This is a genomic window from Thalassotalea sp. 273M-4 (genome assembly GCF_041410465.1).
Classification (GTDB): Bacteria; Pseudomonadota; Gammaproteobacteria; order Enterobacterales; family Alteromonadaceae; genus Thalassotalea_A; species Thalassotalea_A aquiviva.
Genome location: NZ_CP166961.1, coordinates 2,652,890 through 2,768,232, shown reverse-complemented (window position 1 = coordinate 2,768,232; position 115,343 = coordinate 2,652,890). Strand labels below are relative to the sequence as shown.

At 41.6% G+C, this 115,343-nt stretch carries 100 protein-coding genes, 3 rRNA genes and 1 pseudogene (2 of these 104 running past the window's edge); 69 read left to right on the top strand and 35 right to left on the bottom strand.

The features are described from left to right. The 4 genes from glnG to glnA all read right to left on the bottom strand — a co-directional run. Window positions 1-248 carry the start of a nitrogen regulation protein NR(I) gene (gene glnG / locus ACAY00_RS12355; protein ID WP_371374146.1) on the bottom strand. The gene continues 1,156 nt to the left of window position 1, outside the view, so the window shows 248 of its 1,404 coding nt (coding positions 1-248); its start codon is at window positions 246-248; its stop codon lies beyond the left edge, outside the window. Next, entirely contained in the window at window positions 248-1,330 is a 1,083-nt protein-coding gene (glnL, locus tag ACAY00_RS12350) for a nitrogen regulation protein NR(II) (protein ID WP_371374143.1), read from the bottom strand. The genes glnG and glnL overlap by 1 nt, the downstream gene beginning before the upstream one ends. Window positions 1,331-1,418: 88 nt before the next feature. After that, complete coding sequence (locus ACAY00_RS12345) at window positions 1,419-1,943, bottom strand: DUF4124 domain-containing protein (RefSeq protein ID WP_371374139.1); 525 nt, start codon at window positions 1,941-1,943, stop codon at window positions 1,419-1,421. A gap of 268 nt (window positions 1,944-2,211) precedes the next feature. Beyond that, window positions 2,212-3,618 (bottom strand): glutamate--ammonia ligase, encoded by a 1,407-nt coding sequence (gene glnA, locus ACAY00_RS12340; protein WP_371374136.1) that lies wholly within the window; start codon window positions 3,616-3,618, stop codon window positions 2,212-2,214. Between the two features lie 444 nt (window positions 3,619-4,062). Here glnA and typA point away from each other — a divergent pair, with 444 nt between their 5' ends. Further along, entirely contained in the window at window positions 4,063-5,880 is a 1,818-nt protein-coding gene (gene typA / locus ACAY00_RS12335) for a translational GTPase TypA (protein ID WP_371374133.1), read from the top strand. Between the two features lie 126 nt (window positions 5,881-6,006). On the opposite strand, the gene ACAY00_RS12330 is transcribed toward typA, so the two are convergent. Continuing rightward, window positions 6,007-6,591 (bottom strand): Fe-Mn family superoxide dismutase, encoded by a 585-nt coding sequence (locus ACAY00_RS12330; RefSeq protein WP_371374131.1) that lies wholly within the window; start codon window positions 6,589-6,591, stop codon window positions 6,007-6,009. Between the two features lie 274 nt (window positions 6,592-6,865). Between ACAY00_RS12330 and ACAY00_RS12325 the strand changes: the two genes are divergently transcribed. Continuing rightward, window positions 6,866-7,501 carry a urate hydroxylase PuuD gene (locus tag ACAY00_RS12325; protein ID WP_371374128.1) on the top strand — a complete coding sequence of 212 codons (636 nt, stop codon included), beginning with the start codon at window positions 6,866-6,868 and terminating at the stop codon, window positions 7,499-7,501. Between the two features lie 85 nt (window positions 7,502-7,586). Here ACAY00_RS12325 and ACAY00_RS12320 read toward each other — a convergent pair whose 3' ends face one another. After that, window positions 7,587-7,811, bottom strand: coding sequence for a hypothetical protein (locus ACAY00_RS12320; protein ID WP_371374125.1), 225 nt, complete (start codon window positions 7,809-7,811; stop codon window positions 7,587-7,589). A gap of 245 nt (window positions 7,812-8,056) precedes the next feature. Here ACAY00_RS12320 and ACAY00_RS12315 point away from each other — a divergent pair, with 245 nt between their 5' ends. The 5 genes from ACAY00_RS12315 to ACAY00_RS12295 all read left to right on the top strand — a co-directional run bounded on the left by ACAY00_RS12315 (window position 8,057) and on the right by ACAY00_RS12295 (window position 12,404). Continuing rightward, entirely contained in the window at window positions 8,057-8,953 is an 897-nt protein-coding gene (locus tag ACAY00_RS12315; RefSeq protein ID WP_371374121.1) for a virulence factor BrkB family protein, read from the top strand. Beyond that, window positions 8,953-9,918: a prolyl aminopeptidase gene (gene pip / locus ACAY00_RS12310; RefSeq protein WP_371374119.1), complete on the top strand. Its 966-nt coding sequence runs from the start codon at window positions 8,953-8,955 to the stop codon at window positions 9,916-9,918. The genes ACAY00_RS12315 and pip overlap by 1 nt, the downstream gene beginning before the upstream one ends. Before the next feature lie 3 nt (window positions 9,919-9,921). Then, on the top strand, window positions 9,922-10,359 hold the full coding sequence (gene dtd / locus ACAY00_RS12305) for a D-aminoacyl-tRNA deacylase (protein WP_371374115.1): 438 nt from the start codon (window positions 9,922-9,924) through the stop codon (window positions 10,357-10,359). A 5-nt stretch (window positions 10,360-10,364) separates the two neighbouring features. Next, window positions 10,365-11,675: a GNAT family N-acetyltransferase gene (locus tag ACAY00_RS12300; protein WP_371374112.1), complete on the top strand. Its 1,311-nt coding sequence runs from the start codon at window positions 10,365-10,367 to the stop codon at window positions 11,673-11,675. A 240-nt stretch (window positions 11,676-11,915) separates the two neighbouring features. After that, window positions 11,916-12,404 (top strand): YcxB family protein, encoded by a 489-nt coding sequence (locus ACAY00_RS12295; RefSeq protein WP_371374110.1) that lies wholly within the window; start codon window positions 11,916-11,918, stop codon window positions 12,402-12,404. A gap of 210 nt (window positions 12,405-12,614) precedes the next feature. Here the strand turns inward: ACAY00_RS12295 and ACAY00_RS12290 are convergent, their stop codons facing one another. The 6 genes from ACAY00_RS12290 to hutC all read right to left on the bottom strand — a co-directional run bounded on the left by ACAY00_RS12290 (window position 12,615) and on the right by hutC (window position 19,737). Further along, a complete protein-coding gene (locus ACAY00_RS12290) occupies window positions 12,615-13,556 on the bottom strand; it encodes an SPFH domain-containing protein (protein WP_371374107.1) in 942 nt (313 codons plus the stop codon). After that, entirely contained in the window at window positions 13,556-14,473 is a 918-nt protein-coding gene (locus ACAY00_RS12285) for an SPFH domain-containing protein (RefSeq protein ID WP_371374103.1), read from the bottom strand. Before ACAY00_RS12285 ends, ACAY00_RS12290 begins: the two co-directional genes overlap by 1 nt. Window positions 14,474-14,550: 77 nt before the next feature. Next, window positions 14,551-15,021: an NfeD family protein gene (locus tag ACAY00_RS12280; RefSeq protein ID WP_371374099.1), complete on the bottom strand. Its 471-nt coding sequence runs from the start codon at window positions 15,019-15,021 to the stop codon at window positions 14,551-14,553. A gap of 465 nt (window positions 15,022-15,486) precedes the next feature. Then, window positions 15,487-17,499, bottom strand: a complete 2,013-nt coding sequence (locus ACAY00_RS12275; RefSeq protein WP_371374096.1) for a urocanate hydratase — start codon at window positions 17,497-17,499, stop codon at window positions 15,487-15,489. A 16-nt stretch (window positions 17,500-17,515) separates the two neighbouring features. Then, window positions 17,516-19,018 carry a histidine ammonia-lyase gene (gene hutH / locus ACAY00_RS12270; RefSeq protein ID WP_371374094.1) on the bottom strand — a complete coding sequence of 501 codons (1,503 nt, stop codon included), beginning with the start codon at window positions 19,016-19,018 and terminating at the stop codon, window positions 17,516-17,518. Window positions 19,019-19,035: 17 nt separating this feature from the next. Then, entirely contained in the window at window positions 19,036-19,737 is a 702-nt protein-coding gene (hutC, locus tag ACAY00_RS12265) for a histidine utilization repressor (protein WP_371374092.1), read from the bottom strand. Between the two features lie 371 nt (window positions 19,738-20,108). Between hutC and bglX the strand changes: the two genes are divergently transcribed. Further along, entirely contained in the window at window positions 20,109-22,331 is a 2,223-nt protein-coding gene (gene bglX, locus ACAY00_RS12260) for a beta-glucosidase BglX (protein WP_371374088.1), read from the top strand. A gap of 93 nt (window positions 22,332-22,424) precedes the next feature. On the opposite strand, the gene ACAY00_RS12255 is transcribed toward bglX, so the two are convergent. After that, window positions 22,425-22,922 carry a potassium channel family protein gene (locus tag ACAY00_RS12255; RefSeq protein WP_371374085.1) on the bottom strand — a complete coding sequence of 166 codons (498 nt, stop codon included), beginning with the start codon at window positions 22,920-22,922 and terminating at the stop codon, window positions 22,425-22,427. 238 nt (window positions 22,923-23,160) lie between these two features. Here ACAY00_RS12255 and hutI point away from each other — a divergent pair, with 238 nt between their 5' ends. Further along, window positions 23,161-24,396, top strand: a complete 1,236-nt coding sequence (hutI, locus tag ACAY00_RS12250; protein WP_371374082.1) for an imidazolonepropionase — start codon at window positions 23,161-23,163, stop codon at window positions 24,394-24,396. 72 nt (window positions 24,397-24,468) lie between these two features. Here the strand turns inward: hutI and rraA are convergent, their stop codons facing one another. After that, a complete protein-coding gene (gene rraA / locus ACAY00_RS12245) occupies window positions 24,469-24,954 on the bottom strand; it encodes a ribonuclease E activity regulator RraA (protein ID WP_371374080.1) in 486 nt (161 codons plus the stop codon). Window positions 24,955-25,348: 394 nt separating this feature from the next. Here rraA and ACAY00_RS12240 point away from each other — a divergent pair, with 394 nt between their 5' ends. The 4 genes from ACAY00_RS12240 (at window position 25,349) to ACAY00_RS12225 (ending at window position 33,727) form a co-directional block, all read left to right on the top strand. Further along, window positions 25,349-26,470, top strand: a complete 1,122-nt coding sequence (locus ACAY00_RS12240) for a sensor histidine kinase (RefSeq protein WP_371374077.1) — start codon at window positions 25,349-25,351, stop codon at window positions 26,468-26,470. Next, complete coding sequence (locus tag ACAY00_RS12235) at window positions 26,457-27,293, top strand: LytR/AlgR family response regulator transcription factor (protein ID WP_371374074.1); 837 nt, start codon at window positions 26,457-26,459, stop codon at window positions 27,291-27,293. The genes ACAY00_RS12240 and ACAY00_RS12235 overlap by 14 nt, the downstream gene beginning before the upstream one ends. A gap of 669 nt (window positions 27,294-27,962) precedes the next feature. After that, window positions 27,963-30,638, top strand: coding sequence for a family 16 glycosylhydrolase (locus tag ACAY00_RS12230; protein WP_371374071.1), 2,676 nt, complete (start codon window positions 27,963-27,965; stop codon window positions 30,636-30,638). 89 nt (window positions 30,639-30,727) lie between these two features. After that, window positions 30,728-33,727, top strand: coding sequence for a TonB-dependent receptor (locus ACAY00_RS12225; protein WP_371374069.1), 3,000 nt, complete (start codon window positions 30,728-30,730; stop codon window positions 33,725-33,727). 129 nt (window positions 33,728-33,856) lie between these two features. On the opposite strand, the gene ACAY00_RS12220 is transcribed toward ACAY00_RS12225, so the two are convergent. Then, a protein-coding gene (locus tag ACAY00_RS12220) for an IS3 family transposase (protein ID WP_371374066.1) occupies window positions 33,857-34,959 on the bottom strand; the annotation gives its coding sequence in 2 pieces (ribosomal slippage) (window positions 33,857-34,695 and window positions 34,695-34,959; 1,104 coding nt in all). A gap of 394 nt (window positions 34,960-35,353) precedes the next feature. Between ACAY00_RS12220 and ACAY00_RS12215 the strand changes: the two genes are divergently transcribed. Together ACAY00_RS12215 and ACAY00_RS12210 are read left to right on the top strand one after the other, a co-directional pair. After that, window positions 35,354-35,791, top strand: coding sequence for a TonB-dependent receptor plug domain-containing protein (locus ACAY00_RS12215; protein ID WP_371374064.1), 438 nt, complete (start codon window positions 35,354-35,356; stop codon window positions 35,789-35,791). Then, the gene (locus tag ACAY00_RS12210; protein ID WP_371374061.1) at window positions 35,703-38,303 is read left to right on the top strand and encodes a TonB-dependent receptor; all 2,601 of its coding nucleotides are present in this window, start codon (window positions 35,703-35,705) and stop codon (window positions 38,301-38,303) included. Before ACAY00_RS12215 ends, ACAY00_RS12210 begins: the two co-directional genes overlap by 89 nt. Before the next feature lie 226 nt (window positions 38,304-38,529). On the opposite strand, the gene rpmE is transcribed toward ACAY00_RS12210, so the two are convergent. Next, window positions 38,530-38,742: a 50S ribosomal protein L31 gene (gene rpmE / locus ACAY00_RS12205; RefSeq protein ID WP_371374058.1), complete on the bottom strand. Its 213-nt coding sequence runs from the start codon at window positions 38,740-38,742 to the stop codon at window positions 38,530-38,532. Window positions 38,743-38,958: 216 nt separating this feature from the next. On the opposite strand from rpmE, the gene priA reads away from it, so the two are divergent. The 13 genes from priA (at window position 38,959) to ACAY00_RS12140 (ending at window position 50,581) form a co-directional block, all read left to right on the top strand. Next, window positions 38,959-41,190 (top strand): primosomal protein N', encoded by a 2,232-nt coding sequence (priA, locus tag ACAY00_RS12200; RefSeq protein WP_371374056.1) that lies wholly within the window; start codon window positions 38,959-38,961, stop codon window positions 41,188-41,190. A 139-nt stretch (window positions 41,191-41,329) separates the two neighbouring features. Beyond that, on the top strand, window positions 41,330-41,905 hold the full coding sequence (locus ACAY00_RS12195) for an SPOR domain-containing protein (protein ID WP_371374053.1): 576 nt from the start codon (window positions 41,330-41,332) through the stop codon (window positions 41,903-41,905). 109 nt (window positions 41,906-42,014) lie between these two features. After that, window positions 42,015-42,533, top strand: a complete 519-nt coding sequence (gene hslV, locus ACAY00_RS12190) for an ATP-dependent protease subunit HslV (protein WP_371374050.1) — start codon at window positions 42,015-42,017, stop codon at window positions 42,531-42,533. 62 nt (window positions 42,534-42,595) lie between these two features. Continuing rightward, the gene (hslU, locus tag ACAY00_RS12185; RefSeq protein ID WP_371374047.1) at window positions 42,596-43,924 is read left to right on the top strand and encodes an ATP-dependent protease ATPase subunit HslU; all 1,329 of its coding nucleotides are present in this window, start codon (window positions 42,596-42,598) and stop codon (window positions 43,922-43,924) included. Between the two features lie 21 nt (window positions 43,925-43,945). Then, window positions 43,946-44,311 carry a gamma-butyrobetaine hydroxylase-like domain-containing protein gene (locus ACAY00_RS12180; RefSeq protein WP_371374045.1) on the top strand — a complete coding sequence of 122 codons (366 nt, stop codon included), beginning with the start codon at window positions 43,946-43,948 and terminating at the stop codon, window positions 44,309-44,311. 3 nt (window positions 44,312-44,314) lie between these two features. Continuing rightward, on the top strand, window positions 44,315-44,806 hold the full coding sequence (locus ACAY00_RS12175) for a DUF1456 family protein (RefSeq protein WP_371374043.1): 492 nt from the start codon (window positions 44,315-44,317) through the stop codon (window positions 44,804-44,806). Window positions 44,807-44,920: 114 nt separating this feature from the next. Continuing rightward, entirely contained in the window at window positions 44,921-45,223 is a 303-nt protein-coding gene (locus ACAY00_RS12170; protein ID WP_371374040.1) for a YbaN family protein, read from the top strand. Window positions 45,224-45,321: 98 nt separating this feature from the next. After that, window positions 45,322-45,900, top strand: coding sequence for an RNA polymerase sigma factor (locus tag ACAY00_RS12165; protein WP_371374037.1), 579 nt, complete (start codon window positions 45,322-45,324; stop codon window positions 45,898-45,900). Continuing rightward, window positions 45,893-46,432, top strand: coding sequence for a hypothetical protein (locus ACAY00_RS12160; RefSeq protein WP_371374034.1), 540 nt, complete (start codon window positions 45,893-45,895; stop codon window positions 46,430-46,432). Before ACAY00_RS12165 ends, ACAY00_RS12160 begins: the two co-directional genes overlap by 8 nt. Before the next feature lie 6 nt (window positions 46,433-46,438). Then, a complete protein-coding gene (locus tag ACAY00_RS12155; RefSeq protein ID WP_371374032.1) occupies window positions 46,439-47,395 on the top strand; it encodes a DUF4097 domain-containing protein in 957 nt (318 codons plus the stop codon). Between the two features lie 345 nt (window positions 47,396-47,740). Next, window positions 47,741-49,159, top strand: coding sequence for a replicative DNA helicase (gene dnaB / locus ACAY00_RS12150; RefSeq protein WP_371374030.1), 1,419 nt, complete (start codon window positions 47,741-47,743; stop codon window positions 49,157-49,159). A gap of 8 nt (window positions 49,160-49,167) precedes the next feature. Further along, a complete protein-coding gene (gene alr, locus ACAY00_RS12145) occupies window positions 49,168-50,259 on the top strand; it encodes an alanine racemase (RefSeq protein ID WP_371374027.1) in 1,092 nt (363 codons plus the stop codon). Window positions 50,260-50,374: 115 nt separating this feature from the next. Beyond that, window positions 50,375-50,581 carry a DUF2375 family protein gene (locus ACAY00_RS12140; protein ID WP_371374025.1) on the top strand — a complete coding sequence of 69 codons (207 nt, stop codon included), beginning with the start codon at window positions 50,375-50,377 and terminating at the stop codon, window positions 50,579-50,581. A gap of 19 nt (window positions 50,582-50,600) precedes the next feature. Here the strand turns inward: ACAY00_RS12140 and ACAY00_RS12135 are convergent, their stop codons facing one another. Beyond that, window positions 50,601-51,041: a transcriptional repressor gene (locus ACAY00_RS12135; RefSeq protein ID WP_371374023.1), complete on the bottom strand. Its 441-nt coding sequence runs from the start codon at window positions 51,039-51,041 to the stop codon at window positions 50,601-50,603. Between the two features lie 213 nt (window positions 51,042-51,254). On the opposite strand from ACAY00_RS12135, the gene ACAY00_RS12130 reads away from it, so the two are divergent. From ACAY00_RS12130 to ACAY00_RS12090, 9 genes are all read left to right on the top strand, one after another. Continuing rightward, window positions 51,255-52,454, top strand: a complete 1,200-nt coding sequence (locus ACAY00_RS12130) for an NnrS family protein (RefSeq protein WP_371374020.1) — start codon at window positions 51,255-51,257, stop codon at window positions 52,452-52,454. 297 nt (window positions 52,455-52,751) lie between these two features. Continuing rightward, window positions 52,752-53,699 carry a tRNA dihydrouridine(20/20a) synthase DusA gene (gene dusA, locus ACAY00_RS12125; RefSeq protein WP_371379729.1) on the top strand — a complete coding sequence of 316 codons (948 nt, stop codon included), beginning with the start codon at window positions 52,752-52,754 and terminating at the stop codon, window positions 53,697-53,699. Between the two features lie 590 nt (window positions 53,700-54,289). Continuing rightward, a complete protein-coding gene (locus ACAY00_RS12120; RefSeq protein ID WP_371374017.1) occupies window positions 54,290-54,604 on the top strand; it encodes a hypothetical protein in 315 nt (104 codons plus the stop codon). 39 nt (window positions 54,605-54,643) lie between these two features. Continuing rightward, window positions 54,644-55,306, top strand: a complete 663-nt coding sequence (gene pspA, locus ACAY00_RS12115; RefSeq protein WP_371374014.1) for a phage shock protein PspA — start codon at window positions 54,644-54,646, stop codon at window positions 55,304-55,306. Window positions 55,307-55,510: 204 nt separating this feature from the next. After that, window positions 55,511-55,720, top strand: coding sequence for a PspC domain-containing protein (locus ACAY00_RS12110; protein WP_371374012.1), 210 nt, complete (start codon window positions 55,511-55,513; stop codon window positions 55,718-55,720). Window positions 55,721-55,765: 45 nt separating this feature from the next. Next, window positions 55,766-56,104, top strand: a complete 339-nt coding sequence (locus tag ACAY00_RS12105; RefSeq protein ID WP_371374009.1) for a hypothetical protein — start codon at window positions 55,766-55,768, stop codon at window positions 56,102-56,104. Window positions 56,105-56,209: 105 nt separating this feature from the next. Then, the gene (locus tag ACAY00_RS12100) at window positions 56,210-56,653 is read left to right on the top strand and encodes a copper chaperone PCu(A)C (protein ID WP_371374006.1); all 444 of its coding nucleotides are present in this window, start codon (window positions 56,210-56,212) and stop codon (window positions 56,651-56,653) included. Between the two features lie 13 nt (window positions 56,654-56,666). Continuing rightward, window positions 56,667-57,659 carry a DUF2333 family protein gene (locus tag ACAY00_RS12095; RefSeq protein ID WP_371374004.1) on the top strand — a complete coding sequence of 331 codons (993 nt, stop codon included), beginning with the start codon at window positions 56,667-56,669 and terminating at the stop codon, window positions 57,657-57,659. 3 nt (window positions 57,660-57,662) lie between these two features. Continuing rightward, window positions 57,663-58,376, top strand: coding sequence for a TIGR04219 family outer membrane beta-barrel protein (locus tag ACAY00_RS12090; protein ID WP_371374000.1), 714 nt, complete (start codon window positions 57,663-57,665; stop codon window positions 58,374-58,376). Window positions 58,377-58,629: 253 nt separating this feature from the next. Here ACAY00_RS12090 and ACAY00_RS12085 read toward each other — a convergent pair whose 3' ends face one another. Beyond that, on the bottom strand, window positions 58,630-59,892 hold the full coding sequence (locus ACAY00_RS12085) for an OmpP1/FadL family transporter (protein ID WP_371373997.1): 1,263 nt from the start codon (window positions 59,890-59,892) through the stop codon (window positions 58,630-58,632). A gap of 389 nt (window positions 59,893-60,281) precedes the next feature. On the opposite strand from ACAY00_RS12085, the gene ACAY00_RS12080 reads away from it, so the two are divergent. From ACAY00_RS12080 to ACAY00_RS12065, 4 genes are all read left to right on the top strand, one after another. Further along, on the top strand, window positions 60,282-60,941 hold the full coding sequence (locus ACAY00_RS12080; protein WP_371373995.1) for a PEP-CTERM sorting domain-containing protein: 660 nt from the start codon (window positions 60,282-60,284) through the stop codon (window positions 60,939-60,941). 345 nt (window positions 60,942-61,286) lie between these two features. After that, window positions 61,287-63,089, top strand: coding sequence for an assimilatory sulfite reductase (NADPH) flavoprotein subunit (locus ACAY00_RS12075; protein ID WP_371373992.1), 1,803 nt, complete (start codon window positions 61,287-61,289; stop codon window positions 63,087-63,089). Beyond that, window positions 63,089-64,831: an assimilatory sulfite reductase (NADPH) hemoprotein subunit gene (gene cysI, locus ACAY00_RS12070; RefSeq protein ID WP_371373989.1), complete on the top strand. Its 1,743-nt coding sequence runs from the start codon at window positions 63,089-63,091 to the stop codon at window positions 64,829-64,831. The genes ACAY00_RS12075 and cysI overlap by 1 nt, the downstream gene beginning before the upstream one ends. Beyond that, a complete protein-coding gene (locus ACAY00_RS12065) occupies window positions 64,824-65,564 on the top strand; it encodes a phosphoadenylyl-sulfate reductase (RefSeq protein ID WP_371373986.1) in 741 nt (246 codons plus the stop codon). Before cysI ends, ACAY00_RS12065 begins: the two co-directional genes overlap by 8 nt. An 87-nt stretch (window positions 65,565-65,651) precedes the next feature. On the opposite strand, the gene ACAY00_RS12060 is transcribed toward ACAY00_RS12065, so the two are convergent. Continuing rightward, the gene (locus ACAY00_RS12060) at window positions 65,652-67,646 is read right to left on the bottom strand and encodes a sodium-translocating pyrophosphatase (protein ID WP_371373984.1); all 1,995 of its coding nucleotides are present in this window, start codon (window positions 67,644-67,646) and stop codon (window positions 65,652-65,654) included. A 365-nt stretch (window positions 67,647-68,011) separates the two neighbouring features. Here ACAY00_RS12060 and ppa point away from each other — a divergent pair, with 365 nt between their 5' ends. The 3 genes from ppa (at window position 68,012) to fadA (ending at window position 72,164) form a co-directional block, all read left to right on the top strand. Further along, window positions 68,012-68,560, top strand: coding sequence for an inorganic diphosphatase (gene ppa, locus ACAY00_RS12055; RefSeq protein ID WP_371373981.1), 549 nt, complete (start codon window positions 68,012-68,014; stop codon window positions 68,558-68,560). Window positions 68,561-68,811: 251 nt separating this feature from the next. Further along, window positions 68,812-70,983 (top strand): fatty acid oxidation complex subunit alpha FadB, encoded by a 2,172-nt coding sequence (gene fadB / locus ACAY00_RS12050; protein WP_371373978.1) that lies wholly within the window; start codon window positions 68,812-68,814, stop codon window positions 70,981-70,983. A gap of 17 nt (window positions 70,984-71,000) precedes the next feature. After that, window positions 71,001-72,164 (top strand): acetyl-CoA C-acyltransferase FadA, encoded by a 1,164-nt coding sequence (gene fadA, locus ACAY00_RS12045; RefSeq protein ID WP_371373976.1) that lies wholly within the window; start codon window positions 71,001-71,003, stop codon window positions 72,162-72,164. A 123-nt stretch (window positions 72,165-72,287) separates the two neighbouring features. Here fadA and ACAY00_RS12040 read toward each other — a convergent pair whose 3' ends face one another. Further along, window positions 72,288-73,031, bottom strand: coding sequence for a hypothetical protein (locus tag ACAY00_RS12040; RefSeq protein ID WP_371373974.1), 744 nt, complete (start codon window positions 73,029-73,031; stop codon window positions 72,288-72,290). A gap of 678 nt (window positions 73,032-73,709) precedes the next feature. On the opposite strand from ACAY00_RS12040, the gene ACAY00_RS12035 reads away from it, so the two are divergent. The 3 genes from ACAY00_RS12035 to rrf all read left to right on the top strand — a co-directional run bounded on the left by ACAY00_RS12035 (window position 73,710) and on the right by rrf (window position 78,942). Next, window positions 73,710-75,249, top strand: a 16S ribosomal RNA gene (locus tag ACAY00_RS12035). 586 nt (window positions 75,250-75,835) lie between these two features. Continuing rightward, a 23S ribosomal RNA gene (locus ACAY00_RS12030) occupies window positions 75,836-78,725 on the top strand. Between the two features lie 102 nt (window positions 78,726-78,827). Beyond that, a 5S ribosomal RNA gene (gene rrf / locus ACAY00_RS12025) occupies window positions 78,828-78,942 on the top strand. Together the 16S, 23S and 5S rRNA genes form the textbook arrangement of a ribosomal RNA operon. Window positions 78,943-79,466: 524 nt before the next feature. Here the strand turns inward: rrf and ACAY00_RS12020 are convergent. Then, window positions 79,467-79,678, bottom strand: a pseudogene (locus tag ACAY00_RS12020) (transposase); the annotation flags it as partial. Window positions 79,679-80,100: 422 nt separating this feature from the next. Beyond that, window positions 80,101-80,373: a hypothetical protein gene (locus tag ACAY00_RS12015; protein ID WP_371373972.1), complete on the bottom strand. Its 273-nt coding sequence runs from the start codon at window positions 80,371-80,373 to the stop codon at window positions 80,101-80,103. A gap of 532 nt (window positions 80,374-80,905) precedes the next feature. Between ACAY00_RS12015 and pssA the strand changes: the two genes are divergently transcribed. After that, window positions 80,906-82,249 carry a CDP-diacylglycerol--serine O-phosphatidyltransferase gene (gene pssA, locus ACAY00_RS12010; RefSeq protein WP_371373969.1) on the top strand — a complete coding sequence of 448 codons (1,344 nt, stop codon included), beginning with the start codon at window positions 80,906-80,908 and terminating at the stop codon, window positions 82,247-82,249. A gap of 137 nt (window positions 82,250-82,386) precedes the next feature. Here the strand turns inward: pssA and ACAY00_RS12005 are convergent, their stop codons facing one another. Beyond that, a complete protein-coding gene (locus ACAY00_RS12005) occupies window positions 82,387-84,225 on the bottom strand; it encodes a M14 family metallopeptidase (RefSeq protein WP_371373966.1) in 1,839 nt (612 codons plus the stop codon). A 106-nt stretch (window positions 84,226-84,331) separates the two neighbouring features. Here ACAY00_RS12005 and ACAY00_RS12000 point away from each other — a divergent pair, with 106 nt between their 5' ends. Together ACAY00_RS12000 and ACAY00_RS11995 are read left to right on the top strand one after the other, a co-directional pair. After that, window positions 84,332-84,724: an acyl-CoA thioesterase gene (locus ACAY00_RS12000; RefSeq protein WP_371373964.1), complete on the top strand. Its 393-nt coding sequence runs from the start codon at window positions 84,332-84,334 to the stop codon at window positions 84,722-84,724. Between the two features lie 104 nt (window positions 84,725-84,828). Continuing rightward, entirely contained in the window at window positions 84,829-86,193 is a 1,365-nt protein-coding gene (locus tag ACAY00_RS11995) for an MFS transporter (RefSeq protein WP_371379726.1), read from the top strand. 46 nt (window positions 86,194-86,239) lie between these two features. On the opposite strand, the gene ACAY00_RS11990 is transcribed toward ACAY00_RS11995, so the two are convergent. Continuing rightward, the gene (locus tag ACAY00_RS11990; RefSeq protein WP_371373961.1) at window positions 86,240-86,728 is read right to left on the bottom strand and encodes a hypothetical protein; all 489 of its coding nucleotides are present in this window, start codon (window positions 86,726-86,728) and stop codon (window positions 86,240-86,242) included. A 179-nt stretch (window positions 86,729-86,907) separates the two neighbouring features. Between ACAY00_RS11990 and ACAY00_RS11985 the strand changes: the two genes are divergently transcribed. The 4 genes from ACAY00_RS11985 to panP all read left to right on the top strand — a co-directional run bounded on the left by ACAY00_RS11985 (window position 86,908) and on the right by panP (window position 91,096). Next, window positions 86,908-87,846, top strand: coding sequence for an ABC transporter ATP-binding protein (locus ACAY00_RS11985; protein WP_371373958.1), 939 nt, complete (start codon window positions 86,908-86,910; stop codon window positions 87,844-87,846). A gap of 1 nt (window position 87,847) precedes the next feature. Continuing rightward, window positions 87,848-88,621: an ABC transporter permease gene (locus ACAY00_RS11980; protein ID WP_371373955.1), complete on the top strand. Its 774-nt coding sequence runs from the start codon at window positions 87,848-87,850 to the stop codon at window positions 88,619-88,621. After that, window positions 88,621-89,280, top strand: coding sequence for a tRNA (guanosine(46)-N(7))-methyltransferase TrmB (locus tag ACAY00_RS11975; protein ID WP_371373952.1), 660 nt, complete (start codon window positions 88,621-88,623; stop codon window positions 89,278-89,280). Before ACAY00_RS11980 ends, ACAY00_RS11975 begins: the two co-directional genes overlap by 1 nt. Before the next feature lie 160 nt (window positions 89,281-89,440). Beyond that, window positions 89,441-91,096, top strand: coding sequence for a pyridoxal-dependent aspartate 1-decarboxylase PanP (gene panP, locus ACAY00_RS11970; protein ID WP_371373949.1), 1,656 nt, complete (start codon window positions 89,441-89,443; stop codon window positions 91,094-91,096). A 351-nt stretch (window positions 91,097-91,447) separates the two neighbouring features. Here the strand turns inward: panP and ACAY00_RS11965 are convergent, their stop codons facing one another. After that, entirely contained in the window at window positions 91,448-94,315 is a 2,868-nt protein-coding gene (locus tag ACAY00_RS11965; RefSeq protein ID WP_371373946.1) for an alpha/beta hydrolase family protein, read from the bottom strand. Between the two features lie 174 nt (window positions 94,316-94,489). Between ACAY00_RS11965 and ACAY00_RS11960 the strand changes: the two genes are divergently transcribed. From ACAY00_RS11960 to ACAY00_RS11910, 11 genes are all read left to right on the top strand, one after another. Next, window positions 94,490-94,864, top strand: a complete 375-nt coding sequence (locus ACAY00_RS11960) for a hypothetical protein (RefSeq protein ID WP_371373943.1) — start codon at window positions 94,490-94,492, stop codon at window positions 94,862-94,864. A gap of 56 nt (window positions 94,865-94,920) precedes the next feature. After that, window positions 94,921-95,265, top strand: coding sequence for a ribonuclease E inhibitor RraB (locus ACAY00_RS11955; protein WP_371373940.1), 345 nt, complete (start codon window positions 94,921-94,923; stop codon window positions 95,263-95,265). Between the two features lie 31 nt (window positions 95,266-95,296). Further along, window positions 95,297-95,506: a hypothetical protein gene (locus ACAY00_RS11950; RefSeq protein ID WP_371373937.1), complete on the top strand. Its 210-nt coding sequence runs from the start codon at window positions 95,297-95,299 to the stop codon at window positions 95,504-95,506. A 36-nt stretch (window positions 95,507-95,542) separates the two neighbouring features. Further along, entirely contained in the window at window positions 95,543-96,130 is a 588-nt protein-coding gene (locus ACAY00_RS11945) for an ACP phosphodiesterase (RefSeq protein WP_371373934.1), read from the top strand. Window positions 96,131-96,287: 157 nt separating this feature from the next. Then, window positions 96,288-96,956 (top strand): peptidylprolyl isomerase, encoded by a 669-nt coding sequence (locus ACAY00_RS11940; RefSeq protein WP_371373932.1) that lies wholly within the window; start codon window positions 96,288-96,290, stop codon window positions 96,954-96,956. A 467-nt stretch (window positions 96,957-97,423) separates the two neighbouring features. Next, the gene (locus ACAY00_RS11935) at window positions 97,424-97,639 is read left to right on the top strand and encodes a hypothetical protein (RefSeq protein WP_371373929.1); all 216 of its coding nucleotides are present in this window, start codon (window positions 97,424-97,426) and stop codon (window positions 97,637-97,639) included. Window positions 97,640-97,764: 125 nt separating this feature from the next. Next, on the top strand, window positions 97,765-98,130 hold the full coding sequence (locus ACAY00_RS11930) for a hypothetical protein (protein WP_371373927.1): 366 nt from the start codon (window positions 97,765-97,767) through the stop codon (window positions 98,128-98,130). Window positions 98,131-98,228: 98 nt separating this feature from the next. Further along, window positions 98,229-98,678: a DUF4265 domain-containing protein gene (locus tag ACAY00_RS11925; protein ID WP_371373924.1), complete on the top strand. Its 450-nt coding sequence runs from the start codon at window positions 98,229-98,231 to the stop codon at window positions 98,676-98,678. Window positions 98,679-98,799: 121 nt separating this feature from the next. Further along, on the top strand, window positions 98,800-99,045 hold the full coding sequence (locus ACAY00_RS11920; RefSeq protein ID WP_371373922.1) for a hypothetical protein: 246 nt from the start codon (window positions 98,800-98,802) through the stop codon (window positions 99,043-99,045). A 127-nt stretch (window positions 99,046-99,172) separates the two neighbouring features. Then, on the top strand, window positions 99,173-99,595 hold the full coding sequence (locus tag ACAY00_RS11915; protein ID WP_371373919.1) for a hypothetical protein: 423 nt from the start codon (window positions 99,173-99,175) through the stop codon (window positions 99,593-99,595). A gap of 130 nt (window positions 99,596-99,725) precedes the next feature. Continuing rightward, on the top strand, window positions 99,726-100,739 hold the full coding sequence (locus ACAY00_RS11910) for a hypothetical protein (RefSeq protein ID WP_371373916.1): 1,014 nt from the start codon (window positions 99,726-99,728) through the stop codon (window positions 100,737-100,739). A gap of 241 nt (window positions 100,740-100,980) precedes the next feature. Here ACAY00_RS11910 and ACAY00_RS11905 read toward each other — a convergent pair whose 3' ends face one another. Further along, window positions 100,981-101,655: a nitroreductase family protein gene (locus ACAY00_RS11905; RefSeq protein ID WP_371373913.1), complete on the bottom strand. Its 675-nt coding sequence runs from the start codon at window positions 101,653-101,655 to the stop codon at window positions 100,981-100,983. 261 nt (window positions 101,656-101,916) lie between these two features. Here ACAY00_RS11905 and ACAY00_RS11900 point away from each other — a divergent pair, with 261 nt between their 5' ends. Continuing rightward, on the top strand, window positions 101,917-103,065 hold the full coding sequence (locus tag ACAY00_RS11900; RefSeq protein ID WP_371379724.1) for an MFS transporter: 1,149 nt from the start codon (window positions 101,917-101,919) through the stop codon (window positions 103,063-103,065). On the opposite strand, the gene ACAY00_RS11895 is transcribed toward ACAY00_RS11900, so the two are convergent. Together ACAY00_RS11895 and purL are read right to left on the bottom strand one after the other, a co-directional pair. Continuing rightward, entirely contained in the window at window positions 103,031-103,651 is a 621-nt protein-coding gene (locus ACAY00_RS11895; RefSeq protein WP_371373910.1) for a LysE family translocator, read from the bottom strand. The genes ACAY00_RS11900 and ACAY00_RS11895 overlap by 35 nt on opposite strands. A gap of 142 nt (window positions 103,652-103,793) precedes the next feature. Further along, window positions 103,794-107,699, bottom strand: coding sequence for a phosphoribosylformylglycinamidine synthase (purL, locus tag ACAY00_RS11890; RefSeq protein ID WP_371373907.1), 3,906 nt, complete (start codon window positions 107,697-107,699; stop codon window positions 103,794-103,796). Between the two features lie 219 nt (window positions 107,700-107,918). On the opposite strand from purL, the gene mltF reads away from it, so the two are divergent. After that, window positions 107,919-109,304, top strand: coding sequence for a membrane-bound lytic murein transglycosylase MltF (mltF, locus tag ACAY00_RS11885; protein ID WP_371373904.1), 1,386 nt, complete (start codon window positions 107,919-107,921; stop codon window positions 109,302-109,304). Window positions 109,305-109,380: 76 nt separating this feature from the next. Beyond that, window positions 109,381-109,521, top strand: a complete 141-nt coding sequence (locus tag ACAY00_RS11880) for a hypothetical protein (protein ID WP_371373901.1) — start codon at window positions 109,381-109,383, stop codon at window positions 109,519-109,521. A gap of 8 nt (window positions 109,522-109,529) precedes the next feature. On the opposite strand, the gene tadA is transcribed toward ACAY00_RS11880, so the two are convergent. The 7 genes from tadA to ACAY00_RS11845 form a co-directional block, all read right to left on the bottom strand. Further along, a complete protein-coding gene (tadA, locus tag ACAY00_RS11875; RefSeq protein ID WP_371373899.1) occupies window positions 109,530-110,042 on the bottom strand; it encodes a tRNA adenosine(34) deaminase TadA in 513 nt (170 codons plus the stop codon). Window positions 110,043-110,184: 142 nt separating this feature from the next. Next, window positions 110,185-111,333 carry a radical SAM family heme chaperone HemW gene (gene hemW / locus ACAY00_RS11870; RefSeq protein ID WP_371379721.1) on the bottom strand — a complete coding sequence of 383 codons (1,149 nt, stop codon included), beginning with the start codon at window positions 111,331-111,333 and terminating at the stop codon, window positions 110,185-110,187. A 10-nt stretch (window positions 111,334-111,343) separates the two neighbouring features. Beyond that, window positions 111,344-111,937, bottom strand: a complete 594-nt coding sequence (locus tag ACAY00_RS11865; protein ID WP_371373896.1) for an XTP/dITP diphosphatase — start codon at window positions 111,935-111,937, stop codon at window positions 111,344-111,346. 79 nt (window positions 111,938-112,016) lie between these two features. Next, complete coding sequence (locus ACAY00_RS11860) at window positions 112,017-112,382, bottom strand: DUF4426 domain-containing protein (protein WP_371373893.1); 366 nt, start codon at window positions 112,380-112,382, stop codon at window positions 112,017-112,019. 163 nt (window positions 112,383-112,545) lie between these two features. Beyond that, window positions 112,546-113,094, bottom strand: a complete 549-nt coding sequence (locus tag ACAY00_RS11855) for a YggT family protein (RefSeq protein WP_371373890.1) — start codon at window positions 113,092-113,094, stop codon at window positions 112,546-112,548. Between the two features lie 73 nt (window positions 113,095-113,167). After that, window positions 113,168-113,986, bottom strand: a complete 819-nt coding sequence (gene proC, locus ACAY00_RS11850) for a pyrroline-5-carboxylate reductase (RefSeq protein WP_371373888.1) — start codon at window positions 113,984-113,986, stop codon at window positions 113,168-113,170. 61 nt (window positions 113,987-114,047) lie between these two features. After that, window positions 114,048-114,731, bottom strand: a complete 684-nt coding sequence (locus ACAY00_RS11845) for a YggS family pyridoxal phosphate-dependent enzyme (protein WP_371373885.1) — start codon at window positions 114,729-114,731, stop codon at window positions 114,048-114,050. A gap of 35 nt (window positions 114,732-114,766) precedes the next feature. Here ACAY00_RS11845 and ACAY00_RS11840 point away from each other — a divergent pair, with 35 nt between their 5' ends. Continuing rightward, window positions 114,767-115,343, top strand: partial view of a type IV pilus twitching motility protein PilT gene (locus tag ACAY00_RS11840; protein ID WP_371373883.1) — the 5' portion only. 467 nt of this gene lie beyond the right edge of the window; only the first 577 of its 1,044 coding nucleotides appear in the window; it begins with the start codon at window positions 114,767-114,769; its stop codon lies off the right edge, out of view.

The window sequence follows — 115,343 nt, the reverse complement described above, 5'->3', positions numbered from 1 at the left end:
GCGGTCATTATAATGACCGGTAACTCTGGGTACTTGCTGGCGATAATCCCCAAAAGAGTCATGCCATCCATTTTGGGCATGCGAATATCCGAAATAATAACGCTAGGTTGAGCAATATCCAGTGCGGCCAGTAAATCATCTGCGTTGCTAAAAGAGGCACAACTGATGTTTTCTCCCTGCATTGCTCTTTCTAACACCCAGCGAATAGAGCTGTCATCGTCAACTATCCATACTTGTTCACAATTCATTAGGAGGTTCTCTTAGGTAAAGGTAATAAAATAGAAAATTCTGTTCGACCGGACTCACTGTGACATGCCAGTTTACCATGATGTTGATGGATCAAAGTCTGAGCGATTGACAAGCCCAAGCCTGTGCCACCTTCTCGGCCGGAAACCATAGGGTAAAATAAAGTATCTTGTATGTGTTTAGGGATCCCTGGCCCATTATCAATCACCGAAATTTGGATTGCTGAACGACATGTCGTGCCGTTAATGGTTTGGTGATTGGCAATACGGGTACGCAGGGTTATTTCGCCACCCTCTGGCAATATTTGAATCGCATTTTTAATGATGTTTAGTAAGACTTGCTGCATTTGCTCACTATCAAACTGATTATCAGGAATCGATGGATCATAATCGCGTTGAAACTTGATGTTTTTGGCGTTATCCATACTCACCAATTGAAAAACTTTTTCAATGGCTTGATGAATATTGCCGATCTCCATCTGCGGTAATTGATTTGGTCCTAACAGTCTATCGACTAAGTTTGTTAACCGATCGGCTTGTTCAATAATTAATGAGGTAAATTCTTGCTGATCACTTGTCAGTTCTTTGTCTAACAATTGCGCAGCCCCTCTTAGCCCACCTAATGGGTTTTTAATTTCATGGGCGAGTCCTCTAATTAAATCTCGGGCCGCTACCCATTGTTGTTCTTGAAAGGCTTCAGCGCTAATTTGTTTTTTATTATCTATCTGCTTGCACTCTAATAAAATGCATTGTTGGTTGTTTATTAATACCACCGAAGCGGTTACTTCCAGAGTGATGTGATGTTGATCGATAAACTTAAAGACCACCTCTGAGTCGGTAAACTCTTGGAAATTGTTTAATACATTTTGTAAGCGATTAAATGAGATACTGCTTTCTATAAACAAGTCGAGAAATGGTTGTTGATATAGACGGTTTAAGCTCTTACTAAAAAGTGCTTCTGCTGAAGAGTTTAAAAATTGAATACATAAGTTCCTATCCAGCACCACAATGGCGGTGACCAGTTGTGATGAAAGCTGTTTGGCGTACTCTTCTTTTAAGTTGGTGATGTTTAGGGTCGAAAGCAAGGTTATCTCCACTGCACTGAAATGGTGCGATGTGATTTTAGTTTAGAAAATCACAGCCTCATTTGCACCTATAAAGAGATAATTTTTGTTAGTTTACTCTAGCACGGTGCAAATAAATGGTTCTTTCTTCGGAGGATGCAATTACCTTGCCTTTATTGTTTAAAAGCTCTAATTTTATTTTGTGTTCACCCCGGTCAACGTCTCTAAGAATAAACACTGAACGAGTTTGGGGTTCGGAATGTTGTTTGCCGTCTAGTAGCAGGCGAACTTTATGGCCTTGTTTAAAAACTGGCGCGACGCGACCAGAAATATAAATTGAGCCTGAATTATCACGAATGGTGGAGTGGTCTTCGGGTTGGGTAATTTCAACATGGTATTCTTCTGACATGACTCTAGGGGTTATATCTAAGATAGAGGTATCGACAGAAGACATGATGGTCTGTTTGTTTTTAATAATAATTTCTTCAGAGATCTCTTCTGCTCCCGGCTTAGGGCTATCAGAAAACACTAAGTCTCCAGCTGCGTTGCGCCAGACGTAAATTTTTTCAGAAGCGGTAACGACAGGTGCCAGTAACGATATGAAAACCAGAGCTAATACTACAAACCGAGCCATGTCTGTTAAGTCCTTTGTTTTGGAAATTATTATTATTCAATTCAGATAAAGTTCGACAATGTGTTTCTGCTCTAGGTTTGCTTTAAAGCCATTGAGTAGAAAGAATAGTCTACTTTTTAAACTGCATCTCTTACAGTTAAGTCCATAAGGTTTTGTTATGCAAGTTTTGGACAATAAAAAAGTATAAATTATTTATTAATAACCTATTGAATAGATATAAAAAAACCCGCCTAAGCGGGTTTTCATTCAGATTGACTTTTAGCCGTGATTACACGCTGTAGTACATGTCAAATTCAACAGGGTGTGTTGTTGAGTTTAATGTTTCAACTTCTGCACGTTTAAGTTCGATGTAGGCATTGATCATGTCTAAATCCATAACACCACCGGCTGTTAAGAAGTCGTTATCCGCTGCAAGTGCATCAAGAGCTTCTTCTAGTGATGAAGCAACTTGAGGAATTGCCAACGCTTCTTCTGCAGGAAGGTCGTATAAATCTTTATCCATAGCATCGCCAGGGTGGATCTTGTTTTTGATACCGTCAAGACCTGCCATCATTAGAGCAGAGAATGCTAAGTATGGGTTTGCTGTTGGATCAGGGAAACGTACTTCGATACGAGCTGCTTTTGGTGAAGGTACTACTGGGATACGAATAGAGGCAGAACGGTTACGAGCTGAGTAAGCTAACATAACTGGTGCTTCGAAACCTGGCACAAGACGCTTGTATGAGTTAGTTGAAGCATTGGTGAATGCGTTCAACGCTTTAGCGTGCTTGATGATACCACCGATGTAGTAAAGAGCTGTTTCAGAAAGACCGCCGTAAAGGTCACCAGAGAATAGGTTAACACCGTCTTTGCTTAGAGATTGGTGAACGTGCATACCAGTACCGTTGTCGCCTACAAGTGGCTTAGGCATAAATGTGGCTGTTTTGCCGTATGCATGAGCTACGTTGTGAACAACGTACTTGTAAATTTGAACTTCATCAGCTTTGTTAACCATGGTGTTGAAACGACAAGCGATTTCGTTTTGACCCGCAGTTGCAACTTCGTGGTGATGCGCTTCAACAACTAAGCCCATTTCTTCCATTACTAGACACATTGCAGAACGTAAATCTTGAGAAGAATCTACTGGAGCAACTGGGAAGTAACCGCCTTTAACACCTGGACGGTGACCGTGGTTACCTTCTTCGTAGCTCGTACCTGAGTTCCATTTAGCTTCTTTGTCGTCGATTTTGTAGAAAGAACCACTCATATCTGTGTGGAATTTAACATCATCAAATACGAAGAACTCTGGCTCTGGACCAATAAGCACAGTGTCAGCGATACCTGTAGAACGTAAGTATTCTTCAGCGCGCTTAGCTACAGAGCGAGGGTCACGGCTGTAACCTTGCATAGTAGAAGGCTCTAGAATGTCACAACGTAAGTTAAGAGTTACTTCTTCAGTAAATGGGTCTAAAACAGCCGTTGCTGGATCAGGCATTAATACCATGTCTGATTCGTTAATGCCTTTCCAACCAGAAATTGAAGAACCATCAAACATTTTACCGTTTTCAAAAAAGTCTTCATCAACTTGGTGATGAGGAATTGAAACGTGTTGTTCTTTACCTTTTGAATCGGTAAAACGTAAATCAACAAACTTAACGTCGTTATCTTGGATTAAATCTAAAACTGCTTGTGACATGAAGGTCTCCGAAATATCTGCAGGTTATTATTAAAATGTATAATTTTTTTCTTATTGGCTCTTAAGCTAAAACCATGCCAACTTTGTAAGTGTTGAATAATATGGATTTTTTTTGTTGCACCCAACATGTTTTGCACTATTTCGGTGCTTAGGTGTTTTTTGTTGGTGCAACCTGGTTGAGTGAACCCATATTAAGCCAAAGTTAGTGCATAGGATTATTAACTATTTTGCTGTTGGCATCCAGTTTACTATGTCTATTGTTAAATATCTGCCATGATTTAACGACTTTCGCAAAATTATAAACAGACCCGTCATGACATCGACGAGGGATAGTTCGAACAACAAATATTTCGGTTTATTTGTTCGAATTAGTTTATAATACGCGCGATCAAAATTTTATACTCAATTTTACAGCTCTATTAGGGGCTGAGAAGGGCTAGAAACGTGTTAGATAAATTACGTAACATCGCTATCATTGCGCATGTTGACCACGGTAAAACAACTCTTGTAGACAAACTATTACAACAATCAGGTACGTTAGATGCTCGCACTGACATCGATGATCGTGTAATGGATTCTAACGATATTGAAAAAGAACGTGGAATTACCATCCTGGCAAAGAATACTGCCATCAACTGGAATGACTACCGAGTAAACATCGTAGACACCCCAGGTCACGCCGATTTTGGTGGTGAAGTTGAGCGTGTTATGTCAATGGTTGACAGTGTACTTCTTATTGTTGATGCACAAGAAGGTCCAATGCCGCAAACGCGTTTCGTGACCAAAAAAGCTTTTGCTCAAGGCTTAAAACCAATTGTTGTTATCAATAAAATCGACAAGCCAGGTGCTCGCCCTGAGTGGGTTATGGATCAGGTTTTCGACTTATTCGACAACTTAGGTGCAACCGACGATCAATTGGATTTCCAAGTTGTTTATGCCTCTGCTATTAACGGTTGGGCGTCATTAGATGCAGAAACCGAAGGTAGCGACATGACGCCATTGTTTGAAACCATCATTGAGCAAGTACCATCACCAGATGCAGATGTTGACGGCTCATTTCAAATGCAGGTGTCTCAATTAGATTACAGCTCATACCTTGGTGTTATCGGTGTTGGCCGTATTACACGTGGTCAAGTTAAGCCTAATCAGCAAGTAACCGTTGAAGCGGCAAATGGTAAAATCCATAACGCCAAAGTTGGTAAAGTATTTGGTTACCTTGGTTTAGAGCGTCATGAAGTTGAAGAAGCACAAGCGGGTGACATCATTGCGATCACAGGTCTTGGCGAGCTAAAAATTTCAGACACCATTTGTTGTCCAAACGAAGTAGAAGCATTACCACCGCTTTCTGTAGACGAACCAACTATTAACATGACTTTCCAAGTGAACACGTCGCCGTTTGCAGGTCAAGAAGGTAAGTATGTTACTTCGCGTAACATCAAAGAACGTCTTGATAAAGAATTGGTTCACAACGTGGCACTTCGTGTTGAGCAATTAGACGATCCTGATAAATTTAAAGTTTCAGGTCGTGGTGAATTGCATTTAGGTATCTTAATTGAAAACATGCGTCGTGAAGGTTACGAATTAGCGGTTTCTCGCCCTGAAGTAATTATGCGCGAAGTCGATGGTCAGTTAGAAGAACCATACGAAACTGTCACCATTGATGTTGAAGAAGAACATCAAGGTGCGATCATGGAAAAGATGGGTCTTCGCAAAGCTGAATTAACCGATATGGCACCTGACGGTAAAGGTCGAATTCGTATGGACTTTATTATGCCAAGCCGTGGCTTAATTGGTTTCCAAACAGAATTCATGACTTTAACTTCTGGTTCTGGTCTAATTTACCACACATTCTTACAGTATGGTCCACACAAAGGTGGCGAAATTGGTCAACGTATCAATGGTGTAATGATTGCCAATGCAACGGGTAAAGCATTAACCAACGCTTTATTTAACCTACAAGATCGTGGTCGTTTAATGATTGGTCATGGTGTTGAAGTATACGAAGGTATGGTTGTTGGTATTCACAGCCGTGATAACGATTTAACTGTAAACGTACTTAAAGGTAAGCAGTTAACCAACGTTCGTGCTTCTGGTACAGATGACGCGCAGGTTCTTACACCAGCAATCAAGATGACTCTAGAGCAGGCTTTAGAATTTATTGATGACGACGAATTGGTAGAAATCACTCCAGAAAGTATTCGTATTCGTAAGAAGTACCTAAAAGAGTCGGATCGTAAGCGTGAATCACGCAACAAAAAGTAATTAAAACCTTACTTTGACTCTGAAAAAAATGCCAGCTCCACGCTGGCATTTTTATTTTAAAATTGCAGTGAAAACGAGCCAAAAAAAAGCGACCGTAAGGTCGCTTTTAGGTAACTGTTTCGGCGATTACGCTGTGAAGTTAGCGTTCGCAAATTCCCAGTTAGCTAATGCGTAAAATGCTTCCATGTAGTTTGGACGCAAGTTACGGTAATCGATGTAGTACGCGTGTTCCCACAAATCAACAGTGATAAGAGGCGTAACACCTTCTTCTGTTAATGGCGTTGCTGCATTAGAAGTGTTAACAATAGCTAGGCTACCGTCGGCATTTTTTACTAACCAAGTCCAGCTAGAACCAAAGTTGTTTACCGCGCTATCAGTGAATTTCGCTTTGAACTCTGCAAAAGAACCAAATTGGGCATCAATAGCCGCAGCAAGCTCACCAACAGGTGCGCCAGTACCGTTTGGTGTTAAAGAGTTCCAGTAAAATGTGTGGTTCCAGATTTGAGCAGCATTGTTGAAAACACCGCCTGAAGAGTTTTTAACGATGTCTTCTAAAGAAGCGTCAGCAAAATCAGTACCTTCAATTAAACCGTTTAACTTAACTACGTATGTGTTGTGGTGCTTACCGTAGTGGTATTCTAATGTTTCTTGTGAAATATGCGGCGCTAATGCGTCCATTGCATATGGTAATGCAGGTAAAGAAATAGCCATGTTTTTCTCCGAGATAAAGAATGGTTTATTTATTTGTCATTATAATGCACATACAACAAGTATGTACTTAAAAATTAGGGCTGTATTTTACTGGATTTTCAAAACATATCTAGTTTATTTAGTTATTGAATATATACAGAAAATACGCAGAAAGTTTGACCAACAAATGTTGCTTATTTATGCCAATGCCGTTAGTTTAGTGCATGCACAATTAAATACACATTATTGGCTTAGTTAAACCAATAAAAATAACAATAAACAATAAGGGATAAATATGGAAATTCTAGCTATTTTAAGTCGCTGGGGGCATTTACTGTTTGGTATTACCTGGATCGGCTTGTTGTATTACTTTAATTTCGTTCAAGGTGGCTATTTTAAGAAGGCGACGCCAGAAGCTTTAGCCGATGCAAAAAAACATTTAGCACCAGAGGCGCTATGGTGGTTCCGTTGGGCTGCAATGCTAACTTTTATAACCGGTCTTATTTTATTGGTGGGTTTAGTTAAACTCGGTACGATGAATGCGTCAATCGTATTAGGCGCTACCTTAGGAACCGTGATGTTCTTGAATGTTTGGTTAATCATTTGGCCAAACCAAAAAATTGCTTTAGGCATGACACAAGGTGATGCGCCAAAGGCTGCTGGTAAAGCACTGCTGGCATCTCGTACCAACACCTTATTCTCTGGCCCGATGGCGTTTTTTATGTTGGCAGGACCACATTTTTCATCGGTCGGTCTTGGCTGGGGGATGGGGTTAAACTCGGTCGCTATGTGGGTAGGCTTAGGTATTATTGCGTTACTTGAAATAAATGCCATTGTGGGCAAACAAGGCCCGATGACCAGCGTTAAAGGCGTTATCCATTGCAGTTTATTACTTACTGCCGTGTTAGTTGCTGTGTTAAAGCTGGTGTAAAATCTCAATTTAACAACAATAAAAAAACGAGCTTCTGGCTCGTTTTTTTGTTTAAATTCGGCGTCGTTTTGGCCTATGTGATCGGTTAATCACTGCCTTTAAATTTGGCTGCATCGATAATACACCAGATGTATACAATCGGAACAAATATCCAACCAATGAGGACGACGGTTAACCCCCAAGAAATGGCCATGGCAATAAAAAATAAAATGGCGGCTAAAAATCGACCTTGAACGAGTTGGCCGAGTCCTGGGATAAAAAAACTGCATATTGCGGCCAGTACGTTCCCACCGGAACCTTGTCCTGCCATAATCACTCTCCTTTAAATTTGGGCTAGTTTAAGTTTGAACCTATATAGGATAGATTCAACACTCGTATTATTTAGTTATACTCTATAAACTATTGACGATACAAGAAAGCGTTAAATTGTAAGAAAAATTAAGTCATTAGCATTTTATACAACAATTTTTCGCCCAAGCTCAGGCCATCGCCTACTAAGCACAATGGCGCTGGGCAGTTAAATGGAACAGATTAAAACAAAAATTAAGCGAAAAGATGAATATTTATCAATGGGTTAAAAGCCAAACATACACAAAAACAGCGTTGGAATTTGCTGAGTATTTCGCTCATCGTTGTAAACAAGATCAAATACAAGTGTCTGCGGGCTATTTATCTTACGTCACCTTGATGTCATTGGTCCCCCTTATCATGGTGATGTTCTCAATCGTTTCTGCTTTTCCTATTTTTGGCGAAGTACAGCAAGATATTGAAAATTTCATCTTTAATAACTTTGTCCCAGCGGCTTCGCAATCAATACAACAACACCTTGATGGTTTTGTTGCCAACGCCTCGAAAATGTCGGGGACAGCCATTGTCATTTTATTTTTATTGGCTTTGCTTTTGATCTCTGCCGTTGATACGTCGCTCAATCGTATTTGGCGCATTCATCAACGCCGCAGAGCAGTAACCTCGTTTGCGGTGTATTGGATGATATTAACCCTAGGGCCTGTGCTAGTTGGCGTGAGTATTGCCGCAACATCCTACTTTATCTCGCTGGTGTCTTTTTCAGGAATGGCGATCACAACAATAAATGAACTGCTGTTGTATTTATTACCCATGTTAGCTTCATTTGCAGCCTTTTTGGTGCTTTACATGTTGGTGCCTAATACCAATGTAAAGTTACGATATGCTGTTTCTGGTGCGGTACTTGCCACCTTATTATTTGAACTGGCTAAAAAAGGGTTTGCAGCCTACGTTACTCATTTACCCTCCTATGAGGCCATTTACGGTGCATTGGCAACCATACCGATATTATTTGTTTGGGTTTATTTGTCTTGGCTTGTGGTATTTATTGGTGCGGAGTTTACGGCTTGCTTAAAAGAATTTTATGATTTTAAAAACAAAACCGCTAATATTACAGACAAAGATGGACACTCAACTGAGGGCCAATAATGCAACCTTTATACCCTAAAATAAGCCCTAATAGTACCGCCTTTATTGAACGAGATGGGCATCAAATTTACGTTGAAGAAAGTGGTAACCCCCATGGGATTGCGGTCATCTATTTGCATGGTGGTCCTGGCGGGGGCAGTAGTGAAGATCATCGTCGTTATTTTGACCCACAAAAATATCGCATTATTGTGTTCGATCAACGAGGCTGTGGTAAATCAACCCCGCATGCTAGTGTCGAAAATAATTCAACTTGGGATTTGGTTGAAGACATTGAAGAAATTCGTGAGCATTTTGCTATTTCACATTGGCTTGTTGCGGGTGGCTCTTGGGGCACCACGTTAGCTTTAGCCTATGGCATTCGCTATCCTCATCATGTCTTAGGCTTTATTTTACGAGGCATATTTTTAGGCACACAAGAAGAAATAGACTGGTTATACGGTCCGCAAGGCGCTGCCGGTGTTTTTCCGGAATACTATCAAGAATTTTTACACCCTTTAAACGACAAATCGTTCTTAGATATTGTTCCTGCATATCATCATTTGTTGTTTGGTCATAATGAAATAGCTCGGGTGGCGGCAGCTAAAGCTTGGTCATTGTGGGAGTCGAAAATCTCAGCGTTGCATGTTAAAGATATGTCTTTAGAGTCAAAGGATGATACTCATCAAGCGATCGCAATGGCGTGCTTAGAAAATCATTATTTTAGTCATCAGTGCTTTTTAGAGCCTAACTATCTGATTGATAACCTGACCAAAATATCTCACTTGCCGGCCTACATAGTGCATGGTCGATATGATATGGTGTGTCAGTTAAAACAGGCATGGTTGTTAGCAAAAAACTGGGACAATGCGCAATTACAAATCATTCCTAAAGCCGGTCACTCTGGCTTTGAAGCAGGGATTATTGACGCCATGTGTAAAGCCGCAGATAAGATGGCTGACTTTATTATTTCAAAACAAAAACAGTAAATTATGATCGCGTTAATGCAAAGAGTAAGCTCGGCATCCGTGACTGTCGACGGGCAAGTAACAGGCAGTATTGAACAAGGTATTTTAGTACTTTTGGCGGTTGAACCCGAGGATAACGAAGCCAAAGCTAAACGTTTAGCGCAACGAGTTGCGGGCTATCGAATGTTTAGTGATGAGCAAGGGAAAATGAACTTAAATGTTGGCCAAGCAGGCGGTGACATCTTAGTGGTTTCTCAATTTACTCTCGCCGCCGATACAACCCGAGGCATGCGTCCGAGTTTTTCTCGCTCTGCCGACCCCGAGCTTGGTAATTCGTTATATCAATATTTTACCGAACAATTAAGAGCGCTAGGGTTTAGCGCGCCAACGGGAATTTTTGGCGCAGATATGAACGTTACTCTGACCAATGATGGTCCCGTTACTTTTCGTTTAAAGATTTAATCCAGATGTCTTTATCAAACTTTACCTTAACCAGCCCGAAAACCTCGGCAGAATTTGAGCAGTATTATCAACTCAGATACCAAGTCCTTCGTAAGCCTTGGCAACAGCCCAAAGACAGTGAACGTGACGAACTAGAAAACGACGCTATTCATAAAATGATTTACAATGAAAAAGGCGACGTTGTCGCGGTCGCTCGCTTGCATAAAATGCAGCAAAATGTTGGGCAAGTGCGGTATATGGCTGTAGATCCTGATTATCAGGGATTGGGGCTAGGTCAAATGCTATTGCAAGCGCTAGAGCAAAATGCCATCGACCTTGGCTTGAGTAAAATGGAGCTTAATGCCAGAGAAATCGCTTTGCCTTTTTATCAAAAGCAAGGGTATCAATTGATCAGAGCGTCACATACCCTCTTTGATGAGGTTAAACACTTTTTGATGAGTAAGCCTTTATTAAAAAGCACGCGTCTAGCGATTATTGGCGCAGGGTGGGTTGGTAAAGCATTAGCGCAGGCGTTACCACGACAGCAATTTTCATTGCTATTAACCGCGACCACATCAGCAGGCAAAGCGCAATTGCAAGCGCAGGGTTTTCAAGCCTGCCAATTTAAATTACCCGATGATGTGCTCAATGAAAATATAAATGTCGATACAGTCGCTAAGCTCAAACAAAATGACAGTGTGGTTATTTGTATTCCACCCAAGCTTAAGCAAGGGCAGAGTGACTATGCGCTAAAAATAAAACACCTGGTCGATATTTTTTCCCAAGCCGACAGCCAAATTAAACACGTCATTTTGTTAAGTTCCACCGCGGTCTACAATGGCTTGCAAGGGGATGTTGATGAATCAACTGAATTAAATGTTAATGCAAGCAAGGTCAAGCATTTGCAACAAGCAGAGCAAACCCTGTTAACTTCGAATATCGATACAAAAGTTGTATTACGCTTGGGTGGGTTGATTGGGTATAACCGTCATCCAGGGCGTTTTTTCAGTTCGGGACGGCCTGTTCCAAACCCAGAATCAGTGGTTAATTTTATTCATCGTGACGATGTGGTTGGGGTCATCACTAAGATCTTAGCGCTAAGCCAAGCTCAGCAATTACCGTCAAAGTGTCAAATTATTAATGCGGTTTGTCCAGATCATCCTAAACGCCGAGACTTTTATCAAGCCGCCATGGCTTCGTTACAAGCCCCTGCAGCGGAATTTTCAGCACAACAAGAGCAACAGGGGAAATGTGTGCAAGCGCCTATTCTAAAGGCGCTTGGTTATTCGTTTCTTTACCCCAATTTAAGCCAGTGGTTGAGTCATTATGAGCAATAAAAAACAACGAGGTATGAACTTAACACTAAGCAAAGCCGGTATTTTGTTTCTGCTTTTATGGCTCCATATTACGGTTCTGGATTTATTCATTGTGGTGCGAGATGGGCCGAGGTTTTTCTTTTCACAGAGCCTGCAATTTGAGACTATATTGACCCATATGATCATTGCCGCTTTTTCGGTTGTGTGTTTTTATTTGATCAATCAGATCATACGTTACCTTGATAAGCAGAATTAAATCTAATGCCAGTATATGAAACATCGTTTAAACTTGATAAACCGCATTTTCAAGAATGCTTTGACCAGTCTAAAAATCAGCAAAGCAATTTCAAAAGCTGGTTAAAACCACTGATTTTTATTGTTATCGGGGTGGTTATTCACCAAATAAGTGCCGATCGAATGCTCACTTATTTAGCCAACTTTTTTATATTTCTTTCGTTAATTGAAGTGTTAAGCATTATCTTTGCTCGCTCTTGGTGGGTAACGCGACAAATGCTTTCGCGGGTTTCTAACTCAATGATTGAGTTGCGTATTGATGATGAAGGCATTTTGATTAAATCGCCATATTCTCAAAACCAATTATTGTGGCACCAAATCAGCGATGTTGAATCAACCGAAAAAGGCTTGTTACTGCATTTAGACAATAAAGGTCGGCAATACTTGTCTAAATCGTGTTTGTCCGAACAAGCGTATGACTTTATTCGACAACAAAGCGCAAAAGAAGGTTCGTAAAACCCTCGCTTGGTTAAAACTTAGAGATAAAAAAAGCAGATTGATTTAATCAATCTGCTTTTTATTATTGGCCAATTTAATACCAATCCCACTAAGTTTTGCGCACTTAGCAAGAAATAAAAGTTTTTAGGCAAGTTATTGATTGCAGGTAATGGTCATTCCCTAATCAAAATGAGTATAATCACCATTAACCCGCTTTTTTGTACCAGCCTATTTGTTTGTAGTTAAGCCAAGGTTGTTCATCCATTGTTGATAGTCGAGCAAGTTAGCGGGCAATATGATTTTGCGATCTTTTTTACTCAAGCCTTTGAGTTGTTTTAAATATTGCTCAGAAAGTTGCATATTTAACGCTTCTTTACCACCGTCTTGATTAATCACATCTGCAACTTTAATGATCGAATCAGAAGTCGCTTTCGCCAAAGATAAAATTTCGGCAGCTTTACCTTCAGCGGCATTAATACGACGCTGCTTTTCACCTTCTGAAATATTAATCATCTCGCGCTTTAAACCTTCACTGCGGTTAATAACACTTTGCTTATCGCCTTCACTTTTCGCCATAATTGCTCGGCGCTCACGCTCGGCATTTACCTGCATTTCCATCGCTAACCTGACAGTTTGCGGTGGGGTGATGTTCTTGATTTCATAACGATGTACTCTAATCCCCCATGCTTCTCCGGCTTTATCTAATACTTCCACTACTTTGGCGCTGATCAAATCACGCTCTTCAAATGTTCGATCTAAATCCAAAGTGCCAATAACTGAGCGGGTGGTGGTTTGAGCCAGTTGCATCGCCGCAAAACGATAATTTACTATGCCATAGCTGGCTCGAATGGGTTCGGTCACCGAGATATAGATAACCCCATCAACTTCTACGTTGACTTCGTCTTTTGAAAAACATTCTTGTGGTGGTACATCAATGGTTTCTTCTTTTAAATCTTGTACATAAGCAACTCGGTCGATAAATGGGAAGAGGGCATGAAAACCAGCATCGAGGGTTTTATGATATTTGCCCAACCGTTCAACGACATAAGCCGACTTGGTTGGAACCAAACAAATAGACTGAAATAGCTTGGTAATAAAAATTAAAAATATGCTCCCCCATACAAAGAAGACAAAAAGATCCATAGGGTTATATTGATTTAAAAAGTCCATTATTTTGCTCCCTGTACACTGCTGGTAACTTTATCCATGCCGTCAAAAAATCCTTCAAGCTTGGCGATTTCGCTCGGTAGCACCGACACATCGGCTTTATCAATAACCTCACCGGCTTGTTGGATAAATTCATTCATTAAGCGCATTCTAATGGCGTCATCGCCACAAGGCTTTTTGGCCGCATCAGCAATCAGTTTCATCCCTTGAGCGGTAGCCTCAGCAATAATTTCAATTTCCTTTGCACGACCTTCGGCTTCATTGATTTGCCGTTGTTTATCACCTTCCGACAAGTTAATTGCTTCTTGGCGTTCACCCTCGGATAAATTAATCATCGAATCACGAGCGGCGTTGGCTAGGGTAATTTCAGCTCTTTTTTGGCGCTCAGCCTCCATTTGCTTTTCTAAGGTATGAATAACTTCGACCGATGGCGTGATATTTTTGACTTCGTATCGAAGTACTTTAATGCCCCAAGGGTCGGAGGCTTTGTCAATCTCTCGAACGATGGTTTCATTAAGCGCGTCGCGCTCTGAAAATGTTTGGCTTAAGTCGAGTTTACCAATTTCAGAACGCATGGTGGTTTGTGCTAAGTTAACGCTGGCACGACGATAATCTTCAATACCGTAACTGGCTTTAGCGCCGTCCATTACTTTAATGTAAACCAAGCCATCAACATCTATTTGAATATTATCCTTAGAGATACAGCTTTGAGCTGGAATATCTAACACCTGCTCTCGCGTATCATGGCGATATGCAACGCGATCAAAAAATGGGATCAAAAAATGAAACCCAGGTTCCATCACGGCACGAAATTTTCCTAGTCGTTCAATGACGCACACCTCACGCATTTCGACAATTAAAATTAATTTATAGACAATAAATAATATGCCTAAAATAATAATGGTTAATACGGCTAACACATGACTCTCCTTAGTAACGCTAAATGCTTTGTAGATTAATAAATATTTTTATTTGGCCAAGCCTCAACACCCTTTACCTAATCGGGCGTTGGAGGAGATATTTTTTCAACAACATAAGAAATGTTATCTCGACAAACAATTTGTACCGTGCTGCCTTTTTCCAGCACATTACCATCTCCTAGTGCTGTCCATTCTGTGCCTTGAAAGCGGATCCGGCCCTTTTTATTGCCAGGGCCTATGGTCTCAATAACTTCAACCTGTTGACCAAAGACGTCGAGTTCTTCGTCGGTATTATCAATGTGGCTGTCACCACCTACCATCTGCTGGCCAAGTTTTCGAAACATTAACAATAAAATAAGCGAGCTGATAAAAAATAACGAAAAGGCATTTATTTGACTGTCAATTAAGCCAAGCTGCAAGGCGCCTGCAACGAGTAATGCTGATATACCTAAGAACACCACTATACCGCCAGGAATTAATAATTCGGCGAGCATTAAAAATACCCCTACAGAAGCCCAAACTAATGGTGCATTGCTAAAAAACTCCATAATCTAACTCCTAATAATGGTGGCGATTGCTGCGATAAGGGCTGAGCCAAACTAGGGCAACACAATGTGGTTATTGTCATTGTTTAAATAATCATCATTCACCGTAGCAAACAAGACATAATATGTCAAAGCAAAAATCCACCTTTATTTTGGCTAAAAAGCTAAATAATTCAGTTGATTAATGGGAGGCTGGTTTTTGTTGACCTTAAAGGCTTGGCCCTAAAGTGCAGATGAATACGGGGTTTATTAAGGTTTTAGCGAAGTAAAAAAGCCTACTACTGTCACCTGTGGGCGTCAGTGGCGGGTCTTGTTGATAAAAATGTTGGTAAAGATCACAATAAGAGATGGCAACAGATTTTTTAAAATAAAAAACTCTAAGTGAAAACACTTAGAGTTTTAATTTTTAAAGCGGCTTGCGTGCTACGCCCAACCGCTAGTTAAGATCTAGCAAAACAGCGAGTTTCGTTATAATGACAGTTTGTTAAGCAACTCGTTATCGACTAAGTTGGCTAAAGTCACCTTCAGTTTTGGGGTTCTTTGCATTTCCCGCTTAATCGCAAAGTTAGCTTCTTCATTACGGGCCCAACTGCGACGAGCAATACCGTTATTAACATCAAATAAGAGCATAGATTGCAGTCGGCGCTGGGCATCAGCACTACCGTCAAGCACCATGCCAAAGCCACCATTGGTGACTTCACCCCAACCAACACCACCACCGTTATGAATCGATACCCATGTCGCTCCGCGGAAGCTGTCACCAATCACATTATGAATGGCCATGTCTGAGGTAAAGCGACTGCCATCGTAGATGTTTGAGGTTTCACGAAATGGTGAATCGGTACCACTTACATCATGATGGTCACGACCTAAAACGACAGGCCCAATGTCGCCACGGTTAATAGCATCGTTAAATGCTTTGGCAATTTCCATACGGCCTTGCGCGTCAGCATAAAGAATACGCGCTTGTGAACCAACCACCAATTTGTTTTGTTTGGCATCTAAAATCCAAGTAATGTTGTCTTGCATTTGCTGTTGGATTTCAGCCGGAGATTCCGCCATGATTTGTTTAAGTACCTCGGCAGCTATCGCATCGGTTTTATCCAAATCTTCTGGTTTGCCCGATGTACATACCCAACGAAATGGGCCAAAGCCATAGTCAAAGCACATAGGTCCAAGAATATCTTGCACGTATGATGGGTATTTAAAATCAATACCGTTTTCTGCCATTACCTCACCGCCTGCGCGAGATGCTTCGAGTAAAAAGGCGTTACCGTAATCAAAGAAATACGTGCCTTTGGCCGTATGTCTATTCACCGCTGCCGCGTGGCGCCTTAAGGTTTGCTGAACTTTGTCTTTAAACACTTCGGGTTGTTCGCGAATCAAACGATTTGATTCTTCATAACTGATCCCTACAGGGTAGTAACCGCCTGACCATGGGTTGTGTAATGAGGTTTGATCTGAGCCCAAATGTACAAAAATATTCTGTTCATCAAAAGACTCCCAGACATCAACAATGTTACCAATATAAGCAATCGATACGACTTCTTCATTTGCGATCGCGGCTTTTACTCGGGCAACCAAAGTTTCCATGTTATCAATCAATTCGTCTACCCAACCTTGCTGGTGACGTTTGGTTGCTGCTTTTGGGTTAACCTCTGCACATACGGTAATACAGTTGGCAATATTACCTGCTTTAGGTTGTGCACCACTCATGCCACCTAGACCCGCGGTAAGAAAGACTTTGCCTTTTGGTGTTTCACCTTTGTTTAACACTTTACGAAATGCATTCATTACTGTAATAGTGGTGCCATGGACGATACCTTGTGGACCGATATACATAAATGAGCCGGCGGTCATTTGACCGTATTGGGTAACACCTAAGGCATTAAACTTTTCCCAATCATCCGGTTTTGAGTAGTTCGGGATCATCATACCGTTGGTGACCACAACGCGCGGGGCATCTTTAGAGGATGGGAACAAGCCCATTGGGTGACCCGAATATAAGTGTAGGGTTTGATCTTCTTCCATCTCACTTAAATATTTCATGGTCAGTAAATATTGTGCCCAATTTTGAAAGACAGCCCCATTACCACCGTAAGTGATAAGCTCTTCTGGATGCTGGGCGACAGCTGGGTCAAGGTTATTGTCAATCATCAGCATAATGGCCGCCGCTTGTTGGCATTTTGCTGGGTAGTCCGCTATCGAACGTGCTTTTAAGGCATAGCTCGGCTTAAAACGGTACATGTAAATGCGACCAAAATCTTTAAGCTCTTGAGCAAATTCTGGCGCTAATTCTTCATGCCATTCTTTAGGGAAGTAACGTAAAGCATTGCGAATGGCCAATTGTTTTTCTTCTGAGCTCAGGATGTCTTTGCGCTTTGGGGCACGATTTGCATCGGCTGGATATGGCTTAGCCAAAGGCAGTTGAGTTGGGATACCTTGGATAATTTGTTGTTGAAAATCGCTTATAGTGGTCATTATTGTCACTCCTTGATTAATGCTCAAAACTTACGGTGAACGCCTGTGATTTAACCAAATCAATCATTGCATCAATGTCTGGTTTTAACAGTCTGTCTTCTTCAAGTTTGGCCACACGGGTTCTGATCAAAGCAAAGTTTTGCTCAATTAAATCAGAACAGGTGTTTGGACGTCGAAACTCCAGCGCTTGGGCTGCGTACATAAGCTCAATGGCAAAAATCTTATCTAAGTTACCTAAGATTTGGTTTAACTTACGACCAGAAATACTGCCCATTGAAACATGATCTTCTTGTCCCATAGACGTCGGCACACTGTCGGCAGACGGTGGAAAACACAGAGATTTGTTTTCAGTAACCAAAGCGGCGGTTGCGTATTGTGGGATCATCATACCGGAATTTAAGCCACCTGAAGTGGTTAACAAACGCGGTAAACCATGCATACCTTCTAATAATAAATAGCAACGTCTATCGGCAATGTTACCTAACTCAGCGGCGGCAATAGACGCATAATCTAAGACCATGGCTAACGGTTGACCGTGAAAGCTACCGCCAGAGATTGCTTCTTCGCTACTAATGATAATAGGGTTGTCAGTGACCGAGTTCATCTCGATTTCAACCAACTCAAGTAAGTGATAATACGCATTACGTGAGGCACCATGCACTTGTGGAATACAACGCAACGAATATGGGTCTTGAACACGATCACATTCTTCATGATCGCTCATATTCTGTGAGTCTTTAAACAAGCGGCGCATTCTAGATGCGACTTCTAAGTTACCAACAAAGGCTCGAGTGTTGTGTAATTCTTGACGAAATGGTGATTGGCTACCTTGCATCCCTTCGATACTCATCGCACCAGCAACATCAGCAAGGTCAAGCAAGTAACGCATCTTCGTTAATGCGGTGATCGCATGAGACAAAATGAACTGAGTACCATTAATTAAGGCCAAACCTTCTTTCGCATGCAGTTCAAGTGGCGGTAAACCATGTTGGCTTAGCGCCGTGGCGGCAGCAATTTTATCGTCACCATGCCAAAATTCACCTTCACCAATAAGCGGTAAAAACAAGTGTGACAATGGTGCTAAATCGCCTGATGCGCCAACCGAACCTTGTTCAGGTACCACGGGAATTAAGTCGAGCTCAATAAAGGTCAGCATACGCTCGATAACCTCTAAGCGAATGCCTGAAAAGCCCTGACTAAGTGCATGAACTTTGGTGATTAACATCAGCTTTGAAATGGCTTTGGCAATAGGCTCACCTACACCAACAGCATGCGTTATGAGTAAGTTCTTTTGTAATAAATGGGTTTCTGCCGGTGAAATTTGGGTGTCACACAAAGGGCCAAAGCCGGTATTTATGCCATAAACGGCTTTATTGGAATTTGCCATTTTCTCGACATTTTGTCGGCTTGTGTTGATTTTATCTAAAGCTTGCTGACAAAGTTCGGTTTTAATACTACCGTCGGCGATGCCGTTTACAATATCAAGATTGAGACGATCAATACCATATTTAAACGTCACACTGTTCTCCTAACTTTTTAAAATTTTAAATGGCTGCCCAAGCGATAGCGATCGCCTGGTGCCGTTAATATGGCAAAACTGACAACCCCAGCTCGTGACCAGGTATGTCTTTTTACTCGTAAACACGGTTGACCGGCGTCTATCGCCAGTAACTGTTGAATGGTGTCGTCAACCATAATCGCCTCAACCTGATGCTTTGCTTCTGTAAGCGGCGCTTCTTCGGTTAAGTATTCGTGTGGCGTTATCGTTGAAAAGTCTTGTTCAATATACAAGGGCACTAGATGAGGATTAACGTAGCGTTGCTCGAGTTGAATGGGCAGATGATTTTGAAAATGCAACACCTCAGATAAAAACACTGTGCTTCCGGGATCTTGTTCAAGCTGGGCGGCGATAACCGAGTCTGCTACCTCTTCACTTAGTCGAAGTTGCTTGGCCGAATACTGATGGCCGGCTTGCTCAACTTCCTCTTTAATGTTTCTGATCTCTAATAAGGATGATTGAGATTTAAAGTTTGCGACAAAGGTACCCGAACCTTGTGAGCGGTTTAAAACCCCTTCGTCCGTTAACTCTTGTAATGCGCGTCTTGCGGTCATTCTAGAAACGTCGAACTCACTAGCAAGCTCGTTTTCTGACGGCACTTTATGATTTTCAAGCCAATGCCCCAATTCTATTTGAGCGCGAATATGCTGTTTGATTTGGTTGAATTTAGGTTGTGCCATAAAGCCTCAAAAAATGAGCGAGAGATGATTAAAAAGCGCGTCATCAACTTGTATATACAATTTGGATTTATTTTACCTGTATATACAAGCTTTGCAACTTTTTAGTCTTAGCTGTGTTTGGGCTCGAATGAACCAATGTTTGTGGTATATTTTATCTGATTCGATTATTAAAGGGTAAAAGTTGGCCTAAGGGCATGGCATTGCACAGGGAATCAAATTCATAAATTGACAAAAACCGATTCCATTTTATCGCAAATTTTACCGCATCAAACGTAATCTCCTAGCATAATTTATCGCCTTCTTAGAAGATGGCTGTCGTTATGCAACAATGTATTACAGCATTAAAATCAAAAAATTTATAAGGAACCAATATGATTGGTAAATCGGTCAAGAAGCTTGCCTTATCGGCATTGATAACCGTGTCTTGTAGCCAAGGCGTACACGCTGATGATGGGGCAGCACAAATCGAAGCGATTTTAAGTAAATTAACCTTAGAGCAAAAAGCAGGGCAACTTAACCTGGTCGACTTTGGTGGTGAGATCACCGAAGAGCACTATGAGCAAATAAGACAAGGTAAAATCGGCAGTGTTTTAAAATCAAATGGTGCTGCACAAAACCTTAAATTACAACAAATCGCGGTTGAACAGTCATCATCTGGCTTACCTATTTTATTCCAAGAAGATGTGATTCATGGCTATCGCACCATTGCCCCAATTCCATTAGCCGAAGCGGCAAGTTGGGACTTAAAAGCCATTCGAAATTCTGCTGCCATTGCCGCTCGTGAAGCCGCCGCTGGTGGTATTCAGTTAACCTATGCACCTATGGTAGATATGAGTCGGGATCCGCGTTGGGGACGTATTTTAGAAGCCGCAGGTGAAGATCCGTATTTAGGTGGTTTGGTTGCTGCTGCAAGGGTAAAGGGCTTTCAACAATCGGGTAGTGAAAAACAAAACATTTTAAGTACGGTGAAGCACTTTGCCGGTTATGGGGCGGCATTAGGTGGGCGCGACTATAACATTATTGATGTCAGTGAACGTGAGTTAAGAGAGGTCCATTTACCACCGTTTAAAGCGGCTGTCGATGCCGATGTTGCAGCGGTCATGGTCGCTTATACCGCACACGATGGGGTGCCCTTAACGGCGAATGAATACCTTGTACAAGATGTACTGCAAAAAGAGCTTGGTTTTAAAGGCCTGATCATGACGGATTGGGAAACCATTCCGAATATGACCGAAATTGGGGTGACCGCAAGCGATGAAGAAGCAACCGTTGTTGCCATTAACAACGACATTCATATGGACATGCAGTCTAAAAATTATGTTGAATTGCTACCTAAATTAGTTCGTGAAGGTAAGCTGTCAGAGCAGGTTGTGGATGACGCTGTACGTCAAGTATTGCGACTAAAACAAAAAGCGGGTCTGTTAGATGATCCGTTTGGTCGATTTGACCCTAAGCTTGAACAACAAGAACTGTTGTCTGAGCAAAATATCGCAGCAACGAAAGACATTGCACTAAAAAGTATGGTGCTATTAAAAAATCAACAACAATTGTTGCCACTGCAAGTAGAAGGCAAGAAAGTAGCGGTTATTGGGCCTTTTGTTAAAGCCGATCGTGACTTAATTGGTTGGTGGCCTGGTCTTGGTCGTGCCGAAGAAGTTGTGACCATTTGGGATGGCTTACAAGCAGAGTTTGGTGACAAAGCCGAATTAAGTTTTGCCGAAGGTGTAAGTATCGAACGGTTTAAAAAAGTGGGCGCTGATCTTATACCATCAGCTGTCAAAGCGGCCGAACAAGCCGATGTTGTGGTGATGGTGTTAGGCGAGCAATATTGGATGAGTGGTGAAGGTGGTGGTACCGCTTCTTTACACTTACCAGGTTTACAAGAAGAGTTATTAGCTGCCGTGGCAGCAAGCGGTAAACCTATTGTGACCGTGATTGTTGCGGGGCGCCCTTATGTGTTAACCGAGGTTGAAAAACACTCGGATGCGATGCTAATGGCTTGGATGCCTGGTACAACGGGTGGTACAGCCGTAGCTGAAATATTATCAGGTAAGTTTAATCCACAGGGTAAGTTACCGGTAACCTTTCCTTATCACCAAGGCCAGGTGCCTATTTTCTATAGCTATAAGAAAACCAGTCACCCATTTATTTCGGGGGTGACTGAAGATAGATACTCAACAACGTACAGAGACGTACAGCATGAGCCATTATACCCATTTGGCTATGGTTTAAGTTATACCAATTACCAATACTCTGATATTCGTTTAAGCAGCAATACCATGGCGATGGACGCTAGTATAACGGCAAGCATTGACGTGACCAATACGGGAAAAGTTGCGGGACGTGAAGTGGTTCAAATGTACTTGCATGACAAGGTTGCTTCAGTAACTCAACCGGTTAAGTTACTGAAAGATTTTACGATTGTTGAGCTAGAGCCAGGTGAGCGAAAAACCGTCAGCTTTACCATCACCAAAGACAAGCTAAGCTTTATTGGTCGTGATTATAAAGAAACCGTCGAAGTGGGAGAGTTTGAATTGTTTATCGGTGCAAGCTCGGAACAAGTAAAAAAATCAGGGTTTAGCTTAATCCGCTAACCTCGTGTTTAAGAGCTTAATTTAAGGTGTTAAATTAAGCAATAACTTAAACACGTAGTACGAAAAAGGAGCGAGTTAAAGCGAGCTCCTTTTTTATTCTTTGTCTATGGACTGCTGTTTTAGCGACTGCTCTTGCTCATGCTCGGTCTGAGTCGCATTAAGCCTTTTTTCTAACTCAATTAACTTGTGGTAAATGTCATTATTTTGTTTTCTTAGCTCACGGTTTTTAATGTTGGTATCAGCAAAGCCAAATATCTTGTTGGCAAATACGGCACCAACCCCACCAAGAATCCCGACCCCTAGCACAAACATCGTAAACACTAAAATACGACCCGCTCTGGTAATAGGGTAGACATCACCAAATCCAATGGTGGTGGACGACATAACCATTAACCATACGCCATCTTCGTAGCTTTGCACTGGGGAGCCAGTGACGCTGGTTTCAGCTAAAAAAGTAAAATATCCAAGACTTAAATTTAATACGGCATAAATCATAAAGGAAAAGAGCGCCAAGACCCCATAGTTATAATTTTTAACACCGTATTTGTCGATTTGATATAAACGACTTCTTTCCATCGTTTTTTGTAACACAACCACTGCAGTCCTCCATTTGATTGAGTAAAATCTAATAGAATGTAATCTATATTGGTTTCGCTGTCATCACTGCTTGCTCAAAACCTGATCATAATGATGGAAAAAGGGCAGATAAATCATTACCCATAAAAGCGAATAAGAGCTGTTTTGACAAGCCATTATGCCAATATATGGCTTTATTGACAGGGGAACTTCATCTAAAATACCGCCAAATAAGTCATAATCGGAAACTCAGATGGATCAGAACCCTGCTCATTGGCAACGTGTCTTTATTAATGCCAATATCGCGACCATGACACAAGGTGGTACTTCTTATGCGGCCATTGAAGATGGTGCCCTAGCTATTAGTGGCGGCAAAATCGCTTGGATAGGCAATCAACAAACCTTACCTGATTTTTGTCAACAAAGTGTCGAGGTCATTGATTGTAAAGGCCAATGGTTAACCCCTGGTTTTATCGATTGTCATACCCATTTGGTTTATGGCTCTCATCGTGCTACAGAATTTGAAATGCGCCTAGAGGGCGCGAGCTATGAAGACATTGCGGCGCAAGGTGGTGGCATTGTGTCGTCGGTTAAAGCGACAAGAGCAGCGTCCGAAGATAGCCTTTTGGCCAGTGCCAAGCCAAGACTTAATGCCCTCATAAATGAAGGGGTAACCAGTATCGAGATTAAATCAGGTTATGGTCTTGATTTAGATAGCGAAATTAAGATGCTAAAGGTCGCACGAAAGCTCAATGAGTGTTCAGGGATTGATGTCTATAACACCTTTTTAGGCGCGCACGCTTTACCGCCAGAATACAAAGACCGAGCCGATGACTATATTTCTTTGGTTTGCGAAAAAATGATCCCGGCGATAAAAGACGCGAATTTAGCGGATGCCGTCGATGTCTTTTGTGAAAACATTGGTTTTACCTTAGACCAAACTGAACGTGTTTTTGCCGCCGCCAAAGCGCATCAACTGCCAGTGAAAGTCCATGCTGAGCAATTGTCGGATTTAGGCGCCAGTGCATTAGCTGCGAACTACCAAGCGTTATCGAGCGATCACCTTGAATACCTGTCTGAACAGGGGATTAAAGCGATGCAAGCTACGGGCATGGTTGCGGTTTTGTTACCCGGTGCTTTTTATTTTCTTCGAGAGACCAAGCTACCACCAATCCAACAATTGCGTGACCATAATGTGCGTATGGCAATCGCCACGGATGCAAATCCCGGTACGTCACCCATTCACTCAATTCAGCTGATGCTTAATATGGCGTGTACACTCTTTCGATTAACACCTACAGAAGCGATAGCTGGCGTCACATGTCATGCCGCAAGGGCTTTGGGTATTGAGCATAAAGTAGGCGAGCTAGCGGTAGGAATGGACGCCGATATTGCCTTGTGGAATATTGAGCAACCGGCCCAACTTTGTTACCAATTTGGTGCCAACCCGTTACGTGCTTTGTATAAAAAAGGTGAGGTTATTCGATAAAACGTCGTTAACAGACGTTTGCTGGAAACGGGGTTTAAAAGCGCAAATTAATCGAATTTGCGCTTTTACGTTTTAGTCGATATCTAATGGGTCGGCGGATAAAATAACCCCAGTGTTATCGGCATAAATATGATCATCGGGTAAAATGGTAACACCAGCAAAATTAATCGCCACATCGATTTCACCCACATCGGTGTCATCAGCGCCAACAGGAATTGATACTAAAGCTTGAATACCAAGCTCAAGATCTTCAAGCGCATCCACATCTCGTACACTGCCATAACAGATAATACCTTCCCAATTATTCTTTAGTGCCGTTTCTGCAATGTAAATATCTATTAACGCACGACGGCTAGAACCCCCGCCATCAACGACCAACACTTTTCCTGTACCATCTTTTTCAACCATTTCGCTTATAAGGCCATTAGACTCGAAACATTTGATCGTAACAACGCTACCACCAAAAGAGCTACGACCACCGTAGTTGCTGAGCATTGGTTCTAACACATCGACTGAATCTGCATATAAGTTACAAAGTTCTGAAGTGTTGTATTCCATGAGGTATCTCCACTATGACTGCAATTTATAGTAAACAGGTGTTTACTATAAGCACTTGATTTCAAATCCAAGTATAACCCGACTTTAGTTGGCGACAAGATAAAAATTTTCATCTTTCTGATGTCGGTCAAATTATGCCACTAGGAAAATTTTCATCAAGGAGACCGTTGTTGTCACGGTATGGTTACAAAGTTGACCTCAAAAATTTTAAAAATTGGCAGTTAAGACGTTTGCAAGCTGCGTTTTCTTGGGTAATATGGCAAACACACAAAAAGATTATGGCTTAATTAAAGCAAAACAACCTCTCGTCGGGTCTTGGCTTTTACCGTAAAACAAAAGGCGAAAATAAATTAAAACGAAACACGTCAGGTTAATGGCCACTTAGGTTTACCAAATGGATACTTTTTTAAACCCAGATACGCTTGAGCTGGAGAGTAATCAATTTTCCAATCAATCACAGCAATTTTGGACATTACAGTTTGTTGGGTGGATAGGGTATTCACTCGTGGTATTTTTTGCCATTATTCACCCACAATTTGAAACGCCTGGCTTTAACCTCGGTGGACAAATTTTAAACTTGATTGCCGAAGCACTCTGTGGTTTTGGTTTGTCCTATATACAATGGCAAGTCATTGGCAAAGTTGTTCATTTACCGTTAAAGAAAACGCTGGCCATTAGTTTCTTTTCGGCGGCACTGCTTGGCTTTATTTACAATATTTTTAAGCTCAGTTTTTACAAGGTTCTTGTATACAATCAACAGTGGAATCAGGCTTGGGATCTCTTAGAATTTGGTGGTTGGTTAATGTTTTCCATAACCACTATGTTTGTCTGGACCTCGATTTACTTTATTATGTTATATAACAGCAAGTTACAAAAAGGTCATGAAATGCTGTTGTTGGCCCAAAATGCGGTTAAAGATGCGCAATTACAAATGTTGCGCTACCAATTAAATCCGCACTTTATGTTTAACACGATGAACGCAATTTCAACCCTTATTTATAAGAACGAAAATGAAAAAGCCAATGAAATGCTTGATCAAATGTGTGAGTTTTTTCGTTATTCTTTAGATAAAAAGACACATCCTTATACAACATTAAATAACGAAGTCGCCTTATTGGACTTGTATCTGTCGATTGAAAAAGTTCGATTTGGAGACAAGTTAAATGTCGTTATGGACATTGAACCAGGGGTAAAGCATGCGATGATCCCAACCATGCTATTACAACCCTTGGTCGAAAACGCGGTGAAGTACGCAATTGAGCCCAAAAAAACAGCCGGGGTTATAGCTATCTCTGCGTTTAAACAACACAACCGCCTCCATCTTATCGTAGATGACGATGGCGCTCAGGGTAAAAATCAAACTAGAAAAGGCTTTGGCATAGGTATTAGTAATACCAAGGAGCGACTAAAAACCATGTTCAATGGTGATTTTGAGGTTAATATTGGCGACAGCCCAAACAACGGCAGTCGAGTTCACATATCTACGCCAATGGAGTTTAATCATGTCGAGAAATGAACCACCTATTACAGCCATCATTGTAGATGATGAGCCTTTAGCGCTAGAGGGGCTGAAGTTACGACTTGAGAAAATACCTCAAGTTACGGTTATCGGTGAAGCCAGTGATGGCGATGAAGCAATTAAACTTTGTCAAGAACTGTCACCGACCGTATTATTTCTTGACCTACAGTTGCCTGGAATCAATGGGCTTGAGGTGATTCAGGCGTTACAGTCAGATATTTTACCTATGGTGGTATTTGTCAGTGCTTATAGCGAATACGCCATTGATGCTTTTGAGCTAAATGCGATAGATTATATTTTAAAACCCGCAAATTTAGGTCGATTGCAAAAAACCATTGATCGTATTAATGAACGCCGTAGCCCTAAACAATCAGAAAACGAGAAATATCGATTGTTGTCTGCCTTAGGTGAAACCTCTGGTTTAGATATTTCGGAATTAGAAGATTGGCTAGAAACCGATTTACCCTTACCTGCGCCATTTCGACAAGAGTTTGTCATTAAAACCAATGAGCATGAGCGCATTGTGTTAAATGTCAATGATATACGTTGGATTGATGCGGCTGGCGATTACATGTGTATCCATACCAAAACCGAAACCCATGTGGTGCGTATCACGATGAAAAAATTACAGGCTGAACTCGACAGCCGAATGTTTTGTCGTGTGCACAAATCAACCCTCGTTAATTTGCACTGCATTAAAGGTATTCAAACCTTAAAAAACAACGAAGCCATTCTGGATTTGGGCGAAGATGTACAGGTCAAGGTCAGTCGAAATTACAGCTCTACGATTCAACAGTTAATTAAAGATAAGCATCTTTAATTTACCTTTTTATACCTATAAAAGGTTACGTTTGTTTATTAATTGGGCTGCCGTAAGTTGCAATAAGGTTAAAAAATCTTTGGATTTTAACCTGATAAGCTTTCATCTTATCGCTCGATAAAAAGGCTGAAAATTGAAAGCAATCAATCTCGACCAAATGAGTTTAAATCTGTAAAAAGTTTCAAATATCGTAATTAAATTACAAAACGGCTGGGTTAATCTTTTTTGTTCAGTTTTTTGCTGTTATTGGCTCTAACGCTTGAATTTATTGGTTTTTATTGGGTTTTTTGAGGCTTTTGAAGGTGCTTTTATTGATTTGTATTAATAAATTGATGAATTTATTTTGATGTAAATCAACTTTGGAAACACTGTTTTTGTAGTTAACTTTCATGATGTGTTTACCTCTAATTTTATAAACATCTTGTCGTGCTTTTGTTTCGTTTTGTCGCGTTTTAACCCTAATGCTAAAGATTACCGCAAACAACTTTCCTTATATCGAGTTTAGATTGTAACTAATCGTAATAAACTTCATCATCGCAAATGATAAATGCTATTCCTGTCTTATTCATGTGTAATAGCAGGAAATCAACCATCTTCGTAGTTCGTTAATTGATTCAAATAATAAGAATGATTTAACAGACATAAGAATAGTCAGAACGGAAAATAAAAATGAAGTTTGCAGCAAAGAAAATAACCAAATTAATGGCATGCGCTACCGCAGCCACTTTAGTTGGGTGTGGTGGAGGTGCAGAAACCTCAACTAATCCTGATGTTATTGACCCGTCTGTACCAGTTAGCGATTGGCAACTGGTATGGGCAGATGAGTTTGATGGCGATGCTATCGATACTCAAAAATGGAATCACGAAGTTAACTGTGATGGTGGTGGAAACCAAGAAAAGCAATGTTACACAGACAGCGAAGAAAACTCTTTCGTATCTGATGGCACACTAAAAATTGTTGCTAAACCATCTTTAGAAGCAGCATTACCATACACGTCTGCTCGTATGACAACACAAAATAAAGGTGATTTTAAATACGGTCGTATTGAAGCTCGTATGAAATTACCAAAAGGTCAAGGTGCATGGCCTGCATTTTGGATGATGCCAAGTGACGAAGTATACGGTGAGTGGCCAAAATCTGGTGAAATCGATATCGTTGAAGCGGTTAACCTAGGTGAAGCGACTGAAGACGGTTCAGCAGAAAATCGTGTATACGGCACCTTACATTACGGCCGTGCATGGAATGACAAATCTGAACCTGGTCGTCCATATTCGGTAGATTCCAACCCAGGCGATGAGTTTCACACATACGCCATTGAGTGGGAAGAGGGAGAGATTCGTTGGTATGTCGATAACTACTTATACTCAACCCAACGAAAAGCAAAACCCCTTTTAAATGCCGATGGTGTTCCAGTTGGTTTAGAGCATAAAGGTTGGTACTCAGAAAACTATGACCCAATCACAGGTGAATTAACAACCTACTGGGGCAATGCGCCTTTTGATCAAGACTTTCACTTAATTCTGAACTTTGCTGTTGGTGGCAACTGGGCAGAAAATAAAAACAGCCTTGGTATTGACGCTGCGGCCTTTGAAGGTGGCAACACCATGGAAGTTGACTACGTTCGTGTATATGAATGTGCTTCTAACCCAGAAACTGGTAAAGGCTGTTCTACACTGCGCACGAATTACGATAAAGTTTATGAAGAAGGTGTAACACCTGAAGATTATGCTTTGTTGATAGATGAAAAAGCACCAATCCCTAAATTACCGCCAATTGAAACATTATCTATTTTTGCTAATGGTGAGATAAACCCAGACTGGCCAGCATGGGATTGTTGTGGGGGGACTACTCCAACAATCGTAGATGGCGCGGTTGAGTTTGAAATTGGTGAAACAGCCACTGTAGTAGGTTTCGATTCTCGTGGTGTCTCAGAGCCATTTGATGCATCACCTCTTGCAGCCATTGATGGCTTTGTGACTTTCGATATGAAAGTGCTTCAGGCGCCAACTAATCCTGCTTCGACTTGGATGTTTAAGATTGAGAGCGCAAGTGCAGGTCGTACTCCTGTTGAACTTCCTTTAACCGATAGCGTTGAAGGTGTTGAGCCAGTAGTAGGTCAAACCCAAACATACACCTTCCTAATTTCGGATTTGGTTGCTAAAGGATTAGATGCAAGCGCAATCGACGTTGTGATGATCTTCCCTGCATGGGACACTGGTAAAGGTGCAAAATTCCAAATTTCTAATATGGCAATTGAAGCAGAAACTGCATCACCTAGTGTAAGCATTTTCGCTGATGAAGAAACTGAGTGGGAATTATGGGATTGTTGTGGTGGCACAACACCTATGGTGGTTGAAGATGACCAAGCACACGGCAATGTTGCCGAGTTTAATATTGTCCCTGGTGAATGGGGTGGGACAGTAGTTGGTTTCTTTGCAAGAGATACACAAGCAGCTTTTGATGCGAGCACCATAACTGAAAACGGTGTGATTGAGTTTGAAATGAAAGTAGTGTCTCAGCCTGACTCTGCAGCTGAACCAGGTATCTGGTTATTAAAAGTTGAAGCAGGTAATGACCAATCTTTTGTTGAAGTACCGCTAAACACCAGCATGGAAGGTGCTGATCCTGTTGTTGGTGAGTGGCAAACATTTACCTTTAAACTAGCCGATTTGATTTCTGCTGGCCAAAATTTCAACCCTAGTGAAATCGATATCATTATGGTACACCCTAGTTGGGGAGCTGGAAATGGTGCGTTTGTTCGTGTTGATAATGTTAAAATTTATGATCCGACAGCGATTAATGGCACAGTTTTATTCATTGACCAAGCTTTAGAAGGCTGGAAAATATGGGATTGCTGTGGTGGCACAACGCCTGAAGTAGTTGCAGATGAAGATGCCTCTCGTGCTGATGTTGCAGAGTATACAATCGTTCCTGGTGAATGGGGCGGTACCGTAGTAGGTCTGTATGGTAGAGAAGATGCCAACGTAGGCACCGCAGGAAACCCTATTGATGCTACAGGCATTCTTGCTAACGGTGTACTTGAGTTTGATTTGAAAGTTGTTTCTCAGCCTGATTCGGCAGCGGCACCAGGTATCTGGTTACTAAAACTTGAGTCTGGTAATGATCAACGTTATGTTGAAGTACCACTAAATACCAGTTTAGAAGGCGTTGATCCAGTAGTTGGTGAATGGCAAACATATACCTTTAAACTAGAAGATTTAGCAAGTACTAATACTCTTGATTTAAGTCAGATTGATATTTTTATGGTTCACCCAAGTTGGGGGGCCGGAAATGGCGCTGTGATTCGACTAGATAATGTTAAAATTTACGAGCCGGTACAGTAATCTGACGCGTAATAGAAAAAAACAAAGTTGGGCGACTTAGGCCAATCCAAAGTCGCCATTAACAAAATATTTTAAGATGTAGGATTAATATGAAAAATACAAAATTCCTAAAAAAACCTATTGCTATGTATGTCTCTGCTATTATTGCATCAGGATTTACTGGCCAGGCTTTTGCAGAAGAACAAGCTGCAATCGACGAAAATGAAATAGAAGTGATTGAGGTTACAGGTATTCGTAGCGCGTTAATTCGCTCAATGGACCTTAAGCGTTCACAAGATGGTGTCGTAGATGTAATTTCGGCTGAAGATATGGGTAAATTCCCAGACACTAACTTAGCAGAATCTCTACAACGTATTACTGGTGTAACCGTTAGCCGTAGTAACGGTGAAGGTAGCCAAATTACCGTTCGTGGTTGGGGTCCTCAGTTTAACCTTATCACCTTAAATGGCCGTCAAATGCCAGGTACTGGTTATTCTCGTGCTTATTCATTAGAAAACTTATCTTCTGATGCGGTAAGTGCGCTAGAAGTACACAAAACCGCAAAAGCGGACAACCCTTCAGGTGGTCTAGGTGCTACAGTCAACATTGTAACTGTTAAGCCGCTACAAAGCCCTGGTCTAAAATATTCTTTATCAGGTAAAGGTATATACGACGAATCAAACGTTAAAAATGACGACATTACACCAGAATATTCAGCTCTTTACAGCAATACTTTTGCTGATGATTCAATCGGTGTGGCTGTTGCGTTTTCTCATCAAGAGCGTGATTTCCAAAGTCAAAGTAGCAATATTTATGGTTGGCAGTTTGTTCCACAGAGTGACCTTGACGCTTTAGACGCCTCTATGATCAGAGACAATCGCCCTGAAAATAGTCCATTTAATCATGAAGGGGTGTTTTTACCAAGAGATCTGAACTACGGTATAGCTGATATAGAACGTGAGCGTACTAATGCCAATGTTACCTTTCAATATGCACCCGTTGATGATGTAATCTTAACCTTAGATTACACTATGGGTGAAGCTACTACAGGTTCGAATACCTTAGGTTGGGGGCAATGGATCAATGCTGGCAGCAACCTTGGCGCTATCTTGGACTTAGAAGTCGATGAAAATGGTACTGCCGTTTTTGTTGAAACAAAAGATGAAGATGGTTCTTGGACCAGAGGTCGCAGAACGGATGAAGTTGAAGAAAAGTCAATCGGTTTTAACATTGACTGGCAAGCAACCGAAGAGCTAAAACTTGCTTTCGATTACCACAATTCAGAAAGTAAAACAAACAACGGCGGCGATGATGGCTTAGGTAGTACAGCAAATATGATCTTTGGTTCAAAGAACCTAGATAGTAAGGTGTATGAATTCCGTGATGGCGATCTACCGCAAATGTACATTAACTGGGCAAATGGCACAACTGTAGGCTCTCCTAGTGATATTCTTTTAAACTTTGGTCAATTTTTTCATGACCAAGCTAAGAACGAAGTTGAGCAGTTTCAATTTGATGGTGTTTGGGAAAATCCTTACGATATTCCATTAATGCATGTTAAATTTGGATTGGCACACACAACACAAGCAGTTACAGGTGAAAGCGCAGGTAACGCTGCTTCACAAACAGGTCAAACTAGCCTTAGCCCGTTATATGTTGGTGTATTCCCTGACTCCATGTTTGAATACAATAGCACGAGCGGTTTCTTAGATGAATTTTCTAATGGTGGTAATAATCTTCTTACTAACTACTATTATGATTATGACCTTGATGAGGCTATTGCTCGTTCACAAGCTTACTTTCCAGCGTTTAACCCGAATCCATATCAAGAAGGTGCTATGGGTACAGGGGATGAAGTTGAAGAGCAAACAAGTAGTATTTATGTTAGCTCATTATGGGATTTTGAAGTCGCAGAGATGCCTGTTAAAGTTAACTTAGGCATGCGTTACGAGCAAACAGACGTTAATACAGCTGTTCTACAATCAGTCCCGACTGAAGTGATTTGGCAACCAGGTGGTGAGTGGAAAACCCTTATTGACGAGAATGAACAAGAATATTCGGAGTTTGAAGGTGAGCATGATGTTTTCTTACCAAACCTTGATATTGCCGTTGATATTACCGATGATTTAGTTGGTCGTTTCTCTTGGGGTAAAAGTATTACTCGCTCAAATCTTAGCGATTTAGCAGGTACATTATCTGTCAGTGAGTTTCCAAAACCAGGCCAACGTACTGGTGGTAATGGTAATGCCAACCTTCAACCGTTTGAGTCCACTAACCTTGATATCGCACTTGAGTGGTACTACGACGAAGGCAGTTATGCCGCTGTTGGTTACTACCGAAAAGATGTTAAGAACTTCTTAGCTACCGGCTCATCTAAGGTAAAACTTGACGGTTTATACGACCCTTACAATGGTCAGCGTGCAGCTGAAGCTCGTGCTGCTTTAGGTGGAAATCCATCTGAATCAGAGATCTTTGATTGGATTGCAGCTAATTACACTGGTGATTTAGGTCTTGTTGAAGTCGGTGGTGTTGGTGTTATTAAAGGCGATCCTGCAACGGATCCTGAAATCATCTGGGATATTACCTCAGCATTTAACGTAAAAGACGATAAAGTGGTTGATGGTTGGGAATTTGCTTTACAGCACCTTATTGGTGATACAGGCTTTGGTTTTGGTGTAAATGCAACCATCGTTGATGGTGATGTTGAGTACGATACTTATAATATCGCCTATGATCCAAATCCTGACGATGATATAGGTGTAACTCCACAAACGCCATTAGTTGGTCTTTCAGATTCTGCTAATTTTCAAGCGTTTTACGATAAAGACGGTTTATCAGTAAAGGTAACTTACGCATGGCGTGACTCTTACCTGATTGGTGTAGGCCAAGGTGGCGCTTCAAATGATGCACCACCACAATATGCAAAAGAGTTTGCAACTTGGGATATGAGTGTGAACTATGACGTAGATGAGAACTTAACTGTGTTCTTTGAAGGCATTAATATGAATAACGAAACGGAAGAAATTTACGGCCGTTTTGAAGAGCAGTTCTTAAGAGCGGCTCAATTCGGTTCGCGTTACACCCTTGGTGCTCGTTACAGCTTTAAATAAGCATTAATTAGCATAAATAACTAAACAAATTAAAAAATCCGCTAACTTGGTAGCGGATTTTTTTTGCCTGTAATTTAGCTAAGTTACAAATATTTACTGAAAAGGCTATGTAATCCCCCCTTTTTTAGATCAGATCCCGATAGAGTTTTCCTTTAATCGCTGCTCGTAAATCTTGGGTGGTAAATCATTGAGCGATTCATGTGGTCGCTCATAATTGTATTCATCAATCCAACTATCGGTCATTTCTCGAACCTGCGTCAAGGATTCAAACAAATAACAGTCTAATATTTCATTTCGATAAGTACGATTAAATCGCTCTATGAAAGCATTTTGCGTTGGCTTTCCTGGTTTAATGAAATCAAGCTTAACACCATGCTCTTCTGCCCAGAACTCAAGATTTTGAGATACAAATTCCGGCCCGTTATCAATACGCACTCGCTTTGGGTAGCCTCGATATGCAGCAATTCGCTCAAGTACACGAACAACATGTGCTGAAGGTAAACTATGACCAATCTCAATGGCCAGCGCTTCACGTTGGAAATCATCAATCACATTGAAGGTTCGAAATGTTCTGCCTTGATACAAAGCATCATGCATGAAGTCCATCGACCAACAATCATTAATACTAGTAGGTACCGCTAGCGACTCAGGGTTACGAGACGGGATCCGCTTTTTAGTCTTGCGTCGAAGGTTTAACTTTAGGCCACAATAGATGCGATAAACACGCTTGTGATTCCACAAAAAAACCAAATTCCTGAACCGGGTAAACAGCTTATGAAACCCATAACGAGGGTGCTTTTCTGCTAATGAAACCAACTCATTTATGATGTCCGAGTCATCTTGTTTTTTGGGTTTATAATAATATGTACAACGGCTGATGCTTAAGGCATTACACGCCAACACAACACCTAGACCAAGCTGCAATACGGCATACTTGGCTAACTGCTTTCGTTCTGATGGCTTTATAGCTTTTTTTCGATCATATCTTTGAGCGCCATATTTTGCAGGCTGACATCAGCAAATAATTTCTTCAGCTTCTTGTTTTCGTCCTCTAGCGCTTTGAGTTTGGCTAGCTCAGAGCGTTCCATACCGCCATATTTTGATTTCCATTTGTAATAGGTACTTTGACCAAGACCATGCTTACGGCAAAGTTCTGGCACGATCATCGCGCCTGTTTCACCTTCTTTTAAAATGGCAAAGATCTGTGCTTCGCTGAATTTTTGATTTTTCATTGTTGTTCTCCGTTTAGTTAACAGTAAACGGAAAACTCTATAAAAGCGATTCTGATTTTAAGGGAGGGTTACAGCTATATTTTTAATAAAATATCAGTACAATGACGCCGCCTAGCAGAAATTTGAGTTGTGCTGTGAAAGCTTTCCTTTTCACTTTCAAAAAATTGACCAACCTCAAACTAAGGTTTGAATTCTGTTTTTCCCTAGGTTTTATCATATTAACAATGGCTTGAGCTTTGTTAATATGAACCCGCTTTCCATAACCCCTGTTATGAAAGTCATAATAAAAAATAAAACATATAAACAATACAAATAAAACAAAAGAGACCTGCATTTATCAATTATTGGTTCCGTTCCCAATAGTTCCTGAATACAACTCCCTTGAGGCGATATTATGCAAAATTACAAATTCAAGAAATCCTCTATAGCGACAAGCTTAGCCCTTATTTTAGGTACATCAGCATTTTCTTCAGTGGCTACTGCTAATGAAGAGGTTGCTCAAGATATTGAAATTATTGAAGTTACAGGTATTCGTGGCAGTTTAATTAAATCTATGGATGTTAAACGCAGCGCCAATGGTGTTGTCGATGCGATTACATCTGAAGACATTGGTAAATTCCCTGATAGCAACTTAGCCGAGTCGTTACAACGTATTACCGGTGTATCAATTGATCGCACCAACTCTGAAGGCAGTAAGGTTACCGTTCGTGGTTTTGGCCCTGAATTTAACCTAGTGACTTTAAATGGTCGTCAAATGCCAACTGTTGGTGGCCGTTCTTACGACTTTGGCTACCGAAGGTGTAAGTGGGGTGGAAGTTTACAAAACGTCTAAAGCAAATCAAGCCTCTGGTGGTATTGGTGCAACCATTAACATGCTTACGGCGAAGCCATTAAGTTCGCCTGGTTTACACACTTCGTTTGGTGCAAAATCAGTGTATGACACCAGCACTGAAGAAGGTAGTAGCATTACCCCTGAATTGTCTGGTTTATACAGCAATACCTTTGCCGATGATACATTTGGTGTGTTAGTGTCTGCTTCTTATCAAGAGCGTAACAACCGTGAACAAAGCTCAGCAGTTAATAACTGGAAACCAAACGCAGATATCTCTGCTTCACCTAATCTTGACTTGATTGATAACAACCAACGTGCCGATGGTGCAACTTGGTACCCGCAAGATATCAACTACTTTATTAACGATCACCAACGTGACCGTACTAATGCGCAAGTGGTTTTCCAATACCAACCAAATGACAGATTAGAAGCAAGCCTAGACTACACTTACTCAAAACTTGATACCGGCTACGACAGAAACGGTATGGGGATCTGGTTTAACCAAGGTGGTAACGTTGCAAGTGCACAAATCAATGAAAACGGTACTTACGTTGCGGTTGAAGAAGTTGGTGGTGACTATGCGACCAACGTTGCTAATGGCCAAACAGAAAATGAAAACAAGTCTTTAGGCTTTAACATTAAGTGGCAAGCAACCGACAATTTAGAATTAGAATTTGATGGGCATAATTCAACCGCTAGCTCAGACATTAACAGTCGCTTCTTAATTATCGGTAATACATCTTGTAACTGGTGTGTTGCTTCAGGTCCAGAATTTGGTCCAAATACAGCAACAGCGATCAGTAAATCTGCTGACTACACCACTGAATTACCTATCTTTGACATGGTGTTAGTTGATGGTAATGGCAACCCACAAGATGAATTAACGGGCGCTGATATGGGCTCGTTATTTGGTCAAGCTGACTACACCTATCATGAAAACGAAATGAACGAGTACAAAATTGATGGTACTTGGGTAAACGATGGTGACGGTGCCTTAGCTAAGATTGAGTTTGGTATTGGTCGTACCGAAATTGACTTCAGATCGACTCGTTCATTCTCTGAAAACTTGCCAGCTGGTTGGTGGACGTGGTCAGCGGTTCACTTTGACGACAATATGTTCGAGCGTGTAGACACCTCAGATTTATTAAGCGGTTTTCAAGGCGGTGGTTCAGATAAAGCCATCAACTACTACATGACAGCGGACTTTGACGAACTGTTGTACCATTGGGAAAACATCGATGACACCATCGCTCCTGGCATCTACAACCCAGGTTGGCCGGCAGAGCTTGGTGGTAAATTCCAAGCGGGTCCATTAGACGATGATAACCGTGTAAATGAATCAACGACTTCAGCTTACACTCAGTTTGTATTTAACGACGAATTTAACAATATGCCTATTAATATTGTTGCAGGTCTTCGTTATGAAGAAACCGAAGTTAAATCAAACTCTTTAGAGCGCCCTGCCGTTAATATGCAATGGACCAATGGTAACGAATGGCAATACATTTACGCCGATGAGAAGTCTTTCTCTGAAGGTAACGGTACAACCAAGCAGTTCTTACCTAATCTAGACATTGACATTGAACCAATGGAAGATGTGATTGCACGTTTCTCATACTACCGTTCAATGGCTCGTCCAGCAATTGGTGCATTACGTTCAAACACGAGCTTTGATGGCAACCCATTAGTTGGTAATCGTAAAGTGAGCAAAGGCGATCCTAGCCTTAAACCTTACATCGCTGATAACGTTGATTTATCTTTAGAGTACTACTACGACGAAGGTAGCTACATGTCTGCTGGTTACTTTAAAAAGCGTGTAGAAAACTTCTTAGTAAACACCACAGTGGTTGAAACCATCGATGGTTTACGTGATGTATACTCAGGCCCTCGTGCTGAAGAAGCGCGTCAGCAGTTAATCGATGAAAATAAACAGCCTACTGACCAAGCGATTCATGATCGCATTAACGAAAACCAAGGCACGCCATTAAATACGCCTATCTTGCCAAACGAAGATGATCCAATCACTGAGTTTTTTGTCTCTCGTGATGAGAACAAAGAAACTGCAAACATGTATGGTTGGGAGCTTGCCGCTCAACACATGATTGGTAACACGGGTTTTGGTTTCCAAGCTAATGCAACCTTTGTACACGGTGATGTAGAAGCCGATCGTGATGCGATTGACCAAGAGTTCGCTCTACCTGGCCTATCAGACTCAGCTAACTTCTCTGCCATCTACGATAAAGACGGTTTATCGGCGCGTTTATCATACAACTGGCGTGATGAGTTCTTATCTGGCTTTGATCAACATTCTTCGCCTATTTTCACTGAAGCCTACGCTCAATTAGACTTAAATGTGAATTACGCGGTAAATGAAGACTTAACCATCTTTGTTGAAGGTTTAAACATTACCGAAGAAACCCAACGTACTTACGTTCGTTACGAAGAGCAAATGTTACGTCTTGCTGAATACGGTGCACGCTACAACTTAGGTGTTCGTTACAGCTTTAACTAATGTAACAGCTAACGCTGATATTTTCGGCGCATAATCAAGGTGTGTGATGGTTAACCATTACACACCTTTTTTTATCTTTGCTTTATTTGGCGAGATGTTTTTAACGTGAGGGTAAATAGGTCAAGGTTAGATGATTTTAAATTTGGAAAATTTAGGCATAAAAAAACCAGTCAAACGACTGGTTTTTTTATGCCCTAAAGGACTTTGCGTTACGCTGACAAGAAGATTACTTCTTACCCAACATACCGAAACGTTTGTTGAACTTGTCAACACGACCACCAGTTTCAGCAGCTTTTTGCTTACCAGTGTAGAATGGGTGACATTCTGAACATACGTCCAAGTAAATGTCTTTACCAAGTGTTGAACGAGTTTCGATTACGTTGCCACAAGAACAAGTTGCTTTGATTGCAACGTACTTAGGGTGGATACCTTCTTTCATGGGGATTACCTCTATTAGGCCGTATCGCCATCTGATCTTTTGCCAGATACCATACGAGTTTCAATTTAAGGTGTCGGATAATACGGGATCGCGGTCCGTTATTCAATATAAATTTGTTAAAAAATAGACAATAATTTGAATATTTATCAAGTTTGGGCTTTGGCTTGGCAAATAGCTGTCAAATAGGCAATATATAGCAAGGAAACCCTGATATTGATGATAAAAATGAGTACCTCTGAGATCTACCTAAATGTGGCGTTACCTGTGCCAATGCGACAAACCTTTACCTATTTGGTGCCGAGTTCTCTTACTCAACAAACCTTTGAGCCTGGTACTCGGGTTTTGGTCCCTTTTGGTAGTCGCAAATTGATAGGCATTGTGCTGAGCCAAAGCGCTGCATGTGATCTTGACCGTCATAAAGTTAAAACCATCAGTCAAAGGTTATCTGATCAATCAAGATTAAGCCAAGAACAGATTGATTTTTTGCGCCTTTGCGCCCGATATTATCATCATCCGCTTGGGGATGTGATAACCCAAGCACTGCCGGTGGCTCTAAGACAAGCCAAGGCTGTCGATATCTCGTTGCAACCATGCTGGCAACGTCATCCTGACTTAAGCGCAGAGCAATTTCAAAATGCCATTGATAATCTTGCTAAGTCCGCGGCTAAGCAAAAAGCGTTAGCGCAATATTTGAGTAAAACCCCAAATGCAACATGGCCGCAAATTAGAATGGCCGGTTATAACAAACAACAATTAACCGCTTTAATGAACAAAAAGTTGATTGTTGAAGAAGTCCTCACACCGCAGCAATTTCGCTTTCAAGAAGCCTGCGTTAATCACCAAGATAAACCTGTTTTATCTCTAGAACAATCGGTTATTGTGTCGGCGGTTAATAACTTGCTCGATCAGTACGGTTGCCATTTAATTGATGGCATTACTGGCAGTGGTAAAACCGAAGTTTATTTACAAATCATTGAACAGGTACTGAAAAGCCATAAACAAGTGTTGGTTTTAGTACCGGAGATCGGTTTAACCCCACAGACCTTATCGCGTTTTGAAACACGGTTTAACGTGCCGGTTATGTTGCATCACTCCGGCCTTAATGATAGTGAGCGCTTGCAGACTTGGCAGGCAACAAAACAAGGTGAGGCGGCGATTATTATTGCCACTCGTTCTGGGGTCTTTGCGCCGTTAAAAAATCCTGGATTGATCGTTGTTGATGAAGAACATGACGGCTCGCTCAAGCAGCAAGAAGGTTTTCGTTATCATGCCCGAGACTTAGCCATCTTAAGAGCTCGAAAGCTCAATATTCCCATTGTTTTAGGCAGTGCCACCCCATCTTTAGAAAGTTTGCAAAATGCCTTAAGTGGTAAGTATCAATATCACCAACTCACTAAGCGTGCAGGCAAAAGCAGTATTTCCAGTATTGAGCTTATCGATATGGCGCAACAACAGGTTGAGTTTGGCCTGTCAGGAAGTTTAAAAAAAGCCATTGAGCAAACCCTACAACGTGGTGAACAAGTGCTAATCTTTTTAAATCGACGCGGCTATTCTCCGGCGATTTCCTGTCAAGAGTGTCAATGGATAGCCGAATGTCAGCGTTGTAATAAGCCTTATACATTGCACCAAGGTCAAGGCCTACTGGTGTGCCATCATTGTAGTAGCCAGAAAAGGATCGTGCGCCAATGTGGTCAATGTGGCAGTGTGCGGATTAAACCCTTGGGGCAGGGCACTGAGCAACTTGAGCAGAGGCTGTCAGAATTATTTCCGCAATACAGTGCGGTTCGAATTGATCGAGACAGTACGCGGCGAAAAGGCGAGCTTGCAAAGCTGCTAAATGAGGTTGCAAACAAAGAGCATCAACTGCTTATTGGGACTCAAATGTTAGCCAAAGGGCATCACTTTCCAGATGTCACCTTAGTGGCGGTTATGGGGGTTGATGGCGCCTTATTTAGCTTTGACTTTCGAGCGCCCGAACACATGGCGCAGTTATTAGTGCAAGTCGCAGGGCGTGCCGGACGAGAAAGCAAACCGGGTAAAGTGTTGATTCAAACTCAATACCCTGAACATCCTTTATTGCAAGATTTGGTCAATAATGGTTATGAGCATTTTGCTCGCTATGCCCTTATGGAGCGAGAGCAAGCACGAGTACCACCGTTTGGTTTTCAGGCACTGTTTCGCGCCGAAGCCAATCAACCGGGGATGCCAGAAGCTTTGTTAAGGCAGGTGTCGCAACAAGCTTTTTCGGGGTGTATGGTCAGTGGTCCTATTGCAGCGGCGCAAGAAAAAAAAGCAGGTAAGTATCGATATCATTTAATGTTGCAAGCCAGTGCTCGCAGTGACTTGCACCAAGCGGTTACGCAAATATTGCAACAGATAGAACAGCACCCATTGCAATCAAAGGTGCGATGGTCAATAGACATTGATCCTTTAGAGCTGAGTTGGTAACTGCGTTGTGAAGATCCCCCCAATTGAGGACGGACGCTGACATTTTGTGCAATTTGTCATGATAAGCGCAATCAATTATTGTACATTGAAATACCCTTGGGTAAACTTTGCCAATAACATACGGACAAGTATTTGAAACATGGCTCATCAAGATTACGTCGCTCGCCCCCGCGCGACCAAAAAGAAGAATAATCCTTATAAACCAAAGCGCAAACAAACAGCACCTAAAAGTGGCTTAAAACCTATATTGATCATAGGGTTGATCTTGCTCATTGTTGCGGGTTTTGGCTATTTTCTTTATGTTATTAGTCATAACGACAATAAGGTTGAAGTAACTGAGATCACCTTGTCTTCGGCAAAATCGGCGAAAGACATTGATGAAGACCCTTTACCTGAGCCCCCAAAAGAAGCGTGGAGTTACGTTGAAGGGTTAAAACATAAGAAGGTCGAAGTAGAGACATACGAAGTTGAAGAAAAAGGCCCGTACAAATTGCAATGTGCGTCGTTTCGTAATCAACAAGATGCCAATGAACTAAAAGCGAATATTGCGTTTGGCGTTGGTTTATCCTCAGAAGTTAGGCCCTCAAATGGCAGTAATGGGGTCTGGTATAAAGTGATATTGGGTCCATACAAAAATAAACGCTTGGCTGAAAAAGACCGACATCGATTACGCAACAGTAAAATCAATGGCTGTCTAATTTACCCTTGGACTTGAAATTTACCCTCATCGATCCCACATCAACGTTAAGATTCATAAACGATACTTCTTGTATCGACTACAGGCACCGAAAAGGTGCCTGTTCAATTATTTTCAGAGGTTTAATGTGACTACTATTGTTTCAGTTCGTCGTAACGGCAAAGTATGTATTGGTGGTGATGGTCAAGTATCTCTTGGCAATACCGTAATGAAAGGCAACGCGCGCAAAGTCCGTCGTTTGTATCATGACAAAGTCTTGGCCGGATTTGCCGGTGGTACAGCCGATGCGTTTACCTTATTTGAGCGCTTTGAAAGCAAGCTTGAACAACACCAAGGACATCTGACCCGTTCAGCCGTTGAACTGGCCAAAGATTGGCGCAGCGATCGTGCCCTTCGCAAGCTCGAAGCGATGCTGGTGGTTGCCGATGAAACGGCCTCTTTGATCATCACCGGTAATGGGGATGTTGTTCAACCAGAAAATGATTTAATCGCCATTGGATCGGGTGGTAATTACGCACAAGCTGCCGCGACCGCATTATTGGAAAATACCGAACTGTCGGCGCGAGAGATTGTTGAAAAGTCTTTGACCATTGCCGGTAATATTTGTGTGTTTACCAACTTAAACCACACCATCGACGAAATTTAATCTAATTATCAGTTTAACTCAGGCAGACTATGTTGATGTCTGTCATCGGTAAGGAATTACGCATGTCTAATATGACGCCACGTGAAATTGTTCACGAACTCGATAGCCATATTATTGGCCAAAACGACGCTAAGAAAGCCGTTGCGATTGCGCTTCGTAACCGTTGGCGTCGAATGCAGCTTAACGACGAGCTGCGTAGCGAAGTTACCCCAAAAAATATTTTAATGATCGGACCAACAGGTGTTGGTAAAACCGAAATAGCCCGTCGCCTAGCCAAACTGGCGAATGCCCCATTTATTAAAGTGGAAGCAACCAAGTTCACCGAAGTGGGCTATGTTGGTAAAGAAGTCGAAACGATTATTCGTGACTTGGCCGATGTGGCGGTGAAGTTAACCAAAGAAATGGAAATGGAACGAGTCAAGCATTTAGCCGAAGAAGCGGCAGAAGAGCGTATTCTTGATGTCTTGATCCCAAATCCAAGAAATACCTTTGGGGAAGAAGAAAGCACAGATAACAGCAGTACTCGCCAAGTTTTTCGTAAAAAACTACGTGAAGGAAAGCTTGATGATAAAGAAATCGAGTTAGACGTTGCTATGCCTCAAATTGGTATGGAGATCATGGCACCTCCTGGTATGGAAGACATGACCAACCAATTACAAAGCATGTTCCAAAGTATGTCGCAGGAAAAAACCAAGAAACGCAAAATGAAAATCAAAGATGCGTTTAAAGCTTTGCAGGAAGAAGAAGCCAGCAAAATGGTAAATCCTGATGAGCTAAAAGAAAAAGCGATTGACGCGGTTGAGCAAAATGGCATTGTCTTTATCGATGAAATCGACAAAATCTGTAAACGAGGGGATACATCCGGTCCAGACGTATCTCGAGAAGGTGTACAACGCGACTTACTGCCGTTAGTTGAAGGCTCAACGGTTAGCACTAAGCACGGCATGGTAAAAACCGATCACATCTTATTTATCGCTTCGGGTGCTTTTCAGATGGCTAAACCGTCTGATTTAATTCCAGAATTACAAGGTCGCTTACCGATTCGCGTTGAATTACGAGCATTAACCACGGAAGACTTTGTGCGTATTTTAACTGAGCCTAATGCCTCATTAACCGAACAGTATATTGCCTTGTTAGCAACAGAAGGGGTTAAGGTTGAATTTAGTGAAGACGGTATTGCCGCCATCGCGAATGCGGCATGGCAGGTAAACGAAACTACCGAAAATATTGGTGCTCGTCGTTTACATACTGTGATGGAACGCTTGATTGAAGATTTATCGTTCCAAGCCGATGCCAAGTCGGGTGAATCGATAGTTATCGACCAAGATTACGTTAACAGCAAATTAGATATGCTGGTTGAGAATGAAGATCTAAGTCGGTTTATTTTATAAACCGCTGTCACAGGGGATGATATGAGTATTAACCAATTTACTATTGACCGTAAACAGGCGCAATTATTGCTCGAATGCAGTGACGGCTTACGTCAAACTCTGTGTTTTGAGTTTTTACGTGTATACTCCCCTTTAGAACAAACACAAGTGCAGGGCCGAAAAAAGCCGCCAGTGAGCCATAAGAAAATGGTTCAACTATTGGCGCTTGAACCGGTGGGCAAACATGGCTTTCGCCTGCACTTTGATGATGGCCATCAGGCCATTTATAGCGCCGCCTTGTTATTAGATTTCGCTCACAATAAAGCAACTCTATGGCAAGACTATTTGACCGCAGTTCAACAAAGTGGTCATAGCCGCGAAGCCATGATAGACATCAAACAGGTTTAACCCGTGACAAATAACCAAATCCTACGCCGTATTCGTTATATTTTCGATTACAATGACGCCAAAATGATGGCGATATTTGCTTCTGCCGATTACCCGGTTCAATTAGAGCAACTACATCATTGGTTGCGCAAAGATGACGACCCCAAATACGTTAATTTAACCGACCAACAACTGGCGTATTTTCTTAACGGTTTTATCAATGAAAAACGTGGCAAGAAAGACGGTCCGGCACCCGTTGCCGAGAAAAAGCTTAACAACAACATTATTTTACGTAAGCTAAAGATTGCCTTGAATTTAACCGATGTAGGGATGATTGAACTCATCGAATTGGCAAACTTACGCATTGGTAAATCTGAGTTGTCTGCTTTTTTTCGCAAACCTGATCATAAGCATTTTCGCGAATGTAAGGATCAATTCATTCGTAATTTCCTTGCCGGCATGCAGGTGAAATATCGTGATAATGACCCATATTTTAAACCACAAGAAAAAGCATAAGAGCACAAAGTGATTTAAGGATATCACTTTTAATTTACTCTCAATGACATGATGCGCCTAATTTATCTTACCTTAGGATTTACCTTTGTTGCTTTGGCAACAATCGGCGCATTTTTGCCTATTCTCCCAACCACACCTTTTTTATTGTTAGCGGCAGCCTGCTTTGCTAAGTCTTCATCTCGATGGCATCGTTGGTTGTTAACCAATCGATTTTTTGGCCCATTTTTAACCCGTTGGCAACAACACCATTGTATTAGTGGCAAAACCAAAGTCGTAGCCCTTAGCTCGATTATTTTATTTGGTGGCTTGTCTTTCTTCCAACTTGAGCATATTTACCTTAAAGCGTTGATATTCATCTTACTAATGATTGGCCTTATCGTAGTATTACGATTAAAAGTGTGCGATAAAACACAATAAATAAAATAATTAAAAAAGAGTTAACGGTTTAAACCTTTTTAATAACAACCGCATCTTAATAACCAAAGACCTAAACATTTGAACAGGATAACAGAGAGTTGACGGGACAGAGTTCGGTGATTGATGCCCAACAAGTCTTTGCCCATAAACAAGAGCTGGAATGGATAAGCCAAGCTCAGGGTGGTGACCGACAGGCGTTTAATCATTTATATCAGCGACATATCGGCAAGGTGTACGCCTTGTGTCTGCGTATGCTATCAAATAAAGAGCAAGCAGAAGATGTGTCACAAGAAGTGTTTATGCAAGTTTGGACCAAGTTAGATAACTTTCGTGGAGACAGTAAGTTTTCCACTTGGTTGCATTCGGTTACGACCAATACCGTATTGAGCCATATTCGCAAACAAAAAAATTGGATTCAAAAGGTCTTTAGCTTAGAAGAGCAGCCACCATCGCTGCAAGAGTTAGAAGCGAAAACACACGGGATCACCGACTTGTCCGATATCGACAAGGGGATCATGCGCCTACCAGAAAAGGCACGTTTGGTGTTTGTGTTATTTGCGGTAGAAGGCTATCGCCATGAAGAAATTGCTAAGATGCTTGAGATCGCCGTAGGGTCTAGCAAATCGCATTACCATAGAGCACGAAATTTATTAAGAGAGTGGCTGCAAGATGAGTAAATTATTGAGCGAGCAAGAATTACAACAACGTATTGATGCGTTGGCAACAGAAATCAAACCAGAACGTGATTTATGGACAGGCATTGAACGGGCCATCGAACATCAAGCCTTGCAGCAAAGTCATAGCGACGATGCAACCCTGGCTAAAGGTCGTAACGAACAGCAAAAATCTGGCTTTAAAGCCTACTACGCTTGGGCCGCTTCGGTATGTGCAGCGGTGGTGTTGACTTGGTATATGGGGACCCCGACGCCACAACAAGACATTGTGTTTTCACCCGTAAAAATGATTGAACAAGAATACCAACAAGAAAAACAAGCCATGTTAGTTGGCTTTGGTAAACCGGATTTGACGAAGCTACCGGAGAATATCCAACAGCAATTTAATGAGCTAGAAAGTGCTCGAACCTCACTGCTGAAGGCATTAGCAGAAGATCCTGATAATGTTGATTTGCTGAACCTATTAAAGTGGACCCAACAGCAAGAATTAAGTTTATTAGAGCAACTTTACAACCCTAAATGGCAAACCATTTAAGAGGGAATGATGATGAAAATAATGACCCCATTGATGTTGTTGGGCATGATGTTATCGAGCATTAGCCTAATGGCCAAGACCATTGACCAGCAACTGAGTGCCGATGGCATTGTTGCGGTTAAAATTGAGAATCTTAGAGGCAAAGTAAGGATTAATGGCGCCGACACTAAGGCGATTTCCGTTATCGGTAAGCTCGATGAAAAAGCGCAAAATTTTGTCTTCAAACACGAATTAGATAAAGTCCTTATTCAAGTACAAATGCCAAAGCAAATGAACAGTTCTTTTTGGCACAGTGAAGAAGAAGAGAGTAACTTAACCATTACTTTACCAGACCATTTAGCGGTTGAATTTACTGGGGTTTCAACCGACGTCAAGGTAAGTGAAATCAACAGTGAGGTATTTATTCAAACCGTCAGTGGTGATATTAAGGCCGCAGATCTTAGCACCAAGGTATCTCTTAAAACGGTCAGTGGTAATATTGATGCTAAGAACTTATCGGGTGAGGTTGTTTTATCAACGGTCAGTGGCAATATCAATGATAAAGAGTCTAAGGGGCAATTGGTGTATCGTGCTGTTAGTGGCAATATTGATGCAAGTAGCAAAGCTCAAGATATTGAAGCCAGCATTATATCGGGTAATATTGACTTAAACTTGGATCAAATAGAAAACGCCAACTTATCTAGTATCAGTGGTCACATTGAGGTAAGCATGGTGTTAAGAGATCAAGGCCGGGTAAAACTTTCTTCGGTAAGTGGTAATACCGACTTACAGGTGCAAGAAGGTGTTAATGCAGAATTTAAAGTGTATTCAAACGCCGACGGTAAAATCATTAATCGTGTTACTAAAGACCAAGTTAAGCGAGCCAAATATGGTCCAAGCTCAAAGTTGACCACCAGCACAGGTAAGGGCAGCGCCAGTGTGAAAGCGTCAACAGTGAGTGGCAAAGTAAAAATACACTATTAAACCAATGAATAAGCTCGCAACGGTTAGGCTTGTGATGTTCTTGTTAAGACACTAAGCAAACCCTAATTATTGCGAGTTATCTCGCAATAAACATATACAGTCTGTCAGACGCCCCTCTTTTATTCCGCCTTATTGTGCAAAAGGCATGTAACTTTTTGCGAATTTTGATACATTACTCTGTACTCTGGTCGTTACCATCGTTAGTTCGCTCAACAAGCTTCTAACCACTTTTCCATTCTTCGGTTTTTGATATTAACGGTCAAGTTCAACCTTGCTTTTGCATGGGCAGGCTTGCTTTATTTGGTAGGCAATAGATGAGTTTTTTTATTCGGGATTTGAGCTGAAATGGCACAACAACAAGCAACAAAACAATTTAAAAGCAATAAACCCACCGATAAACAGGTGGAGGGCATAAAGGTCACACCACACTCTTTAGAGGCTGAACAGTCGGTGTTAGGTGGTCTGTTATTGGATAACGAAGCTTGGGACAGTGTTGCTGAACGAGTGGTTGCGAGTGATTTTTATTCACGAGCACATCGAATTATCTTTGAATGTATTGGTAAAATTATTGAAAAGGGCAACCCCGTCGATCTTATTACCTTGTCTGAAGGGTTGGAAAATCAGCAGCAAATCGATGACGTAGGGGGCTTTGTTTACTTGGCTGAAATGGTCAAAAACACCCCTAGTGCTGCCAATATCTACGCTTATGCCGATATCGTCCGTGAACGTGCCGTTACCCGCGAGCTGATTAAAGTAGCGAATGAAATAGCTGATGCGAGTTACGATCCACAAGGCCGTCAAAGTAGTGAATTGTTAGATTTTGCCGAGTCAAAAGTGTTTCAAATCGCAGAGCAACGGGCGAGTAAAACGGAAGGCCCTGAAAACATCCACTCGGTCATGGAAAAGACCGTGGATAAAATTGAAAAACTTTATGGTCAGCCCCACGATGGTGTCACGGGGGTATCGACTGGCTTTCATGACTTAGACAAAATGACTGCAGGCTTACAATCGTCGGATTTGATTATTGTTGCGGCCCGTCCATCAATGGGTAAAACCACCTTTGCCATGAACTTGGCTGAAAATGCCGCCATGATGCAAGATAAGCCGGCGCTTATTTTCTCTCTAGAGATGCCGTCAGAACAAATCATGATGCGTATGTTGGCCTCGCTTGGTCGCATCGATCAAACCAAGATTCGTACCGGCCAATTAGGCGACGAAGATTGGGCACGTTTGTCTTCTACCATGGGCTTACTGATGGAAAAAGGCAAAATGTTTGTCGATGATGCTGCCGGTCTAACCCCTACCGAAGTGCGTTCTCGCGCCCGACGGGTAGCTCGTGATAACGGCGGTTTGTCGATGATCATGGTGGATTATCTACAATTAATGCGGGTCCCCGCTTTTAGTGATAACCGTACTTTGGAAATTGCCGAAATTTCACGTTCACTTAAAGCCCTAGCCAAAGAATTACAAGTGCCCGTTGTCGCGCTGTCCCAGCTAAACCGTAGTTTGGAACAACGTGCCGATAAGCGACCTGTTAACTCAGATTTGCGTGAGTCGGGCTCGATAGAGCAAGATGCCGACTTGATCATGTTTATTTATCGTGACGAAGTTTATCATGATGACAGTCCTGATAAAGGCACTGCCGAAATCATCATTGGTAAACAGCGTAACGGCCCTATTGGGCGTGTTCGACTAACCTTCCAAGGCCAATTTTCAAGGTTTGATAACTTTGCCGGCCCTGGTGGAATTATGGATGAAGATTAATCTTTACTATGGTGAAAAAGCATCGCAGTGCCTCGGCAATCATTGATACTCAGGCATTAAAAGAGAACTTTAATACCTTAAAGCAATTGGCAGCACCGGCAAAGGTGTTGACGGTTCTTAAGGCAAATGCTTATGGGCATGGGCTTATTCGAATCGCTAAAGGCTTGCCACAAGCCGATGCCTTTGGCGTTGCTCGCATCGATGAAGCTTTGCAGCTTAGAGACCATGGGATCAACAATGCTATTGTTCTACTTGAGGGCTTTTTTGAAGCCGAAGAGTTAGTTGATATCCACCAACATGATTTACAAATTGTCATCCATAGTATTGAACAACTTGAAGCAATAGAGCAAGCGTCGTTACCTACACCAATTAAAGTCTGGTTAAAAATCGATACCGGCATGCACCGACTGGGGGTCGCACCAGAGCTGTTTGCTCAGTTTTATCAACGGTTAAAGGCTTGTTCTAATGTCGCCAAGGGCTTGGTCTTAATGAGCCATTTGGCTTGTGCAGATGATGTAAGCCATCCGATGAATAACAGCCAAATGGCGTTGTTTGGCTCTTTAACCGAACACTTGCCCGATGACAAAACCTTAGCTAATTCGGCCGCTGTTCTAGCATTTAAAAACGCTCATTATCAATGGGTTCGCCCAGGCCTTATGCTTTACGGAGTGAGTCCAATGGCGCTAACGTCGGCGTTGCAACCACCGAAAAGCATTACTCCGGTTATGACTTTATACTCTAGTGTTATTGCTATTCAGCATATTAAAGCCGGAGAACGTGTTGGTTACGGCGGGGCGTGGACGAGTGCTAAAGATACCCGCATTGGTGTGGTTGCTATTGGTTATGGTGATGGCTATCCACGTCACGCCATTAATGGCACCCCGGTCTGGGTTAATGGCAAAGTATTCCCATTAGTCGGGCGGGTATCAATGGACATGATCACCATCGACTTAGGCGAAGATGATAGTATCAAGGTTGGGGATTATGCCGAGCTATGGGGTAAGAATTTAGCGATTGAGAAAATTGCCGATTGTGCTCAAACGATCCCTTATGAGCTTCTTTGTAACATTACAGCGAGAGTTAAAACCGATCTTTATTAAATTATTTTCATTTAAATTCAAGTTGTTGTGCATAATTTGAATTGAAAAAAATTTCGTCTATAGTTTAACCAAATCAACAATAAATTGCTTAATTGAGCAAGAAAGGATTGGTATTATGGTCGACAATAATAGCACCGTTACCGTGTTGTACTATGAAGATGATGATATAGACAATATCCAAGCACATGTACTTACCGACATGCGCTTAGAAGACGATTCTCGGATTATATTTCCACCGTCTTTTCGCGAAAATAAAATCATTGTTGCGGTGCTTAAAGGGCGTTGTTCGTTAATTAATGCGTTAGGCGATAGAAGCCTTTAACGTAGATTAGATTGCCCGTTTAAGCTGCTTGGCACTGTTGGCATTGGCCATGGGCTTCAACGACTTGATGAGTTATTTTAAACCCGCTGGCGTCAGCCATGGTTTTTATGACTAATTCTAAATTATTTGACTGAATCTCTTCAACAGCCCCACAATCATCGCAAATAAGTAATTGCACCGGGTGATTACACTCACTGAAATGATCACAGAGCAAAAAGGCATTAATTGATTCGATTTTGTGCACAAACCCTTGTTTAGCAAGAAAATCTAAAGCGCGATACACGGTTGCAGGTTTTGCTGCTGTATCTTGTTTTTTTAATTCATCTAACAACTCATAAGCGCCCATCGGCCCGTGGTTATTTGCCATGATCAAAAAAACTTGCTCGCGAGCTGGTGTAAAACGCGCACCAGTGCGTTTGCAGTTATCTTTTGCCTGTTGCAACAACTTGTTGACGTTCATAATATTACTCTATGTTCAATAGTCGGTTTAGCATCGCCAAGGTGATTTCTTGTGTTAGCGTAACCATTGATTTATTTATATTGAAAGTAGACACGTTTTAGTCGTAAAAATCAACCAGATGACGCTTTTAGCGTTTTCAAAATGTATTATTAACGTTCAAAAACCGATTATACTGATTGAACGAATCACTCATGCACACTCTGATAAATTTTTATGATCAACATTTCGCCACCACCATCAGAACAACCCAAACATTCAAGTATAAAAGCTACGTTTGATTTAGCTTTTCGTCCTTTCTTTTTGTCTGGAGCCTTGTTTAGTGTGATTGGGCTACTTCTTTGGAACGTAGCGTTAACTTCACCAACGCTGTCTGCAACTATGTATGGAGGCTCATTATTCTGGCATAAGCATGAGATGTTATTGGGTTTTGTTCCCGCCATTATGGTCGGATTTTTATTAACCGCCGTTCAAACCTGGACTCGTGTACCAAGTTTACATGGCAAGCCATTGATGGCACTGATGTTCATTTGGCTGATGGGACGCGTACTCATGTTATTGCCAACCCATGTCCCCTTGCTGGTTATTGCGGTTGTTGACAGTTTATTCTTGCCATTATCCGCGTGTGCGCTTGCTTACCCCATTATTAAAGTCAAATTATGGCGTAACTTATTTTTTATTCCTATTTTACTGCTGATGGCCATTCTTAACATCCTAATGCACTTTGCCGTTTTGACCGAGCAAATACAGCATATCGCTAATCTCAGTCATATTATTGTGTTGTTAATAACTTTTGTGATGTGTGTGATGGGGGGGCGGGTGTTTCCTATGTTTACCGCCAATGGGACCAAAACAACCAAAGTAGAACCAATAGCTTGGCTTGAAAAAATTGCGTTAGGCTCGGTGATGTTCGCCATTATCTGTGGCGCCAATTTATTTCCTTTGCCCAAAGAGCTGGTGGCAGCGGTTTTTATCCTCGCAGGGTGCGCACAATTTGCACGCGCTGTGCGCTGGCGCATTTGGGTGACCTTTAAAACCCCACTTGTATGGTCTTTGCATATCAGTTACTTAAGCATTGCACTGGGGCTTATTGCTCTTGGGTTAGCAAAGCTGGAATTAATTTTTTCTTATTCTCAAGCCATTCATATATTAACCGTTGGTGGTATGGGCACGATGATTTTGTCGATGATCTCTCGTGTTTCCCTAGGCCATACGGGACGCATGATTGTAGTGGGCAAGCTTATGACACTTGCCTTAATAGCCATTGTTTTGAGTTTTGTCATTCGAGTCTTTGGTAGCTTTATCTTTGCTGATTACCTCTTTGTATTAAAAGCGGCAACAGCCTTGTGGGTATTTGCTTACGGTGCTTTTTTTGTGTTTTATTTACCCATTTTAACCACACCAAGAAAGCTTTAGTTTAAGTCGAAGTAAATGAGTAAAACGCTCTACAGCTAATGTTTAGTCGGGAGAACACTTAACCTTGAGAACACTGGTGTTTATAACTACCTTTTCTATGGTAAAATGCGCTCATACGTGCATCAATTGATGCTTTTAGTGCTTGTTCAGCACAAATACTAACATTTCTTCTTGTGTTGTATGCTGTGCCATTACCGATGAATACATCTCTCACGTTTTGTCGAGTTACTAGCATTTATATAAGGTTTAAGTTCATTGACAAATAATACATTCAACGAAAAACTTTCAGTCGCACCTATGCTCGATTGGACAGATCGCCATTGCCGTTACTTTTTACGCTTATTGTCAAAAAATACGGTTATGTACACCGAGATGGTTACCACGGGCGCTATTTTATTTGGTAAAGGCGATTACCTAGGTTACAACCAAGAAGAACACCCGTTGGTGTTACAACTTGGTGGTAGCGATCCTAAAGCGTTAACAGAATGCGCGATACAAGCTGAGCAGTTTGGTTATGATGCGATTAACATTAACGTTGGCTGTCCTTCCGATCGGGTACAAAATGGCCGTTTCGGTGCGTGTTTAATGGCAGAGCCAGAATTGGTGGCGGAATGTGTGCAAAGCATGCAAAACGCGGTTAAAGTGCCGATTACCGTGAAGTCACGCATTGGCATTGACGATCAAGACAGTTATGAGTTTTTGCATAAATTTATTGATGTGGTTGGTCAAGGTGGCTGTCAGCATTTTATTGTCCATGCCCGTAAAGCATGGCTTAGTGGTTTAAGTCCAAAACAAAACCGCGAAATACCACCTTTGGATTACTCTCGGGTGTATCAAATTAAACAAGATTTTTCGCACTTAGATATTTCAATCAATGGCGGTATCACCACACTCGAACAATCGCTTGAGCATCTACAGCATATCGATGGTGTAATGATTGGTCGTGAAGTGTATCAAAACCCCTATATGTTAGCCGAAGCCGATCAGCGCATTTGGCATGAACAAAAAACTGTGATCACTCGTGAACAAGTTATTGAACACATGTCAGAGTATATAGATCGTCATGTCGCTAACGGTGGCAAAGTATGGCATGTGGTAAGGCATATGCTTGGGCTGTGTAACGGATTGCCTGGTGCACGTCGTTATCGTCGTTACTTAAGCGAAAATGCAGGCAGGGCCGGTGCAAACTCAAACGTCCTTAAAGAAGCCTTTGCTTTGACCGGTCAATTAGAAGAGTCAATTTAACATATTGTTATGTATACTAATTGCTCATTTGTGCGATAACGCATAAATGGGCATTTTTGTTATTTTTTAAAAAAATTAAAAAAAATCCAACCTTTTTCTACTTTGTTGCGACTAAACCTATTGAAACCGCCAAGATGCGAGTGAGACCAACCAACCAATAGGAGCAGCAAGTTTATGTTTACATTTTTCTACCCCCTTGTGATCTTTTTGCTGCCCGTATTTTGTTTACTCGCAAGCAGTTTTGTTATTGTATTTTTAGAGAAATAGTTTCTCATTAGGTGATTTTACCAATCAGGCTTTAGCCTGATTTTTTTTGTCTAAAATCCGCCGTTTTAGGTTTTTTTTGTCTCTTCTACCTCGCTGTACATTTCAAGTGGTTAAATTTACCACTTGGTTGGTCAATTTCACAAAATAATGAAATTTAACTCAACATTAACAACTGTAACGCAGAACCCTTTGGTTTCTTATAGGCCAGTAAAAACAAGGGTTTGAGGTTTTTTTTAAAAGTTGGCACAGCACTTGTAATGTCTAATGTAAAAATAAGAATCGTTAGCAGTATCAACTAAATAAATTGTTAATCAGGAGTTCACATGAAAACGTTAACCAGCAAAACAGCCGTATTCGCTACCTTAATTGCAAGTTCAGTAATGTTTAGCAGTGCAGCAAAAGCTGAGCAACTTGTGTCATTAGAAACGGCTATCGATATGATGCTTAGTCAACAAAGCAAAATGGTTTTACAAGAAGTATCAAATCAGGTTGCGAAAAACATCCAACAAGAACTGGCGAATTTTAATATCGACAGTTTAATGAATCAGCAAGGCGTGCCAACCGTAACCATTCGTGACATTGCCAAGCTTGACAACAAAGAAAGCGGTGCGAATAGTCAAACCGCGATGTTGAAATAAAAACAACAACATAACAAATCGTATATTAGGAGATAAATCATGGGTATGTTTTCACGTTTTACCGACATTATTAATGCCAATATCAACAGCTTGTTAGAGAAAGCAGAAAACCCTGAAAAAATGATCCGTTTGATCGTTCAGGAAATGGAAGAAACATTGGTGGAAGTGCGCTCTGTCGCGGCAAAAAATATTGCCGACAAAAAAGCGGTAACGCGAACGCTTAAAAGTGCAGAAAGCCAAGTTGCTGATTGGCAACAAAAGGCTGAAATAGCATTGAGTAAAGGTCGTGAAGACCTAGCTCGTAGCGCTTTAGTTGAAAAGAAAAAGGCTATGACCCTAGTCAATAATACCCAGCAGGAGTTGGATGCACTTAATGATATTTTAGATAAAGTGCAAGACGACGCTGGACGCCTTCAAACAAAATTAACCGAAGCTAAGCGACGTCAAGAATCAATTCGCCTTCGTCAGCAATCAGCAACCACGCGGTTGAAAGTTAAGTCGCAACTGCATGCGGTAGATGTCGAAGAAAGTCTGCAAAAATTTGAACGCTACCAACAGAAAGTGGAACAAGTTGAAGCACAAGTTGAAGCCTGGGATATCACCCATAAAAGTGATTTGATGAATGAGTTTGATGCCCTAGAAAATGAAGACGCAATTGAACGTGAGCTTCAGGCGATGAAGCAAAACGTGGCGAATAGTTAACTTACATAACAGGCAGGTACAGGTTATGTTTCCTTTAACCACAATGTTTACCCTTTGGTTAGTACCGGTAATTACCTTTTTTATCGGTGCTGGTATTTTTAGTCTGGTGCGTCAGTTTCGCATGTAAATTTGACGAGTAGTTAACTTTAAAATCAATGGTTTATTTACTTACATCAGCAGACAACCCCATTTTAGGAGAGAGCGATGAGCTACCACAAATACAGTACAGAGCCATGTTTGGCAAAAGATTTAGTGCATAAAAAATTGGCCGGTGTGTGCGCAGGTATAGCGCGTCATTTTGAGCTACCACGAATTTTGGTAAGAGCTGCAGTGGTGATTTTAGGTCTTATGATGCCAGTAACCACACTTGTGGCCTATGGTGTTGCGGCTTTAGTCATGCCCAACCGCCGTTAGTGTACAACACGTCATTTATCATTTTTTCTTGTGAGGGGAGGGGCAATGTCATTTTTTAAATGTTTTATTATCGCGCTTATTGCCACTTTGGCTTTAACCTACACTTTTGGTACTGGGGTTGCTCATTTAGTACCGCTAGAGTTTGGGCTAAGCGAATACTTTGTTCAGCGCTTTGAACTTATTAGTATGTCGGCTTTGTTGGGGCTGGCAATATTATTCGCCATTGGCATCTTACTTTGTTGCATATTTGGTACAGTGGTGTTTTTTGTTGCTGGCGTTTTGGGGGCTTTGTTATTGCTGGGGGCGAGCTTCTTATCACCGCTACTGATATTTTTCGTGATTATTTGGCTTTGCTTAAGTCAAAGTCAAGTGCTGCAAAACTAATCAAAACCTTAGTCTTTTCGTGCCGTGGGTAATAAGATATTGTCGAATAAGGTAAAATAAGAGATTATTAGCCAACAACCTAAGCTGTGATAAGAGTTAATGATCATGATAAAGTTACTTTCATCTGTATTTTTTTTAATGATATTGCCAAACTTCCCATTGTTTGCTCAAGATATCGAAATCACCAATTCATACATTAGAGAAACGATTCCGGGGACTCAAGTAAGCTCAGCTTACATGACCATTACTAACGCATCTGCTGACGATATTAAGCTGTTATCAATTACTTCAAACATTAGTAAACGAATTGAATTACATCAGCATTTAATGCGTGATTCAATGATGCAAATGCAGCAGGTAGATTCTATTATTATAAAGGCGAAAGACAAAACCGTGTTACAGCCACATGGCTATCATGTGATGATTTTTGAATTAAAATCCCCACTTATAGCAAATCAACATGTTGCTATGACATTGCATTTTTCAAATGGACAAACATTGGATATAACCTTGCCTGTTAAAGGCCTAAAACAGTTATCACATCACTAAGAAAGGAAGTAGGATGAATTTCAATTTTTCGTACAAATCGATGGCGTCGGTAATCGCTCTAGTATTTGTTTTATTTTATCTTTTGGGCGTATTTTGGAGTTTTGAGCCCGATACCTTTGACGTTAAAGAAAAAACCATCAACGATGCACAAGTTGAAAACGTTAACCCTGTTGTAGGCTACGCCACCTCTACGGCTTTAATTCATGTTGCAGAACATCTACTCGATAAACCGGGTGGTTACTTATCTAATGACGTGATACCTCCGTCGGTATTTTTAGACAATATTCCTAATTGGGAGTTTGGGGTGCTTGAGATGGTTCGAGATATGGCCTTGTCTATGCGACAATCTTTTAGTCGTTCGCAATCTCAATCGGTGCAAAACCAACTATTACAAAATGCTCAACCTAAATTTAATATCGACTCAACAAAGTGGGTAATGCCTAGCGCCGAAGGGCAATACCAATCGGCTATTGATGATCTTTACAAATATCGTCAAGAGCTTAGTGATCCAAGTATCCAAGAGTCACAGTTTTATGCTCGAGCCGACAATTTAAGTGACTACTTGCGTCAAGTTGAAAAACGTTTAGGCAGTTATTCACAACGTTTAAGTGCGAGTGTTGGTCGAGATCAGCTCAATACCGACTTAGCCGGAGATAAAGATGCCCATCAATCAACCCGAACATCTTCAAGTGCTTTAGTTAAAACAAGTTGGTGGGAAATCGATGATGTTTTCTATGAAGCTCGCGGAGCGTCGTGGGCTCTATTACACTTATTAAAAGCGATAGAAATTGATTTTGCAGATGTTCTGCAAAACAAAAATGCAGCGGTGAGTCTGCGCCAAATTATCCGTGAACTGGAGTCCACTCAAACTACGGTTTGGAGTCCAATGGTTTTAAATGGCAGTGGCTTTGGACTTGTTGCTAATCATTCTCTTGTAATGGCGAACTACATTTCACGTGCTAATGCAGCGCTGATCGATTTACGAGAACTTTTAAGTCAAGGATAAATTATGAACAAGAAAGCGGCATTAATTGCCAGTGCGTTATTGTTAACAAGTTATTCGGCTTCGGCAGATGTGCTTGGCGTGTATGTTGGTGGGCAAGTTTGGGAGCTTAGTGCAGATGGCGCATTTGGTGAAAAAAACGATTTGCAAAACTATGACTTTTCAGATGATACAGAGTATCGTTTTTATATAGCATTAGAACACCCGATCCCATTAATCCCAAACGTTAAATTGGTGCGCAATAAGTTAAATACCGAGGGGGTTGGAGCGGTTGAAACCGATGCTTTTCGCGTTGAAAACGTATTTTCTCAAGTCGATTTAACCTATACCGATTACACCTTTTATTATGAAATATTTGATAACGATTTAGTCTCTATCGACTTAGGTATTACAGCAAAAGATTTCAGCGGTGACTTTGATTCTGGCTTAAATATCGATGATATAGATGAAGCCATACCTATGGCTTACGCCTCAGCTCAAGTGGGGCTGCCATTTACGGGGTTAAGTTTAATTGCTGAGGGCAACTTTTTAGCCATTGATGACAGCAATTTTACAGAATACCAAATTGGTATCGCTTACGAGCTTATCGATAACATGCTCATTGATGTAAACCTGCAAGCGGGTTATCGCAGAGTTGATTTAGAGCTTGATGATGTTGATGATGTGTATTCAGACATCAACTTTGACGGTTTATTTGCGGGCGTTGAAATTCATTTCTAACGCTTAATGAAGCACCTAAAAATAAGGCCACAAGAGCTATAATCTTGTGGCCTTTTTAATCGGCTTAATTCGGTATGGCTATCGAATAATCTTATTTCAGTCAGTTACTAGCAAAATAAAACTCTCAAAAGCAATAATATAGCCATGAGCATCACCCAATATGTAGAGTCATTTGTTCATGGGGCGTATCGGTTATTTAACGACAAAGCTAGAAGCAAATAGGACGCATATTTTATCGCCTCATTTTACGTCATTAAAAACGATAACCGAGTGTCAGCTCTATTTGTTCCATAGACAAACTGATCTCTTGTTGTTGACTAACGGGGTGAATACCCGAAATTTGTTTTTTCGGCGAGTACATTACACTGAGCGCTACGGCATCACCATTTTTCAATTGATGCTCAAAACCAGCCGTAAAATGCCACTCTTGCACACCTGGCGCTAAAATATTAAATAAGACTTCTGAGTTGGGTATAGGTTGCTTACCATAACTAAGCCCCGCACGAAGAGTATTCTTTCCCAAATTATATGCAACGCCCGCTTTAGTGATTCTCATATCACGCCAACCAAACCCCGCGCCTTGATCAGCGCCAAGAAGGTAATCTGAATTACCCATCATAATATTGCCAAATGCAGGCATAAAACCCTGACCAATTGAAGCGACTTTTGAGTATTGAATAGTTTGCTGATCGAGCGTGAGTGTCCAATCATTTTGTTGCCAGGCCACCCCTAAATTCCATGTGGTTGGAATGTCGAAACGCCCTTGCTCTGCAAACAGCCCTTGGTATTTGTCAAATTTGCTTAACTCAACAATGTCTTGAAAACTGGCACCTAAGGTTAAGTGTTCAGTAAGTTTGTGAACAAGCCCTAAACGGTAGCCATAACCAAAGCTGTTGTCGTGTCCCTGGTTTGAAAGAGCTTGGGGGCTAGAAGAAAAGCTAGCAAAACTACCCACACCTTTGGCTTCAAATCTTTGATGCACAAAGATAGGGGCAAATCCTATTTGGGTATCTGCACTCACTTTATAGGCAAAAGAGCTAGAGACAAACAGCTGAGATAGGTCAACCCCAGTGCTTCCGGCGCCAAACACAGATTGAGCATAGCTTGTATTCATACCACCTTGGGCAAAGGCCGTAATGTTGATTGCCCATTTGTCATTTAACGTGGTTTTATAACCAAAATTTGGAATCAAAAATGCACTATTGTTCGATTCAGTGGTACCAATTGCCAATGGCATTTGTTGCATTGGAATATCTTGTTGTTCGCTACCCGAAACCTTAAATTGACGATCAGGCATAAAAATACTGAAATCGATACTGATTTGATCTTTAAGTTGCCAAATACTGCCTGGATTGTATGCCCCTGCAATTGCATCTTGCGCCGATGCCGTAGTTGCACCAGCCATAGCTGCGCTGTTATGACCATAACCATGGCGAAAATAGCCATTGGTTGCGAAAGCAGTACTTGAAACAATACTACTTACAAGAATCGTTGAGTTGATTAAATTTAACTTCATTGCATATATCTAAAAGGTTTTAATTGTTGGTGATGATATGCTTTTTGGTTATAAGTGTATATCTTAGGTTTAGACTCTAGTCGTCTATCTAATAACCTATTTTTATTGACTCAATATAGGAGATAGGGCAAGAAAGCTTGTTTGTTTTCTTACGGAAAATATGAATACTTTAAATGCAAATCAACTTGTTATGATAACGGTTTAATATATATAGTATTTTGCTATTTAATTATATTTTCTGTAGGGATTTCTGCGTCAAGTTTTTTTACATTTGTTGTAAATAGAATTTGGTCAAAAGGCTGCAGAGTAATGAAAGTAAGGCTTTGATGAGCTGGCATTGATTATGCTTAAAAAGTTTTCATGTTTTAATTAAGGGAGCGAGAAATAAAATGAATAAACTAGTTTGTTTAATTTTATGTATGTTTGTGGGTACGGTAAACGCGACATTTATTAATAATGGGAGCTTTGAAACTGGAAGTTTTAATGGATGGACGACTCAAGATTTGAGTACTCCTTTTTATCCTGTACAAGTTGTCGGTAGTGGAGTCAGTCCAGGTTTTGGTTTGTTTTTATCATCGCCAACAGATGGAAACTTCGCTGCTGTGAATGGGTTTGATGGAGGAGGCCCTGGCGTTATTAGTTTATCTCAAAACATCACGGTTGATTCTTCATCCACTATTTTATTTGATTATAGAGCTGGATGGGACATGCTAAATTTTGGTGGCTCAACACTTAATCGTTTATTCGATGTGAACATAAACTCGCTAGGTGGACCGAATCTTGCGAACTTTAATATATTGTCTGCGGCAGCAGGAACCATAAATCTTGATACAGGAAATATGACGGGCAGTGTAGACCTTAGTGGATTTGTTGGACAAACCGTTAACATAAGTTTCGAATGGATGATCCCTGAGAACTTTACCGGGCCAGCGTTTTTTCAATTAGACAATGTTACTTCTACAGCCTCTGTCCCAGAGCCACTAAGTATTGCTATACTTGGCTTCGGTTTAGCGGGCGTTGCTCTTTCAAGAAAGAAAAAAGTTGTCTGAAACAAGTGAGCAGTGTCATATAAGTTTAATTCTCATTTACTTCATAGGTTAAGCTTAATGTAACTCACATTGTTTAATCATTCGTAACCTAGCCAAATAATAAAGAATCCGTAACCCAAAATGGTTACGGATTTTTTCACTTATTTGAATACCCTTCGACTTGGTCCAAATATCTGATTAATTCTATTGACTGAGATTCTCATATTGAATGACGGATCCCAGTTGAACTAAATTACCTTTCAAGTATTCCTTTTTGGAATAAAAAATCTTTTTCTATTCTTTTATGTTTTAATTTTGGCTGTATATGCTGTCAATATGTTCAATAATTAGACAGCGAAATTCTTGATGTTGGTAAAAGCCCCAAATGATGCTGGTGCAAGTCTTAGCAGTGATCAGTTAACTGAACTACAAAAAGTGATCCATCAATATACGCCTTTACAGTTGGCGTGGGCGAGTGGTTATTTGGCTGCCAAAAGTGAACAGTCTGTAGAGTCTGTCGAAGGTGCTCAAGTGGACATTGGCTCGCAAACTCATGCACAGACATTGACCATTTTATATAGCTCACAAACTGGTAATGCAAAATCGGTTGCCGAAAAAATCAGTCAAACTGCCTCTGAAATGGGGATCAAAAACAATCTAGTCAATATGGCAGATTACAAAGCCAAATCACTCCAAAAAGAAACCCATATTCTTATTGTTACCTCAACAAATGGCGAAGGCGAACCACCCGATGATGCAATGGCGTTGCATGACTACCTTGGTTCAAAAAGGGCGCCTACGCTTAGCCACCTAAAATATTCCGTATTAGCTTTGGGCGATTCGAGCTATGAATACTTCTGTCAAACCGGCAAAGACTTTGACCAAAGATTAAGAGCGCTTGGCGCTGACGCTTTGCATGAGCGTATTGATTGTGATGTAGATTACCAACAAGACGCTAATGACTGGCAACAGGCCACGTTAAGCTATTTACAAACCGACTTTAAAAACAATCAAGCAGAGGTTGTGTCTATTTCTGCCTCTACGGGGCAAAGCCTATCTCTTTACAATAAAGAGCATCCTTTTCTTGCAACCGTTTTAGACAATCAAAAAATAACCGGCCGTGATTCAAATAAAGTGGTGCAGCACATTGAACTAGACTTAACGGACTCTGGTTTACGCTACAAACCGGGCGATGCTCTGGGGGTTTGGCCTAAAAATAGTGCTGAAAATGTGGAGCAACTGTGCAATGCATTAGGGCTGTCTTTAGCTGAGCAAGTACAACACCTTGGTGCTCAAGTTACTTTAGAGTATGCACTTAGCGAAAAACTAGAGATCACACGGTTAAGTAAAAGCGTGGTTGAACATTGGGCAAAATACACAGATAACGCATTGAATGAACTGGTTTTAGATAGTGACGCTTTGCGAGCATACCTTAATTCGTATCAGCTGATTGATTTGGTAAAAGCGTATCCAGCAAAGGTTTGTGCGCAAGAGTTGGTGGACTTACTAGATAGCTTAACCCCAAGGCTATATTCCATTGCATCAAGTCAAAAGGAAGTTGAAGACGAAGTGCACCTAACCGTTGGTTTGGTATCTTATTTACAAGATGGTGAAAGAAGAACCGGTTGTGCCTCTGGCTTTTTAATTGAACACGCTGATATTGATGAGAAAGTAAAGATTTTTATTGAGCCTAATGCGCACTTTTCTTTACCTGACGATCCCGCTAAAGACATTATTATGATAGGACCAGGTACCGGCATTGCGCCATTTCGAAGCTTTATGCAAGAGCGAGAAGCAACAGGTGCAACGGGTAAAAATTGGTTGTTCTTTGGCGATCAAACCTTTACCCAAGACTTCTTATATCAAGTGGAATGGCAAGCTTATTTAAAATCGGGTGTATTAACACGTCTTGATTTGGCCTTTTCTCGCGATCAAGCCAACAAAGTCTATGTTCAGCACAAACTTGAAGCGGCAGGTGAAGAAGTATTTAACTGGTTAGAGCAAGGAGCTTACCTTTATATCTGTGGCGACATGTCAAACATGGCTAAAGATGTTCATAGCGCATTACAAAACATCATTATTAAGCATGGCAATAAAAGCCTTGAACAAGCAGAAGACTACCTTAAAAACCTTCGGCTCAATAAGCGTTATCAAAAGGACGTATACTAATGGCGGTAAAAGACTCAAACCAAAGCACAAGTGCGAACCCATATGTGGTTAAAGGTAAACTGGCCGATAACGAACGCATTAAAGCAAACAGTAATTTTTTACGTGGTAGCATTGCGCAAGACTTGCTTGACCCTATTACAGGGGGCTTTAGCAGCGATAACTTTCAACTGATCCGTTTTCACGGTATGTATCAGCAAGATGACCGCGATATTCGCGCCGAAAGAAGCAAACAAAAATTAGAGCCACTGCACAATGTTATGCTTAGGGCTCGCATGCCTGGCGGTATCATTACGCCAACACAGTGGTTGGCTATTGACGAGTTTGCCAAGCAGCATACCTCATATGGGTCGATACGTTTAACCACTCGGCAAACCTTTCAGTTTCATGGGGTATTAAAACCTGATATCAAATTGATGCATCAAACCTTAAATAAAATTGGCATCGACTCTATCGCAACTGCGGGCGATGTTAATCGCAATGTCTTATGTACGTCTAACCCCATTGAATCTGCTCTACATCAACAAGCCTATGAATGGGCGGTAAAAATAAGTGAGCACTTGCTCCCTAAAGCGCGTGCTTATGCTGAAATTTGGCTTGATGGAGAAAAAATAGAAGAAACAGAGCAAGACAATATCGAGCCAATTTTAGGCAAAACCTATTTACCGAGAAAGTTTAAAACCACCGTGGTTATTCCACCAAATAACGATGTCGATGTGCATGCCAATGATTTAAATTTTGTTGCCATTAGCGATGGTGAACAGTTAATTGGCTTTAATGTTTTGGTTGGAGGTGGCTTAGCCATGACCTTTGGTGATACCTCAACTTATCCAAGAAAAGCCGATGATTTTGGTTTTATTCCTCTTAACAAAACCCTCGAAGTTGCTGAAGCGGTAGTCACCACCCAACGGGATTGGGGCAACCGGGTAAATCGAAAAAATGCTAAAACCAAATACACCTTAGACAGAGTGGGCATTGACACCTTTAAACACGAAGTAGAAGCCAGAGCCAATACGACATTTGCCCCATCTATGCCTTATGAATTTACCTCAAGGGGTGACAACATAGGTTGGGTGAAGGGCATTGATGATAAGTATCATTTAACCTTGTTTATTGAAAATGGTCGCATTAAAGACACCGATATAGCGCCATTAAAAACGGGGTTAAGAGAAATCGCCAAAGTGCATCGAGGTGATTTTCGCATGACCGCCAATCAAAACTTAATCGTGGCAAAAGTCGCGCCAGAAAGTAAAGCGCAAATAGAGTCTCTTGCCAGAGATCACGGTTTAATCGTCGACAGTCAAACCAAGCAAAGACAAAATTCAATGGCTTGTGTGGCGTTTCCAACGTGTCCGCTGGCGATGGCCGAAGCCGAACGCTTTTTACCCGGCTATGTTAGCCAACTTGAAGCCTTATTGGTGAAACATAATGTGGCTAATGAGCATGTTATTTTTCGGGTAACGGGTTGCCCAAATGGTTGTGGCCGAGCCATGCTCGCTGAAATTGGCTTGGTGGGGCGTGCGCCAGATAAATACAATCTGTATTTAGGGGGCAATAAAATTGGTACCCGCATACCTAAGTTGTACCTAGAAAATAAAAGCTCTGGCGATATTTTGACTACCTTAGATCAACTAATAGGCCAGTGGGCGAAAAAAAGGCAAGCAGGTGAAGACTTTGGTGACTTTGTGATTCGCCAAGGCATTGTGCCAGAAGTTATTGTCAGTAAGAGAGACTTTCATGGCTAACCTTGCATGCAATAATAACCTTGTGGATACGGTGTCAGATGGTCGGCTCAAGCAATGGAATGAACGCCTTGAAGCGATGAATGCGGATCAGCGGATTGAATGGGCGATGCAACACCTACCGCAACATTTTGCCTTAACATCAAGCTTTGGCATTCAGTCAGCGGTGATGCTGCATATGATGACCCAAATAAAGCCCGATATACCGGTATTACTCACCGACACTGGCTACTTGTTTGAAGAAACTTATCGTTTTGTTGACCAATTAACAGAGCGTTTAAAGTTAAATTTACACGTTTTTCGGGCTGAACTCTCACCAGCGTGGCAACGAGCACGTTACGGCCGCCTATGGGAAATGGGCGATGCTGAGCTTACACAATATAACCAACTCAATAAAGTGCAGCCGTTGGAGCAAGGATTAACCAATTTACAGGTTCAGACGTGGTTTTCTGGCGTACGTCGCAGCCAAACAGAACACCGCAAAGGGCTGTCGGTGGTCGAAATATTACGAGGGCGATTTAAGGTGCATCCGATAATTGACTGGTCAAATAAAGACGTCCACCAATATTTGCAAAAACATCAGTTACCGTATCATCCCTTATGGGAGCAAGGCTATGTATCGGTTGGGGATACCCACTCAACCAAACCGTTAAGTCAAAGCATGAATGAACAAGATACCCGTTTTAGTGGGCGACAGCGAGAATGTGGATTACACACAGACGGTGATGGCATTTAATTGTCTGTGTTAACGGGCAATAAAAAAGGCTTGAAGAATAGGGCTTCAAGCCTTTTTAAAATGTGCTCTGTTTGAGTTAATTAAAGCCTATAAAACAGGCGCAATAACCAAAGATACAATCGCCATCACATTAATTAAAATGTTCATTGATGGGCCAGAAGTATCTTTAAACGGGTCGCCTACGGTATCGCCAACAACGGTTGCGGCATGGGTGTCACTGCCTTTGCCACCAAGGTTACCTTTTTCAACGTATTTTTTGGCGTTATCCCATGCACCACCAGCGTTAGCCATCATTAAGGCCATAAGAACACAGCCTAATAACGCACCACCTAACATACCGCCTAAGGCTTGTGGGCTAATGCCAAAGCCAACAACAACGGGCACGGCCACTGCAATAATTCCTGGTAAAATCATTTTTTTCAGTGCCGCAGTCGTGGCAATATCTACACAGCGAGCGGTGTCTGGATCAGCTTTACCTTCTAATAACCCGTCAATTTCTCTAAATTGGCGACGAATTTCATGGATCATCTCAAAGGCCGCATCACCCACCGCTGTCATGGTAATGGAAGCAATTAAAAATGGCACCATACCGCCAATAAACAAACCAATTAACACCTGAGGATCTCCAAGGTGTAAGCTAAAGTTGGGGATTTTTAAGGTCATGGTTTCAACGTAAGCGGCAATAATAGCAAGCGCTGCTAGGGCTGCAGCACCAATCGCAAAGCCTTTACCAATCGCCGCTGTCGTATTGCCTAATTCATCTAACGAGTCGGTAATATTGCGGGTCTCTTCGCCAAGACCTGCCATTTCGGCAATACCACCGGCGTTATCGGCAACAGGGCCGTAGGCGTCAATGGCCATGGTAATGCCAACGGTTGCTAACATACCAACGGCAGCTATGCCGACACCATAAAGACCGGCAAATTCGGTAGAGGCATAAATAATGGCAGAAATGGTTAAAATAGGAACTACAACCGATTCCATACCAACCGATAAACCTGTGATCATCACCGTGGCAGAACCGGTTTCACCCGACTTGGCAATTTTTCGAACCGGGCTACTTGAGGTGTAATATTCCGTCACTAAACCAATAATAATACCGCCTATGGCACCCGTTAACACCGCGCCCCATACGTAATGGTTAACACCTAAGATGCCTACCAAGAAGTACGACGATACAATAAATAGCAATGCGGCCACAATGGTCCCTGCGCGCAAGGCAAGCTCAGCGCGACTTGAAGACATTATTTTGACCAGTAGAATGCCCAAAATAGAACAAACTAAACCAAGGGATGCCAACATTAATGGCAGTGCCATCAGAGAAGAACGAGACCCTAAAGTATCAATCACCATGGTTGAGGCTATCGCAATAGACGCGATCATAGAGCCACAATAGGATTCGAAAATATCAGACCCCATACCCGCCACATCACCGACGTTATCACCAACATTATCGGCAATTACGCCAGGGTTACGAGGATCATCTTCTGGGATCCCTGCTTCAATTTTACCGACTAAATCAGCGCCCACATCGGCACTTTTGGTATAAATACCACCACCAACACGAGAGAATAATGCAACACAGGACGCCCCCATGCCAAAACCATGAATATAGTGTGCTGTTTGAGGATCACCACCAAAATACCAGTACAAACTTCCTAAGCCGATTAAACCTAGTGATGCAACACATAGACCCATAATCGAACCACCGAAGAAGGCAATGGTTAAAGCAACCGAAGAACCTTTAGTATGTGCCGCGTTAGTGGTGCGAACATTGGCTTTGGTGGCCGTAAACATACCGATGTAACCAGCAAGAGCAGAAGAAATTGCACCAACAATAAAAGCTAGTGCGGTGTTTTGACTAACAAAGAAAAATAATAAGACAAATAAAACCAGCGCAAAAAGAAATAACATTTTGTATTCGCGGTGCATAAAGACCATCGCACCGATGTGAATTTGACTGGCAATCTTTTTTAAAACATCACTACCAGCATCGTAAGATTTGATCACCCGATAAAGCATAAACGCGACAATTAAGCCGGCGATGCCAAATACAGGGGGTAAATAAAGTAAGTTTTCCATAAAGTACCCAATTATTATTGTTCAAATGATGGGAGGGGCCCATGATTTATCGTTGTAATTCATTATTTTAGAGCACCAAAAAAAGGATCTAAAACAACCCTAACTACAATATAGACTATTATTTGTTACTGTATGAATTTTAAGTGGTTTATTTTGATTGGTCGCAATGTTTGCTAATTATTGTATGTAAATTAATGGTTTGCATTTATTCTGCGATAAACGCTGAAAGCACCAAAACAGCGCAATTTCTGCCAAATAATCAAAGTTGAAAATAATTGACGGTTTTTATAGCGAAATTGTCGAATTAAAATTTAAAACGGTTATAATAACGCCTTTCAAAATTCACGTACCACACAGGAAGAGCAATGAGCCTAAATAGTGTACCTGCTGGTAAAAATCTACCAGAAGAAATCAATGTAATTATCGAAATCCCAGCACATGCAGATCCAGTTAAATACGAAGTAGACAAAGAATCTGGCGCTATTTTTGTTGACCGTTTCATGTCAACTTGTATGCACTACCCAACTAACTACGGTTACGTTCCTCATACGTTATCTGAAGATGGTGACCCGGTTGACGTACTCGTTCCGACTCCATTTCCACTATTACCTGGTTCAGTAATTCGTTGTCGTCCTATCGGTGTTCTAAACATGACTGATGAGTCAGGTACCGATGCTAAAATCTTAGCGGTTCCAGTAGACAAGCTTTCTACTATCTACCGTGGTATTAACGAAGCAACAGAAATGCCAGAGTTATTATTAAACCAAATTTCTCACTTCTTCGAGCACTACAAAGATTTAGAGCCAAGCAAGTGGGTTAAAATTGAAGGTTGGGCAGATGCTCAAGCTGCTCGTGACGAAATCACGTCAAGTGTTGCACGTTACGAAAACACAGAAGATAAACCAGCATTTTAATCTAACTTGATTATGTGCTTAAAAAACCTGCCTGTTGGCAGGTTTTTTTTTGCCTAAATTATGGGTTGTAAAGGGGGGGATTTAAAAATCAAACAGCGATTTCAAACGTACGTTTAAAAAAGGTTGATTTGCTCATAAAGACAAGGCAAACTCAGTAGTTAACAAAAAAATAACGATTAACTAGAAAAAATAAACAACAAACGTTTGCAACCAATACAACAAGATTTCTCAAATAAAGGAAGGAGTTAGGCATGATTTTTCAAGGCAATAGCCTCTATGCCAAATTACTCGACGAGGGTATCGTTGAGTTGTGCTTCGATTCGAAAGGGTCGGTTAATGCGCTCAATCTTGCAACCTTGCAAGAATATAAAAAAGCAATTCAAGCCATTGCGCAATGTGAACAAGCTAAAGGCGTTCTAGTCACTTCAAGTAAACCTACTTTTATTGTTGGCGCTGATATCACCGAATTTACCGAAATGTTTAAAACACCGGACGATGAAATTGCAGGGGTTTTTAAATCCAGTAGTGACATCTTTGACATGTTTGAAGACTTAAACATACCAACGGTGGCGGCAATAAACGGTATCGCGTTAGGTGGTGGTTGTGAAACCGCCTTAGTGTGTGATTTTCGCGTCGCTAGTACGGCGGCCACCATAGGTCTTCCTGAAGTGAAGCTTGGTCTTATGCCTGGCTTTGGTGGTACGGTACGTTTACCCAGAATAATTGGTTTAGATAATGCGCTTGAATGGATGACAACAGGCAAAGCATACAAGGCTGCGCAAGCATTCGATTATCGAGCCGTTGATGCCTTAGCTGAGCCCGATAACTTACTTGCTGTCGCCACTTCCATGTTAAAAGATGCGATAGCCGGCGAACTCGATTGGCAAGCTCGTAAACAGCTCAAAATGCAACCGATTCCTTTATCAGATCTTGAACTGTTAATGAGTATTAGTACAGCCAAAGGAATGGTATTTGCCAAAGCTGGCAAACATTATCCAGCACCGATGTCGATGGTTAATTTATTAGAGCAATCAGCTGGCCTCGATAGAAAAGGCGCCATGTTATTGGAAAACTCAGCCTTTGGTGCACTTGCGAAAACCACGGCGGCAGCAGCCCAAGTGGGTATATTTATGTCAGATCAGGTGGTTAAAGGTAAAGCCAAAAAAGCGGCGAAAGCATTAACCAAACCGATCAACAAAGCCGCGGTATTAGGGGCCGGCATTATGGGCGGTGGCATCGCTTATCAGTCTGCTTATAAAGGCACTCCAATTGTCATGAAAGACATTAACCAAGATGCATTAAATTTAGGTTTAACAACGGCATCAGGCCTGTTAGCCAAACTTGTTGAACGTGGCCGCATTGACGTGAAAAAAATGGCTTCAACGTTAACCAATATCACCCCAAGCTTAAGTTATGACACGATTAAAGATGTTGATGTCGTAGTTGAGGCTGTAGTTGAAAACCCTAAGGTTAAATCATCGGTGCTCGCTGAAGTCGAGTCTGTTGTCAATAAAGATGCCGTCTTAACGTCTAACACATCGACAATTTCTATTAATTTATTAGCGCAATCTCTACAACAACCAGAACGTTTTTGTGGGATGCACTTTTTTAATCCAGTTCATAAAATGCCATTGGTTGAAGTGATTCGTGGCAAAGACACCAGTGATGACACAGTCGCTACCGTGGTTGCCTATGCCGCTAAAATGGGCAAATCGCCCATAGTGGTTAACGATTGCCCTGGTTTTTATGTCAATCGAGTTTTATTCCCTTACTTAGCGGGCTTTAGTTTGTTGTTAAAAGAAGGGGCTAAATTTGCTGATATTGATAAGGTCATGGAAAAAGAATTTGGCTGGCCAATGGGGCCTGCTTACTTATTAGATGTTGTTGGTATCGATACGGCCGCGCATTGTATTGATGTTATGGCTCAAGGGTATCCAACTCGCATGGCAAAAATGGACAATGATCCCATTAACGCCTTGTATCAGGATAATCGTTTGGGACAAAAAAATGGTAGCGGTTTTTATCAACATTCTAAAGATAAACGAGGTCGCCCACAAAAGGTCATCAGCGAATCAAGTGTGTCACTACTTAAACCTATGTGTGCCAATAATGTTGACCTATCAGCAGATGACATTATTGCAAGAATGATGATCCCAATGATTAATGAAACCATTCGTTGTTTGGAGGAGGGCATTGTTGATAGCGCCGCTGAAGCCGACATGGGTCTTATTTATGGTTTAGGATTCCCTCCATTTAGAGGTGGGCCAATTCGTTATCTCGAAACACTTGGTTTAGAAGCATTTATCGCATTGGCCGATAAGTATGCACACTTAGGCGAAATTTATCAGGTCACCGACGGTTTACGCGCGATGGCAAAATCTGGTCAATCCTATTTTTCTACCGATGTTAAAACAACAGCTTAATGGAGTCGGAAAGAGTTATGAATGAAGTCGTTATTATTGATTGTATCCGCTCTCCTATGGGGCGTTCAAAAGGCGGGATGTTTCGCAATGTGCGAGCGGAAGAATTGTCTGCCACCTTAATGCAGCAAATATTGCTACGAAACCCTAAGTTAGATCCAAAAGAAATTGATGATGTTATCTGGGGCTGCGTCAAGCAAACTAAAGAACAGGGTTTTAATATTGCCCGTAATGCTGCTTTATTAGCAGGGATTCCCAAAACTGTACCAGCGATTACCGTCAACCGCTTATGTGGATCATCAATGCAAGCTTTGCATGATGCCTCACTGTCGATAATGGCAGGCCAAGGGGATGTATTTCTTATCGGTGGGGTCGAGCATATGGGGCACGTACCTATGATGTACGATGTCGATTTTGCTCCGGCGATGGCTAAATATATGGCTAAAGCGTCTGGAAATATGGGACTGACAGCCGAGATGCTTGGCCGTCAACACGGTATTAGTCGCAGAATGCAGGATGAATTTGGTTCTCGTTCACACCAAAAAGCCTTCGAGGCCCAAATGCAAGGACGATGGCAGCGAGAAATTGTGCCGGTAGAAGGGCATGATGAGTTAGGCGCTCTAAAAGTATTTCAACAAGATGAGGTTATTCGCCCCGATTGTAGTATCGACTCGTTGTCTAAACTTCGACCGGTTTTCGATCCAGCTAATGGAACGGTTACAGCGGGCACTTCTTCAGCGATCTCTGATGGTGCCAGTGCCATGCTTGTTATGTCAGCAACCAGGGCCAAAGAATTAGGTTTAGAAGCTCGAGTGAAGGTACGAGGGATGGGCGTAGCGGGTTGCGATCCTGCCATTATGGGCGCAGGTCCTGTACCGGCAACGCATAAAGCGTTACAAAGAGCGGGCCTAACAATTAAAGATATTCAGTTAGCCGAGTTTAACGAAGCTTTTGCTGCTCAAGCGCTGGCCTGTATTAAAACTTTAGGTTTACTCGATGTGATGGATGAAAAAATAAACCTTAATGGTGGCGCTATTGCTTTAGGTCATCCATTAGGTTGCTCAGGGGCGCGGATTTCAACGACCTTGATTAACTTAATGGAACATAAAGACGTGAACTTAGGTTTAGCGACCATGTGTATAGGTTTAGGGCAAGGCATCGCGACCATATTCGAGCGCGCATAAAGTCGAGACCTTAAAGCCATTTAAAAACCAATGATATACAACAAAGAAGGGAAGCAGAGCTTCCCTTCTTATTGAATTGATAAACCTTATATAGTGGGTTATATAACAGAGTGCATAGTCCCGTTAGTGTTTTTCTTCCCACTTAGCAACGAGTTCTTTATCAGCCCCTGCTTTTAATACGCTTTCTAATACGGCATCTTGGTCTAACCCAGAGCCTACCGCCAAATCGATGATATCTCTGATATGTTGTTTATCAGCGTTTTGTACAGCGACTTTTATTACGGCATCACTTTTCTCAGGATGATTGCGAAAAACACTGTTTAATAAGGTGGAAAACATTTCAGGGAGCTCATCAAATGCCATTGATAAGATTTCGATAAAGTCATTGGGGTATGTATCTAACGTTGAATTTACAATGCTAGTTGCCATCACAGGTTTGGTTTTTAACGCCATCCGAACAATATGGTGCCGATCGTCAGGATGTAATTTACTGGCAACAACCACAATATCGTCTGCATAAGCGGGCTCAGCTTTAATCGCAGTTTTAATGACCTTGTCACAGCTATCGACTTGATGAGTTAAAGCAAGACGAATAATATCTTGGCTTAAGGCTGGATTTGCATTGAACGCACCACGAATAATTTGGCGGTATTGTTTAGGATAGTTAGAAAAAGCTTTATTTAAAATAAACTCCTCATAACCTGGGTACCGTTTTAATAAAACACTCACACTACGTTCGATCGAAATATTCTGTTCTACCTGTTTGTCGAGCAATCTTGAGAGAAATTTTTCTTTCGAAGAATATTCATCACATAAACCTGGTCCAGCAAAAATAGCCAAAACGAAGGGTAGGATTAAATACCTCATAACGAACCTTATTAAATTGGTGTTTATTTAACCTCAATATAGCGAACACTTGCATAAAATATCAATGATTTAAGTCAATAGTTAGTAACTGTAAAGTAACTATTTTTAACTTCTGGGTGAAATTTGAGCAGTTGAGCGTGTTTTTGCAAGTTTTGTCGATTTCTTAGCAAAAAACAGTTGACGGCATCCTAAAAATCTCTAGAATGCGCATCCACTTCCACGGGGTTAGGCAACAAGGTTGACAAGCCAAGTGTGAAGGGGGTTTTAAGCAAATCCTGCTTTAAAAACTTTTTCAAAAAAGATTTTAAAAACGGTTGACTTTGAACTTCAGATGCGTAGAATGCGCATCTCGCTTCGGGCAAGGTATGAAGCAAAAAAAGAAGGTTAGCGAATGCGTCTGACCTCGCATCGAAACAAAGCGTTCTTCCATGAACCTTTCGATGTTGGCACATCCAAGTGCTTATCTTTAACAATTAGTTATCATGCAATTTGTGTGGGCACTCACATTAAGATTGATTTACAAAGCTACTAAGTATTTATACCGGTAGCGCATTAACTTAATGATGATGACACACAAAATATATACATATGTTTTATGTAAAGTTTGTTTTTACTTTTAAAGTGAAAACAACCAGCAAATTCATTGAGTCGATTCTTCGGAATCAAAAAACAACTTTTTAATTGAAGAGTTTGATCATGGCTCAGATTGAACGCTGGCGGCAGGCTTAACACATGCAAGTCGAGCGGTAACATTTCTAGCTTGCTAGAAGATGACGAGCGGCGGACGGGTGAGTAATGCTTGGGAATATGCCTTGAGGTGGGGGACAACAGTTGGAAACGACTGCTAATACCGCATAATGTCTACGGACCAAAGGAGGGGATCTTCGGACCTTTCGCCTTTAGATTAGCCCAAGTGAGATTAGCTAGATGGTGGGGTAAAGGCCTACCATGGCGACGATCTCTAGCTGGTTTGAGAGGATGATCAGCCACACTGGGACTGAGACACGGCCCAGACTCCTACGGGAGGCAGCAGTGGGGAATATTGCACAATGGGGGAAACCCTGATGCAGCCATGCCGCGTGTGTGAAGAAGGCCTTCGGGTTGTAAAGCACTTTCAGCGAGGAGGAAAGGTTAGTAGCTAATATCTGCTAGCTGTGACGTTACTCGCAGAAGAAGCACCGGCTAACTCCGTGCCAGCAGCCGCGGTAATACGGAGGGTGCGAGCGTTAATCGGAATTACTGGGCGTAAAGCGTGCGTAGGCGGATTGTTAAGCGAGATGTGAAAGCCCAGGGCTCAACCTTGGAACTGCATTTCGAACTGGCTGTCTAGAGTATTGTAGAGGGTGGTGGAATTTCCAGTGTAGCGGTGAAATGCGTAGAGATTGGAAGGAACATCAGTGGCGAAGGCGGCCACCTGGACAAATACTGACGCTGAGGCACGAAAGCGTGGGGAGCAAACAGGATTAGATACCCTGGTAGTCCACGCCGTAAACGATGTCAACTAGCTGTTTGTGTCTTTAAGACGTGGGTAGCGCAGCTAACGCGATAAGTTGACCGCCTGGGGAGTACGGCCGCAAGGTTAAAACTCAAATGAATTGACGGGGGCCCGCACAAGCGGTGGAGCATGTGGTTTAATTCGATGCAACGCGAAGAACCTTACCATCCCTTGACATCCAGAGAAGTCGCTAGAGATAGCTTCGTGCCTTCGGGAACTCTGAGACAGGTGCTGCATGGCTGTCGTCAGCTCGTGTTGTGAAATGTTGGGTTAAGTCCCGCAACGAGCGCAACCCTTATCCTTATTTGCCAGCACTTCGGGTGGGAACTTTAAGGAGACTGCCGGTGATAAACCGGAGGAAGGTGGGGACGACGTCAAGTCATCATGGCCCTTACGGGATGGGCTACACACGTGCTACAATGGCAGATACAAAGGGCAGCAAGACCGCGAGGTGGAGCGAATCCCATAAAGTCTGTCGTAGTCCGGATTGGAGTCTGCAACTCGACTCCATGAAGTCGGAATCGCTAGTAATCGTGGATCAGAATGCCGCGGTGAATACGTTCCCGGGCCTTGTACACACCGCCCGTCACACCATGGGAGTGGGTTGCAAAAGAAGTAGCTAGTTTAACCTTCGGGAGGACGGTTACCACTTTGTGATTCATGACTGGGGTGAAGTCGTAACAAGGTAACCCTAGGGGAACCTGGGGTTGGATCACCTCCTTACCTTAAGTAGACAACTTAATGAGTACGAAAGTACTGCGAGTGTTCACACAAATAGCATGATAACAATTGATGAAAACTTAAAGATAAGCACTAATGCTTATCTTTGAGTTTTCACTCACATAACTGCCGAATGCGTGCAGATATGACATCTTTAACAATTTGGAAAGCTGATATTAAACCCGGTGTTTGTATCGATAACAACGTGTCGCACGATGTTATCAAATGATATAAGCACCAAAACGAAAACACATTCCTAGTGTTTTCAAAATTGATAATCTATTGATTATCTCTTACTCAAGGGTCGAATTTAGTACATCCGTGTACAATTCGACATTCAAACATCCATGTTTGAAACATTCTTATTGAATGCGTGAAAATGTCAGGCGATACAATTAGTTCGGTTTAGTCACCGAACAGTCCAAGCAAATACGGTCAGTTAATTGGCTGTATTGCGACGGAATTAGGCGCTTCTACAAAGCCGTCAATGTTTTCTCGAAATGCGCATAACGTGTTATGTAATCGAGAGAAAATAGAAGACAATGCCGTAGAAACGACTAGTAACGAGCAAGACCGTTTGGGGTTGTATGGTTAAGTGACTAAGCGTATGTGGTGGATGCCTTGGCAGTTAGAGGCGATGAAGGACGTGTTAATCTGCGAAAAGCTGTGTTAAGCCGATAAAAGGCGTTATAGGCACAGATGTCCGAATGGGGAAACCCACTTGTCGTAAGGCAGGTATCATTAAGTGAATACATAGCTTAATGAGGCGAACCGGGAGAACTGAAACATCTAAGTACCCCGAGGAAAAGAAATCAACCGAGATTTCCTTAGTAGCGGCGAGCGAACGGGAATTAGCCCTTAAGCGGTTTGTAAATTAGTGGAATGCTCTGGAAAGGGCAGCGATACAGGGTGATAGCCCCGTACACGAAAATAAACTTACCGTGAAATCGAGTAGGTCGGGACACGAGAAATCTTGACTGAATATGGGGGGACCATCCTCCAAGGCTAAATACTCCTAACTGACCGATAGTGAACCAGTACCGTGAGGGAAAGGCGAAAAGAACCCCTGTGAGGGGAGTGAAATAGAACCTGAAACCGCATACGTACAAGCAGTGGAAGCCTACTTGTTAGGTGACTGCGTACCTTTTGTATAATGGGTCAGCGACTTATGTTCTGTAGCAAGGTTAACCGAATAGGGGAGCCGTAGCGAAAGCGAGTGTTAACTGCGCGTTTAGTTGCAGGGCATAGACCCGAAACCCGGCGATCTACCCATGGGCAGGTTGAAGGTTGAGTAACATCAACTGGAGGACCGAACACACGTATGTTGAAAAATGCGGTGATGACCTGTGGGTCGGAGTGAAAGGCTAATCAAGCCGGGAGATAGCTGGTTCTCCCCGAAATCTATTTAGGTAGAGCCTCGGACGAATACCATTGGGGGTAGAGCACTGTTAAGGCTAGGGGGTCATCCCGACTTACCAACCCTTTGCAAACTCCGAATACCAATGAGTACTATCCGGGAGACACACTGCGGGTGCTAACGTCCGTTGTGGAAAGGGAAACAACCCAGACCGCCAGCTAAGGTCCCAAAGTCATAGTTAAGTGGGAAACGATGTGGAAAGGCATAGACAGCTAGGAGGTTGGCTTAGAAGCAGCCACCCTTTAAAGAAAGCGTAATAGCTCACTAGTCGAGTCGGTCTGCGCGGAAGATGTAACGGGGCTAAACTATGCACCGAAGCTGCGGATTTGAACTTAGGTTCAAGTGGTAGGGGAGCGTTCTGTAAGCCGTTGAAGGTGTGTTGTAAAGCATGCTGGAGGTATCAGAAGTGCGAATGCTGACATGAGTAACGATAAGGGGAGTGAAAAACTCCCCCGCCGAAAGACCAAGGTTTCCTGTCCCATGTTAATCAGGGCAGGGTAAGTCGGCCCCTAAGGCGAGGCGGAAACGCGTAGTCGATGGGAAACAGATTAATATTTCTGTACTTCTTATAATTGCGAAGGAGGGACGGAGCAGGCTAGGCAAGCATGGCGTTGGTTGTCCATGTGAAAGTATGTAGGCTGAAGAATTAGGTAAATCCGGTTCTTCTTAAGGCTGAGATACGAGACGAGATTCTACGGAATTGAAGTTGTTGATGCCCTACTTCCAGGAAAAGCTTCTAAGCATCAGATTATAAGGAACCGTACCCCAAACCGACACAGGTGGTTAGGTAGAGAATACTAAGGCGCTTGAGAGAACTCGGGTGAAGGAACTAGGCAAAATAGTACCGTAACTTCGGGAGAAGGTACGCTGACTTTGGTGATGGGACTTGCTCCTTAAGCTGAGGTCAGTCGAAGTAACCAGGTGGCTGGAACTGTTTATTAAAAACACAGCACTGTGCAAAATCGAAAGATGACGTATACGGTGTGACGCCTGCCCGGTGCCGGAAGGTTAATTGATTGGGTTAGCGCAAGCGAAGCTCATGATCGAAGCCCCGGTAAACGGCGGCCGTAACTATAACGGTCCTAAGGTAGCGAAATTCCTTGTCGGGTAAGTTCCGACCTGCACGAATGGCGTAATCATGGCCACACTGTCTCCACCCGAGACTCAGTGAAATTGAATTTGCGGTTAAGATGCCGTATACCCGCGGCTAGACGGAAAGACCCCGTGAACCTTTACTATAGCTTGACAGTGAACATTGCTCCTACATGTGTAGGATAGGTGGGAGGCTTTGAAGCAACGTCGCCAGATGTTGTGGAGCCAATCTTGAAATACCACCCTTGTATGCGTGATGTTCTAACCTAGGTCTCTTATCGAGATTGGGGACACTGTCTGGTGGGTAGTTTGACTGGGGCGGTCTCCTCCCAAAGAGTAACGGAGGAGCACGAAGGTTGGCTAAGTACGGTCGGACATCGTACGGTTAGTGCAATGGCATAAGCCAGCTTAACTGCGAGACAGACACGTCGAGCAGGTACGAAAGTAGGTCATAGTGATCCGGTGGTTCTGTATGGAAGGGCCATCGCTCAACGGATAAAAGGTACTCCGGGGATAACAGGCTGATACCGCCCAAGAGTTCATATCGACGGCGGTGTTTGGCACCTCGATGTCGGCTCATCACATCCTGGGGCTGAAGTCGGTCCCAAGGGTATGGCTGTTCGCCATTTAAAGTGGTACGCGAGCTGGGTTTAGAACGTCGTGAGACAGTTCGGTCCCTATCTGCCGTGGGCGTTTGAGAATTGAAGAGGGCTGCTCCTAGTACGAGAGGACCGGAGTGGACGAACCGCTGGTGTTCGGGTTGTCATGCCAATGGCATTGCCCGGTAGCTATGTTCGGAACTGATAACCGCTGAAAGCATCTAAGCGGGAAGCAGGCTTTGAGATGAGTTCTCACTGGGACTTTGAGTCCCCTAAAGGGTCGTCGGAGACTACGACGTTGATAGGTCAGGTGTGTAAGGGTTGCGAGGCCTTGAGCTAACTGATACTAATTGCCCGTGAGGCTTAACCATACAACACCCAAGAGGTTTTAAAGATTGTATGTCTGAAACATCACGCATTGTAAGAATTGAGTAGCGTTTAATATTAGATTTCAAATTGTTTAACAAGTTTTGTCTAGCGACAATAGCGTTGTGGAACCACCTGATCCCATGCCGAACTCAGAAGTGAAACGCAACAGCGCCGATGGTAGTGTGGGAGTTCCCATGTGAGAGTAGGTCATCGCTAGGCTCCTATTCTAAAAGCCCGCTTATTTAAGCGGGCTTTTCTCGTTTTAGGCTTTTGAAACATTCAACCACCTCGCACCCGATGGAGGTCCCATCCTCGGCAACTGCTCCTGCGTTGCTCTACCTCCTGCATCCATGCAGTCGTAAAACATGATGGGATGACGGTGCGTGTTAATACACTCTCCTTGCATCCTTGTAACGTTCTATCCTTAAAGCCTTTTATCCTTGAAGCCTTTAAGCGTTATAGCTCTATAGCCTGCTAAAATCTCAACGAGGTTGCGGCCTCGGCAACTGCTCCTGCGTTACTCTACCGCTTGCATCCATGCAGTTGTTCGCCGCAATGACGGTGCTTGTTAACCATATCGTCATCCTCGCGAAGGCGAGGATCTCCTTCCTTGCCACCTTGCAGCGTTCTATCCTTTTAATACCAATCTCATTAATTAACTTCCAACTTCCAACTTCCAACTTCCAACTTTCAACTTTCAACCAGTCACGAAAACACATTTTCTTTACCCGATCTACATCCGAAATAAACCAATTCAATGCCTCGCAACAGCAATCAACAATGTCATTATAGTTTTTAAATACACGGTTCGATAATTCATGTTGCCTTATCCATTGCCATACCTGCTCTATTGGATTCAACTCTGGTGAATATTTCAATAAGGTAATATTGCGAATTGTTCGGTGAGATGCGCTTGATGCCATGAGGCACCATCGACAATGATCACAGCATGTCGGCTCGGTTTTTTAGCTTTGTAGCTTTGCTGATTGTATTAAGTTATGACACGAACTTAATGTGGCGCTGGCTTAATAATATTGAAATGTTTGGTGAAGGTAGGGCTGCAAAGTTATTAATTGATGACGCTATTTTATGATCAAAAGATGACAACTATATGCCGTGTCGTTGAACACGTCTTTATGTTTATAACGAAAAAGATAGTTTAGATTTGTTAGTGCTATTGATTTGAGGTTATGACTTTTGCTTAAAGGGCAATGGTTGAGTCTTAAATGAGAGTGTTTGGGTAGGGATTTCGAAGAAGAAAATTGTGTAGGAAATAAAAGAAGAGTGAATACTTAGGATTGATTAAATCGTTGTGTGGGCTTCTGGTTTGTATGAAGCCCACGCAAGGATATTTTCAGTAATTATATAAGTTTACTGTTACTTCGAGTTGCGAGCAATTTTGTATTGCTTAGCAAATGCTTTTAGTGGCATACCGTTACAAATAGTTGAGTACTCAACGTATTCGTTATCGCCTAATAGTTTAACTGCAGCTTTCTTAGCCGCTGTAACACCTTCTTTAGCAGCAATTACACATAAGCTGGTTGCTGGTTTTAAATCACCTGGTACAAATTTTACCGGTGTTGAAGATAAAGTTGCGTTAGCACTTAATGAGAATAAAGAGATAGCTAGAGCAAGAGTAGTAGTTTTCATAATAAAATATCCTAAAAATTTATTTAACTTAAAAAAAGTGTTGCTGTTTGAGTTGTGTGTAGTATACCCAGACGATCCTTTAAAGTAAACACTCTAATGTAATTTAATTACAGGATTTTTGTTTTTATTTCTTTTTTTGGTTGTTTTAAATCAAATTAAGGGGGCTGAATGCTGGTTTTGTGTTCTTTTTGCTTTCTTTTTTGATTTGATAATTACATTTTGGGGCGTTTTGCCCTAGTTTGGTGCGTATAGATCTCTATTTTAATAGTAGGATCGATGGACCGTTGCTTTTATAACAAAAAAGCGCGACTTTCTTTTCTGATTTATCAGGTCGAATATAAATCTTTACCTGTTTTTAACGCGTTAGCTGGAAGATGAGGACGTAGTTAGCGTAAATCCTTGCGCTAAATCAGTTGAATACGATCTTTGACGACATATTCGAGCTTAATCCACATAGAATGTGGTTATTTATTTTCTTTTAAATTGCAATTTTGTATATAATCAAACGATAAATAACGAATAATATAGTCAAATGATTTTTTCCCGTAGTACAACATTGTCATTAAAAGATGCAATCCCTCTTTTGCCAGAGAACCTTTCTGTCCTTTATTCGGCTAAAGAGTTCCATCAAGAATTATTATCTCTGATTCGAACGGCTAAAAAGCGAATTTATTTAACGGCTTTATATTTACAAGACGATGATGCAGGGCGTGAAGTGTTGCATGCAATTTACCAAGCCAAGCAAGCCAATCCAGAATTAGACGTTTGCCTGTTTGTGGATTTTCATCGAGCGCAAAGAGGGTTAATAGGCGAAGGTACTTCGTTGGGTAATCGAGAACTCTATTTGTCGTTGTCAGAGCAATATGAACATGACATTAATATTTATGGAGTAGCGGTTAAAAGTCGTGAGTTTTTAGGTGTGTTGCACCTAAAAGGTTTTGTTGTCGATGACGTTCTCTTATTTAGTGGCGCCAGTATCAATAATGTTTATTTGCATGTCGGTGATAAGTACCGCTGCGATCGTTACCATAAATTTGAGAGTAAGGTCTTAAGTAATACCTTTGTTAATTATTTAACAACGTACTTTGTTGGTAATAACTGCGCACCTCGAATTAACCAAACCAATGTACCCTCTAAAAAAGTAATTAAACAACGCTGTAAAAAGTTCAAAGTTGAACTTAAGAATTCTGAATACAAAGTCGAAAATACAGAAAGCGCTAGAGTCCCTTTGAGTGTGATCCCGTTGGTAGGGCTTGGGCCAAAAGCAAACAAACTTAATTTAACTGCGCGCAAAGTGTTTCAAGTGGCCAATTCAAACTTAGTGGTATTTACCCCGTATTTTAATTTGCCTAAATCTTTAACCGCTGACTTACTTAAAGCCTTAAAGCGTGGTGTAAATGTTACCGTGATTGTCGGTGATAAAACGGCTAATGATTTTTACATTACCGATGAAGATAAGTTTTCAACGATAGGCATCGTGCCTTATCTTTATGAGCGCTTACTGGCCATATTTATTAAGAAATACCAAAAGTACATTGATAAAGGTCTGCTTAACATCCGTTTATGGAAGCATGAAAGCAACAGTTATCATTTAAAAGGTGTGGTCGCTGACGATACCTACCACTTAATTACAGGCAGTAACTTAAACCCAAGGGCCTGGAGTCTAGATTTAGAAAATGGCTTGTTGGTAACCGATAAACAGCAACAGTTAAAAGCCCAATGGCACAAAGAACTGGATAATATATTGCAACATACCAATCGCATTAATTCGATTAACGACTTGCAGTCGGTTAAAGATTATCCGGAAAAGCCCAAAGAGTTACTACGTAGAATAAAGTGGACGCAAATAGATCGTATTTTAAAGCGCTTTTTGTAGTTACCTTGCACTAAGAGATTCTGGTTATCTATTGGTTCGGTGCATAACTTAACTTTTCATCTACAGCGCCCTTTATAAAGGGTAAAATAAAAGGCATCAGATACGTTAAATCTGATGCCTTATTTTTTCAAGCGGTGTTATTTTTCAATCAACACCGGATATTTCAAGTATTGGCTATCGTGATATTTACTGCGTTGATAAAACCACTGCATGCGCTGTTGGTCAGAATCTGCATTTGTTTGTAGATTATCTTTATGTTCTCCCACTGCTTGCTTTTGTTTGGGAAATGCTTGCTCAAACTCTTGCTTTAAAGCGCTATCTTGCATAAGCATCCTGCGTGCTAAAGGGGCCACAACATAACTTTCAATGTATTCCGTTCGTTGAAACATTTGATTGAAAAATCCCCAACTAAAAAAGGAATCAGGGCCTCTAGGATCCAATAATGCGACAGCAAGGCGGCCAAGGGGTTGGTCGGTGGATACTTTTACATAAGTCGTATGGGCTTTTGGCTTGGCGTTATTTTCGGTAAAGGTCGCTTTAACGGTTAAATGGCCTTCAAAAGGTGCACTGGCAAATGTTGAGTTTTTGGCACTAAGCTCGAATAAATCATTTGTTGGTAACGAGGCGACTTGGCTTATTTCAATGCCATGAATGCTCAGACGTTCAATGACTTGTTGATGCTCTATGGGGACGTAATAGGCTTTTGGTACATCAACCACAATAGCGGGTTTTCGCGCCCAATATGTCGGAAGGTCTTTATACAACCGGTCTTTACCTGTCCAATCGACGTATTCAATGCCGGTAATCGGGTCTGTTTTAACTTGATAGTCGATACCTAGAAAATCTGCTTTTTCAGGTGTTTCAAAGTCCAAATCCCATGCAAGTGTTTGCTTTTTGGGGCGTTGAGCTTGATCTTTTTCAGTCGCTTGAATCAGTGATGTGTGCTGCTGAGCGAGCAACTCAATCGCACTTTGTAAAAACACATACGTGGCTAACACACGTTGCTTATATGGTTTTAACGAATGGTTTTCAACCAATATGGTGGGCAAATGACGGGTATCGCCCCAACCATTACTGAACCTAACACCTGCGGTCCAACCATAAAGTCCTTTGGCGAAATTTTTCTTTTCTAAACCAAATACCAAAGGGCTGGGTAAATGCCCGTTAGCGAGTAAGTCTTGGTCTACTTTAGGCCTAAAGGTCTGCTCTAACCAATTGCTGATATTTGGAGAGTCGGCATAATGACCATTAAAGCCATAGGTTAAATCGTATTGATAATCTTCACCGTCGGTAACGTGAATGTCGAAGTATAAATCGGGTTGCCAAGTGTTGATCATCCGTATCAGGTGTTGCAATTCAGGCGTATCGATTTTGGCGTAATCGCGATTTAAATTTAAATTTTGCGCATTGGTTCGCCACCCCATTTGCCAAGGGCCGCGCTGGTTAACTCGATTAAACACACTAATGCGTTCATGACCATCAACATTTAAAATGGGAATAAACAGCACGTTTACCTTATTTAATAAGTGCGCTTTATCACCTTTGATAATGTCTCGAAGTAACATTAAACCGGCGTCCTTCCCGTCAATTTCACCAGCATGGATACCAGCTTGAATTAACAAAGTGGGTTTGTTGTTTTGTTGCAACTGCTCTGCGGTTGTGGCGCCATCACTGGATGCGACAAGCATCCAAATATCGCGTTGCTGTGGACTTTTACCAAGAGATAACAGATGCAAACGCGGATCACTGTCAACCAACTTTGTTACATAGGCAAAAGTTTGCTGGTAGTTTGGTGTATCAAAAAGGTCTAATGCTTCTGCTGGGGTTTGCCAAGGGCCGTTGTCTGTTTGCATAAACCCTAAACTTGCACCGCTAAATTCTTTAATTGGGGGCAGTAAGGTGTCGTCGGCGATGGTATGTTTACTTAACAGCAATGAACTCAAGAGTAAGCCGACTATGTTTAATCGAATATTCACTTATTCTCCTTTATAGTGAAAAATATTTGTCGCGATACTATGACAAATTTCTGCTAAATTACCCAGTATCTACAAACATTAAAACAACAATAAAAGTAAAAAAGTTATGTTTAAACAAATCATTACACCAAGATTTAGCGATACCGATGCGCTTGGCCATATTAATAACACTCTGCTTCCTGTGTGGTTTGAAGGGGCTCGTACTCCGATTTTTAAATTATTTTCCCCTGATCTTGATTTAACCAATTGGCCGTTAATTTTGGCTAAAATGGAGGTTGAATTTCACGCCCAGCTTTACTTACAACATGATATAGAAATTAGAACCTATATTTCGCATATGGGGAATTCTTCATTTACGGTTCATCAGCAAGCGTGGCAACAAGGCCAAAAGTGCGCGAGTGGCAACGCCGTTATGGTGCATTTTAGTTATCAAAAGCAAGGTTCTGTTGCGATCCCTGAATCTGTAAAAACCGAACTACAGCAACATTTTGTACATTAGTTTGTGTTCAATCAGTAAATCTTACAATCTGTAAAGGTTTAGCGGATGATTTATACTGCTAGCATGTTAAAATGCGTTGTTTTTTGTCTTTAATGAATCAAGATATGAATGCTATTGGATTAAACCGCACAGAAAAGAAAGCCTCTCTCTCTCTTGCCACCGTATTTGGTATGAGAATGATCGGCTTGTTTATGATCTTACCTGTTTTTGCTATTTACGGTACCCACCTTGAGGGATATAGCCCCATTTGGCTTGGCTTAGCAATTGGTGCCTATGGTTTCACTCAGGCTATTTTACAAATCCCAATGGGTATTTTATCCGACAAATTTGGTCGTAAACCGGTGATCGTTTCAGGCTTATTATTATTTTGCTTAGGAAGTTTGGTGGCGGCTTTTTCTGATTCCGTATATGGGGTAGTCATTGGCCGCGCGTTACAAGGTACGGGCGCCATAGCTTCTGCTACCTTAGCGCTTGCCGCCGATTTAAGTCGAGAAGAACAACGGCCCAAAGTCATGGCGACTATTGGGATGTTTATTGGTTTATCGTTCGCGCTTGCGATGGTGCTGGGGCCTATTGTGGCCGCTCAGTTTGGCCTTAGTGGTTTATTCTTGTTAACCGCAATTTTAGCGATTGTAGGCATATTTTTGGTGTTATTTGTGGTTCCGAGTGCACTTCATACCGCACCAAAAGGCGATCATGTCGCAAATACCAATAAATTGTTCCAATTTATTACTCACCCACAGTTATTTCGTTTGAACTATGGCGTGTTTATTTTGCATTTATGTATGACCGCCATGTTTGTTGCTTTGCCACCGTTACTAGTTGACTCTGGTTTTGCGGTGTCACAACATTGGCAATTATATTTACCTGCTTTATTGGTGTCTTTTGTGATCATGGTGCCTTTTATGATTTGGGCAATTAAAAAAGATAAAGAAAAGCAGGTGTTTTGTGCGGCCATATTATTAATGATGGCCAGTTTGTTATTGCTTTGGCAATTTCATTTAAGCGTCTTTTCAATGGCCGCGTTTGTTGTCTTGTTCTTTATTGCATTTAATTATTTAGAAGCGACAATGCCGGCCAACTTATCAAGAATTTCACCGGCAGGGCAAAAAGGTACGGCGATGGGGGTGTATTCATCGAGCCAGTTTTTTGGTGCTTTCGCCGGCGGTTTGTGTGGTGGCATAATGCAAAGTTACTTTGCCCGCCATGACGTATTTTTATTTTGTTTTCTTATTTTAGCAACATGGTATTTATTGGCCTTGGGGATGCAAAAAATACAACGCTCAAAAAGCCTGAGCTTTTCGGTGGTGTTTGCTAACGAAGAAGAAGCAAAATCTTTGGCTTCTAAACTTAATTCGTTTCCAGGTGTGGTAGAGTCTACCATTGTCTTTGCTGACAACGTGGCTTATGTCAAAATTGACGACAAACAGGTCGACATTAAGCAATTAAAAGCTTTGTTTTCTCAATAACTTTAAATAAGCTCAAGTAAAGGAGCAGCCAATAAAGACGCAGTGCTTAGTCGAGCTCGCTGATGTAGGCGATTATTTGCTGGCCTTTTTTGATAATGCGCACTTCATCGTCAAGCTCGCAAGCCCAAATGGCTTGCGCTAAGGGCGCCTGTGGCGTAATCACCGTGATGCGTTTGTTTTCTTGTAAAAGCACTAACCCCGCGGCAGCTGGTGCGACAAAGTAGTCGTCTTGTTTGCTATCATCTAGTGTTGAGGTAATGCCTACAATAGAGCCTAGTTGCACTTTAGGCGAGCGAGAAAGTTGTTCAAGCCCTTCTTTACAGCGTTGAATGTCGCTGATTAGTGCCTGTGCTCGCTCAGAATGCCCATGCGCTAAGTAAGATGCCTCTAGGCCTAACGTGTCGTATTGTGTTTCGGCTTTGCTTTGGTCGTCGATGGCCGCTTTGCGCGCGGTTTCAGCCGATGCCATGGTTTTTGCCAGTTGTAGCTCTAGGTGGTTAATTAAAGCCTGTTGTAAATTACGTTTGTTTATCATCGTGGTCTAAAGCATAAAAGAATTTTGTCGTCACTTATGTCAGTTTATCACGATAAGGTCAGACTTGATTTTTAATTCCTAGCCCTTATATAAAAGAGATTAAAATCAGAGGCCTAACCGGCTTTGCTGAAGACCCATTATTGGCTTGGACAAAACCATAAATAATTTAGGAATAATGTATGCTACCAGCCCTTGAAATCTCGGGATTAAAAAAAACATATAAAGGTGGCTTTGAAGCCGTCAAAGGCATCGATTTGACGGTCGAAAAAGGCGACTTTTTTGCTCTTCTTGGGCCAAATGGGGCTGGTAAGTCGACCACCATTGGCGTGATCACTTCGTTAGTCAATAAAACAGCGGGCACTGTTAAAGTCTTTGGTCATGATATTGACCGCGAATTGGACCTAGCGAAAAGTTATTTAGGCCTAGTGCCACAAGAATTTAATTTTAACCAGTTTGAAGCACCTTTAAAAATTTTGGTCAATCAAGCCGGTTATTATGGTGTTGAGAGAAACGAAGCGCATGAGCGTGCGAAAAAGTATTTGACCCAATTAGATCTTTGGCAAAAACGCAATGAACCGTCGCGTAATTTATCTGGCGGGATGAAGCGTCGGTTAATGATCGCTCGCGCCCTAATGCATGAACCTAAAGTATTGATTTTAGATGAACCTACCGCAGGGGTCGATATCGAATTACGTCGTCATATGTGGGATTACTTGCGAGAGCTCAATGAGCAAGGGATGACCATCATCTTAACCACCCATTATTTAGAAGAAGCAGAAATGCTTTGTCGTAATATTGCGATCATCGATGCCGGTCAAATTGTTGAAAACACCACCATGAAGTCGCTGTTAGCCAAACTGCACCTTGAGACGTTTGTGTTGGATATTGAGCCGTTATCTCCATCAAATCAAGAGCTGAGCCTCGATGGTTATACCTTAAGGCGTCGAGATGACCATACCTTAGAGGTAGACATCGATAAAGAAAAAAGCATTAACCAAGTCTTTGCCCAATTGTCTGCACAAGGGGTCGAAGTAAAAAGTATGCGTAATAAATCCAACCGTTTAGAAGAGCTTTTTGTGCATTTGGTTGCCGGTAAAGGCCAAGAAGGAGACAAATAATATGACGGCTTCTCGCAATCGTGTTGCGTTATCATCTATTTTGCATAAAGAAGTGCATCGTTTTATGCGTATTTGGGTGCAAACATTGGTCCCACCAGCGATCACCATCAGTTTATATTTTGTTATTTTTGGCTCGTTAATTGGTTCGCGAATTGGTGAGATGGGGGGCTTTGATTATATGTCATTTATTGTTCCCGGTTTGATCATGATGTCGGTGATCACCAACTCTTACTCAAATGTAGCGTCGTCATTTTTTAGCGCAAAATGGCAACGAAACGTCGAAGAAATGTTGGTTGCACCGGTTCCCAACTGGGTTATTGTTGCAGGCTATGTTGGTGGCGGTATGGCCAGAGGTATGCTGGTGGGTTTGATTGTCACCTTAATATCCTTATTGTTTGTTGATATTCAAATTCATAATTTGGCGGTGATTGTCGTTACCGTGTGCTTAACCTCTGCAGTGTTTGCCTTAGGAGGCTTAATTAATGCGGTATTTGCAGGCAGTTTTGATGACATTTCGATTATTCCTACATTTGTGTTAACACCGCTGACCTATTTAGGTGGGGTATTTTACTCTATCTCTTTGTTGCCAGAATTTTGGCAAGGGGTGTCGCAAATTAATCCGATTGTGTATATGGTTAATGCATTTCGTTACGGATTTTTAGGCATTTCAGATGTAAGCTTAACGGTAGCATTTTCGGTCATAGGGGTGTTTATTGTGAGTTTATACGCCATCGCCATGTATTTAATTTCAAAAGGTATAGGTTTAAGAACGTAATGTCATTTGGTGATTCAAAAGCGATAGTCACAAATCAACCGGGTATTCATGAAAGCCTTGAAGATATTGTGCAAAAACACTTAAATAGCGAATTTAAAAAGCCTATATCAACGCACACTCAGCAGGCATTTGATGAAATCAACGCGATTGTGCAAGCATTTGATGGTCCTGTTATTTTGGACTCTTGCTGTGGGGTTGGCCAAAGTACTCGTATTTTAGCCGAACAAAATCCGGATGCCTTGGTTATTGGTGTTGATAAATCGTTTGATCGGATTTCAAGAAAGGTTGAAGATAAATGGCAAGCCAATAATTTTCACTTGGTGCGAGCCGACTTAAACGATTTTTTTCGATTGGTTGTCGACGCCAAATGGCCGGTTCAAAAGCATTATATTTTGTATCCAAACCCATGGCCTAAAGCAAAACATGTGCAACGTCGATGGCACGGTAGTGCGGTTTTTCCCTACATTCTAAAAATTGGCGATACCCTTGAGCTTCGAAGTAACTGGTTATTGTATCTGCAAGAATTTGAGTTTGCGGCCAAAATATGTGGTTGGCAAAGTGAGATAAAACCGGTGCCTGAACAAACGCCTCTAACCCCATTTGAAGCGAAATACTTAGCGAGTGGGCAAAAATGTTGGCAATTAGTGCTAACTCGATAATCCACATTAGTCATCTTTTGTTGATATAAAAAGTCGAATAAACGGGGTTAATCGGCCCGAGCAATTGGTCTATATACGATTTTTTTCACAATAGTGAAAAAAAAAGAGTATTATAGCGATAATTTTTTTTCGTATGAAAATGCAATATTTTTAAAGTTAAATGATGGTAGATTCTTTTGATAATAAGCGTCCGGCTGAGGCAACGTATGAATCCATGATGCGGATTTTTACAATCCCAGAAGCCCCTGACTCGACGTTAAGTAAAATAGAAGCTGAAATATCTCAAAATCTAAATGGATTTTTGGCTAATCATATTGTCGCAACAGACAAGCCTTTGAGCGAAATTGAAAAAGATTTTGCTCATTCTTCTATTCCTGAACAGCCTACTTATGTGTCGGATCATACCCATCACTTGTTGGAAAAATTAATTTCTCAATCTGTTCATACTTCTTCGCCAAGCTTTATTGGTCATATGACATCGGCATTGCCGTATTTCTTATTACCGCTGTCAAAATTAATGACAGGGTTAAACCAAAACTTGGTAAAAATAGAAACGTCAAAAGCATTTACCCCACTTGAACGTCAGGTTCTTGGTATGATGCACCGACTTGTTTATAGCAACAGCGAAGACTTCTACCAGCAGTGGATGCACAATGCTAACAGCTCTCTTGGGGCCTTTTGCTCTGGTGGTACGGTTGCCAATATTACCGCGTTATGGGTGGCTCGAAACACTTTATTAAAGCCACAAGGGGACTTCACTGGGGTCGCCAATCAAGGCCTACATAAAGCGTTAGCGCATTATAATTACCAAGGTTTGGCTGTATTGGTGTCAGCTCGTGGTCATTACTCTTTAAAGAAAGCCGCCGATGTTTTAGGTATTGGTCGTGAGAACGTTATTGCGATAAAAACCGATGCGAATAACCGCATTGATTTAAATGAACTTGAACAAACATGTGAACGCTTGCAACAGCAAAACATTAAAGTCATGGCGATTGTCGGCGTTGCGGGTACCACAGAAACCGGGAATATTGACCCATTAAAGGAGATGGCGGCGATTGCTAAAAAGTATCAATGTCATTTTCATGTTGATGCGGCTTGGGGTGGTGCGACCTTGTTATCGAAGACCCATCGTAACTTACTTGATGGGGTAGAGCTGGCCGATTCTGTCACCATTGATGCGCATAAGCAAATGTATGTGCCTATGGGCGCGGGCTTGGTGGTATTTAAGAATCCATCGGCGGTTGCTTCGATTGAACATCATGCCGAATATATTTTGCGTCGAGGTTCAAAAGATTTGGGTAGCCATACCCTTGAAGGATCTCGCCCTGGCATGGCCATGATGGTGTATGCAAGTTTGCATATTATTTCTCGTCTTGGCTATGAAATGCTGATTGACCAGAGCATTGAAAAGGCTAAATACTTTGCCAACTTGATTAAAGCGCACCCAGACTTTGAACTGATTTCTGAGCCAGAACTGTGTTTGTTAACCTATCGCTATGTACCGCACGAAGTGCAACAATACTTAGAGTCTGCTGACAAAGAAACCGCGCTTAAAATTAATGTGAAGTTAGACAGTTTGACTAAGTTTATTCAAAAGCGCCAACGTGAAAATGGTAAATCGTTTGTTTCCCGTACCCGTATTGAAGTGGCCAAATACGATGGTCGTAAGACCTTGGTTTTTCGGGTTGTGCTCGCGAATCCTTTAACCAATGAGCAAATTCTGCAAGATGTATTAGAAGAACAAGTTCAATTGGCGAAAGAAAGTCGAAAGTTTTTCCCTCAGCTCTTGAGTTTTATCCCCACTAAAAATGATTGATTAAAGCCCTCTGCTTGCAGCAAAATGTGAGCAGAGGCGCAACGCCCTAAGCCATAAACTTCCTACCATACGTATTGAAATTACGGATTGAATCTGCGAATTAAAAAAGCGCGTTATAGCCCTTTTGTAAGCTTGACTAAACGTCTGTAAAACATCCACATTGCTTCGACAAAGAGCCGAATTTAAAGTCGCATTTACAGTTGCATTTAGAGCCGTATTGGGCGCCACAATATGCGCGATTATCGCATGCTCTTTTCGCTATTAAGGCATGATGTGTCAGGTTAAATTGACTCGGCCTATTTATTTTTTGGCAAAATAAAAACCGCCAGATAGCTGGCGGTTTTGCTGTTGTTAATCTTGCTTAGCTTGTTGATAAGGTTCGCCTTCTGTCATCCAAAGTGGCGCAGGTTTACCTTTTAAATAATGATCAAAGTATTCTTTCATCTTAATAGAATAATCAACTTTATTTGGGTATTTCTTCAAGTGATGAGGCTCACCCTCATATTGCAGCATAATAACGTTTTTATTGAGTCGGCGCATGGCCAAGTACATTTCTATGCCTTGTTGCCACGGTACGGCATCATCAATATCACCAAATTGGATCAACAACGGGGTATTGATCCTGTCAGCAAAAAATACCGGTGAGTTTTCAATATACAAATCACGTCGCTCAAATAAGCTGGCGCCAATACGAGACTGACCTTGTTCATATTGAAACTGTCTCGCAAGCCCGGTACCTAAGCGAATGCCAGAATAGGCACTGGTCATATTCGATACCGGAGCCCCAGAAACCGCTGCGGCAAAAACATCGGTTTGAGTAATGGCATGCAACGTCTGATAGCCACTCCAACTGTGCCCATGTAAACCTATGGCGTTTTTATCGGCAACCCCCATGTCGATGATTTTTTGGATCCCCGGTAAAATGGACTTATTGGTAGAGTGGCCGGGCGTACCTACTTCAAAATGTACATCGGGTAAGAAAATGGCATAGCCATTTGAACTGTAATAAGGGAAATTAGGGCGATGATTAACCTTCATTTGGTTAAACTCGTATAGGCGCTGCGAGAACTTACGGTAGTAATATACAACAACAGGGTATTTAACCCCTTCAACATAGTTTGCCGGCTTAATTAATACCCCTTGGTGTTTTACGCCCATCGAAGAGTGCCACTGCACAAGTTCAGCTTGGCCCCATAAGAATTGCTCTTTTTGTGGGTTAACCGCCGTGAGCTTTACCCCGTTCGCAGGGTTTAAATCCGATACCCAAAGATCTGGGTATTCGTTAAAGTCTTCTCGAGTAAATAATAATGTGTCGCTCTCTTTTGCTTTGGCGATAAAACGAAACTTTTTATTTTCTTCACGTAACTTGGTTAATGTATGGTTATCTAGACTCAGCGAGTAAAAACCATAATTTTTAGCCTCATCATTGTAGCTTGTTAATAATAAGGTGGCGTCTGGTTTGAAAAAGTCTTGCTCTTTATCAAAGTCATTAATGCGAAACTGTAATGCGTTGACCCGGCCCATGTCGCAGGTTAAACACGTTGATTCTTTCGGGTTAAGACTAAGCCACCAAATGTCGAATTTGTCGTACGCCAAAACCGCATCCTGACCTTTAACCCAACCAGCAATACCATAACCTGGTGGTTTGCTTGGGTAATCATGATCTTCATTGGCAAATTGTGTGGCTAAGTCTTGGGTTAAGTTGATGCGCTTTTGACGCTTAACATCGTAAGCCCAAATATCGCCGTCTTGATAAAACGCCGCATATCGACCCGAATCGTCCAGTTTTACCTGCCTACTTGCTAATTTTTCGGCGATTTGGGTTTTACGACCATCTTCTAAGTCAATCACATAATAGTCATTAAAAAAGCCTTCCCATGTGCGTAACTTACGGTAATTTAAGTCGCTAGAGCCAATAACCGCGTGGCTATTATTGCTGGCTTTAACCTGCCTTACTTGTTTATCGGCTAAGTGTACTAAACGATCATCGTCAAGGTGATAGACGGCGGTATAAAAATGCTTTTTATCTTGTTTTAATTGATGCTTTTCATTGGTTTTTATCAGCGCATCGTCACCGTGCCAAATTTGTAAATTACGCTTAGCAACCATTTTTTTTGTATCATATAAATCTTCTTCAGACGCTATGTTGGTATCGACAGTGACTGGCTTGGCTTGTTGCGCTTTAAAACCAAAAAACAAACGCTCATTATCTTGGCTCCAAGTCAGTTTGTTGACATTAGAGATAAACCAGTTAGCGCTGTCATACGCGATGTTTTTTAGCGTTTTGGTGGGCACCGACCAAAGGTGTAAATTGTGCTCACGGGTTTTAATTTTATGGCTAAAGTCGCCTTGTAAAAACGCTAAGTAACGGCCGTTATGACTAAAACTTAAATGTTCAAAACTGCTGTTGTTTAAAGCCAAAATTTGACTTGGTTGCAGCTCTACACTGGCATCTACGGCTTTGTCGGTTGCTTTGTTAGTTTCTTTGCTTAAGTTAAGCGCAAACAAACCGTTTAAGTTACCGTGTTCGGTTGATTGGCTGTATACCAGCAAGTTATCGACAGGAGAAAAGGCAAACGCATCAACATCATTAATTTTGTTTTGCCATTGGTTTGCTAAGTTCACCAAGGTTAAATCGTAGCCTATACGTTTGCTGTTAAATAATGCTTCTTGCTCAGGTTTGTCTTGTGCGGGCTCATGATTAGTTTGCTCTTGCTCTGACGCATCTTCTGGTTTTTTGCTGTGGTCACGCTTTTGAGTAAAGGCGATAAAACCCGCTACATCGCTAAGGGCATACGCTTCAATGGCGTTAAATTTTTGCTCCTTAGCGGTGGCTAAATCAATCACCACCAAATCGTTTAAAAAGGCCTTTTTTTCTTTCTCAGTGGCTTGCTCTTTGGTCAGTAAATCTTGGCTTACTTCAACCGCTAAATAACGTCCATCTTTGCTTAACGTGCCTTTAATACCATGGTCAATCTTAAAATGCTCAGTGCCCTCAACCGCTTGTAGATGAAAAACACTGTTACCACGATCTTGTTTGGTTAAATAAGATATCCATTTGCCATCATCACTGATGGTGGCGTTCTCGATGTGGTTAAACTGCATAATATCGGGCAGGGTTAAAGCTCGCTTTGTCTCGTTTGCGTAAGCGTTTAAGCCTATGCATAACAGCGTAGCAGCAAGCAAAGAGGTGAGTCGGTTAAACTGAATTTGAAACATAATCGGGTATTGTTGATTTATTGTGGGTAGATTATCACTAAGTTTGATTGCTCAAATCAACTCAATAACCCAGAAAACATGCAATTTAGCGTGTTTTTTCGGTTTTTAACCAACATCTTTTCGTCAGTTTTGTTAATCTGCTTAAAAGTCAGCTTAGAGCTTAGGAAAAAGAATATGTATCATCGAAGTTTATTAGTCGGTAAATGGCATCGTGGCGGCAAAGATGGTGAGCACAGCTACAGCGAATTGGCTGAAATGAGCATTGATGGTCGCTTTCTATTTACCTTCTATACCTTCCATTTAGATGGGCATTTAAGCGAGCAAGTCAGTGAAATTGGCAGTTGGGGATTGGTTGGTGATATTCACTTTACAATCACCGAAGAAGAGGTCGTTGATGGCAAGCATTATGCGGCCGATATGGAAGATGAAGAAAACTATCATGCCTATAAAATCATTGAGTTAAGTGAAGAGGTATTCAAATATCAACACCTTGTTAGTGGCGAAGTATTTACCTTATTTCGGGTCAAGCAGGCGGTTCAACAAAACTAAATATTACTGCTAAACTTGAATAGTAATGCTTTTTATTTGATAAAGGATGGTACCCGGTGCTAAGAGACACAACCAAATTTCCCATAGACCCAAATGGCAACATGCTTTGGAGCATGGAACTAGATGGTGATGATTTGCAAAGACCTCGTGAAATTCAATTTTCTGTTATATTTCCCTCGCAAGAAAAGGCGTTAAAGTTTGGTAATATTTTGCTGGTAAACAACCAAAAGTTATCGTTTTGCCCTTACCTTGAAAACCCAGAGCATCCTTGGGAGATAACAGCGTACCCTGAAATGCCAGCCAGCTATGACAATATTATGGCTTATCAGCAATTATTAGAAACCCAAGCAAAAAGATTTGATGGCATCTATGATGGCTGGTATTGTCCTCCTCGTGGATAATAAAATGTGATAGCAACACCTCGGAAGTAGTATGACAGCAGTTGATTTTAGTAAAATTAATAAGATGACCGCGAAATCCTTTAATGATCAAAAAGCGGTGATCAAAAAAGTGATGGCGGGGCGTGAAATAAAATGTAAGTCTTGTGCCAGCGTGTTAAAACTGGTGTTACCAGAGCAAAGCGATGCGCCAGGCATTTATTGTCAAAACGGTTGTACCCATATTGAGCTTGACTTCAGTTAAGCCTGCTACAGCGCATAATCACCCATTTCGCGTTTAATGAATTATCTTGCCCACCTGTATTTTGCCAAAAAAACACCAGAGTCCGTTTTTGGCAATTTATTGGCTGACTTTTGTAAAGGCATCGATCTTAGCCAATTTAACGCACAGGTATTAAACGGGGTTAATAACCACCGAGCAATAGATCGCTTTACCGACCAACACCCTGAAGTTAAAACACTTAAAGAACATCTTTCTTCAAGCCGCAAACGTTTTTCTTTTGTTATTGCCGATGTGGTTTTTGATCACTTTCTTGCCCAACGCTGGCAGACTTATTCGGCCATCTCGCTGGCCGAATTTGCCCAGCAACAATATCAGTTATTGCTTCCCAGTTTGCCATTAATGCCGCCAATGATGCGAAGTAAAATAGAGTTAATGATTGAGCAGAACTGGCTAGAGGGTTATCAAGATTTGAATAATATTGGTCGCGCTTTAGATGGTATTTCAGCTCGTCTTCGCTTTCAAAATCGTTTAGTTGGCGCTATTGATGAGGTTGAGCAACACTACCTACATTATCAACGCGTGTTTGAGCTGTTTTTTCCTGATTTAATCGAACATGTACATAATGCCCAAATTGAACGGGGATAAGGGCGCTTAATGGCGATACAAAAAGCCTCATAATTTACCCTGTTAATGCACCTAAGTATCGAATAAAAAACAAATTATTATAACAACGTGGGTTTTCATAAATTTTTATTTTATACTGTTTAACCATTAAACATATGTCTCAAAAGAAGTCTTATCTATGAAATCATTTGTCTATAAATTAGCCGTTGTGTATGTCTTTGCTTTATTAGCTCTGTTCTTTGGTAGGTTGCTTAATGACGATCCTGCGACCAATACCATTAAAGAATTTATTGTTGAGCAGAAAATCGATAAATCAAAGCCTAACTGGAAGTCTAATTTACCTAAGCCGCCGTTATTGGACTTTAGTGCTGGTAAAGACTACTTCTGGCAATTAAAAACCAACAAAGGCACCATTTTAATTAAGCTTATGCCGGAATATGCCCCGATGCATGTTTCAAGTACGATTTATCTGACCTCGCTTGGCTTTTATGATGAGTTGACCTTTCACCGAGTGATCCCTGGTTTTATGGCGCAAGGTGGTGATCCTGAGGGCACTGGACGTGGCAATCCAGGTTATCGCTACGATGGTGAATTTCATGAAGAAGCGAGTCATGACCAAGCCGGTATTTTAAGTATGGCGAATGCGGGGCCTGGCACCGATGGCTCGCAATTTTTTATCACCTTTAAACCAACCCGTTTTCTTGATGGTCGTCATACGGTATTTGGTCAAGTTGTAAAAGGCATGGATACGTTAAATCGATTAGAAAGTTTCGGAACCAAAGGTGGTAAACCGACAGAAAAGTTGATGATATTAAAAGCCAAAATCCTTAATAGAAAGCCAGAATAAAGCACCATTTAACTTTGGTGAGCACAAAGCTAATTAAAACATTGAAAGTCCTATATATGCTGCGCACAAAGTGCCGTATGTATGGGATTTTTTATTGGGCAAATATTGTCATTTCCTAAAATGAATACATAGCCTGTTACAGCAACTAACTTTTGCTTTATATCCTTAACACGAACACGAACTGCGCGGTAAATTTTCGCTAAGGCAAAGAGCAGTCATTTAAAAAATACTTTATATTCGCCTTCTTTTTTCTCAAAAAACACCAACCGCCCCTATATTCAGCAAAATGAGCGAATTGCGCATTTTTGTCGTTTTAATTAATTACCCTGTAGAAAACATTTCCTTATGCAGCAATAGTTTAGTAAGCTTGCTAATAATATTAATGGAATAGAAATGAGCAAAGGCGTGGTAGAAAAATGCGCAATTTGCGCACTATTAAATTGTTATGTGTAAAAGAATAACCAACAATGAAGATTCAAAAAAATAAAGCAATCTTAGCTACGATAGTTTCAATCATTTTGGTTGGTTCAATTTTTTACGATATTGCCAATGGACACACTCCAGGTAGAGGCGGTCCAATATTACTCAATGATGATGCGCCATTATTTTGGTTTATTGCTGGCATAAAAATTACAGGGGTAACAGTCGGTTGGCTAAGAGCATTTGGGTGGCCCAATACGTAATTACACATAACAAGCCAATTAAGTACGGGACTGCTAACGCTTGGCTCGGTTCCGCTTCGCTACACAAGTTTAGCCAAGCATTTATCAGCCCCTTATTGGGGCTTTATGTAACTTTTTGAGCGAGTATGAAATTTACACTGGATGATATTGAAATTGAGCACATTGAAAATTCCAATCCGATTTCAGTAAAAATTGGAAAAGCCGGCTTTAGTTTTGGACACCTCACTCTCGAAGTAAATATGGTATCAATTATAGAAGCACAGGAAGCGTTAAACGAAGACTGTAAGCCTAAGAGTCTAAAATTTGGTTCTCTACTGAAAGGTTGTAAGTTTAACTTTAGAAAGCAAGAAACTATATTTTATTTGGGCTCAATGAATTGGTGGTGGATTCCTTTTAATTTCCGTTGGGAGCCACTTTATTGTTTCAAGGTCACTTCAGTTAAAGAAATTGTAGAGTACTTTGCAGCGTTACATAACAAGCCAATAAAGTGACGGGACTGCTAAAGCTTGGCTCGGTTCCGCTTCGCTACACAAGTATAGCCAAGCATTATCAGCCCCTTATTGGGGCGTTAGGCTTCTAGGTGTTAACTGTGAGCAAATTAGTAAAAGTTAGAATTGAGTTACCACCTGAAAATGTTCTCAATGCATCTGCCGAAACACTTTGGGCTGAGCCACTTGGGAAGGGATTGTTTATACTCCAAAATTCACCATTTGGTGCATATGGCTATAGCTTTGAAGATGTTGTAATAGCCGATGATAATGAAATACCTAATGTTTTAGGTGTTCATAAAAACTCGGGGCGTTCTACTTACCGCATATTGCTAAAGGACGGGGTTTTAGATACAGATGAGTTTGCCCAAGTTTGGAAGAAATTAGAAAGTATCGGTTGTACCTATGAGGGTTCAGAATCAAAGTTGTTGGCTATTGATGTTCCTGCCAATACAGATATTTTCCATGCTTATAAATTACTTGAGGCAGGTGAAGAAGCCGATTTGTGGGAATTCGAAGAAGCTAAATGTGCTCATAATATCGAAGCCTAACAAAGCCATTATGGAAGGGACGCAAAACGCTTGGCTTGCGCTCCTTCGTCGCTAATTATAGCCAAGCATTTTCCGCCCCATATGGCGGCGTTAGCTTAACCCTGAAAATGGATGAATCGGCATGGAAATTGAAGTACGTTTTTGCAAAGAGTGCAATAAAGATAAAGAGCATGTAGGAGTAATTGTAAAACCTCAATATCAGGCCAAAATAGGGAAAAAGGAAAAAATTAAAGAGTTCTTATCAGCTTTAGTTGCCGGTTGGGGAGCAGGCCCAACCGCTGGGTTTATGGAGTTAAGAGATTTGCATTTAATCTGTAAAACTTGTGGTCATAAAATAATTGAAAGGTATCGAGGTGATATAGGCTAACTCGAACAATTAAGCTAACAAGACAATCAAGCAGGACAAAAAACAGTTGGTTTTGTTCATGCTTCACAAGTATAACCAACTATTTTTTGCCTCTTAATGGGGCGTTATATTTTTAAAGGAGTAATTTGTGAAGTTTCTAGGAATAATTGTAACTATTTTGTTTTTGTCTGGTTGTAAATCAACACCTGCAACATACAATCCATCAGGTATACCAACAAACGAATTAGCTAATTTAACTACTAAGTCGGTTGGCTTTTTAGAGAATGAAGTTCAGGCGATGATAGTTGGAGTGTATGACCTTGCAGGAAATCAACTCATTGGTTACACATCAGCATTTGAGCAAGATCGTTGGGAAAGTGTCTATCTAGAAGCTGGAACATATAACATTGTTGCAATTTGTATGATTGGGAACAGTTATGCACACCCTAGAGCCATTCAGGTTATTGAAGCAAATGCTAAATATGACTTTAAGTGTGTAACCGAATACACAAAAACTTTTTTGGGAATGGATAAGCCTGACAAAGCATCGTTAAAAATAGAAAAAATATAACAAACCATTACAGTAACGGGACTGCTAACAGCTTGCTCGGTTCCGCTTCGCTTCACAATTTTAGCAAGCTATTATCAGCCCCTGAATGGGGCGTTATGGCTCAAGTTCAAACTTAGGAGTAAATTAAATCATGGAGCAAACGTTAATGCCAAAGGCTGGTTCGTTAGATGTTGAAAAGTCGGTATCTCTAGAAGTTAACACCGATAGGCTAAAGCATTTTTTCTACATGCTTCATGGAGAGCCAACAACTAGAACTAGGCCTTTTGATGGTGCAGTTTTAGTTTCAAAGGGAGATATCATACAGCTTGTCAAAGACTTAATTGAGCAGCTAAAACTTGTAAAAGTTAAAGACTATACAGTTACAGTCGGTGTTGGGTTTGATAAAGAGTTTATAGAAAAGTCATTCCAAGACTTTGAATCATCTGAGTGGAATGATCCTGAAAAAACTAAAGAAGTTACTATAAAAGTTCATTTTTTGTTTTCTGATTTTGATACAGATAACCCATTGAAGCACTCTGTTTTTATTAGAATTGCCAAAGGTATGAAACAAGGAAATTTACTACAATTATTAGCATCTAATGATTCAGATAAGTTAGATAACTTAGAAAACCTAATGTGCCCAGTTTTTTGTAGGACTGATCATATTAATGACAAATTAAGCAAAGATATAATGCGCGTTGTCGAAGATTGGCATTCAGGTCAAAAGCAACCAAGACTTTTATCTGGTGGTTATGAGTTTCTTAAGAAGTATAAAACTCAAGTTGCACGTACTATACACTATTCAATCCCAGCCTCTTTAGTGTTTATATTATGTTACTTTGCATTCACTGTGCCTGAAATTTTTTCAGAAAAAAATCAGCTACCAGTTTATGTGTCACTGATAATAGGCTCCAAACTAGTAATGTCTTTCTTTCTCAATATTGGTGGCAGTAGAGCGAATCAGGCTTTTAAGAAGTTATCAAAAATATCAGGTGAAGATGTAATATTTGATATAACTAAAGGTGACGATAAAGAGCAATCAGATACTATAAATAAGAATAAAGATTTATTTAAAGGTTCTAGATCAATATTTCTGTGGACAAATGGCCAAGCTATTTTAGCAAGTTTAATAGCGGCTGGGATATTTGAGTTTTTGAAGCCATAACAAGGTTTTAAAGTCGGACTCGTAACAGCTTGCTCAGTTCCACTTCGTTTCACATTTTAGCAAGCTATTACTCGCCGCTTAAAACGGCGTTAAATTTTAAAAACACATGCCTATTAGCACTGGGTAAAGGTCGGTTTTTTGGTGTGAAACAGTGATAAAAACAAAGGGCTATGTATTGATGATTCATAGCCCTTTTTTGTGTGCGAATGCATTCTCGCTCGTCACTTTGCCCAACGACTTGTTATAAAAAGGTGGCAATATCAGCCAGCGATTTTTTTTGCGTAGAATGTACTGGAATCGTGGCATCGGCAGCGGGGTAGCCAACCACGAGAAGCATATAAGCTCTTTCGTTATCATTGCGTTGACATATTTTATTTAAAAAAGACATTGGCTTTGGGGTATGGGTTAAGGTGGCTAAGCCACTGTGATGTAGGGCATTAATTAAAAAGCCTGTGGCAATGCCGACCGACTCATGGACATAGTAATTGGTTTTTTCATCGTCAGGGCTGACGCCGCCACGCTTTTGGCTAAAAATAGCGATCAACCAAGGCGCATGTTCTAAGTAAGGCTTATTGGCATCTGTGCCTAAGGGTTTTAAGGCCGTTAACCATTCTTCTCCCGCTCTTCCAGCATAAAAGCCTTGTTCGTGTAATTCGGCTTGTTGCCGGATTTGTTGCTTAACCTCTGCGGTTGAAATAGCGACAAAATGCCAAGGTTGATGATTGGCCCCACTAGGCGCTCTGCCTGCGGCTTTGATGCAGTTTTCGATAATGGCTTTATCGACCGCTTTGGTGCTAAATTGACGCACCGAATGACGGCGTTTAATGTCGTTAAAAAACTGCTCAGAACGGTGCAACATTTCTGCTGTTGGGTATTCAATAAAGTCGCTTAATGGTATGTGCTCGTGTTTTTTCATCTTGTTGTTTTATCTTATCATTTTAGCGTATGGTCATTAGCATACTGACTCGGTTGTTCATTTGACAAGCAAAATTCTAGAAATCCAAAGCGGTGAGCAAACTTTAAGGGAATTGTGTCTGTACTTGTGGTTCGCATGCTTTAAAATAAAAAACTGTTCCGACTTTTGGCATAAGGCACTATCTTGACTTCTCACACTGCGCAAACAGGGCTAAAACCTTGGCAAACCCCCTTTGTATTTTTAGCTCTATCCGGCGTTATCATGACCTTAAGTTTTGCGGGTTGGATGGCGCTGTTAAATAACTTCACCATAGAAGCGGCGAATTTTAGCGGGGCAGAAATTGGCATCTTGCAATCATTAAGAGAAGTACCCGGCTTTTTAGCGTTTACCGCGGTGTTTGTGTTATTGGTTATTAAAGAGCAAACGTTTGCTTTACTCTCGCTGGCGTTATTAACCCTTGGGGTTGCGCTAACAGGGCTGTTTCCATTTGAATACGGCTTGTACGCTACCACAGTGCTGATGTCGATAGGCTTTCATTATTTTGAAACCATTAATCAATCATTGAGCTTACAATGGTTTAGTAAAGCCGAAGCACCCGCCAAATTGGGGCGGCTGTTATCAATAAAGTCAATCGCCGCCGTTGTCGTTTATGGCTTTATATGGGTTGCCTTTAGTGTTTTTAGCATCGAGTATTCTTGGGCCTATGTTATTTTTGGCGGCTTAGGTTTTGCCATTACCTTATGGCTTTGGTTGTTTATGCCCAAGTTTGAACAAAACGTTGTTCAGCACAAACATTTGGTATTACGCAAACGTTATTCACTGTATTACTTATTAACCTTTTTAAGCGGCGCCAGACGACAAATCTTTGTGGTCTTTGCAGGGTTTATGATGGTTGAAAAATTTGGTTATTCGGTGGCAGATATCACCTTGCTTTACATGGTTAACCATGTTTTGAATATTTATTTGGCCCCCAAAATAGGCGCTTGGATAGGTGTGGTGGGCGAGCGCAAAGCGTTAACCCTAGAATACTTAGGTCTTATTTTGGTCTTTTGTGGTTACGCATTAGTGGACAATGCTCAGCTGGCCGCCGGTTTATATATTATTGACCATGTTTTCTTTGCCATGGCAATCGCGATTAAAACGTACTTTCAAAAAATAGCCGATCCTGCCGATATCGCCTCTAATGCAGGGGTAAGTTTTACCATTAACCATATTGCAGCCGTGATTATTCCGGCTATCTTTGGAATGATTTGGCTGTATGATCCATCCCTTGTCTTTTATGCTGGCGCTGGTATTGCGACCTTATCTTTGCTCGCCAGTCAGTGGGTTTGCACCGACCTTGAGGTCAAATCGAGCGAGCAAGAACTGAGTCTAACTAGTGCCGAAACAACATCAAAGCAAACACCATAAACAAAATCCCAACCAATACCTGGCCATATTTTTGAATTGGGCCAGGTAGACCTAATTGCGCGGTCTTTTTGCCAACTAACGCGTAAGCAAACGGAAAAATAAACGACGATGTTAAACTGATGCAAGCAAGCGGAATAAACTGCTCAAGCAGGTTTTGCTCAGGGTTAATAAATTGCGGAAATAACGCGGTAAAAAATAGCATGGCTTTGGGGTTGCTGGCGGCAATAAGAAAATGTTGGCGCCATAGTTTTCTTGAGCCTTGCAACTCTTGTTGAGGGGTTGTTGTTGCCCCCGAACTGCTCGCCAAACTGCCTTTAATAATTTTAATCCCCAAATAACACAAGTAGGCAGCACCAAACCATTGTAAACCGGTAAAGACAATAGGGCTGTTAATGATTAAAGTACTTAAGCCAATGGCAGAAAAAAACGCCAATAATAAGATGGCACTCATATGGCCGGTAATGGCAAAACTGGCTTTTCTTAAACCGGCTTTAGCCCCATTTTGGGCGGCAATATAGTTTGACGGACCAGGGGTCGATGCGACCAATGCCGACATAGTGGCGTAGGTTAAATAGGTTGAAATCATAAATTTGCTTGCTCTAACGACAACACAACAAAGCGATAGAAAATAAAAGGGCAGGGATACTAACAAAAATAAAAAAGCCTTAACTGATCAAAATCAATCAGTAAGGCTTTTTTGATTAAAAAACGAACGTAATTAAATCGGCTTAGCCAATAAACTTACGGGCGTTTCTAAACATTCTCATCCAAGGAGAATCTTCGCCCCACTCATCTGGGTGCCATGAGTTAGCAACGGTTCTAAACACGCGCTCAGGGTGTGGCATCATAATGGTTACTCGACCATCGGTTGTGGTCAAAGAGGTGATACCATCTGGTGAACCGTTCGGGTTACATGGATAGGTTTCGGTTACTTGACCGTAGTTATCGACATAACGCATAGAAACGGTACCAGACTCATTCGCCGCGCTAATCGCTTGCTCAGAGGCAAATTCTGCATGACCTTCACCGTGTGAAACAGCGATAGGCATACGAGAGCCAGCCATATCTTTAAACAAGATAGAAGGGCTGTCTTGAATTTCAACCAAAGAGAAACGTGCTTCAAATCGTTCTGATTTGTTTTGCACAAAGTGTGGCCATAACTCGGCACCAGGGATGATTTCTTTTAAGTTTGAAAGCATTTGACAACCGTTACACACACCTAACGAGAAGGTATCTTCGCGATGGAAGAAGGTACGGAACATCTCACGCGCATTTTCGTTGAATAAGATCGACTTAGCCCAACCTTCACCGGCACCAAGAACGTCACCGTAAGAGAAGCCACCACAAGCAACTAAACCATTGAAATCGGCAAGATCTACACGACCAGATAAAATATCTGACATGTGAACGTCAACGGCAATAAAGCCAGCACGGTCAAAGGCTGCCGCCATTTCAACATGAGAGTTAACACCTTGCTCACGTAAAATCGCAACTCTTGGATTACGTTCATCGACTGCGTCTTTAGCAATATGCTCGGCCACGATGTCTTCGCTAATATCGAATGTTAAATGAGTGTTTAAGCCCGGATCTTCGGTGTCAAACTTCAGTGCATGTTCTTGCTCAGCACATTCAGGGTTATCGCGTAAAGACTGCATTTTGTAGGTTGTTTCAGCCCATACCGTGCGGTAGTAAGTACGAGAGTTTTCTAGTACCACTTGCTCATCACGGACAAAACGAATTTGATCGTCATTATTAATGCGACCTATATCGGTGCAACAATCAAGGATGTTGTGTTTAGCAAAAATTTGGTGAATCGCATCAACGTCACTTTCTTTGATTTGAATAACCGCACCAAGCTCTTCGTTAAATAATACGCTTAAGTCATCGCCTGCAAGCTTACTGATGTCAATGTCTACACCCGTGTGACCAGCAAATGCCATTTCAACGACAGAGGTAAATAAACCACCGTCAGAACGGTCATGGTAGGCAAGCAGTTTGTTTTCTTTTACTAATTCTTGCATCGCATAAAAGAAGCCTTTTAAGCGCTCTGGTGAGTCAACATCTGGGGTTGTTGTACCTAATTGCTTATAAACTTGCGCTAAACAAGAACCACCTAAACGGTTTTGACCTTTTGACAAGTCAATCGCCACAATACGGCTGTCGCCTTTGTCGGTTCTTAACTCTGGGGTCACTGTTTTACGAATGTCTTCAACACGGGCAAACGCAGTAATGACTAACGACAATGGGGCGGTTACTGACTTGTCTTCGCCGTCTTGCTGCCATTGCGTTTTCATTGACATGGAGTCTTTACCAACAGGGATGGTAAGGCCTAATGTTGGACATAGCTCTTCGCCAACCGCTTTAACCGCTTCGTATAAACCGGCATCTTCGCCTGGGTGACCTGCTGCAGCCATCCAGTTAGCAGACAACTTAATGCGTTTTAAGTCACCAATATCGGTACCAGCGATGTTGGTTAATGACTCAGCTACCGCAAGACGTGCAGAGGCACCATAGTTAAGTAGGGCTACCGGAGTACGCTCACCAATAGACATGGCTTCACCGTGGTATGAATCTAACGCCGCTGCGGTAACACCACAGTCAGCAACAGGAACTTGCCATGGACCAACCATTTGGTCACGATTAACCATACCAGTAACAGAGCGATCGCCAATGGTGATCAAGAACGTTTTCTCGGCTACTGTCGGTAGACGTAAAATACGATCGGCGGCATCGGCTAGGGTTACTTGCTCAAGGTTTAGGGCTTCACCCGCTTGTGTTTTGCTTTCAACCTGACGATGCATTTTTGGTGGCTTACCTAATAATACGTCCAATGATAAATCGATTGGGGTATTTTCATGGTGGCTATCGGTCAGTGTTAAGTGCTCTTCTTCGGTCGCGTAACCGACAACAGCAAATGGGGCACGCTCACGCTCACATAGCGCACTAAACTCTTCTAAACGCTCAGGAGCAACCGCTAATACGTAACGTTCTTGTGATTCATTACACCAAATTTCATGTGGTGCCATGCTACGCTCATCGTTTGGTACATTACGCAGTTCGAACTTACCGCCGCGGCCACCGTCAGCAACCAACTCAGGGAAAGCGTTCGATAAACCACCAGCACCAACATCGTGAATAAATAAAATCGGGTTGTCATCACCCAACTGCCAACAACGGTCAATCACTTCCTGACAACGACGTTCCATTTCTGGGTTGTCGCGTTGTACCGAGGCAAAATCTAAATCTTCTGAAGATTGTCCAGAGGCCATACTTGACGCAGCACCACCACCAAGACCAATGTTCATCGCTGGGCCACCTAAAGCAATTAGGGCTGCACCAACAACAATTTCACCTTTTTGTACGTGCTCATCGCGAATATTACCTAAACCACCAGCAAGCATAATAGGTTTGTGGTAACCACGAACTTCTTCGCCATTGAATGATTTAACTTGCTCTTCGTAAGTACGGAAATAACCAAGAATATTTGGACGACCAAATTCGTTGTTAAATGCGGCGCCACCTAGTGGACCTTCGATCATAATATCTAAGGCATTTACAATGCGATCTGGCTTACCAAAGTCTGTTTCCCATGGCTGTACAAAGTCTGGAATACGTAGATTCGATACACTAAAACCAACCAAACCAGCTTTTGGTTTTGAACCAATACCTGTGGCACCTTCGTCACGAATTTCACCACCAGAACCCGTAGCCGCGCCAGGGTAAGGAGAAATGGCCGTTGGGTGGTTATGGGTTTCAACCTTCATTAGAATTTGAATATCTTCTTGAGTGTATTCATATTCTTTACTTTGTGGGTTTGGGAAAAAGCGACCTGCTTCACTGCCCACCATGACCGCGGCGTTATCTTTATAAGCACTTAAGACGTAATCTGAGTGGGTCTCATAGGTGTTTTTAATCATTTTAAATAATGATTTAGGTTGCTTGACCCCATCGATAGTCCAGTCAGCATTGAAAATCTTATGACGACAATGTTCTGAGTTCGCTTGAGCAAACATATACAGTTCGATGTCGTTTGGATTACGTCCAATTTTGATGAAGTTCTCAACCAGATAATCAATTTCATCTTCAGCAAGGGCTAGGCCCATGTCTTGGTTTGCTTTAACCAAGGCTTCACGGCCACCACCAATAACATCAACCGAAGTCATGGTGCCAGGTTCGGCGTGAACAAATAAAGCTTTAGCATCATCGAAATGTTCAAACACAGATTCCATCATACGATCGTGTAATAAACTTGCTAATTGAGCTGATTGGGAATCATTTAACGGAGCAGACGTTTCGATGTAGTAAGCGATGCCACGTTCTAATCTGATGATATTGTTTAAGCCACAGTTATGGGCGATGTCGGTAGATTTTGACGACCAAGGAGAAATGGTGCCAGGGCGAGGAGTAACAAGGAGTAATTTGCCTTTAGGCTCATGCTCTTCTATGGTAGGGCCATAGGTTAATAATTTTTTTAATTTACTTAAGTCGTCCTCACTGAGTGCAGATGTTAACTCAGCGAAATGCATAAACTCTGCGTAGATGCCTGTTACAGGCAAGGATAACTGCTCACATTCATTTAGCAGTTTGCTAATTCTGAAATCGGATAACGCCGGAGCGCCGCGAAGGATTTCCATAAACTCGATCACCATGGTTATTTATGTGGAATTTTCGCGCGCATTATAAAAGAAATAACACTCTTTGATAAGATAAAAACACTTGGTTTACAAAACTAATTCCATTACCTTTAACTATATCGGTTTAATTTTTTAATCATTGACCACTAAAATTATAAAAATATGAAGAGTCTTTTCCCCAAAACAAGTGTTAGATGTTCCCGCTTTTGGTTGCTTTTGGTGACCATAATAAGTGTTCTGTCGGGTTGTTTACCATCGCCAAAGCCGAACAGTTTTCAAGATATTTTAAATCGAGGAACATTGCGTGTTGGTACCTTATATGGCAACACCAGTTATTATATTGGCCCACAAGGCCCCGTTGGTTTTGAATATGAGTTGGCGAAAAAATACGCTGATTCTATGGGGTTAAAACTGCAAATTGTGCCAAGTTACAATTTAGAAGAGTTATTCCCTAAAATCGAAAATGGGGAAGTTGATATATTAGCTGCCGGTTTAACCATTACCCCAGAGCGTTTAAAGAAGTATCGCTTTAGTCCAAGCTACAGCAGTAGCAGTCAACATCTTATCTTTAAACAAGGCGCTTTTTGGCCAAAAACACTGGATGAGGTTAAGGGCAGTTTGGTTGTTACCGCCCATTCATCGCATGCAGAGTTTTTATCGTCGGTGCAACAAAAGTACCCTAATTTGTCTTGGCAAGAGACCAACGAATATGACAGCGACGAACTGATTGAAGCGGTTCAACAAGAGCGTCTTGATTACACCATTGCCGATAGTATTACCTTAGCGATTAATCGGCGTTATTATCCTGAAGTGAGCTCGGCCATTACCCTACAAGATGAAAAGCCTTTGGCTTGGGTTGTTAGCAAACACTCGGATGACAGTTTATTTGCGTCTTTAGTCGAGTTTTTTGGCAAGGCGCATCACGACGGCACGCTATTAACCCTAGAAGACAAATACTATGGCCATATACAATCATTTGACTATGTTGATACCCGTACCTTTATTAAGGCCATCGATAATAAATTGCCAAAGTATCAATCTTTATTTGAACAATATGGCGAAGATATTGATTGGCGCTTTTTAGCCGCTATTAGTTATCAAGAGTCGCATTGGAACCCAGAGGCAACCTCTTATACCGGGGTTCGGGGGTTGATGATGCTCACATTGCCTACCGCCAAACAAGTCGGAGTCACCAGTCGTACCGATCCTGAGCAAAGTATTCGCGGTGGTGCCAAATACTTTCAGCAAATGATCAAAAAAATTCCGGCTCGAATAAAAGAGCCAGACCGTCGATGGTTTGCTCTTGCCGCCTACAACATTGGTTGGGGCCATTTAGAAGATGCGCGTATTATCACTCAACGAAAAGGGGGAGATCCCGATCGTTGGGTTGAAGTGAAAGAATCTTTACCCTTATTAAAACAGCGTAAGTACTATAAAAATACCAAATACGGCTATGCTCGAGGTGATGAGCCGGTGCGTTATGTCGAAAATATACGAGCGTATTATGACACGCTGGTGTTTATGACCGAAAAAAAATCTGAAATGGCCAATAGCTTTAGTCCGGCTATAAACATGCCTGAAGAGGCCGTCTCATCGCCAAATTAAGGCTGTCATTAAACTGTCATAGAGCCATGCTAGCATCTATACTCAATAAATAAATTTAATAAAAATAGAGGTACTTATGAGAAATCGACATATTAACCAGCGTCGGCGCTTATTTCGGGCATCGCAACGCAAAATCAACAACCGTTATCGGGTCTACTTTCGAGTGGTGTTAAGTGAAAGCATTGAAGAGCGAGCCATTGGTTTTAGTGCTCGGTAATGTTTGGCTTAACCGTTTTCGTTTTTTTGTTGCGCTTTTTTAGCTTGCTTTAACGCTTTTTTTTCATCTCTGCGGCGTTTAAAAAAAGCGGACAACATCTCGCTACATGCCTCTTCCATGACTTGGGTAGCAACCTCAACTTGATGATTTAATTTATCATTAGCGACCAAATTAAAGACACTACCAGCAGAGCCTGTTTTTAAATCTTTAGCACCAAAGACTAAACGCTTAATGCGGCTATGAACCAGCAAACCAGAGCACATAGGACAAGGTTCTAAAGTGACATACAAGGTACAGTCTAACATTCTATAGTTGGCCAGCTTAGGCCCCGCATCGCGAATAGCGACCATCTCGGCATGGGCAGAAGGGTCATGACGTTGAATTGACTGATTCCAACCCTGACCAATAATTTGATCATTGCATACCAAGACGGCCCCAACTGGAATTTCACCTTGTTGTTCGGCGACTTTTGCCAGTTCGATGGCTTTTTGCATAAAATACTGATCTGAATTTTGATTCATTTTTTAGGGCAAATGCCAACTCCATACTGTTTGCATAGCGATTTCTTGTTTGCGTTAAGCGCTTACTATGCTTAATTTACCTAAGCTTGCACTAGACTTTCGCTGCTGTTGGCCGGCGATATTGTCGCCACGACCAGGTTTATTATAAAAACAGCGCCAATAAGTCGTTTAAGTATCTATGACCAAATGGGGTGATTTGCCAACTCGTGTCGACTTTTTCTAATAGCTTTTTATCTTTAGCCTGAGTCAGTGCTTGGCTGATTGTGCTAATTGGCAACCCTGTGGCTTGTTCAAAGTCTTGCTCTTTAAACGGTTTAAATAAACGCAAACGATTCATCATATATTCAAATGCTCGATCTGACTCGGCCACCAAAAGCGTTTGGTCTAGGTAATCACGATCCGCGTCCATATAGCCTTTTGGGTGTTTTACTTTTACCGTTCGGGTAATGCTGTTATCTACTGGGTTGGTTATTTTTCCATGCGAACCACAACCAATACCCAAATAGTCGCCGTGCTGCCAATAATTTAAATTATGTTTGGCTTGATATTCTGCGCCTTTACTAAAAGCCGATACTTCGTATTGCTGATAGCCTGCCGATGTTAACAATGCAAAACCACGTTGTTGAATATCCCAAAGAACGTCGTCTTCAGGTAATGTAGGAGGTTTTGAATAAAAAGCGGTATTGGGTTCAATGGTCAGTTGATACCAAGAAATGTGTTGTGGGTTTAATGCTATCGCTTGTTGTAAATCGTCTAAAGCATTGTCAACCGACTGACTTTCAAGCCCGTGCATAAGGTCAAGGTTAAAGCTTTTGACCCCACATTGCTTGGCAATTTCGGCCGCTCTTATCGCTTGTTCACTATCATGAATGCGCCCCAATTTAATCAATTTATCCGATTCAAAACTTTGAACCCCAATCGATAATCGATTAACCCCGGCCTTAGCAAAGCCCATAAACTTGTCTGCTTCAACAGTGCCTGGGTTGGCTTCTAGAGTGACTTCAAGGTCAGGATTTTCTCTAAACCTTTGTTTAACTTGGGTAAGTAAATGCTCAATCGCCTTGGCCGAAAACAAACTTGGGGTACCGCCACCAATAAAAATCGAGTGCAAAGGGCGGTCTATGGCAAACGTCTCAATGTCTTTGTCTAAATCCGCCAATAGATGAGACACATAGGCCATTTCGTCAATGTCATTTTTTAATGCATGGGAGTTAAAGTCACAATATGGGCATTTTTGTACGCACCAAGGAATGTGAATATATAAAGACAATGGGGGCAGTGATAACAAGATATACGCTCGCTTACTTAGAACTAAAGGCAGAGACTAACTTTGCCAAAGCTTTGCCACGATGGCTTAAGGCGTTTTTCAGCTCTCTTGGTAATTGGGCTGAGGTCATTTGCTCTGATTCAAGCCAAAATAACGGGTCATAACCAAAGCCTTGCTCACCATGTAGCGACTCGGCAATCTCGCCTTCCCAAGTGCCCTGACAAATAATCGGTGTTGGGTCCTCAGCATGTCGCATATACACTAATACACACTGAAATCGTGCCGTGCGCTTTTCTTTTGCAACGCCGTTAAGCGCTTTTAACAATTTCTCATTGTTGTCGCTGTCGTTGCAGCCAGCTCCTGCATAGCGAGCAGAATAAATACCTGGCGCTCCGTTAAGGTAATCAACTTCTAAACCAGAGTCATCTGCGATTGCCGCTAAGCCCGTGATTTTAGCAGCGTGACGCGCTTTAATAATGGCGTTTTCAACAAAAGTCGTGCCTGTTTCGGCAACATCCGGCACATTAAACTCGCTTTGTGGCAATATTTCGATGTTGTGGTGAGCGAGCAACTGACTCAGCTCTTTAACCTTACCTTGATTGGAGGTCGCTAATACTATTTTTTTCATTTGGTGATCTTAATGTAGATAGAGGCTCACTTATATCGCACATTTTACAATGCACCATATAAGTGAGTGAATTAAGGGACTATGGATTCACGTAAAACTTCTGGCTAAATTTTAACAAATGCTCTTTACCCTGATCAAAAATACGAATGTTAAAGTTGTATGTTTCGTCATTTGGGTAGTCGACAAGGGCGATATAGTAAATCGCTTTGCCTTCAATTATTTGGTCAAATTCTAGAGGAATACGTTGGCCAACTAAGTTGGTTGCGTAACCTGCTAACGCGACTTTTTTCGCTGGTTTGTCAGGTTTGGTACTATCAAGCACCGATATATTGACAAAGCCAGTGTAACGACTGCGTTCAATGCCATAGTTTTTGGCGATATTGGGTTGCAATATAGAGGTTGATAAACCAATGTAATGAACTTCAAGACCGTCGAATTCTTTCATGTTTTCTGCATGCGCGCTAGCGAGCAAACCCAAAAATACGCAGATACATAAAACCAGTGCCTTAACAGAGTTAAAGTAAGAAAACACCATCTTTGCCTCCTTTTTATATCCCGCTCTGGCCGCCAGAGTGGGTATGGTTATTAGTATAGTCAATCGTTGACGATTAAATGTATGCCCAGACCGGAATGACACTGGTGATCAAAATATTTATCACGTTAAGGATCAAAAATGCCACCAGTACCGATAAATCAATGCCGCCTAAATCGGGTAATATTTTGCGAATAGGGCGTAAAAAAGGCTCGGTTAATTGATGAAATACATATTGCACGGGAGATGGTGATTGCACCACCCAGCTCATTAATGCCATGATCAGCATGATCATAAATAATAAGGTACCAGCTTGCTTAATTAAAAAAAGCAAACCAATAAACAAAATACTAACGACATCGATGCCCGCTCCTTGCACCGCCGTTAAGACGGCATACTTTGAACAGGCGATGATAAACGCGACCAAAAGGGTGGCGATATCAAGCCCTGCAAAACCAGGAATAAAGCGACGAAATGGAACCACAACAGGATTTGTTGCTTTTACCACAAATTGACTAAAAGGGTTGTAAAAGTCAGCACGAACCGCTTGTAGCCACACCCTAAGCACCAACAGCATCACATAGGCACCAAAGGCAAAATTTAAAAGGTAAATCACAGCTTCCATGAATACTCCGTAAAAAGCGTTTATTTAGATATTGTTATTAATGAAATACATCACTAATGATACACATTATTTTTTAAGAATTGTTACTTTGTGTCATTTCTTTGGCTCGGGCTTTGCATTTTTCCATCGCCTGAGTCACTAATTCGGCTAAGCCACCTTGCTCAAATTGATTCAGTGCGGCTTGGGTTGTACCGCCTTTAGAGGTAACGTTTTCTCTTAAGGTTGCGATTTCATCGCTATTTTGGACCACCATTTGAGCTGCGCCTAAGGCTGTTTGCTCGACTAAGGTGCGAGCGGTTTTAGGGTCAAAACCAAAGCGGATGGCTTGTTGCTGCATCGCTTCCATAAACGCAAAGAAATACGCTGGGCCAGAGCCTGAAACGGTAATTAAGTCGTCAATTTTGTCTTCTGTTTCCAGCCATAGCACCTTGCCAACACTGCTTAGCGCTTGGTCTGCAAAGGCCTTATAGTCGGCATCAATATGTGACGGGGCATACATTCCACTCATCCCAAATCCTAATTGTGATGGTGTATTTGGCATACAACGAATAATGTGTGCCTCTTGGCCTAGGACCGAATGCATCTGTTCTAATGACACCCCAGCGGCAACCGAAATAAAGCATTTATGGCGAATGTCCATGGCGGACTTTATTTGTGCACAAACCTGTTTGATTAAATGCGGCTTTACCGACAAAAAAATAACGTCAGCAAAGGTTGCTGCTTCGATATTATCGTCCGTTTGCAACACGCCGTATTGTTGTTGCAAGGCCAAACGTTTTGGTGCACTTGGGTTACTGACAATAATGCTATTAGGATCAAAGCCATTGTTGACCATGCCCACTAAAATACAGCGACTCATATTACCAGCGCCAATAAATGCTACTCTTTTCATTCGTTTACTCTTTCAAATTTGTTGTTGTTTTGTTTCATCATTGACGCTTAAAAATTACGCGTCAATCTCGGGTACCAAAAATTGCGGTACCTACTCGAATCATGGTCGAACCGCATTCAATGGCCAAGTCTAAATCGTTGCTCATTCCCATAGAAAGCGTGTCCATACTAGGATAAACGCGCTTTAAGCGCTGAAACAAAGTCGCCATTTGGTTAAAGTTATCTCGGGTCGTTTGATCGCAGCCTTTGGCGGGTATGGCCATTAATCCGCGCAAAACCAAGTGTGGACAAGTGGCGACAAATTCCGCTAACTCATCCAGTTGGTCAATATCTACCCCAGATTTGCTCTCTTCCCCACTAATATTGACTTGTAAACAAACGTTTAGAGGGGTAATGTTATGATTACGTTGATCATTTAAACGTTTGGCAATTTTTTCACGGTCGATGCTGTGAACCCAGTCCATATGCTCGGCAATGAGCTTGGTTTTATTCGATTGAATTGGGCCAATAAAGTGCCAGCAGATGTCATTTAAATGGGCGAGCTGTTGGGCTTTTTCAACCGCTTCTTGAATATAATTTTCGCCAAAGTGACGTTGGCCTGCGGCATACGCCTGAGTGATTAACTCTATTGGTTTCGTCTTACTGACTGCTAACAAATTAACAGAACCCAGTGGGCGATTAGCAATATTGCATGCGGATTCTATTTGCGCATGAATGCGTGAAAGGTTTTGAGCAATATTCATCATTATATTAAATCTAACAAAAATAATTTAGGGACATTATGGACATTACCGAGTTACTAGCATTCAGTGTTGAGCACAATGCATCCGACCTACATTTATCGACGGGTATGCCACCGGCCATTCGGGTTGATGGTGATGTACGCAAAGTCAATGTACCGGCATTAGAAGACAAAGAAGTCAATGCCTTAGTGTATGACATTATGACCGATCGACAACGAAAAGAATACGAAGAAAACATGGAAGTGGATTTCTCTTTCGAAGTACCGAATCTTGCTCGTTTCAGGGTCAATGCGTTTAACCAAAACCGTGGTCCGGCCGCTGTATTTCGTACCATTCCAAGTAAGATCTTATCATTAGATGATTTAGGCTGTCCCGATATATTTCGTGATATTTCCGATAACCCGCGTGGACTTGTGTTAGTTACCGGGCCAACGGGTTCTGGTAAATCAACGACCCTCGCGGCGATGGTGGATTACATCAATGAAAATAAACGCCACCATATTTTAACCATTGAAGATCCTATTGAATTTGTTCACGAAAACAAACAATCACTGGTTAACCAACGTGAAGTGCATCGTGATACCTTAAGTTTTAACAACGCCTTGCGTTCGGCCT

What these genes read in the sequence shown, in the direction of transcription:
- ACAY00_RS12345 (WP_371374139.1), bottom strand. Translation starts at nt 1,943, where the DNA reads ATGGCTCGGTTTGTAGTATTAGCTCTGGTTTTCATATCGTTACTGGCA.
- glnA (WP_371374136.1), bottom strand. Translation starts at nt 3,618, where the DNA reads ATGTCACAAGCAGTTTTAGATTTAATCCAAGATAACGACGTTAAGTTT.
- ACAY00_RS12330 (WP_371374131.1), bottom strand. Translation starts at nt 6,591, where the DNA reads ATGGCTATTTCTTTACCTGCATTACCATATGCAATGGACGCATTAGCG.
- ACAY00_RS12325 (WP_371374128.1), top strand. Translation starts at nt 6,866, where the DNA reads ATGGAAATTCTAGCTATTTTAAGTCGCTGGGGGCATTTACTGTTTGGT.
- ACAY00_RS12320 (WP_371374125.1), bottom strand. Translation starts at nt 7,811, where the DNA reads ATGGCAGGACAAGGTTCCGGTGGGAACGTACTGGCCGCAATATGCAGT.
- ACAY00_RS12315 (WP_371374121.1), top strand. Translation starts at nt 8,057, where the DNA reads ATGAATATTTATCAATGGGTTAAAAGCCAAACATACACAAAAACAGCG.
- pip (WP_371374119.1), top strand. Translation starts at nt 8,953, where the DNA reads ATGCAACCTTTATACCCTAAAATAAGCCCTAATAGTACCGCCTTTATT.
- dtd (WP_371374115.1), top strand. Translation starts at nt 9,922, where the DNA reads ATGATCGCGTTAATGCAAAGAGTAAGCTCGGCATCCGTGACTGTCGAC.
- ACAY00_RS12300 (WP_371374112.1), top strand. Translation starts at nt 10,365, where the DNA reads ATGTCTTTATCAAACTTTACCTTAACCAGCCCGAAAACCTCGGCAGAA.
- ACAY00_RS12295 (WP_371374110.1), top strand. Translation starts at nt 11,916, where the DNA reads ATGCCAGTATATGAAACATCGTTTAAACTTGATAAACCGCATTTTCAA.
- ACAY00_RS12290 (WP_371374107.1), bottom strand. Translation starts at nt 13,556, where the DNA reads ATGGACTTTTTAAATCAATATAACCCTATGGATCTTTTTGTCTTCTTT.
- ACAY00_RS12280 (WP_371374099.1), bottom strand. Translation starts at nt 15,021, where the DNA reads ATGGAGTTTTTTAGCAATGCACCATTAGTTTGGGCTTCTGTAGGGGTA.
- ACAY00_RS12275 (WP_371374096.1), bottom strand. Translation starts at nt 17,499, where the DNA reads ATGACCACTATAAGCGATTTTCAACAACAAATTATCCAAGGTATCCCA.
- hutC (WP_371374092.1), bottom strand. Translation starts at nt 19,737, where the DNA reads ATGGCACAACCTAAATTCAACCAAATCAAACAGCATATTCGCGCTCAA.
- bglX (WP_371374088.1), top strand. Translation starts at nt 20,109, where the DNA reads ATGATTGGTAAATCGGTCAAGAAGCTTGCCTTATCGGCATTGATAACC.
- hutI (WP_371374082.1), top strand. Translation starts at nt 23,161, where the DNA reads ATGGATCAGAACCCTGCTCATTGGCAACGTGTCTTTATTAATGCCAAT.
- rraA (WP_371374080.1), bottom strand. Translation starts at nt 24,954, where the DNA reads ATGGAATACAACACTTCAGAACTTTGTAACTTATATGCAGATTCAGTC.
- ACAY00_RS12240 (WP_371374077.1), top strand. Translation starts at nt 25,349, where the DNA reads ATGGATACTTTTTTAAACCCAGATACGCTTGAGCTGGAGAGTAATCAA.
- ACAY00_RS12235 (WP_371374074.1), top strand. Translation starts at nt 26,457, where the DNA reads ATGTCGAGAAATGAACCACCTATTACAGCCATCATTGTAGATGATGAG.
- ACAY00_RS12230 (WP_371374071.1), top strand. Translation starts at nt 27,963, where the DNA reads ATGAAGTTTGCAGCAAAGAAAATAACCAAATTAATGGCATGCGCTACC.
- ACAY00_RS12225 (WP_371374069.1), top strand. Translation starts at nt 30,728, where the DNA reads ATGAAAAATACAAAATTCCTAAAAAAACCTATTGCTATGTATGTCTCT.
- ACAY00_RS12215 (WP_371374064.1), top strand. Translation starts at nt 35,354, where the DNA reads ATGCAAAATTACAAATTCAAGAAATCCTCTATAGCGACAAGCTTAGCC.
- ACAY00_RS12210 (WP_371374061.1), top strand. Translation starts at nt 35,703, where the DNA reads ATGGTCGTCAAATGCCAACTGTTGGTGGCCGTTCTTACGACTTTGGCT.
- rpmE (WP_371374058.1), bottom strand. Translation starts at nt 38,742, where the DNA reads ATGAAAGAAGGTATCCACCCTAAGTACGTTGCAATCAAAGCAACTTGT.
- priA (WP_371374056.1), top strand. Translation starts at nt 38,959, where the DNA reads ATGATAAAAATGAGTACCTCTGAGATCTACCTAAATGTGGCGTTACCT.
- ACAY00_RS12195 (WP_371374053.1), top strand. Translation starts at nt 41,330, where the DNA reads ATGGCTCATCAAGATTACGTCGCTCGCCCCCGCGCGACCAAAAAGAAG.
- hslU (WP_371374047.1), top strand. Translation starts at nt 42,596, where the DNA reads ATGTCTAATATGACGCCACGTGAAATTGTTCACGAACTCGATAGCCAT.
- ACAY00_RS12180 (WP_371374045.1), top strand. Translation starts at nt 43,946, where the DNA reads ATGAGTATTAACCAATTTACTATTGACCGTAAACAGGCGCAATTATTG.
- ACAY00_RS12160 (WP_371374034.1), top strand. Translation starts at nt 45,893, where the DNA reads ATGAGTAAATTATTGAGCGAGCAAGAATTACAACAACGTATTGATGCG.
- ACAY00_RS12155 (WP_371374032.1), top strand. Translation starts at nt 46,439, where the DNA reads ATGATGATGAAAATAATGACCCCATTGATGTTGTTGGGCATGATGTTA.
- dnaB (WP_371374030.1), top strand. Translation starts at nt 47,741, where the DNA reads ATGGCACAACAACAAGCAACAAAACAATTTAAAAGCAATAAACCCACC.
- alr (WP_371374027.1), top strand. Translation starts at nt 49,168, where the DNA reads ATGGTGAAAAAGCATCGCAGTGCCTCGGCAATCATTGATACTCAGGCA.
- ACAY00_RS12140 (WP_371374025.1), top strand. Translation starts at nt 50,375, where the DNA reads ATGGTCGACAATAATAGCACCGTTACCGTGTTGTACTATGAAGATGAT.
- ACAY00_RS12135 (WP_371374023.1), bottom strand. Translation starts at nt 51,041, where the DNA reads ATGAACGTCAACAAGTTGTTGCAACAGGCAAAAGATAACTGCAAACGC.
- ACAY00_RS12130 (WP_371374020.1), top strand. Translation starts at nt 51,255, where the DNA reads ATGATCAACATTTCGCCACCACCATCAGAACAACCCAAACATTCAAGT.
- dusA (WP_371379729.1), top strand. Translation starts at nt 52,752, where the DNA reads ATGCTCGATTGGACAGATCGCCATTGCCGTTACTTTTTACGCTTATTG.
- ACAY00_RS12120 (WP_371374017.1), top strand. Translation starts at nt 54,290, where the DNA reads ATGAAAACGTTAACCAGCAAAACAGCCGTATTCGCTACCTTAATTGCA.
- pspA (WP_371374014.1), top strand. Translation starts at nt 54,644, where the DNA reads ATGGGTATGTTTTCACGTTTTACCGACATTATTAATGCCAATATCAAC.
- ACAY00_RS12110 (WP_371374012.1), top strand. Translation starts at nt 55,511, where the DNA reads ATGAGCTACCACAAATACAGTACAGAGCCATGTTTGGCAAAAGATTTA.
- ACAY00_RS12105 (WP_371374009.1), top strand. Translation starts at nt 55,766, where the DNA reads ATGTCATTTTTTAAATGTTTTATTATCGCGCTTATTGCCACTTTGGCT.
- ACAY00_RS12100 (WP_371374006.1), top strand. Translation starts at nt 56,210, where the DNA reads ATGATAAAGTTACTTTCATCTGTATTTTTTTTAATGATATTGCCAAAC.
- ACAY00_RS12095 (WP_371374004.1), top strand. Translation starts at nt 56,667, where the DNA reads ATGAATTTCAATTTTTCGTACAAATCGATGGCGTCGGTAATCGCTCTA.
- ACAY00_RS12090 (WP_371374000.1), top strand. Translation starts at nt 57,663, where the DNA reads ATGAACAAGAAAGCGGCATTAATTGCCAGTGCGTTATTGTTAACAAGT.
- ACAY00_RS12085 (WP_371373997.1), bottom strand. Translation starts at nt 59,892, where the DNA reads ATGAAGTTAAATTTAATCAACTCAACGATTCTTGTAAGTAGTATTGTT.
- ACAY00_RS12080 (WP_371373995.1), top strand. Translation starts at nt 60,282, where the DNA reads ATGAATAAACTAGTTTGTTTAATTTTATGTATGTTTGTGGGTACGGTA.
- ACAY00_RS12075 (WP_371373992.1), top strand. Translation starts at nt 61,287, where the DNA reads ATGTTGGTAAAAGCCCCAAATGATGCTGGTGCAAGTCTTAGCAGTGAT.
- cysI (WP_371373989.1), top strand. Translation starts at nt 63,089, where the DNA reads ATGGCGGTAAAAGACTCAAACCAAAGCACAAGTGCGAACCCATATGTG.
- ACAY00_RS12065 (WP_371373986.1), top strand. Translation starts at nt 64,824, where the DNA reads ATGGCTAACCTTGCATGCAATAATAACCTTGTGGATACGGTGTCAGAT.
- ACAY00_RS12060 (WP_371373984.1), bottom strand. Translation starts at nt 67,646, where the DNA reads ATGGAAAACTTACTTTATTTACCCCCTGTATTTGGCATCGCCGGCTTA.
- ppa (WP_371373981.1), top strand. Translation starts at nt 68,012, where the DNA reads ATGAGCCTAAATAGTGTACCTGCTGGTAAAAATCTACCAGAAGAAATC.
- fadB (WP_371373978.1), top strand. Translation starts at nt 68,812, where the DNA reads ATGATTTTTCAAGGCAATAGCCTCTATGCCAAATTACTCGACGAGGGT.
- fadA (WP_371373976.1), top strand. Translation starts at nt 71,001, where the DNA reads ATGAATGAAGTCGTTATTATTGATTGTATCCGCTCTCCTATGGGGCGT.
- ACAY00_RS12040 (WP_371373974.1), bottom strand. Translation starts at nt 73,031, where the DNA reads ATGAGGTATTTAATCCTACCCTTCGTTTTGGCTATTTTTGCTGGACCA.
- ACAY00_RS12015 (WP_371373972.1), bottom strand. Translation starts at nt 80,373, where the DNA reads ATGAAAACTACTACTCTTGCTCTAGCTATCTCTTTATTCTCATTAAGT.
- pssA (WP_371373969.1), top strand. Translation starts at nt 80,906, where the DNA reads ATGATTTTTTCCCGTAGTACAACATTGTCATTAAAAGATGCAATCCCT.
- ACAY00_RS12000 (WP_371373964.1), top strand. Translation starts at nt 84,332, where the DNA reads ATGTTTAAACAAATCATTACACCAAGATTTAGCGATACCGATGCGCTT.
- ACAY00_RS11995 (WP_371379726.1), top strand. Translation starts at nt 84,829, where the DNA reads ATGAATGCTATTGGATTAAACCGCACAGAAAAGAAAGCCTCTCTCTCT.
- ACAY00_RS11990 (WP_371373961.1), bottom strand. Translation starts at nt 86,728, where the DNA reads ATGATAAACAAACGTAATTTACAACAGGCTTTAATTAACCACCTAGAG.
- ACAY00_RS11985 (WP_371373958.1), top strand. Translation starts at nt 86,908, where the DNA reads ATGCTACCAGCCCTTGAAATCTCGGGATTAAAAAAAACATATAAAGGT.
- ACAY00_RS11980 (WP_371373955.1), top strand. Translation starts at nt 87,848, where the DNA reads ATGACGGCTTCTCGCAATCGTGTTGCGTTATCATCTATTTTGCATAAA.
- ACAY00_RS11975 (WP_371373952.1), top strand. Translation starts at nt 88,621, where the DNA reads ATGTCATTTGGTGATTCAAAAGCGATAGTCACAAATCAACCGGGTATT.
- panP (WP_371373949.1), top strand. Translation starts at nt 89,441, where the DNA reads ATGATGGTAGATTCTTTTGATAATAAGCGTCCGGCTGAGGCAACGTAT.
- ACAY00_RS11965 (WP_371373946.1), bottom strand. Translation starts at nt 94,315, where the DNA reads ATGTTTCAAATTCAGTTTAACCGACTCACCTCTTTGCTTGCTGCTACG.
- ACAY00_RS11960 (WP_371373943.1), top strand. Translation starts at nt 94,490, where the DNA reads ATGTATCATCGAAGTTTATTAGTCGGTAAATGGCATCGTGGCGGCAAA.
- ACAY00_RS11950 (WP_371373937.1), top strand. Translation starts at nt 95,297, where the DNA reads ATGACAGCAGTTGATTTTAGTAAAATTAATAAGATGACCGCGAAATCC.
- ACAY00_RS11945 (WP_371373934.1), top strand. Translation starts at nt 95,543, where the DNA reads ATGAATTATCTTGCCCACCTGTATTTTGCCAAAAAAACACCAGAGTCC.
- ACAY00_RS11940 (WP_371373932.1), top strand. Translation starts at nt 96,288, where the DNA reads ATGAAATCATTTGTCTATAAATTAGCCGTTGTGTATGTCTTTGCTTTA.
- ACAY00_RS11935 (WP_371373929.1), top strand. Translation starts at nt 97,424, where the DNA reads ATGAAGATTCAAAAAAATAAAGCAATCTTAGCTACGATAGTTTCAATC.
- ACAY00_RS11930 (WP_371373927.1), top strand. Translation starts at nt 97,765, where the DNA reads ATGAAATTTACACTGGATGATATTGAAATTGAGCACATTGAAAATTCC.
- ACAY00_RS11920 (WP_371373922.1), top strand. Translation starts at nt 98,800, where the DNA reads ATGGAAATTGAAGTACGTTTTTGCAAAGAGTGCAATAAAGATAAAGAG.
- ACAY00_RS11910 (WP_371373916.1), top strand. Translation starts at nt 99,726, where the DNA reads ATGGAGCAAACGTTAATGCCAAAGGCTGGTTCGTTAGATGTTGAAAAG.
- ACAY00_RS11905 (WP_371373913.1), bottom strand. Translation starts at nt 101,655, where the DNA reads ATGAAAAAACACGAGCACATACCATTAAGCGACTTTATTGAATACCCA.
- ACAY00_RS11900 (WP_371379724.1), top strand. Translation starts at nt 101,917, where the DNA reads ATGACCTTAAGTTTTGCGGGTTGGATGGCGCTGTTAAATAACTTCACC.
- ACAY00_RS11895 (WP_371373910.1), bottom strand. Translation starts at nt 103,651, where the DNA reads ATGATTTCAACCTATTTAACCTACGCCACTATGTCGGCATTGGTCGCA.
- purL (WP_371373907.1), bottom strand. Translation starts at nt 107,699, where the DNA reads ATGGAAATCCTTCGCGGCGCTCCGGCGTTATCCGATTTCAGAATTAGC.
- ACAY00_RS11880 (WP_371373901.1), top strand. Translation starts at nt 109,381, where the DNA reads ATGAGAAATCGACATATTAACCAGCGTCGGCGCTTATTTCGGGCATCG.
- tadA (WP_371373899.1), bottom strand. Translation starts at nt 110,042, where the DNA reads ATGAATCAAAATTCAGATCAGTATTTTATGCAAAAAGCCATCGAACTG.
- ACAY00_RS11865 (WP_371373896.1), bottom strand. Translation starts at nt 111,937, where the DNA reads ATGAAAAAAATAGTATTAGCGACCTCCAATCAAGGTAAGGTTAAAGAG.
- ACAY00_RS11860 (WP_371373893.1), bottom strand. Translation starts at nt 112,382, where the DNA reads ATGAAAGAATTCGACGGTCTTGAAGTTCATTACATTGGTTTATCAACC.
- ACAY00_RS11855 (WP_371373890.1), bottom strand. Translation starts at nt 113,094, where the DNA reads ATGGAAGCTGTGATTTACCTTTTAAATTTTGCCTTTGGTGCCTATGTG.
- proC (WP_371373888.1), bottom strand. Translation starts at nt 113,986, where the DNA reads ATGAAAAGAGTAGCATTTATTGGCGCTGGTAATATGAGTCGCTGTATT.
- ACAY00_RS11845 (WP_371373885.1), bottom strand. Translation starts at nt 114,731, where the DNA reads ATGATGAATATTGCTCAAAACCTTTCACGCATTCATGCGCAAATAGAA.